This is a genomic window from Undibacterium sp. RTI2.2, from assembly GCF_035018705.1.
GTDB lineage: Bacteria > Pseudomonadota > Gammaproteobacteria > Burkholderiales > Burkholderiaceae_D > Undibacterium.
On record NZ_JASJXN010000014.1, the window covers coordinates 1 to 115,343 of the forward strand.

General features: G+C 46.8%; 91 protein-coding genes (1 of these 91 running past the window's edge). 38 read left to right on the forward strand and 53 right to left on the reverse strand.

Going from position 1 to position 115,343, the window contains the following annotated elements:
* Nucleotides 1-376: 376 nt before the first annotated feature.
* From lpdA to aceE, 3 genes are all read right to left on the reverse strand, one after another.
* On the reverse strand, nt 377-2,527 hold the full coding sequence (lpdA, locus tag QN395_RS09440) for a dihydrolipoyl dehydrogenase (RefSeq protein ID WP_322119156.1): 2,151 nt from the start codon (nt 2,525-2,527) through the stop codon (nt 377-379).
* Between the two features lie 13 nt (nt 2,528-2,540).
* A complete protein-coding gene (aceF, locus tag QN395_RS09445) occupies nt 2,541-3,896 on the reverse strand; it encodes a dihydrolipoyllysine-residue acetyltransferase (protein WP_322119157.1) in 1,356 nt (451 codons plus the stop codon).
* A 101-nt stretch (nt 3,897-3,997) separates the two neighbouring features.
* Complete coding sequence (gene aceE, locus QN395_RS09450; protein WP_322119158.1) at nt 3,998-6,703, reverse strand: pyruvate dehydrogenase (acetyl-transferring), homodimeric type; 2,706 nt, start codon at nt 6,701-6,703, stop codon at nt 3,998-4,000.
* Between the two features lie 437 nt (nt 6,704-7,140).
* Here aceE and folD point away from each other — a divergent pair, with 437 nt between their 5' ends.
* From folD to QN395_RS09480, 6 genes are all read left to right on the forward strand, one after another.
* Nucleotides 7,141-7,986, forward strand: coding sequence for a bifunctional methylenetetrahydrofolate dehydrogenase/methenyltetrahydrofolate cyclohydrolase FolD (folD, locus tag QN395_RS09455; protein ID WP_322119159.1), 846 nt, complete (start codon nt 7,141-7,143; stop codon nt 7,984-7,986).
* Between the two features lie 47 nt (nt 7,987-8,033).
* Entirely contained in the window at nt 8,034-10,097 is a 2,064-nt protein-coding gene (locus tag QN395_RS09460) for a M3 family metallopeptidase (RefSeq protein ID WP_322119160.1), read from the forward strand.
* 23 nt (nt 10,098-10,120) lie between these two features.
* Nucleotides 10,121-10,762, forward strand: a complete 642-nt coding sequence (locus QN395_RS09465) for a glutaredoxin family protein (RefSeq protein ID WP_323492810.1) — start codon at nt 10,121-10,123, stop codon at nt 10,760-10,762.
* 76 nt (nt 10,763-10,838) lie between these two features.
* On the forward strand, nt 10,839-11,285 hold the full coding sequence (locus tag QN395_RS09470) for a DNA polymerase III subunit chi (RefSeq protein WP_322119162.1): 447 nt from the start codon (nt 10,839-10,841) through the stop codon (nt 11,283-11,285).
* 60 nt (nt 11,286-11,345) lie between these two features.
* Nucleotides 11,346-11,750 carry a hypothetical protein gene (locus QN395_RS09475; protein ID WP_322119163.1) on the forward strand — a complete coding sequence of 135 codons (405 nt, stop codon included), beginning with the start codon at nt 11,346-11,348 and terminating at the stop codon, nt 11,748-11,750.
* A gap of 163 nt (nt 11,751-11,913) precedes the next feature.
* Complete coding sequence (locus QN395_RS09480; RefSeq protein WP_322119164.1) at nt 11,914-13,218, forward strand: D-amino acid dehydrogenase; 1,305 nt, start codon at nt 11,914-11,916, stop codon at nt 13,216-13,218.
* Between the two features lie 631 nt (nt 13,219-13,849).
* Here the strand turns inward: QN395_RS09480 and QN395_RS09485 are convergent.
* From QN395_RS09485 to mltG, 14 genes are all read right to left on the reverse strand, one after another.
* A complete protein-coding gene (locus tag QN395_RS09485; protein WP_322119165.1) occupies nt 13,850-15,409 on the reverse strand; it encodes a thioredoxin family protein in 1,560 nt (519 codons plus the stop codon).
* Between the two features lie 234 nt (nt 15,410-15,643).
* On the reverse strand, nt 15,644-17,725 hold the full coding sequence (locus QN395_RS09490) for a 3-hydroxyacyl-CoA dehydrogenase NAD-binding domain-containing protein (RefSeq protein WP_322119166.1): 2,082 nt from the start codon (nt 17,723-17,725) through the stop codon (nt 15,644-15,646).
* Between the two features lie 281 nt (nt 17,726-18,006).
* Nucleotides 18,007-18,708, reverse strand: a complete 702-nt coding sequence (locus tag QN395_RS09495) for an ABC transporter ATP-binding protein (protein WP_322119167.1) — start codon at nt 18,706-18,708, stop codon at nt 18,007-18,009.
* Nucleotides 18,705-19,472, reverse strand: a complete 768-nt coding sequence (locus QN395_RS09500; RefSeq protein ID WP_322119168.1) for an ABC transporter ATP-binding protein — start codon at nt 19,470-19,472, stop codon at nt 18,705-18,707. The genes QN395_RS09495 and QN395_RS09500 overlap by 4 nt, the downstream gene beginning before the upstream one ends.
* Complete coding sequence (locus QN395_RS09505; protein ID WP_322119169.1) at nt 19,469-20,755, reverse strand: branched-chain amino acid ABC transporter permease; 1,287 nt, start codon at nt 20,753-20,755, stop codon at nt 19,469-19,471. Before QN395_RS09505 ends, QN395_RS09500 begins: the two co-directional genes overlap by 4 nt.
* Before the next feature lie 3 nt (nt 20,756-20,758).
* Nucleotides 20,759-21,649 (reverse strand): branched-chain amino acid ABC transporter permease, encoded by an 891-nt coding sequence (locus QN395_RS09510; RefSeq protein ID WP_416200156.1) that lies wholly within the window; start codon nt 21,647-21,649, stop codon nt 20,759-20,761.
* A gap of 149 nt (nt 21,650-21,798) precedes the next feature.
* The gene (locus QN395_RS09515; protein WP_416200157.1) at nt 21,799-22,971 is read right to left on the reverse strand and encodes a branched-chain amino acid ABC transporter substrate-binding protein; all 1,173 of its coding nucleotides are present in this window, start codon (nt 22,969-22,971) and stop codon (nt 21,799-21,801) included.
* 196 nt (nt 22,972-23,167) lie between these two features.
* Entirely contained in the window at nt 23,168-24,820 is a 1,653-nt protein-coding gene (locus tag QN395_RS09520) for a 3-(methylthio)propionyl-CoA ligase (RefSeq protein ID WP_322119172.1), read from the reverse strand.
* Nucleotides 24,821-25,297: 477 nt separating this feature from the next.
* The gene (locus tag QN395_RS09525) at nt 25,298-26,218 is read right to left on the reverse strand and encodes a 23S rRNA (adenine(2030)-N(6))-methyltransferase RlmJ (RefSeq protein ID WP_323492347.1); all 921 of its coding nucleotides are present in this window, start codon (nt 26,216-26,218) and stop codon (nt 25,298-25,300) included.
* Between the two features lie 143 nt (nt 26,219-26,361).
* Complete coding sequence (locus QN395_RS09530; protein ID WP_322119174.1) at nt 26,362-26,868, reverse strand: N-acetyltransferase family protein; 507 nt, start codon at nt 26,866-26,868, stop codon at nt 26,362-26,364.
* Between the two features lie 92 nt (nt 26,869-26,960).
* Nucleotides 26,961-27,350: a PilZ domain-containing protein gene (locus QN395_RS09535; RefSeq protein ID WP_322119175.1), complete on the reverse strand. Its 390-nt coding sequence runs from the start codon at nt 27,348-27,350 to the stop codon at nt 26,961-26,963.
* A 10-nt stretch (nt 27,351-27,360) separates the two neighbouring features.
* Complete coding sequence (locus QN395_RS09540) at nt 27,361-28,395, reverse strand: DNA polymerase III subunit delta' (RefSeq protein ID WP_322119176.1); 1,035 nt, start codon at nt 28,393-28,395, stop codon at nt 27,361-27,363.
* Nucleotides 28,392-29,084 carry a dTMP kinase gene (gene tmk / locus QN395_RS09545; RefSeq protein ID WP_322119177.1) on the reverse strand — a complete coding sequence of 231 codons (693 nt, stop codon included), beginning with the start codon at nt 29,082-29,084 and terminating at the stop codon, nt 28,392-28,394. The genes QN395_RS09540 and tmk overlap by 4 nt, the downstream gene beginning before the upstream one ends.
* A 70-nt stretch (nt 29,085-29,154) precedes the next feature.
* Entirely contained in the window at nt 29,155-30,165 is a 1,011-nt protein-coding gene (gene mltG, locus QN395_RS09550; protein ID WP_322119178.1) for an endolytic transglycosylase MltG, read from the reverse strand.
* Nucleotides 30,166-30,379: 214 nt separating this feature from the next.
* On the opposite strand from mltG, the gene QN395_RS09555 reads away from it, so the two are divergent.
* The 3 genes from QN395_RS09555 to QN395_RS09565 all read left to right on the forward strand — a co-directional run bounded on the left by QN395_RS09555 (nt 30,380) and on the right by QN395_RS09565 (nt 32,674).
* Nucleotides 30,380-31,462, forward strand: a complete 1,083-nt coding sequence (locus tag QN395_RS09555; RefSeq protein WP_322119179.1) for a folate-binding protein — start codon at nt 30,380-30,382, stop codon at nt 31,460-31,462.
* 187 nt (nt 31,463-31,649) lie between these two features.
* Nucleotides 31,650-31,937, forward strand: coding sequence for a DUF4936 family protein (locus QN395_RS09560; protein WP_322119180.1), 288 nt, complete (start codon nt 31,650-31,652; stop codon nt 31,935-31,937).
* Nucleotides 31,928-32,674 (forward strand): NRDE family protein, encoded by a 747-nt coding sequence (locus QN395_RS09565; protein ID WP_322119181.1) that lies wholly within the window; start codon nt 31,928-31,930, stop codon nt 32,672-32,674. The genes QN395_RS09560 and QN395_RS09565 overlap by 10 nt, the downstream gene beginning before the upstream one ends.
* A gap of 72 nt (nt 32,675-32,746) precedes the next feature.
* Here the strand turns inward: QN395_RS09565 and QN395_RS09570 are convergent, their stop codons facing one another.
* The 4 genes from QN395_RS09570 to QN395_RS09585 all read right to left on the reverse strand — a co-directional run bounded on the left by QN395_RS09570 (nt 32,747) and on the right by QN395_RS09585 (nt 37,631).
* Complete coding sequence (locus QN395_RS09570; protein ID WP_322119182.1) at nt 32,747-34,015, reverse strand: MFS transporter; 1,269 nt, start codon at nt 34,013-34,015, stop codon at nt 32,747-32,749.
* Between the two features lie 81 nt (nt 34,016-34,096).
* A complete protein-coding gene (locus tag QN395_RS09575) occupies nt 34,097-34,807 on the reverse strand; it encodes a queuosine precursor transporter (protein WP_322119183.1) in 711 nt (236 codons plus the stop codon).
* 188 nt (nt 34,808-34,995) lie between these two features.
* Nucleotides 34,996-36,306 (reverse strand): homoserine dehydrogenase, encoded by a 1,311-nt coding sequence (locus tag QN395_RS09580; protein ID WP_322119184.1) that lies wholly within the window; start codon nt 36,304-36,306, stop codon nt 34,996-34,998.
* A gap of 95 nt (nt 36,307-36,401) precedes the next feature.
* Complete coding sequence (locus tag QN395_RS09585) at nt 36,402-37,631, reverse strand: pyridoxal phosphate-dependent aminotransferase (RefSeq protein ID WP_322119185.1); 1,230 nt, start codon at nt 37,629-37,631, stop codon at nt 36,402-36,404.
* Between the two features lie 331 nt (nt 37,632-37,962).
* Here QN395_RS09585 and QN395_RS09590 point away from each other — a divergent pair, with 331 nt between their 5' ends.
* From QN395_RS09590 to QN395_RS09665, 16 genes are all read left to right on the forward strand, one after another.
* The gene (locus QN395_RS09590) at nt 37,963-38,340 is read left to right on the forward strand and encodes an Mth938-like domain-containing protein (protein ID WP_322119186.1); all 378 of its coding nucleotides are present in this window, start codon (nt 37,963-37,965) and stop codon (nt 38,338-38,340) included.
* A complete protein-coding gene (locus QN395_RS09595) occupies nt 38,337-40,013 on the forward strand; it encodes a glycosyltransferase family 39 protein (RefSeq protein WP_322119187.1) in 1,677 nt (558 codons plus the stop codon). The genes QN395_RS09590 and QN395_RS09595 overlap by 4 nt, the downstream gene beginning before the upstream one ends.
* A gap of 70 nt (nt 40,014-40,083) precedes the next feature.
* Nucleotides 40,084-40,455, forward strand: coding sequence for an EamA family transporter (locus QN395_RS09600; RefSeq protein WP_322119188.1), 372 nt, complete (start codon nt 40,084-40,086; stop codon nt 40,453-40,455).
* A gap of 138 nt (nt 40,456-40,593) precedes the next feature.
* Nucleotides 40,594-41,721 carry a DegT/DnrJ/EryC1/StrS aminotransferase family protein gene (locus tag QN395_RS09605; RefSeq protein ID WP_322119189.1) on the forward strand — a complete coding sequence of 376 codons (1,128 nt, stop codon included), beginning with the start codon at nt 40,594-40,596 and terminating at the stop codon, nt 41,719-41,721.
* A gap of 16 nt (nt 41,722-41,737) precedes the next feature.
* Complete coding sequence (locus QN395_RS09610) at nt 41,738-42,703, forward strand: glycosyltransferase (RefSeq protein ID WP_323492346.1); 966 nt, start codon at nt 41,738-41,740, stop codon at nt 42,701-42,703.
* Between the two features lies 1 nt (nt 42,704).
* The gene (locus tag QN395_RS09615) at nt 42,705-43,661 is read left to right on the forward strand and encodes a formyltransferase (RefSeq protein WP_322119191.1); all 957 of its coding nucleotides are present in this window, start codon (nt 42,705-42,707) and stop codon (nt 43,659-43,661) included.
* A gap of 87 nt (nt 43,662-43,748) precedes the next feature.
* Nucleotides 43,749-44,789: a bifunctional UDP-4-keto-pentose/UDP-xylose synthase gene (locus tag QN395_RS09620; protein WP_322119192.1), complete on the forward strand. Its 1,041-nt coding sequence runs from the start codon at nt 43,749-43,751 to the stop codon at nt 44,787-44,789.
* 10 nt (nt 44,790-44,799) lie between these two features.
* Nucleotides 44,800-45,747 carry a polysaccharide deacetylase family protein gene (locus QN395_RS09625; RefSeq protein ID WP_322119193.1) on the forward strand — a complete coding sequence of 316 codons (948 nt, stop codon included), beginning with the start codon at nt 44,800-44,802 and terminating at the stop codon, nt 45,745-45,747.
* A gap of 168 nt (nt 45,748-45,915) precedes the next feature.
* Complete coding sequence (locus QN395_RS09630) at nt 45,916-46,392, forward strand: peroxiredoxin (RefSeq protein WP_322119194.1); 477 nt, start codon at nt 45,916-45,918, stop codon at nt 46,390-46,392.
* A gap of 118 nt (nt 46,393-46,510) precedes the next feature.
* Nucleotides 46,511-48,301, forward strand: coding sequence for a PhoH family protein (locus QN395_RS09635; RefSeq protein WP_322119195.1), 1,791 nt, complete (start codon nt 46,511-46,513; stop codon nt 48,299-48,301).
* Nucleotides 48,302-48,723: 422 nt separating this feature from the next.
* Nucleotides 48,724-49,206 (forward strand): MarR family winged helix-turn-helix transcriptional regulator, encoded by a 483-nt coding sequence (locus QN395_RS09640; protein WP_322119196.1) that lies wholly within the window; start codon nt 48,724-48,726, stop codon nt 49,204-49,206.
* Between the two features lie 43 nt (nt 49,207-49,249).
* Nucleotides 49,250-50,767: an efflux transporter outer membrane subunit gene (locus QN395_RS09645; protein ID WP_322119197.1), complete on the forward strand. Its 1,518-nt coding sequence runs from the start codon at nt 49,250-49,252 to the stop codon at nt 50,765-50,767.
* On the forward strand, nt 50,764-51,993 hold the full coding sequence (locus QN395_RS09650; RefSeq protein WP_416200108.1) for an HlyD family efflux transporter periplasmic adaptor subunit: 1,230 nt from the start codon (nt 50,764-50,766) through the stop codon (nt 51,991-51,993). The genes QN395_RS09645 and QN395_RS09650 overlap by 4 nt, the downstream gene beginning before the upstream one ends.
* The gene (locus QN395_RS09655) at nt 51,993-53,606 is read left to right on the forward strand and encodes a DHA2 family efflux MFS transporter permease subunit (protein WP_322119198.1); all 1,614 of its coding nucleotides are present in this window, start codon (nt 51,993-51,995) and stop codon (nt 53,604-53,606) included. Before QN395_RS09650 ends, QN395_RS09655 begins: the two co-directional genes overlap by 1 nt.
* Nucleotides 53,607-53,992: 386 nt before the next feature.
* Nucleotides 53,993-55,567, forward strand: a complete 1,575-nt coding sequence (locus QN395_RS09660) for a HAMP domain-containing sensor histidine kinase (RefSeq protein ID WP_322119199.1) — start codon at nt 53,993-53,995, stop codon at nt 55,565-55,567.
* A 142-nt stretch (nt 55,568-55,709) separates the two neighbouring features.
* Complete coding sequence (locus tag QN395_RS09665) at nt 55,710-56,495, forward strand: substrate-binding periplasmic protein (protein ID WP_322119200.1); 786 nt, start codon at nt 55,710-55,712, stop codon at nt 56,493-56,495.
* Between the two features lie 261 nt (nt 56,496-56,756).
* Here the strand turns inward: QN395_RS09665 and pbpC are convergent, their stop codons facing one another.
* The 7 genes from pbpC to QN395_RS09700 form a co-directional block, all read right to left on the reverse strand.
* Nucleotides 56,757-58,994, reverse strand: coding sequence for a penicillin-binding protein 1C (gene pbpC / locus QN395_RS09670; protein ID WP_323492345.1), 2,238 nt, complete (start codon nt 58,992-58,994; stop codon nt 56,757-56,759).
* 8 nt (nt 58,995-59,002) lie between these two features.
* Nucleotides 59,003-64,906 carry an MG2 domain-containing protein gene (locus QN395_RS09675; protein WP_416352050.1) on the reverse strand — a complete coding sequence of 1,968 codons (5,904 nt, stop codon included), beginning with the start codon at nt 64,904-64,906 and terminating at the stop codon, nt 59,003-59,005.
* Between the two features lie 2 nt (nt 64,907-64,908).
* On the reverse strand, nt 64,909-66,825 hold the full coding sequence (locus QN395_RS09680; RefSeq protein WP_322119202.1) for an MFS transporter: 1,917 nt from the start codon (nt 66,823-66,825) through the stop codon (nt 64,909-64,911).
* A gap of 187 nt (nt 66,826-67,012) precedes the next feature.
* Nucleotides 67,013-67,744 carry a polysaccharide deacetylase family protein gene (locus tag QN395_RS09685; RefSeq protein ID WP_323492614.1) on the reverse strand — a complete coding sequence of 244 codons (732 nt, stop codon included), beginning with the start codon at nt 67,742-67,744 and terminating at the stop codon, nt 67,013-67,015.
* 113 nt (nt 67,745-67,857) lie between these two features.
* Nucleotides 67,858-69,273, reverse strand: a complete 1,416-nt coding sequence (locus QN395_RS09690) for a hypothetical protein (RefSeq protein ID WP_323492615.1) — start codon at nt 69,271-69,273, stop codon at nt 67,858-67,860.
* Between the two features lie 19 nt (nt 69,274-69,292).
* The gene (gene lolD / locus QN395_RS09695) at nt 69,293-69,988 is read right to left on the reverse strand and encodes a lipoprotein-releasing ABC transporter ATP-binding protein LolD (RefSeq protein ID WP_323492616.1); all 696 of its coding nucleotides are present in this window, start codon (nt 69,986-69,988) and stop codon (nt 69,293-69,295) included.
* Nucleotides 69,981-71,243 carry a lipoprotein-releasing ABC transporter permease subunit gene (locus QN395_RS09700; protein WP_322121582.1) on the reverse strand — a complete coding sequence of 421 codons (1,263 nt, stop codon included), beginning with the start codon at nt 71,241-71,243 and terminating at the stop codon, nt 69,981-69,983. Before QN395_RS09700 ends, lolD begins: the two co-directional genes overlap by 8 nt.
* A gap of 134 nt (nt 71,244-71,377) precedes the next feature.
* On the opposite strand from QN395_RS09700, the gene QN395_RS09705 reads away from it, so the two are divergent.
* Together QN395_RS09705 and recJ are read left to right on the forward strand one after the other, a co-directional pair.
* On the forward strand, nt 71,378-72,445 hold the full coding sequence (locus QN395_RS09705) for a hypothetical protein (protein ID WP_323493103.1): 1,068 nt from the start codon (nt 71,378-71,380) through the stop codon (nt 72,443-72,445).
* Between the two features lies 1 nt (nt 72,446).
* Entirely contained in the window at nt 72,447-74,135 is a 1,689-nt protein-coding gene (gene recJ / locus QN395_RS09710; RefSeq protein ID WP_322119207.1) for a single-stranded-DNA-specific exonuclease RecJ, read from the forward strand.
* Nucleotides 74,136-74,166: 31 nt separating this feature from the next.
* Here the strand turns inward: recJ and QN395_RS09715 are convergent, their stop codons facing one another.
* Entirely contained in the window at nt 74,167-74,466 is a 300-nt protein-coding gene (locus QN395_RS09715; RefSeq protein WP_322119208.1) for a YciI family protein, read from the reverse strand.
* A gap of 162 nt (nt 74,467-74,628) precedes the next feature.
* Nucleotides 74,629-75,534: a LysR family transcriptional regulator gene (locus tag QN395_RS09720; RefSeq protein WP_322119209.1), complete on the reverse strand. Its 906-nt coding sequence runs from the start codon at nt 75,532-75,534 to the stop codon at nt 74,629-74,631.
* Between the two features lie 152 nt (nt 75,535-75,686).
* Between QN395_RS09720 and QN395_RS09725 the strand changes: the two genes are divergently transcribed.
* From QN395_RS09725 to QN395_RS09740, 4 genes are all read left to right on the forward strand, one after another.
* Entirely contained in the window at nt 75,687-76,265 is a 579-nt protein-coding gene (locus tag QN395_RS09725; protein WP_322119210.1) for a carboxymuconolactone decarboxylase family protein, read from the forward strand.
* A gap of 129 nt (nt 76,266-76,394) precedes the next feature.
* Nucleotides 76,395-76,859 (forward strand): DUF1348 family protein, encoded by a 465-nt coding sequence (locus QN395_RS09730; RefSeq protein ID WP_416200110.1) that lies wholly within the window; start codon nt 76,395-76,397, stop codon nt 76,857-76,859.
* A 31-nt stretch (nt 76,860-76,890) separates the two neighbouring features.
* Nucleotides 76,891-77,517, forward strand: coding sequence for a pyridoxamine 5'-phosphate oxidase family protein (locus QN395_RS09735; RefSeq protein WP_322119211.1), 627 nt, complete (start codon nt 76,891-76,893; stop codon nt 77,515-77,517).
* A gap of 160 nt (nt 77,518-77,677) precedes the next feature.
* Entirely contained in the window at nt 77,678-79,945 is a 2,268-nt protein-coding gene (locus QN395_RS09740) for a YgiQ family radical SAM protein (RefSeq protein WP_322121584.1), read from the forward strand.
* A gap of 153 nt (nt 79,946-80,098) precedes the next feature.
* On the opposite strand, the gene QN395_RS09745 is transcribed toward QN395_RS09740, so the two are convergent.
* Both QN395_RS09745 and QN395_RS09750 read right to left on the reverse strand, forming a co-directional pair.
* Complete coding sequence (locus tag QN395_RS09745) at nt 80,099-82,138, reverse strand: ATP-dependent DNA helicase (protein WP_322119212.1); 2,040 nt, start codon at nt 82,136-82,138, stop codon at nt 80,099-80,101.
* A gap of 118 nt (nt 82,139-82,256) precedes the next feature.
* Nucleotides 82,257-82,457 carry a YdcH family protein gene (locus QN395_RS09750; protein ID WP_322119213.1) on the reverse strand — a complete coding sequence of 67 codons (201 nt, stop codon included), beginning with the start codon at nt 82,455-82,457 and terminating at the stop codon, nt 82,257-82,259.
* 118 nt (nt 82,458-82,575) lie between these two features.
* On the opposite strand from QN395_RS09750, the gene QN395_RS09755 reads away from it, so the two are divergent.
* Nucleotides 82,576-83,376, forward strand: a complete 801-nt coding sequence (locus tag QN395_RS09755; protein ID WP_322119214.1) for a PP2C family protein-serine/threonine phosphatase — start codon at nt 82,576-82,578, stop codon at nt 83,374-83,376.
* Between the two features lie 163 nt (nt 83,377-83,539).
* Here the strand turns inward: QN395_RS09755 and QN395_RS09760 are convergent, their stop codons facing one another.
* From QN395_RS09760 to QN395_RS09770, 3 genes are all read right to left on the reverse strand, one after another.
* Entirely contained in the window at nt 83,540-84,187 is a 648-nt protein-coding gene (locus tag QN395_RS09760) for a glutathione S-transferase (RefSeq protein WP_322119215.1), read from the reverse strand.
* A gap of 146 nt (nt 84,188-84,333) precedes the next feature.
* Nucleotides 84,334-86,175, reverse strand: coding sequence for a hypothetical protein (locus QN395_RS09765; RefSeq protein WP_322119216.1), 1,842 nt, complete (start codon nt 86,173-86,175; stop codon nt 84,334-84,336).
* Nucleotides 86,176-86,469: 294 nt separating this feature from the next.
* Complete coding sequence (locus tag QN395_RS09770) at nt 86,470-87,234, reverse strand: RNA methyltransferase (RefSeq protein ID WP_322119217.1); 765 nt, start codon at nt 87,232-87,234, stop codon at nt 86,470-86,472.
* A gap of 174 nt (nt 87,235-87,408) precedes the next feature.
* Between QN395_RS09770 and QN395_RS09775 the strand changes: the two genes are divergently transcribed.
* From QN395_RS09775 to mutS, 3 genes are all read left to right on the forward strand, one after another.
* The gene (locus QN395_RS09775) at nt 87,409-88,197 is read left to right on the forward strand and encodes an inositol monophosphatase family protein (RefSeq protein ID WP_322121585.1); all 789 of its coding nucleotides are present in this window, start codon (nt 87,409-87,411) and stop codon (nt 88,195-88,197) included.
* Nucleotides 88,198-88,397: 200 nt separating this feature from the next.
* Nucleotides 88,398-89,831 (forward strand): DEAD/DEAH box helicase, encoded by a 1,434-nt coding sequence (locus QN395_RS09780; protein ID WP_322119218.1) that lies wholly within the window; start codon nt 88,398-88,400, stop codon nt 89,829-89,831.
* Between the two features lie 99 nt (nt 89,832-89,930).
* Entirely contained in the window at nt 89,931-92,588 is a 2,658-nt protein-coding gene (gene mutS, locus QN395_RS09785; protein ID WP_322119219.1) for a DNA mismatch repair protein MutS, read from the forward strand.
* A 396-nt stretch (nt 92,589-92,984) separates the two neighbouring features.
* Here the strand turns inward: mutS and QN395_RS09790 are convergent, their stop codons facing one another.
* Complete coding sequence (locus QN395_RS09790) at nt 92,985-93,521, reverse strand: peptidylprolyl isomerase (protein ID WP_322119220.1); 537 nt, start codon at nt 93,519-93,521, stop codon at nt 92,985-92,987.
* Between the two features lie 76 nt (nt 93,522-93,597).
* Between QN395_RS09790 and QN395_RS09795 the strand changes: the two genes are divergently transcribed.
* Entirely contained in the window at nt 93,598-94,731 is a 1,134-nt protein-coding gene (locus QN395_RS09795) for a cupin domain-containing protein (protein WP_322119221.1), read from the forward strand.
* Nucleotides 94,732-95,065: 334 nt separating this feature from the next.
* Nucleotides 95,066-95,302: a hypothetical protein gene (locus tag QN395_RS21615; protein ID WP_416200111.1), complete on the forward strand. Its 237-nt coding sequence runs from the start codon at nt 95,066-95,068 to the stop codon at nt 95,300-95,302.
* Between the two features lie 241 nt (nt 95,303-95,543).
* Here QN395_RS21615 and bamC read toward each other — a convergent pair whose 3' ends face one another.
* The 10 genes from bamC to QN395_RS09850 all read right to left on the reverse strand — a co-directional run bounded on the left by bamC (nt 95,544) and on the right by QN395_RS09850 (nt 107,428).
* Entirely contained in the window at nt 95,544-96,704 is a 1,161-nt protein-coding gene (gene bamC / locus QN395_RS09805; RefSeq protein WP_322119223.1) for an outer membrane protein assembly factor BamC, read from the reverse strand.
* 90 nt (nt 96,705-96,794) lie between these two features.
* Nucleotides 96,795-97,679: a 4-hydroxy-tetrahydrodipicolinate synthase gene (dapA, locus tag QN395_RS09810; RefSeq protein WP_322119224.1), complete on the reverse strand. Its 885-nt coding sequence runs from the start codon at nt 97,677-97,679 to the stop codon at nt 96,795-96,797.
* A 108-nt stretch (nt 97,680-97,787) separates the two neighbouring features.
* A complete protein-coding gene (locus QN395_RS09815) occupies nt 97,788-98,468 on the reverse strand; it encodes an SAM-dependent methyltransferase (RefSeq protein ID WP_322119225.1) in 681 nt (226 codons plus the stop codon).
* 6 nt (nt 98,469-98,474) lie between these two features.
* Nucleotides 98,475-99,134: a site-2 protease family protein gene (locus QN395_RS09820; RefSeq protein WP_322119226.1), complete on the reverse strand. Its 660-nt coding sequence runs from the start codon at nt 99,132-99,134 to the stop codon at nt 98,475-98,477.
* 67 nt (nt 99,135-99,201) lie between these two features.
* A complete protein-coding gene (locus tag QN395_RS09825; protein ID WP_322119227.1) occupies nt 99,202-99,825 on the reverse strand; it encodes an L-threonylcarbamoyladenylate synthase in 624 nt (207 codons plus the stop codon).
* A 108-nt stretch (nt 99,826-99,933) separates the two neighbouring features.
* Nucleotides 99,934-100,818 carry a protease HtpX gene (gene htpX / locus QN395_RS09830; RefSeq protein WP_322119228.1) on the reverse strand — a complete coding sequence of 295 codons (885 nt, stop codon included), beginning with the start codon at nt 100,816-100,818 and terminating at the stop codon, nt 99,934-99,936.
* A 71-nt stretch (nt 100,819-100,889) separates the two neighbouring features.
* Nucleotides 100,890-101,732 carry a 3',5'-nucleoside bisphosphate phosphatase gene (locus QN395_RS09835; protein ID WP_322121586.1) on the reverse strand — a complete coding sequence of 281 codons (843 nt, stop codon included), beginning with the start codon at nt 101,730-101,732 and terminating at the stop codon, nt 100,890-100,892.
* A 431-nt stretch (nt 101,733-102,163) separates the two neighbouring features.
* Nucleotides 102,164-104,509 (reverse strand): TonB-dependent receptor, encoded by a 2,346-nt coding sequence (locus tag QN395_RS09840; protein WP_322119229.1) that lies wholly within the window; start codon nt 104,507-104,509, stop codon nt 102,164-102,166.
* 438 nt (nt 104,510-104,947) lie between these two features.
* Nucleotides 104,948-106,366, reverse strand: a complete 1,419-nt coding sequence (locus QN395_RS09845; RefSeq protein ID WP_322119230.1) for an ABC transporter permease — start codon at nt 106,364-106,366, stop codon at nt 104,948-104,950.
* A 114-nt stretch (nt 106,367-106,480) separates the two neighbouring features.
* A complete protein-coding gene (locus QN395_RS09850; RefSeq protein ID WP_322119231.1) occupies nt 106,481-107,428 on the reverse strand; it encodes an ABC transporter ATP-binding protein in 948 nt (315 codons plus the stop codon).
* 200 nt (nt 107,429-107,628) lie between these two features.
* On the opposite strand from QN395_RS09850, the gene QN395_RS09855 reads away from it, so the two are divergent.
* Nucleotides 107,629-108,039 carry a hypothetical protein gene (locus QN395_RS09855; RefSeq protein WP_322119232.1) on the forward strand — a complete coding sequence of 137 codons (411 nt, stop codon included), beginning with the start codon at nt 107,629-107,631 and terminating at the stop codon, nt 108,037-108,039.
* Nucleotides 108,040-108,152: 113 nt separating this feature from the next.
* Here the strand turns inward: QN395_RS09855 and purF are convergent, their stop codons facing one another.
* The 7 genes from purF to trpB form a co-directional block, all read right to left on the reverse strand.
* Nucleotides 108,153-109,673: an amidophosphoribosyltransferase gene (gene purF, locus QN395_RS09860; protein ID WP_323492669.1), complete on the reverse strand. Its 1,521-nt coding sequence runs from the start codon at nt 109,671-109,673 to the stop codon at nt 108,153-108,155.
* Nucleotides 109,674-109,701: 28 nt separating this feature from the next.
* Complete coding sequence (locus QN395_RS09865) at nt 109,702-110,190, reverse strand: CvpA family protein (protein ID WP_322119234.1); 489 nt, start codon at nt 110,188-110,190, stop codon at nt 109,702-109,704.
* Between the two features lie 33 nt (nt 110,191-110,223).
* Nucleotides 110,224-111,252, reverse strand: coding sequence for an SPOR domain-containing protein (locus QN395_RS09870; RefSeq protein WP_322119235.1), 1,029 nt, complete (start codon nt 111,250-111,252; stop codon nt 110,224-110,226).
* A 163-nt stretch (nt 111,253-111,415) separates the two neighbouring features.
* Entirely contained in the window at nt 111,416-112,741 is a 1,326-nt protein-coding gene (gene folC / locus QN395_RS09875) for a bifunctional tetrahydrofolate synthase/dihydrofolate synthase (RefSeq protein WP_323492668.1), read from the reverse strand.
* A 77-nt stretch (nt 112,742-112,818) separates the two neighbouring features.
* Complete coding sequence (gene accD / locus QN395_RS09880) at nt 112,819-113,691, reverse strand: acetyl-CoA carboxylase, carboxyltransferase subunit beta (RefSeq protein ID WP_322119237.1); 873 nt, start codon at nt 113,689-113,691, stop codon at nt 112,819-112,821.
* A gap of 112 nt (nt 113,692-113,803) precedes the next feature.
* Nucleotides 113,804-114,601: a tryptophan synthase subunit alpha gene (trpA, locus tag QN395_RS09885; protein WP_322119238.1), complete on the reverse strand. Its 798-nt coding sequence runs from the start codon at nt 114,599-114,601 to the stop codon at nt 113,804-113,806.
* A 291-nt stretch (nt 114,602-114,892) separates the two neighbouring features.
* Nucleotides 114,893-115,343 carry the end of a tryptophan synthase subunit beta gene (gene trpB / locus QN395_RS09890; protein ID WP_322121587.1) on the reverse strand. 761 nt of this gene lie beyond the right edge of the window, so 451 of the gene's 1,212 nt are visible here — the last part of the coding sequence; its start codon lies beyond the right edge, outside the window; it ends in the stop codon at nt 114,893-114,895.

The window sequence follows — 115,343 nt, forward strand, 5'->3', positions numbered from 1 at the left end:
CCGTTTGAGGTTTTTTATAATTTGGATATACTCCCCCTAAAACTTACCTCCCGTTGCTCTTCGTAGCTGAATCCGCCATGTCTTATTGTCCAAATATTATTTGGACGATTAAAACATACTGATGGTGAGTATATTCTATGGGAATAATAAATGTGATTAAATCCTGCCCGATATCAACACCCAAATAGCAAGTTTAAGCACGAAAAAAAGCTCTTGGTGCTAACGTGCACCAAGAGCTTTTTTGGACCAATTCAACTATTAGGACTTACGCAAAATTGTCCCGGCAAGGCGTAGCGACGAAGATAGTACTGTAGCACAGCTAGGAGCTACAACGCAGCCGGGGCGATTTTGCGTAAGTCCTACTGATAACAACTAATTACTTTTTGCGCATAGGCGGCAAATCAGTACAGACGCCTTTGTAGACTTCGGCAGCCATCCCGATAGACTCACCCAAGGTCGGATGCGGATGTATCGTTTTGCCGATATCAACTGCATCTGCGCCCATTTCAATTGCCAATGCGATTTCGCCGATCATATCGCCTGCATGCGTGCCAACAATACCGCCACCTACAATGCGTTTGGTTTCTGCATCAAATAACAATTTGGTAAAACCTTCATCACGTCCATTGGCGACTGCGCGGCCCGAGGCTGCCCAAGGGAAATGGCCTTTTTCAAGCTTAATGCCTTTAGCTTTAGCTTCGTCTTCTGTAATACCGACCCAGGCGATTTCTGGATCGGTGTAGGCAACAGAAGGAATCACGCTCGCATCAAAATAGGCTTTCTCACCGGAGGCGGCTTCTGCAGCAACATGCGCTTCATGTACCGCTTTGTGTGCCAGCATAGGCTGACCGACCAGATCGCCAATCGCAAAAATATGCGGAACGTTAGTGCGCATTTGCTTATCCACGTTGATAAAGCCGCGGTCGGTGACGCTAACACCTGCTTTATCGGCAGCGATTTTTTTACCGTTAGGACTGCGGCCAACTGCCACCAACACCAGATCGTAAATTTGTGACGCTGGTGCAGCCACGCCGGCCTCTGCTGCTTCAAAGCTGACTTTGATACCTTCTGGAAGCGCTTCAACCGCAACGGTTTTTGTTTTCAACATGATATTGTCGAAACGTTTTTCGTTGAACTTTTGCCAGACCTTTACCATGTCGCGGTCTGCGCCTTGCATCAGGCCGTCCATCATTTCAACGACATCGATACGTGCGCCTAATGTGGAATACACGGTTGCCATTTCTAAGCCGATGATACCGCCGCCAATTACCAACATACGTTTAGGCACCTGACGCAATTCCAAAGCGCCGGTGCTATCAACGATACGTGGATCAGCCGGAACAAAGGGTAAGTTCACCACCGACGAACCAGCTGCAATGATGGCTTGTTTGAACTGAACAGTTTTCTTAGATCCATCAGCGGCAGTGACTTCAATATGATTCGGGCTGACGAATTGACCTGTACCTTGTACTACATTGACTTTGCGGGCTTTAGCCATGCCAGACAAACCTGTCGTCATTTTTTTGATGACGCTTTCTTTGTAGCCACGCAATTTATCAATGTCGATCACAGGTTTGGCAAAAGTCACGCCATGCACTGCCATCGAGGCGGTCTCATCAATCACAGCGGCGACGTGCAGCAAGGCTTTGGACGGAATACAACCGACATTCAGGCAAACACCGCCAAGGGCTGCATAGCGTTCTACCAGCACTGTATTCATCCCAAGATCAGCAGAACGGAAAGCGGCTGAATAACCACCGGGACCTGCGCCTAAAACCATCATGTCGCATTCCACATCCACTTTACCGGTGTAGCTGGATGCGATTGGTGCGGGGACGGCGGAGACGACAGGAGCGGCGGCGGACGCCACCTGTGCAGCAACTGGTGCAGATACTGATGCTGGCGCGGCCGCAGATGCACTTGCGCTAGACACTTGGCCTGCGGCTTCTACCAGTAATAACAAAGCACCTTCGGCAACTTTGTCACCGACTTTGATTTTAATTTCTTTGACCACGCCAGCGTGGCTGGATGGAATTTCCATACTGGCTTTGTCCGACTCTACCGTGATCAGTGATTGATCAACTTTGATGCTGTCACCCACTTTGACCATCAATTCGATGACTTCTACTTCTTTAAAATCACCAATGTCTGGGACTTTAACTTCTACGATGCTGGACGCCGTTGGTGCTGATGGTGCTGTTGGTATTACTGGAGCGCTGACAGCGGCTGCAGGAGCAGCTGGAGTGGCAGGAGCGGCTTGGGTTACTGGCGCTGCAACTTCTGCTGCACCTGCTGCCTCCAACACCAGCAGCATACTTCCTTCTGCTACTTTGTCGCCCACTTTGATTTTTAATTCCTTGATGACACCGGCGTGCGTGGAGGGAATCTCCATACTCGCTTTGTCCGATTCGACCGTAATCAGGGATTGATCGACCTTAATCGTATCGCCCACTTTAACCAGTAATTCGATAATTTCTACTTCTTTAAAATCACCGATATCAGGTACTTTGACCTCAATTGTGCTCATGTATTTTCTCCGCTCACAGCAAGGTTTTACGCAGATCAGCCAAAACATCGGCTAAATACGCGGTGAACTTGGCAGCCATTGCGCCATCAATGACGCGATGATCGTAGGACAGGGATAAAGGCAACATCAAGCGTGGAATAAATTGCTTGCCGTCCCACACTGGTTTAATCGTCGATTTAGACAATCCCAAAATAGCGACTTCCGGTGCGTTGATGATAGGTGTAAATGCCGTACCACCAATCCCGCCCAAAGACGAAATCGTAAAAGTAGCGCCTTGCATATCAGCTGGCTTCAGCTTGCCGTCACGCGCTTGTGCAGACAACTCACCCATCTCGACAGCGATTTGCGACAAAGTTTTTTGGTCTGCATTTTTGATCACAGGAACAACCAATCCGTTTGGCGTATCAGCTGCAAAACCGATGTTGTAATACTGTTTGAGTATCAGGTTTTCTCCCTTCCCATCCAAGGAGGCGTTGAAGGCTTTAAATTTCTTCAAAGCGGCGACGCTAGCTTTGATGACAAAGGCCAGCATCGTTAGCTTAACGCCCGATTTAACCAAAGCTTCGTTGGACGATTTACGGAAATCTTCCAAGTCAGTAATGTCAGCTTCATCGAACTGCGTTACGTGCGGAATCATCACCCAGTTGCGATGCAGATTAGGGCCGCTGAGTTTTTTGATGCGGGACAAAGGCAACAATTCGGTGCTACCAAATTTGCTGAAATCCAGTGAGGGCCAAGGCAACAAATCGAGACCAACACCGCTGCCATTTTTTGCCGGAGCAGAAACAGCCGATACTGCTGTACTACCAGCCATAATGCCTTTGACGAAGTTTTGCACGTCCAATTGCGAGATACGGCCTTTAGGTCCGCTACCTTGCACGCGCAAGAGATCAACGCCAAGTTCGCGCGCAAATTTTCGGATTGACGGTGATGCATGTGGCTTGCTGCCATCGGCATTGCTGACAGGAGTTGATGTTGTCGCTGTGCTAGCTGGTACCTCAACCGCAGCGGCGGCAACTGGCGCAGCTGGTGCTGGCGCGGGTGCTAATGCAACTGGAGCTGCCGGTACGGTTGCTGCTACTGGCGCAGCTGCCGGAGTAGTTGCCGGAGCAGTTACCGGAGCAACATCGCCAGACGCCTCAACCACAACGAGTAAAGAACCTTCGGCAACTTTGTCGCCGACTTTCACTTTAATTTCTGTCACGACGCCAGCATGGCTGGAGGGAATCTCCATACTGGCTTTGTCTGATTCGACCGTGATTAATGATTGATCAACCTTAATGGTATCGCCAACCTTGACCATCAATTCAATCACTTCTACTTCTTTGAAATCGCCGATGTCCGGCACTTTGACTTCAATCGCACTCATAGTTTTCGCTCCGCGTAAATTATTTGAGAGAGGCGCATCACTTGCTGAGTGCGCCCTTCTTTGCTCATGCTTACTTAGGTAACTAAATTAACCCAGTTAACTTAGACAGTGACCGGATTAGGTTTGTCTGCGTTGATGCCGTACTTTTCAATAGCCTGGGCAACAACAGAGGCAGACAACACACCTTCATCAGCCAAGGTTTTGAGTGCAGCGATCACCACGAAATAGCGATTGACCTCAAAGAATTCACGCAATTTTGCACGGCTGTCAGACCGACCAAAACCATCCGTACCCAAGACTTTGTAGCTACGACCTTTTGGAATGAAGGCGCGTACTTGTTCCGCAAAGGTACGCATGTAATCGGTAGAAACGATTATCGGACCTGCCGTATCTTTTAAGCATTGCGTAATATGAGCCACACGCGGCTCTGCCGTTGGATGCAACATATTCCAACGTTCTACATCCTGACCATCACGGGCTAATAAAGTAAAGCTTGGTGCAGACCAGACATCAGCCGCGATACCAAAATCATTTTGCAACAATTCTGCTGCAGCAATCACTTCGCGCAGTATCGTGCCAGAGCCCATCAGTTGTACTCGGTGCTTGGTCACGCTCTCGGATTTTTGCAACAGGTACAAACCTTTGATGATGCCTTCTTCTTGTCCCTCTTTCAGTCCCGGATGGCTGTAGTTCTCATTCATCAGCGTGAGGTAGTAAAACACATCTTCCTGATTTGTGACCATACGGCGCAAACCATCATGCATGATGACCGCGACTTCATGTGCGAACGTCGGATCGTAAGGTACGCAGTTTGGTATGGTCGAAGCTAATACATGACTGTGACCGTCCTCATGCTGCAAGCCTTCGCCGTTCAGAGTGGTACGGCCGGCGGTACCGCCTAACAAGAAGCCGCGAGCACGCATATCCCCGGCGGCCCACGCCAGATCACCAACGCGTTGCAGACCAAACATGGAGTAGTAGGTATAAAACGGAATCATCACGCGGTTGTTGGTCGAGTATGAGGTCGCAGCGGCGATCCATGAACTCATACCACCCGCTTCATTAATCCCTTCTTGCAAAATCTGACCAGCTTTATCTTCGCGGTAATACATCACCTGATCTTTATCGACTGGCTCATACAATTGACCAACCTGACTGAAGATACCGATCTGGCGGAACAAGCCCTCCATACCAAATGTGCGGGACTCATCGACCATAATTGGTACGACACGCGGCCCCAAGCTTGCATCGCGTAATAAGGCAGTCAAAATACGTACATACGCGGCAGTGGTAGATATTTCACGACCTTCAGCGGTCGGTTCCAGCATCGCTTTAAATGCCGACAACTCAGGGACGATCAGTTCTTCATCGGCTTTTTGACGGCGTTGTGGCAAATAGCCGCCGAGCGCCTTACGACGTGCTTGCAGGTACTGCATTTCTGGCGTGTCGTCAGCAGGTTTATAAAAAGGAATACCTGGCAAATCTGCATCAGCGATTGGCAGTTGGAAACGATCGCGCATTGCTTTAATCGCTTCATCGTCCAGCTTTTTGGTGTTATGCGCCGTGTTACGTGCTTCACCCGATTTACCAAAACCAAAACCTTTAATACTCTTGGCCAAGATTACGGTCGGTTGCCCTTTATTTTCTTGTGCCACTTTAAATGCAGCATAAATTTTGTGGGGATCATGTCCACCGCGAGTCAGGCGCCAGATGTCGTCATCTGACATTTTGCTGACCATTTCCAATAACTTGGGATGCTTGCCAAAGAAGTTCGCACGAACATAAGCGCCATCTTTGGCTTTGTAATTCTGGTACTCGCCATCGACAGTTTCCATCATGACTTTTTGCAAGATACCGTCTTTATCTTTAGCGAGCAACTCATCCCAACCGCTACCCCAGATCACTTTCACCACATTCCAGCCTGCGCCACGGAAATCTGATTCCAGCTCTTGAATGATCTTGCCGTTGCCACGTACCGGACCATCAAGACGTTGCAAATTACAGTTGACGACCATCACCAGATTGTCCAGTTGTTCGCGACCCGCCATACCAATCGCACCCATAGATTCTGGCTCATCCATCTCACCATCACCGCAGAATGCCCAGACTTTACGCTTCTCAGTATCAGCGATACCACGTGCATGTAGATACTTCAGGAAACGTGCCTGATAAATCGCCATTAAGGGACCAAGGCCCATTGATACAGTTGGGAACTGCCAAAAATCTGGCATCAGTTTTGGATGCGGGTACGACGACAAACCCTTGCCATCGACTTCGCGACGGAAATGGATCAGTTGATCTTCGGTTAAACGGCCTTCTAAAAAAGCGCGGGCGTAGATACCTGGAGATGAATGGCCCTGGATATACAGTAAATCGCCACCGTGATCTTCGGTCGGCGCATGCCAAAAATGGTTGAAGCCAATACCCAGCATATTAGCCAGTGAGGCAAAACTGGATAAATGACCGCCCAGATCACCATCAACGCGATTGGCCTTAACTACCATTGCCATCGCATTCCAACGCATCATAGAGCGCAACCGCTCTTCAATTTCCAGATTGCCGGGGCAATGCTCACCCAGGTGGGCCGGGATCGTATTGACATAAGCCGTGTTGCTGGAAAACGGGATATGGGCACCGCGACGACGTGCCAGATCCACCATGCGCTCCATTAGATAGTGCGCCCTTTCCGGACCTTCTTTATCGATCACAGACTCCAGCGCGTCAAGCCACTCGGAGGTTTCCATAACATCGGGATCATTGACGGCTTGCGCCAAAACTTGGTCGATCTGGGGTGAAGAAGTTGACATCTGCTGGGTCTCCTGATAATGCGCTTTCGAAGCGAAGCGCGGTGGCGTATCGACAAATTAGTGCTTGTTTTTAAATCATAATAATTCTTTGCGGAGGTATTTTAACAGCAGTTTTTAATTTTTCAAATAGCGATATTTGATTTCATAATGTGATATTTTGGTTGCGGTGCAATATAACTTAGGACTTACGTAAAATTGTCTTGGCAAGGCGTCGCGATGACGACAGTAATCTAAGCTGGGGCGGTTTGGCGTAAGTCCCACACTGTAAAAATTAGACGTCCAATGGTTATGTGCCTCCTAGCCTGTTTTTGGCTTGGAGGCACATAACCATTGGACATTCATTTTCAAACTTTTAATATCTCCAGCGAGTCAATGTTCTCCAGCAACACAGCGCATAATTTATAATCTCGGCTTGATCTTCTTTTGCAAAGCCCACCATGACTGCCCATATCATCAGCGGAACACAGCTCTCCCAAGAAATTCGTACCGAAGTCACACAACGAGCGGCAGCACTCACAGCGCAAGGCAAACAACCCGGTTTGGCGGTGATTCTGGTAGGTGAAAATCCAGCGTCGCAAGTGTATGTGCGCAACAAAGTCAAAGCCTGCGAAGACTGCGGCTTTTACTCTGTGTTAGAAAAATACGATGCCGGTTTGAGCGAAACCGCCCTGCTCGCGCATATCGCAAGACTAAACAATGACAGTAAGATCAACGGTATTTTGGTGCAATTACCTTTGCCAGCGCATATTGATGCGAATAAAGTGATTGAAGCGATTGCATCAGAAAAAGATGTAGACGGATTTCATATCAGCAATGCAGGCCTGCTGATGACGGGGCAACCGCTGTTCCGCCCTTGCACACCGTATGGCGTGATGAAAATGCTGGAATCAATCGACTACCCTATTCGCGGTGCCAACGCAGTCGTCGTCGGCGCATCCAATATTGTCGGTAAACCACAGGCAATGTTGCTCTTGCAAGCGGGCGCGACCGTCACCATCTGTAATTCTAAGACACGCGATTTAGGCTCCCATACCCGCAACGCCGACATTTTGGTGGTCGCCACTGGCAAGCGCAACATCGTGACTGCTGATATGGTCAAACCGGGTGCAGTAGTATTGGATGTCGGGATGAATCGTGATGAAGAAGGCAAATTATGTGGTGACGTTGATTACCTTCATGTCAAAGAGGTCGCTGGCTACATCACTCCCGTCCCTGGCGGTGTGGGCCCAATGACGATTACGATGCTATTGGTCAACACGATAGAAGCCGCAGAACGCCTTTAAGAACTCCTCAAGAATTTAAACGAATTTAAAAGCTGACTGGAACAACAATGACGCAACAAAATCCCCTGCTTGACTTTAGCGATTTACCACGCTTCGATGCCATCAAACCTGAGCACATAACGCCAGCGATTGCCTTGTTATTGGAAGAAAATCGTGCAGTGGTTGCACAACTGGAGGCGGCAACAGATCCCGTCACGTGGGACAATTTTGTTGAGCCTTTAGAAAACGCGACAGAAAAACTCGGTCGCGCCTGGGGCATTATTGGTCACCTCAACGGTGTTGCAGATACGCCAGAATTACGTGCCGCGTATAACGAGAACCAGCCCATTATCATGGAGTTCTGGACCGCTTTGGGTCAAAACCTTGCGCTGTTCGACAAGTACAAAGCCTTGCAATCTAGCCCGGAATTTGCACACTTTACGCCAGCAAGACAAACCATCGTCAACAACGCTGTACGCGATTTCCGTCTGGGTGGAGCCGAATTATCGGACGACAAAAAAGTCCGCTATGCAGAAGTACAAGAAAAACATGCCGCACTTTCTACTAAGTTTTCAGAAAACGTACTAGATGCAACTAATGACTACAGTTTGTTCATCGATAATCTGGACGAGTTAAAAGGCTTGCCTGACGATGTGTTACAAGCAGCAAAATCGGCTGCTGAAAAAGACGGTAAGCCGGGTTGTAAATTTACGCTGCATTTCCCGTCTTATTTCCCACTACTGCAATACGCAGATAATCGTGCCCTGCGCGAAACGATCTACCGCGCCAATGCAACCAAGGCATCTGAGTTAGGAAGCAATCCCGAGTGGGACAACACTGAGATCATGACTGAATTGCTAGCCTTGCGCCAGGAAGAAGCTCATTTGCTGGGCTATCACAATTTTGCCGAGGTATCGCTGGTGGCCAAGATGGCAGAAACGCCAGCGCAGGTCAGTCATTTCTTATTAGATCTGGCGAACCGCGCCCGCCCTTTTGCAGAAAAAGATTTAGCGGAGTTACGCAGTTTTGCTAAAGATCAATTGGGCATCGATGATTTGCAATCCTGGGATACGACTTACGCCTCGGAAAAACTGCGTGAACAACGCTATGCTTTTTCTGAGCAAGAATTGAAACAATATTTCCCAGAGCAGCAAGTCGTCGCAGGCTTGTTCAATGTGATCGAAACCTTGTTTGCAGTAGAAATTTGGCTAGACCATGCGCCAAGCTGGCATCCTGATGTCAAGTTTTATCGGCTAGAAAAAGCTGGCAAACTCGTCGGACAGTTCTACCTCGACTTATATGCACGTAGCGGTAAACGAGGCGGCGCATGGATGGATGATGCACGTGGCCGGCGCCGTACTGCCACCGGTATACAAACGCCAGTCGCATATCTGACCTGTAATTTTAGCGAGCCAGTCACGACTAACGGTGTGACCAAACCTGCCCTGTTCACGCATGATGAAGTGATTACACTGTTCCATGAATTTGGTCATGGGCTGCATCATTTATTGACGCAAGTCGAGGAGTTGTCCGTTTCGGGCATCTCCGGCGTGGAGTGGGATGCGGTCGAATTACCATCTCAGTTTATGGAAAACTTCTGCTGGGAATGGGATGTTTTGCAAGGGATGACAGCTCATGCAGAATCAGGCGAGCCATTGCCGCGCGCGCTGTACGACAAAATGATTGCTGCAAAAAACTTCCAGTCAGGTATGCAGACCCTGCGTCAGGTCGAGTTTTCTTTATTTGATATGCGTCTGCATGATGCGATTGGCTCTAACCAGCAGCAAAATGTACAAGCGATTGCAGATGCGGTACGAGCACAAGTGTCGGTATTCAATCCACCAGCGTTTAACCGCTTTCAGCATTCTTTCAGCCATATCTTTGCAGGCGGTTATGCAGCGGGTTATTTCAGCTATAAATGGGCAGAGGTTTTGTCTGCCGATGCGTATGCGGCATTTGAAGACGCCAGCGCAGCGGAAGGCAGTACACTGTCACGTAAAGTGGGACAACAATTTCAGTCACAAGTATTAGAAGTCGGCGGCTCGCGTCCAGCACTAGAATCTTTTAAGGCGTTCCGTGGCAGAGAGCCTGCGATTGACGCGCTATTACGCCACAGTGGCATGGCTGCCTGACGTTTATAGAGAACACGGAGAATATGATGAAACAGCAAATATCAATACCTACCCGGCTCTTACTAATCAGCACAGTGTTAGGTGTATTCGCCATGGGCAGTGCCCAGGCGCAGTTATATAAGTGGGTTGGTGCGGATGGCAAAGTCACTTACAGCGACGTACCGCCGCCACCTTCTGTGAAGCAAGTGCAAACCAGATCACTGGATAGCGGTGAACCTGCCAGTAATTTGCCGCCCGAGTTAGGCGCCGCAGCAGCAAAAAACCCGGTGACGCTCTACACAGGTCCCGATTGCAGTCCTTGCAACGAAGGGCGCGCTTTTCTGAAAGGAAGCGGTATTCCTTTTAAAGAAAAAACGGTCAAATCCGATGACGATGTAAAAAAACTCAAAGAAGTGAGTGGAGATACTCAGCTGCCAGTATTAGTTATTAACAGTAGCAAATTCCGAGGTTTAGATACCAGTGAATGGCGTACCGCGCTCAGTAGTGCGGGCTATCCAGAAACGGACAAACTGCCAAAAGATTTCAAATATTCAGCAGCAGAAGCGGCCGCACCAACACCAGCTGCAAAACCCAAGGATGCTGCCAATAATGGGAACAGCAGCAAAGCACGGCAAAAAAATCTGCCTCCGGCTAACACCAATAATGAAGGCGGATTCCGTTTTTAAGCTTAACTTTTAGGTTCAAGAGCTTCGCTGCAACAATAAAATGACAATAAAATAAAAACAAATTTAAAGATCAAAAATGATGCGGATTGATTTCCATAGCAATGTACCCGACAAGCTGAACTACACATGCCGCCTGATCCGTAAGGCCAGAGCGGCAAATTGTCAAGTGGTAGTATTTGATAGCAACCGGGCACAGTTAGATGCGCTGAATAGTGCGCTATGGACGTTTTCAGAAATCGACTTTTTACCGCATGTGATGCAGGGCGATGCACTGGCGACTCATACACCAGTGATCTTGACGGATGACGTCACAGCGATATTTCCGCATCATCAGTTATTGATTAACTTAACGGCAACTACACCCAGCCATTTTGATCAGTTTGAACGCATGATAGAAATCATCGCAACGGACGATGCCGCTACCGCCGCAGGACGGGAGCGTTATCGCTTTTATCAGCAACAAGGACATACTTTATCCCACACCAATGCCAATGCGCCTAACGGCGCTGCAAAAGTAAGGTAATTAAGTACAGCAGAGTAAGCTAAGTTATTCCCCACAGCCCTTCATAAGTTATCACGTCAAATGAGCAATCAAATCGATGCCAGTATTCCGGTACTTACCGAAATTATTCAACCCGGCACGCAATTCTCCCCGGCAGTCGCCCCTGGCACTGCGACGATAGCTGCGCCAGTCAACCAGATTACTGGATCAGACGTAGTATCGAACACAGCACCAACAGCAATGCAACTCAGCGAAGAAGACTGGCAAAAGCTAGAGCAAACCTTAAGAGAAAATGTATTACGTCAGGTGTTATCAAGAGTTGATTTTGTGCTGGAGCATCGTGTACGCGATAGTCTCGCTGATGTATTACAAACCGCCGTCGAGAGCCTGGCAATCGAAATTCGTGGTGGTTTACACAAAACAATGGAAGAAGTAATCACCCGTGCGGTGACACAAGAGATCACTAAAGTCAAAATTACAAAATAAAAAATAATTTTCGATTATTTTTGTTTTATAAACACAATTCAAAAAATTACTTTTAAAAATAAAAACATTTGCCCTCTGATTGATTGCATTAATAAGCAATAACTTTCTACAATCTCGCTATCGCGAATTCCTCGCAAAACTGTCGCTCTAGGAGATTCTCCCCATGAAAGTTATCGTTCTCGGCTCTGGCATTATCGGCACCTCTTCTGCCTGGTTTCTCAAAAAGCAAGGTCATGATGTTACTGTGATCGAGCGTCAGCCCGGTGCGGCACAAGAGACCAGTTTTGCCAACGGCTGCCAGATCTCTGTCTCTCACGCCGAACCCTGGGCGAATCCTTCAGCACCACTTAAAGTCTTAAAATGGTTAGGCAAAGAAGACGCGCCTTTACTATTCCGCCCACGGGCAGAATGGTTGCAATGGCTCTGGGGCATGAGTTTTTTACGCGAATGCACACCAGGGCGCACAGCAGACAACATCCGCCAAATCGTGGCGATTTCTGAATACAGCCGTCAAACCTTGCAAGCAGTTCGTGCTGAAACAGGCATCGACTACGACTGTCTAACCAAAGGTATTTTGCATTTTTATACTGACAAAAAAGAATTTGATGACTCCTTACCAGCCGCAAAATTGATGCGCGATCTCGGTTGTCAGCGTGATTCAATCGGCGCAGACGAAGTCGTACGCATCGAGCCAGCACTTGCCAGTATTCGGGACAAAATCGTCGGTGGCGATTACACAGAGACCGATGAGTCCGGCGATGTCTATAAATTTACTAGCGGCTTAGCTAAAAAAGCTGCCGAAGCAGGTGTCGATTTCCAATTTAATACTAGCGTTACTCGCTTACTGACCGAGGGCAGCGGCTCGTCGGCTAAAGTTGTCGGCGTCGAAGTCATTGATGCAGAAGGCCGTCATAAAGTCTTGCGCGCGGATTCTTTTGTAATGGCAATGGGCAGCTTCTCACAGCCATTGTTAAAGCCTTTGGGCGTCAATCTGATGATTTATCCAGGCAAAGGTTATTCCGCTACCTACCAGATCACCAATCCTGACGAAGCACCAACGGTTTCGTTGACTGATGACGGCTATAAATTAGTTGTGTCGCGCCTGGGTGACCGTTTGCGCGTTGCCGGCACTTGCGAGGTCAACGGCTATGGCCGTGATTTAAATACGGCTCGTTGCGAAGCAATTACCCGCCGCACCCGCGAATTATTCCCGAACGCCTGCGACTACGAGAATCCAACCTACTGGACCGGTTTGCGTCCGTTGACACCATCCAATGTGCCATACATCGGCAAGACCAAATACAGCAATCTTTACCTCAACACAGGTCATGGCACTTTGGGTTGGACAATGGGTGCGGGATCAGGTCGCGCGATTGCAGATATCGTTTCTGGACACTACCCTGAAGTTGATTTTGCCTTCACTGGCATCGCCAGACGCAACCCTGGCAGAATATTGTTGCCGGCATAAACGCTAGATGAAATCAAGTTACTTGCCTGGTATTCAGCGAATTAATTAGCAAATTAATTAGCAAATTAATTAGCAAAAAGCCTTATAGATCATGATGGTCTATAAGGCTTCTTATTCGTCTTACAATGCAACAAGTGCGACTGAATAATACGAAAATAATACCGAGAAACAGATAAGCGTCTGGACATTTTCAGCTCATCTTACGATATAAACAGGACTGGATGATTACGCGCGCCAATGGCATACTTGTAGTATGTATATATTAATTGTCCATGTAATCATTGGACGATGACTCAATTTTAAAATGGAAAATGGGGAGTATATTAAACCCAGATTTTCCATTGGAACAGCGACATGTGTGCCTTTGGCGAACTGACTGGCTAGACGCGACGACGACGCAAGCTGCATCTTGCTAGGAGGAGCAACAACGCCAAGCAGTTCGCCAAAGGTGCAATTGTCGCTGTAGCGTTCCCACTCAAATCGCGGTGGTGCTGTCCCTCTGAAGACCGCACGCCGTCTGCGTTTTTTGCGAAGTGGTAGCGGTCTAATGGAAAATCTGGGTCAAATAAATCCGTAATCAAAACATCGACCCACAACGCATCGACCCAAATGATTACGGATAAAAAACTAATTAAGATTTTGTACTTACCAATACCGACTGACAGGCTGCACGTTGCGGATCGCTCGCTGGTAATTTGCCACAAATGCCGTCAAGCTGGCTGCGTACTTTTTGGAACGACGCCTGATGCTTGCCATTTTTATTCCAGTCCATCAGCTTTTTACCCATCCGGTCCAGCGAGGAACGGTTACGCTCATAAAACGCATTTTCAGTTGCGCCAATTTCTGACAATACACTTTGAGTCGCCTTCTCAATGCGTGCATCTTCAGTCGGTGCCAACTCAATCAAACTATTCACATAGCTAGCGCCCCATTGCAGACGTGTGGCAGGACCTTTTGCCGCATTGTAGGCTTGCTCGTACCAATTGACAGCGGCGGTCTTGTCACCACGTTTTTTTGCATTAGATGCGAGACTGGACATAAAGTAATACGGAGAATGAGAGCGCTTTAATTCAGCTTTCAACAAATTATCTGACTCATCCATCATGCCTGCTGCACCAAACGCATGTGCCGCAGCGTTGACGACTGACTGGCGCTCGTAGGCATCGGTAGTCGCCTGCTCAATTTGTACTACCCGCTTTTGTATATCTTTTAGAAATGCGGCATCAGGCTTGGCATTATCTAGCGTTGCCAAAGTGGCCAAACCATTAATTGCTCCCAACCGATCCGTCTTCGATAAGCTGGCGTCATCTGCGAGCTTGACTAATGCAGCATTGAAGGTGGCGACTAATTGATTGCGTAAATCGGATTTAGCACTCGTCAAAAATTCGACCAGTTCACCCGGTACGCCAGTCACCAGATCCATGTTGTCACGAGCGTTTTTTTGATCGGCTAATGCTTTAGTCAGTTTATCTAAGGCCTTCGTTTTATCAATACTTACTTTTACTGAGCCAGGAGATGCGCTCGCGGTAATCGCTAAAGCCTTGAGGTAAAAACGTGTCGCATTAGAAGGATTTGGACTCAGCTCTGACAAACGCAGGAGCGTTGCAACGACATCTTTGCTGCTGACCAATTTCTGTTCAGGATCATCCCAAGAATAATCTGCCAGCAAGCTCCAGTCCTCTGCGCTGATTTTTTTACTCCCAGCAAGCGCCAGCTTCAAACTATCTTGCACAGATAAACTGCTGTTCATCGCCGAGGTCAGTACTTGTAAGTAGCGGTCAGAGTCAACTTCGCCAGGAAGGCGCGTGATTTCAGTGCCATCTGGCTTAAATAAAATCATGGTGGGATAACCGCGTACCTTGAAGCGCGCCGCTAATTTTTGCGCACTTGGCGTATCGCCATCCAAATACACAGGGATAAAATGACGGGAACGGTCAATAAAATCCTGACGATTAAAAATCGTTGCTTTGACCTGATTACAAGGCGGGCACCAAACTGCTCCCCAATACAAGAACAAAGGTTTTTTAGCTAATTTAGCTTGGGCAAAGGCAGCGTCAACATCGTTATCTTTGCGCCAGTCAATCCCACTGTGATCGGCGCTGGCTGCGACAGAACTAGATTTGTCTGTCGCCGCAAACAATGGAGACGCCACCAAAAATAAACTAGCGATAAGAGCAGATTGAATTTTCATAAGTAACCAGAATAGTAAATGACACTAAAGATGAGTGTTTAAGTGTAACAAATATAGTGAAAACAAGGCTACCTCCAAAATGCGATCCTATTGGATTGGAATGATTAGGCACAATCAATTGCAAGTTGACACTCTTTAACTAGCGTCTTTAATCTTGGATTAAAAACAAAAATGCGCAGGTTTTACGCTGCGCATTTTATATTTCAACTGAAATTTCAACTACTTAATATTTGTTTAACCGTTGAAGCTTTTTCCTTCTACTGCCAGCTTTGCCAGCAACGGTGCTACTTTCCATGCGTCGCCGTGACGACCTTTGGCGTATTTATCCATCGCCATGACGACATTTGGCAAACCAACAGTGTCAGCGTAGAACATCGGGCCACCGCGATGCAAAGGGAAGCCGTAGCCGGTTAAGTAGACCATATCGATATCTGATGCACGGGTAGCGATGCCCTCTTCTAGGATGTGTGCGGCTTCGTTGACCAATGCGTAGATCAAACGTTCAACAATTTCCTGATCGCTGACTTTGCGACGCTCAACACCAAGATCGGCAGAATGCTTGACGATCATGTCGTTGACGATTTGCGATGGATACGCTTTACGGTCGCCCGGTTTGTAGTCATACCAGCCTGCACCTGTTTTTTGACCATAGCGTCCTAACTCACAGAGTAAATCTGCAGTTTTGGAATAGGTTACTTCTGGTTTTTCTACATAGCGGCGTTTGCGAATATACCAACCAATATCATTACCAGCCAAATCGCCCATGCGGAATGGACCCATTGCAAAGCCCATTTTTTCGACCGCTTTATCAACCTGCTCCGGTGTGCAGCCTTCTTCCAGCAAGAAACCGGCTTGACGGCTGTATTGCTCGATCATACGATTACCGATAAAGCCATCACAGACACCAGACACTACGCCGGTCTTCTTGATTTTTTTGGACAAGGCCAAGGTCGTAGCGAGCACGTCTTTTGCGGTTTTTTTGCCACGGACGATTTCTAACAATTTCATCACATTGGCTGGGCTGAAGAAATGCGTTCCGACGACATCTTCCGGACGTTTGGTAAAACTAGCGATCTTATCGACGTCCAGTGTGGATGTGTTCGACGCGAGTATCGCACCAGGCTTCATAACCTCATCCAACTTTTTGAATACCTGCTCTTTCACACCCATGTCTTCAAATACGGCTTCTACTACGATGTCCGCTTGGCCGATGGCTTCGTAAGACAAAGTACCAGTGATCAGCGCAACACGCTGGTCAAATTTTTCTTGCGTCAGCTTGCCTTTTTTCAAGGTATTTTCGTAATTTTTACGAATCGTTGCCAAGCCTTTGTCCAATGCTTCTTGCTTCATTTCTAGAATTTGTACCGGGATGCCGGCATTAGCAAAGTTCATCGCAATGCCACCGCCCATCGTACCTGCACCGATCACGGCAGCAGATTTGATTGGACGAACTGGAGTATCTTCCGGTACATCAGGTAGTTTGCTGGCGGCACGCTCACCGAAGAAGGCATGACGCAAAGCTTTAGATTCTGTGGTCTGAACCAACTCAAGAAATAGTTCGCGCTCAAATTTAATACCATCGTCAAACTTGTGCGTGATGGAAGCCGCAACGGCTTCGACACATTTCAATGGAGCAGGGAAAGGTCCTGACATGGCACGCACAGTGTTGCGTGAGAACTGTAAAAAGGCTTCGTAATTTGGATAGTTAACTTTAATGTCACGTACTTTTGGCAAAGGTCGCACATCCGCGACTTTAGCCGCGAATGCTAGCGCACCTTGCATCAGATCGCCCTCGATCATTTCATTGAACAGGGCTGTTTTTGCCAACTTTTCAGAAGGAATAGCAGTTCCGGAAACGATCATGTTCAGGGCCATTTCCAAACCTAATACGCGTGGCAAACGCTGCGTACCGCCCGCCCCCGGCAAAATGCCGAGTTTAACTTCTGGCAGAGCGATTTGTGCGCCAGCGATAGCGACACGATAGTTACAACCCAACGCCAATTCCAGACCGCCGCCCATGCAGACAGAATGAATCGCAGCGATAACAGGCTTGCTGGAACCTTCCACCACGTTGATCACCGTATGCAGCGTTGGCTCTGCCATGGCTTTAGGTGAATTGAATTCTTTAATGTCCGCACCACCAGAAAACGCTTTGCCCGCGCCCGTGATGATAATTGCTTTAACCGCGTCATCGTTTAAGGCTTGCTTCATGCCCTCAACAATCGCACTGCGCGTGGAGTGACCCAAACCATTCACAGGGGGATTATTTAGCGTAATGACGGCAACATTGCCGTTGACTTGATATTCTGCGCTCATGTCTCTTCCTAAAGGTTGAAATGTTATTGATTTGGCAGGCTTAGATAAGCTATTTAACCAGTACAGTGCAGATCACTGCCAGATTAAAACTATTGCATTAAATAATGCTTTAGTTTCATTCACCGACATTCACTATACCGCAAAATAGTACGATCGTATTATTTCAACATAAAAATTTTTTAAACATCAACTATTCGACATACTCCCCTTAAAAACAAGGAAAGTATGCCGATTGTCCAGAGAATCATTGGACGAATAAATATTACTGGGGTAGAGTATATTTAAACTTCCAGCCACTCACGACGGATAGCATCATTAGCACGTAACTCGCTTGGGGTGCCTTCAAACACAATGCAGCCATGTCCCATGACATACACCCGTTGAGAAATCTCTAGCGCAATTGCCAGCTTCTGCTCAACTAATAAGACTGAAATGCCGCGATTCTTAAGCTCTTTCAAATATTCAGCGACCAGTTCTACGATTTTTGGCGCTAAACCTTCGGTCGGCTCGTCAATCATGATCAAATCAGGATCACCCATCAAGGTGCGGCACAGCGTCAGCATTTGTTGCTCGCCACCTGACAAAACCCCAGCAGCAGTATGCTGGCGCTCCTTCAGGCGAGGAAACATCTGATACATATCGTCCAGAGCCCAGCGTGATTTTTTGCCGGATTTTTCGCCCAGAATCAAATTTTGCTCGACGGTCAGTGTTGGAAAAATATCGCGATTTTCCGGAACATATCCCAAGCCTTTGTGAGCGATCTGGAACGCCTTCAAGCCGATAATTTCTTCGCCCTTAAACTTGATCGAGCCTGTCGAATTCACCTGCCCCATCGTCGCTTTGACTGTCGTCGAACGACCAACGCCGTTGCGTCCAAGCAGGCTAACAATTTCTCCCTGATTCACCACCAAATCGACGCCATGCAGAACATGGCTCTTGCCATAGAAAGCGTTTAAATCTTTAATTTCTAACAATGCACTCATGCTGCTGCCTCCACAGGTGCATGCCCACCTAAATAAGCGTCTTTCACTTTTTGATTGTTTCGGATGTTCATCGGGGTGTCGCAGGCAATGACTTCACCATAAACGACTACGGCAATTTTATCTGCCAGACCAAACACCACACTCATGTCGTGCTCCACCATGAGCAATGTTTTGCCCACGGTGACTTTACGAATCAGCTCGACTGCGGCATCCGACTCTGAACGACTCATCCCTGCAGTAGGTTCATCCAGCAAGATTACATCGGCACCACCGGCAATCGTAATGCCAATTTCCAGCGCACGTTGTTCGGCGTAAGTTAGCAAGCCAGCAGTAATATTACGACGCCGCTTGAGACCAATTTGCTCCAACACCGCCTCGGCACGTTCATGTGCGTCTTTTAAACCATTCAGCCGATGCCAGAAAGAATATTTGTAGCCTAGCGACCATAAGACCGCACAGCGCAAATTTTCATATACCGATAAACGGTGAAAAATATTGGTAATCTGGAAAGAGCGCGATAGACCACGACGATTGATTTCAAACGGCTTGAGCGTAGAAATACTTTCACCATTCAATAAAATATCGCCAGAAGTGATCGGGAAGCGACCAGAAATTAAATTAAACAGCGTCGATTTTCCCGCACCATTTGGTCCAATAATCGCAAAGCGTTCGCCCTTGGGTACTTGCAAGGTCGCACCACGGATGATTTCTGATTTGCCGAAACTTTTTCTGACTTCTTTTAATTCGAGGGAGAACTGACTCATGCTTGCACCCTCCGCATTTGCTCTTCGATTTCGGTATTCACTTCGCCCCATTTTTGTTGGAATGGTGGTTTAGCAAAGATAAATCCGGCGACGCCAACTACGATAAAGGCGGTAGCAATCAGCCATGAACTTGGCAAGGCTGTATCGAGATTGACACCAAACAGGTTCATTGTGGAAGTTTGCGACGCCTCTAAGGTGCGCTGATATAACATCTCGATGGCGAGTACGATGCCAATCACGGCGATGGCGGACGCCAGCAATAATTTCCACATCGGTGACCAGACACGTTTAAACAATCCAAACTTAGCAACGCGTAAATTCATCATCAAAATACTGGCCACACCACCAGGTGCATACATCACCACAAGAATAAAAATAATCCCTAAGTACAATTGCCAGGCTTTGGTGAAATCAGACATCATTACTGTCAGCATGACGCCAAGTACTGCACCGATCAATGGTCCAAAGAAGAAGCCAATTCCACCAATAAAAGTGAACAACAAAACACCACCAGAACGCACGGCACTGACATTCTCGGCGCTGACAATTTCAAAGTTAATCGCCGACAAACCACCTGCAATCCCGGCAAAAAACGCAGAAAGAATCAATGTTAGATAACGCACCCACTGTGTGTTATACCCGATGAACTCTACCCGTTCTGGATTATCTCTCACCGCATTCGTCAAGCGTCCCAATGGGGTTTGAGTAAAAGCATACATACCGATCGTGCTGATAAATAACCAGAACGCAATCAGGTAATACACCTGAATTTGGGGGCCGTAAGTAATACCCAAAAATGGCTGACCAATGACACGATTAGTTGAAATGCCGCCTTCGCCACCGAAGAAATTTGGAAACATCAAAGAACATGCAAATACCAGTTCAACGATCCCTAATGTGATCATAGAAAATGTTGTTCCTGATTTTTTGGTCGTGACGTAGCCAAACAAGACGCCAAATACCATACCGGCAACGCCGCCGATTAAGGGAATGAGAGTAATTGGGAAAATGAGCGAGCCATTCGTGACTAAATTCATCGCATGAATGGAAAAGAATGCCCCCAATCCCGAATACACTGCATGTCCAAATGAAAGCATCCCACCCTGCCCCAATAGCATATTGAAGGACAGGCCAAAAATCATGAGCGTACCGATTTGAGACAGCAGAGAAAGCGATCCGCCGGACTTAAAAATCAATGGCGCAACGATCAACATCAGAGCAAAGCAGCCCCATACAATCCAGCGCACCAGATTGAGAGGTTTATAGTTAAGAGTATTTGTCATTTTTTATCCTTCGCGAGTACCCAGCAAACCACGTGGCCGGAAGATGAGGATAAGTACCAACATTAGGTAAGGCATGATGGGTGCAGTCTGCGCAATTGTGAGATTGAGCAGAGCATAACCGGGTGTTGTATCGGTAATTTGTGTCCCCATTTTTGCGAACACCGTCACAAATGAATAGTCCAGTGCGACAGCAAATGTTTGTACGACGCCAATCAGTATTGAGGCGACAAAAGCACCCGCTAACGAGCCCATGCCTCCGACCACCACCACGACAAAAATAATACTACCTAGTGTCGCTGCCATACCTGGCTCCGTAACAAAAGCATTGCCGCCGACAACGCCAGCCAATCCTGCCAGCGCGCAACCGCCGCCAAACACCAGCATAAATACGCGTGGCACATTGTGTCCCAGCGCCTCTACCGTATCTGGGTGTGTCAATGCAGCTTGTATCACTAGACCGATACGAGTTTTGGTCAACAATAAATAAATCGAGATCAGCATCAGTAAGGCGACAAACATCATAAAGCCGCGATACATCGGGAAAGTCGTTGTGTACAAAGTGAATAAAGGGCCATCCAATGCAGCAGGAATCGCATACGGCACAGTAGAGCGTCCCCAGATCAACTGCACTAATTCCACAATCACATAAGACAAGCCAAAGGTGAATAATAGTTCGGGAATATGCCCGTATTTATGTACTGAACGCAGGCCATAACGCTCTACAAGTGCTCCCAAGACGCCAACAAGCAAAGGGGCAACGAGCAACGCAGGCCAAAAGCCAAGTTTGGAGCTGATGCCATAGGCAAAATATGCACCTATCATATAAAAACTGGCGTGGGCGAAATTGAGTACGCCCATCATACTGAAAATCAGCGTCAGTCCAGAGGAGAGCATAAACAAGAGCAGTCCGTAACTAACCCCGTTCAGCAAGGTGATCAATGTAAATTCCACTGCAAAGATCCTTTTGGAAAAAATGGACGATCGTACTAATTAACAAGAAAAAAAGAGAGCGCACCAAAGTGCTGCTCTCTTTATCTGATTAATTAACCTGGACGCTTCATTTGGCATGAAGAAGGCTGAGTAGCGACAAAGGCATCAATTTTCTGATTTGTCTTCCAGCCCATGCCTGTATTTTCTTGATCAAACTTAACGTCTTTGTCGTTCACTTTGACCCAAGTTGCGATGTATAAGGGCTGCTGAATTTGATGATCCAGCTTACGCATCACGGTGTCGCCATTTAAACTTTTAACTCTGGAACCTTCCATAGCGAAAGCAACATCTTTTGGCTCTATCGATTTGGCATCTTTCACGGCTTTAGCCATGTACGAAAGAATAGAATACGTCGCCATAGAATAGTAATCTTCTTTGTACTTTGCTTTATAACCCTCAACGATATCTTTACCGGCGAAAGTTTCATTATTCGGGTTCCAGTAGCCGACGTATTTCACTTTATCTATACCCGCCGCACCCATTGCAGTCGGCACACCTGTTGTTGCAGCATAGTAGGTGTAGAAGTTAGCTTTAAGATCTGCATCTTTAGCCGCTTTAATTAAGAGCGCCAAGTCAGCACCCCAGTTGCCTGTGATGACACTATCTGCGCCCGATGCTTTAATTTTTGCAATATACGGAGCGAAATCTTTGACTTGACCAATTGGATGTAAATCATCGCCAACGATCTGTACATCAGGGCGTTTGCGTGCCAGATATTCTTTCGCGGCACGGGTAACTTGCTGACCGAAAGAGTAGTTCTGACCAATGATATAAACCTTCTTGATATTTTTATCCTGCGCCATATAAGTCGTCAGGGATTCCATTTTCATGTCTGAGTTGGAATCAAAGCGGAAATGCCAGAAGCTGCATTTGCTATTGGTCATGTCTGGATCAACAGCTGCGTGATTGAGGTAAACAATTTCTTTGCCAGGATTACGTTCGTTGTATTTGTTGACCGCATCCTCTAACGCCAAACCGGCACCAGAACCATTACCTTGCGTGATATAACGGAAACCTTTATCGATTACGGTTTTCAGTACGCTTAAGGATTCTTGTGGGCTACTTTTATTATCAAAGCCAACCACTTCAAATTTATGCGGACCAGCCCAGCCCTCAGCATTGGCTTTATCTGCCACGTACTGAAACGAGTTCAGAATATTTTGCCCCACGGGTGCAAATGGGCCTGACAGTGGATCGATGTAAGCGATTTTGATTGTGTCTGCCATCGTCAGTGGTGCGGATAATGCCAGGGCAACAGCTAACACCGGTGTACGTAATTGAAATTTCATTTGTCTCACTCCAATATTTTATTTGTGGATGTTGATAGAATTTTTAAAATCTTTTTTATTGTTGTCTGTGCTTCTTTCTTGCTTTAGAACTTTTGAGTAAAAATGCGCTACTCAATCCTGCCTCCCTTTTAAATCAAGCCGTTGGTAATTGATAGTCTTTGAATTGATCTCTCAATTTATTTTTCAAGATCTTTCCTGTTGCACCTAAAGGTAAGGCGTCAATGAAAACAACGTCATCTGGCATCCACCATTTTGCAATTTTTCCTTCATAAAAACTGATCAGTTCTTGTTTTTCTATCTCTGCACCTGGTTTTTTTACGACCAGCAAAAGAGGACGTTCGTCCCACTTTGGATGAAAAATACCAATACATGCAGCTTGTAAAACGGCAGGATGGGACATTGCTACATTTTCCAGATCAATCGTGCCTATCCATTCACCGCCCGACTTAATCACATCTTTACTACGGTCTGTAATCTGCATATAACCATCAGCATCAATAGTTGCAACGTCACCTGTCGGGAACCAGCCATCCTCAAGAACATCACCACCTTCGTGCTTATAATAACTGCTGATAATCCATGGACCTTTGACTAGCAAGTTACCATAGGTTTTGCCATCCCAAGGCAATTCTTTGCCTGCATCGTCCACAATCTTCATGTCAACGCCATAGATTACGTGGCCTTGTTTTTCCAAGATTGCTTGTTGTGCCTCATCGGACAATAAACTGTGCTTTGCCATCAAGGTACCAGTAGTACCTAATGGCGACATCTCAGTCATGCCCCATGCATGGACAACTTCTACCCCGTAGGTATGGCGTAAGGTTTTCATCATGGCTGGAGGGCATGCCGAGCCACCAATTACAGTTCGTTTAAAACTAGAGAACTTCAAATTATTTTGTGCGACATACGTCAGCAAGCCCAGCCAGACCGTAGGTACGCCCGCAGAAAAGGTAACTTGCTCCTGCTCAAATAATTCGTATAAAGATTTGCCATCTAGGGCTGGGCCAGGGAAAACCAGTTTTGCTCCCGTCAGTGGAGCCGAATATGGCAAACCCCAGGCATTGACATGGAACATCGGCACCACAGGCAGCACGCAATCACGGCCAGAGACATTTAATCCGTCTGGCATTGCCGATGCATAAGAATGTAAGACAGTTGAACGGTGCGAATACAGTGCGCCTTTGGGGTTACCCGTAGTACCAGACGTGTAGCACAAACTAGATGCGGAGTTTTCGTCAAATAAAGGCCAGACAAAATCATCTGAATTAGCGTCGATCAAATCTTCGTAACACATCAAATTAGGTACAGCACCGTCTGTGGGTAAATGCTCGCGGCTGCACATCATGATGTAGCCTTTGATAGTCGGACAATGACTGGCAATGGCTTTGATGATAGGCAAAAAATTTATCTCGAAGAACAAATATTGATCTTCCGCATGATTCACCATGTAGCTGATCTGTTCTGGATGCAAACGAGGATTGATCGTGTGCAATACAGCACCGGAACCGGAAACCGCATAATAAGCTTCCAGATGGCGATAACCGTTCCACGCTAATGTGGCGACTCTGTCACCAATTTTGACATCCAATTGTTTAAGCGCATTGGCGAGCTTTTTAGCGCGGCTATGGCATTCGCGGTAGTTATAGCGATGGATATCGCCCTCTACACGCCTTGAGACTATTTCGCTGCTACCAAAATAACGATCTGCATGTTCAATCAAACTGGAAATAAGCAGAGGCTTACTCATCATTTGTCCCATCACCGGACTTTGTTGATACTGCGACATCTGTTCTCCCGAAGTAGTGCTAAGTTATTCTAAGTTATTAGATATCTGGCAAGCATGCAAGGTTTTGTAATTCGGTTCGCTTTTTTGTTTTATTTACCGAATTAAATTCTTTCGCCCTGATTTTTGTACGACCGTACTAATTCGTCAATCCTTATTTATGTTGCAAGGCACCATGTTTTTTGAGAAATTTTTTATATTCTGGCATCCTCATTAGAGTAAATCCTCGATTTCATAAAAATACCGATATTGCAATGCAACAGAGAGGTATTAAAAACCGCCAATTTGAGACATTTTTCAATCGGTTTTTGATGTATTTTTCTGTGACTGAATTTGCATATAAAAAAATTGCCGGCGACATTTCTGCCCCGGCAATCTATTTCAAATCATGGATCACATCATTTACGCCAAAGTTGCTCCAACGTTGGCTCAAATTACTGACGATATTTGCTCCGCAGGCAAATAGCACTTGCACAACGATTAAGTCGTTTTTTTACGTCCCTTACCAATAGTTTGCGTCTCTCCAGATTCCAGCAGAAAACCTGCGGCTGCATCGCGACCCAAGACTTTGACCAGATACGGCATGACTTCTCTCAGCGTGGCTTCCAGTGTCCATGGCGGGTTAATAATAAACATACCGCTGCTATGCAAACCAAAACCGTCTGGCGTGGGTCCGCTAATCGATAAAGTCACATTGAGCCAACCGTTGGCTTGCAAACGCTTCAATCTTTCAGGTAATTGCTTGGAATCTTGACGAATCAGCACTGGGTACCAGACAGCAAATGTACCGGTAGGGAAACGCTTTAAACCATCTTCCACCGTATCTTTGACGCGGCGGTAGTCATCTTTTACTTCATACGGAGGGTCAATTAAAACCAGACCACGGCGTGATGGTGGCGGCAACAAAGCCTTTACACCCTCAAAGCCGTCACCAGCGGCAATGATGACACGCTTGCCTCTGGTGGTCGGTCTGTGTCCCTGCGCTGCCAGATGCGCATCGAGCTTACGGAAGTTCTCGCTCAGGATTTTAATCTCGCTAGGATGTAGCTCGAATAAACGTAGACGATCTTGTTCACGTAAGATTTTGTCGGCACAATAAGGCGAGCCGGGGTAGTAGCGCATCTTGCCGCTTGGATTTAGCTCTTTAACCAGGTCAACATATTCAGCCAGGCTAGGCGGCAAGTCTTTGCGATCCCACAGCGGAGCAATGCCGGTTTCAAATTCGGCATTTTTTGTTGCATAACCAGCATCCAGCGAATACAAACCAGCACCAGCATGCGTGTCTATGTAGGTGTAGGCCGTATCTTTCTGACCTAAATAATTCAGTAATTGAATTGTGACGAAATGCTTGAGAACGTCTGCGTGGTTGCCTGCATGGAAGCCGTGGCGATAGCTCAGCATAATGAGTGATTCCTATAAAAATATATGGCTTGTCTTCCGTTGAGAAAGCAAGCCATTGAGGTTCGATGCCGGATTTTACTCTTTTTAAGCCTAGACAGGCTCAAAACGACTTAAAGCACCTTAAAACAGATGGAAGTTCAGTCTCAGCTAATCCGCTTCCCCATGATGATCAAATCACGTTCAATGCCATCCAAGTTAGCAACACGGGGCATATTTGCCCAAATCTCAAAGTTAAACTTGGCAAATAAATTCATGCTGGGTGTGTTGTGACCGAATATAAATCCCAGCAGAGTATGTACTGCGATTTGCGGAGCATAGGCAATCGCCTGATTCAGAAAATATCGCCCCAAGCCTTTACCGCGGGCATCCTCATGTAAATAAATAGAAAGCTCTGCTGTGCCGGAATACGCGGGCCGTCCATAAAAATTAGAAAATGACAGCCAGCCTAAAATTTTTCCATTGTCTTCAATCACCCACAGCGGACGTTTGTCTGGCGTATGCTCGTTGAACCAGGCGTGTCGGGACTCAACCGATATTGGGTCAGTATCGGCAGTGACCTGACGGGAAGCAACAGTAGAGTTATAGATAGCGACAATCGCTGGCAGATCAGCGAATCTTGCCAGGCGATGGGAGGGAACAAATCCAGACATAATTATCAATACAAGGAGAAATTTAGGACGTTTGAACCAACATAGTCTCGTCAACGAACTCAAGGCAAAGCGCTTGAGTTGAAAAGTGGATGCTAAAGCGTATGAGTTGCGCGCGATGAACGAATCGCAGCGCCTAATAACTCTTCCACCCTTAAACGGATACGTGTACCACTTTCATCATCGGGAAAGTGGACGCCGATACCTTGTGACTTGTTATTGCCAGCACCTGCCGGGGTGATCCAGGCTACTTTGCCAGCGATAGGATATTTATTTGGGTCATCTAATAAAGTCAAAATCAGATAAATCTCTTCGCCCAAGCGATAAGATTTATTGGTTGGTACAAAGATACCGCCATTTTTTAGGAATGGCATATAGGCAGAGTACAGCGCTGCCTTCTCTTTAATTGCCAATGACAACACGGAAGGACGCGCCGGTGTTGGCATGTTCAAAGGAATACCAGGATCGGCGGGCAAGTCGGCCATAAACAAGCTTTCAGTGAAATAGTGAAGAGTAATCCAACAGCATATCTTCAATAAAGAGTTTGGCAGACAAAGGATGACTGGCAATTGCCTGACGCTCATTCGTGCTCTTAATCACATTTAATAAAGCATGGACGTCAACACGTTGGGCGAGCACAGCTAACTCTTTTTGATATCGAGGATGATACCGGATTCTTCCTGTTTGTTTATAAGAAAAAATATCATACAACCAACGCTGCAACCAGGCGACCGTATTCGGCACACTAAGTTTTTGTATTTTTTCCGCAATTTTCAAGCTGGAATCAACACCCGGCTTACTTAACTGACGCAAAAATTCGTCTAACTCCGCTCTGTCTTCCGACTGCGACATCAATAAGGCAGATAAGGGCGCGCCACCTTGCTGCGCCAGCCAGGTCTCTGCATCGCCTAACTGTTGGGTTTTCAACCAGTCCAAAGATTGCTGTTTGTCTGGCAAACCCATTCCAAATTTGTGACAGCGCGACAAAATCGTCGGCAACAATTTATCCAGACTGTTTGAGACCAGAATAAATACCGTATTGGGATTCGGCTCTTCCAATGATTTAAGCAAGGCATTGGCCGCCGGGATATTCAAGGCTTCGGCCGGATACAACACGATCACACGTCGTCCCTGACGATGGGTAGAAATATTCATAAAATCGCCCAATGCCCGCACCTGATTGATGACGATTTCTTTTGATGGTGCTTTGCTAGATTTTGTTTTTTTCTCAGGCTCAGGAGCATCGCCCTCGCTGGCGGCGCCCTCTTCCTCATCCAGTAACTCGGGCCTGACCCGACGGTAGTCCGGATGACTGTACTGCCCAAACCAGCCGCAAGATAAGCAAGTACCGCAGGCATGGCCGTCTGCGGAAGGTGCTTCACACAATAAGGACTGCGCCAGATGTTCGGCAAAAACAGTTTTGCCGATGCCTTCAGGACCGTATAGCAAAATCGCATGAGGCATACGCTGCCGTAGTAAATTCAATTGTTGCCAAGCGTCTTGCTGCCAGATAAAAAGTGGATGCGTCATACCTGCGTCTGCTGATTTGAATGCGACTTAAATGAATATGGTTCAGGTTCACTACACAAGCGCTCAATCAAGGTATCAAGATACGCACGGATGTCAGGAATCGGACGGGTCGAATCGATGATCTGAAAACGTTCTGAAAACTCAGCGGCGCGGCGCAAATATTCAGCGCGGGTATCTGCAAAAAATTCTGCTTTTTCCTGCTCAAACTTATCCAGATCGCGGCTTGCATCCAGACGGGCACGTGCTACTTCTAAAGGCACATCAAACAAAAATGTCATGTCAGGCTGTAAATCGGGATGTACCCATTGTTCCAGTGCATTCAGTTTTTCCAGCGCCAATTTACGTCCACCACCTTGATAAGCAAAACTCGCATCGGTAAAGCGATCAGAAATAACCCAGTCACCGCGAGCTAAGGCCGGTTCTATTACTTGAGCGATATGTTCTCTGCGTACGGCGAACATGAGTAAGGCTTCCGTTTCTAAATGCATTTTTTCCTGCAAAAGCAGATCACGTAATTTTTCGCCTAATGCCGTACCACCGGGTTCACGGGAAGACACAACCTTAATCCCATGCTGCTGCAACTGCTCTGCCACATATGCAATATGGGTGGATTTACCGGCGCCATCAATACCTTCAAAAGTAATGAACTTGCCTCTTGTTGCTGCACTTGTTTTGCTTGCTATCGACATACAAATCAATTCTTTAATCAGTTCTTGCTATAGTTTTTGGTAATTCAATTTGGTTTACTTCAATCTTGATCTAGCGCTGATATTTATTAACGGCACGATTGTGCTCACTCAAATCATCAGAAAACTGGCTAGTACCATCACCTCTGGCGACAAAATATAAAGCACCACTTTTCGCGGGAGTAAACGCCGCTGTCAATGAGGCGATTCCGGGCAATGCGATCGGCGTTGGCGGCAGACCAGTGCGAGTATAGGTGTTAAACGGTGTATCGGTGAGCAAATCGTTTTTTCTGATTTTGCCTTGATATTTATCCCCCATGCCATAAATCACCGTCGGATCTGTTTGCAGAAGCATGCCTAGCTTGAGACGATTAACAAATACCGCAGCGATCATAGTGCGCTCAGATTTTTGGCCGGTTTCTTTTTCGATGATAGATGCCATGATCAAGGCTTCATAAGCTGTTTTATACGGCAGCATTGTGCTCTTTGCTGCCCACGCCTCGTTGAGCTTTTTAATCATCACACTATGTGCTTGCTGATAAATTTGCAGATCGCTAGACCCTTTGGCAAACAAATAGGTATCAGGGAAAAATAAACCTTCCGGCAATGCGTAATCAGGATCGATTTTTTTCATCAGGTCGCGGTCGGACATACCAGCAGTATCATGCTTTAAGTCAGAATTAGTATCGACTACTTTACGCATCTGCTGAAAAGTCCAGCCCTCAATAATCGCCAAAGCACCAAACGAAAAATCACCGCTGACGATTTTGTTCAATAGGTCTAACGGCGTTTTATTAGATTCTAATTCGAAAGAACCTGCTTTTAATTTATTCGCCTTGCCGGTAGCACGTGCTAGCACTTCGAACAATATAGGATTAATCGGAACACCCGCTTCGTAGATTTGTCGGGCAGAACTGCGAACACTACTACCGGCTTTGATGCTGAAATCAATTGGTTTATCTACCGATGTGCCGCTACTTATTTCTGGAATGAAGATAGGTTGCATTGCCCAATAAGCAAAACCACCGCAAGCAGCGCCACCAAGCAAAATAATGAGAACGAAAATTTTTTTTATAAACGCCATACCAAAAATTGTGACCTGATTAAAAATGTTGAGTTAAAAGCTTAAATTATTAAAAACTTGGAATTAAAAGCTGCGCATTAAAAACTGAAAGCTAAAAGCAATGAGAACGAAAAGCGATTACAAACGTATTTTTGCGGACAGCACTATAATCCGCAGGAGATAGAACATTCTAGGTAGCACATAGTAAGTGAGACGTATTTTAAACCGAGACTCCATGAATACAGAAACAATGACTAGTTGGCAGGATTTTTTAGCGCAACACGGCGCCCATATCGTTGATCAAAAGGTGCAAGGCTTTGCGACCGCTACAGAAGCGCACTTTTTGATCGGCTCTAATGGCACAGCAGGCTTTATTTCTGCATTGACCGATCAAGCATTGCTATTAGCGACGGGCGAAGATGCTGCCAGTTTTTTACATAATCAATTGAGCAACGATGTAGAAAAACTGGGACAAGATAATGCCAAATTAGCCTGCTACTGCACGCCAAAAGGTCGCATGATAGCCAGCTTCGTTTACTGGAAAACTACCGATGGTATCGTCTTGCAATTGCATGCTTCGATCAAAACAGCCATCCATAAACGATTGCAAATGTTCATTTTGAGAGCAAAAGCTAAACTAAGCGATATCAGTAATGAGCAAGTTGTGCTAGGTCTTGGCGGCCAGGCAGCAGAAGCGGCGTTAACAACTTGGTTTCCCTCATTGCCACAACAAATCTACGGCAAAGTTGATACTGCCTTTGGCACCTTGATCCGCGTCGCAGATGCACATCAGTTACCACGTTACCAGTGGATCGCCACGAATGCTATCGCACAACAAGTCTGGCCGCAATTAAGCAAACAACTGCAACCTGTCGATACAAGCGTATGGCATCTGACCAATATCCAAGCAGGTGTCGCGCAGATTATCGATAAAACTCAAGAAAAATTTGTACCGCAGATGGTCAATTTTGAATTGATTGGTGGGGTCAACTTTAAAAAGGGCTGCTATCCAGGTCAGGAAATCGTCGCTCGCAGCCAATATTTGGGCAAACTCAAACGCCGGATGGCAATCGCCCGCATCGCGCATGACGCCAGCAATCCTATTTTGGCGGGTAGCGAAGTGTTTGCTGCAACGGAGGGCGATCAGCCTTGCGGCATGATCGTCAACGCCGAAATGGAAGATGCGCAGCACAGCCTTTGTCTGGTTGAAATGAAGGTAGCGGATCAGGAAAATGGCGATATTCATCTGGGGTCGGCGACTGGTGAGCAACTACTATTTCTGCCACTGCCTTATGCGGTGGTTGACATCACTGCATAGTTAAATCCGTCTAGCTTGAAGAATGAGATTACAGGTGAAATCAATATACTCACCCTATGTATAAGAATATGATGGCTTATTGTCCAATTAGTCTCTGGACAATTAATCAAATTAGTCAAATACTCCCCTTTTTTTATACATTTAACTGCATTTTCAGATAATTGCGAAGCGACGACCAGAATCTACTATGGACTGCTATATTTATTACAAAACACCGGTCGAACATCAAGATCAGGTTTTAGAACAAGTACAAGCGATGCAAGACATTCTTCGCCGTGACACTGGCATTAGATCAGGCCTGCAGCGTCGACCCGAAGTCAGTGGTGGCATGCAGACCTGGATGGAAATTTATCAACAAGTCCCGGAGAATTTTATCGCCTGCATCACCCTGGCGATACAACAAACCCGCTTGCTAGCTTTGATTCATGGTGAGCGACATCCTGAATTTTTTATGGAGATAATTCCATGTGTCTGATCGTCTTTGCCTGGAAATTATTACCGCATACGCCTCTCATCGTCGCCAGCAACCGGGATGAATTTTATGATCGACCGGCAGCACCGGCAATCTGGTGGGAAGGTGCACCCCATGTATTTGGCGGACGTGATTTACAATCCGGCGGCACCTGGATGGGGGTAGCCAATCAGGAAGATCAGAATGCTGCGGCGAAAAAATTTGCAGCTATTACCAATGTACGGGCGCCCTCAGAGAAGCGCACTGATGCACCCTCTCGCGGCACGCTGGTATCCAATTATCTGACAGGTACACTATCTGCCAAAGACTATATCGTCAGCATCAAAGACAAGGTAGCAGACTACAACGGTTTTAATTTGTTGGTGGGCGATGAAGAGGATTTGATCTGGTTCTCTAATCGCAAACAAGACGATCCACGCAATGGTCAACCGCTGTCGCCGGGTATTTATGGCATTTCAAACGCAGCACTTGATACACCTTGGCCCAAAGTCGTCAAAACCAAAGCGGAGTTTGCCAGCTTGCTGTGTCAGCGTGCGCCGGAAGAAGCTTATTTTGAAATGCTGTCAAACACCACACCAGCACCCGACTGCCGCTTGCCAGATACAGGGATCAGCTTTGAGATGGAACGTCTGTTGTCATCCCCATGCATAGAGTCGCCAGATTACGGCACGCGCGTATCTAGTCTGATCAAAATACATAGCCACCATCCGGCTGAATTTCATGAGAAGCTGCTACGTTAATTGATGCATCGGTGCGACATTAGTTAAGCCGGCACATCGACTAAATCAAAGAATTGCAGATATCAAAACACCTCAAACATCTCGCAAAGGTGCACGCCATAACATTAGTGCAGCAATCAATTTAAGAGCACAGGGCAAAATCGCGTACGCAACGCCCAGCGCTTGGATACCTTGCAGGTCGCTGGTACCGGGCACGTAGCCAAGAAAATCAAGCAAAGGCAAAGACACTCCGGCAGCCAATGCTAGATTCATCTTGGTGGCCCAATTCCAGGCACCAAAATAGGCGCCCTCTCGCTGCCCGCTATGCCCGCCTTTTCTGATGACCGCAGCCAATAAGGCTGGTGGCAATGCCAGATCAGCACCAAGCGCCAAGCCAGACATTGCGCAAATGATCCCGAATGGCATTGCTGCCCCGACACCCAGGCCAAACACCCAGACAAAAGAGGCGATCGATAGCAGCATCCCCAACAACCATGCGCGTGCCTCGCCCAGCTTACTTGCGGTGAAGACCCACAGAGGCATAGAAATCGCAGCCGCTAAAAAATACAGTATTAAAAATACGCCCGACAAATGCCCAAGCTGCAAACGATCTTTAGCAAAAAACAAAAATAAGGTCGCGGGAATGGATGCCGCAATTCCGTTGACGACAAATACCGCGAATAAACTACGAAAATATGCATTACGAAAAGGGATGGTCAATGACAGAGGCTCTGCTGCCAGAGCGTTCTCCGGCACAGCCTTTATCTTAACGTCGGCCAATGCCGGGCGAGGTGCATAACGAATCAGTAAGCCACTAGCGACCAATAAGCTGACCACAAATGCAGTCGACAACCACGCAATACTGGCTAACTGCGACAAGGCTGCAGCAGCAATTACACCAATCAAACCGCAGGCTTCGCGGACAGCCGTAATCCGCGTGCGTTCAGTGGGAGCCTGGGTCAATGCAGCACCCCAGCTTTGATGAGCGATTGTCGCTAGACTAAAACCCGCATATACCACCATCAATGAACATAAAAACCAAATAAACGGCGCACCGTTCGCGATTGTTAATGGATGAAATAGAGCGAGAAATCCTATAATCAGCGCAGGCAAGGACCAAAGTATGTAGCGCGAATACGATTGACTACGATGATTTTTATCGATCCACCAACCGATTGCCGGATCAATAAAAGCGTCCAGTAAACGCGCTAGCAATAGCGCCGTACCGATCAAGGTAAGTGAAATACCAAAATGCTCCGCATAAAACTGGGGAACATAGACATAGATGGGCAGCGCGACCAGCGCTAGCGGCAATCCGAACAGGCCGTAAGTCAGTACCGCAGAAAATGAAAAAATCTTCACTGGGACGTTAACCAAGTACGGCGACATTCACCGCAATAAAAATCGGTACGCGAGCCTAAAACAAGATCTAGGACAATCATCTCAAGCCTTCAATTTAAAAGGATTGAAATCAGTATCTATGTCGTAATAGTCCTCGTTCTCTTTCCGTTTTAAGAACGCGACAATTTTATAGGTGACAGGCGTCATCAGAACTTCCCAACCGGTCTTAAAAATATATTGGGCAATAATCACTGAGATCAGTTGGTGGTTCGACCAAATACCATAAAAAGCGATCACGTAAAATAAACTGGAATCTACCAGCTCACCGCAAACCGTGGATCCTATAAAGCGCATCCATAGTTGGCGACCTGCCATGGCAATCTTCATTTTTGCCATGACATAACTATTCACAAAACTGCCGCACCAAAACGCAATCATCGAGCCCAGGACGATGCGTGGCGTATTACCGAACACTGCATCCAGATGCATCTGGTAATCCCGGTTAAACGGATCAGCTGCGGGCTTTAACGCCAGCACCACAGCCGACATCACGGCAGCAAAAATCAAAGCACCAAAACCCGCCCAGATGACACGACGGTCGCGACCATAGCCATACACCTCAGTCAATATGTCGCCAAAAATGTATGAAATCGGAAAGAATAAAACACCCGCACCAAAGGTTACCGTGCCTAACACTGGCAAAGTCACTTCGGCAGCCTTAGCAGCGCCAATCAGATTTGAGCAAAGCAATACCGTCACAAATGCCGCCATGACGAAATCATAGTATTTGTATTGAGCGATAGGACGAGCCATAGTCTGGTTTTCTGACAATAAAATGAGTAGTTAAAACGAGAGTGACAACAAATTTGGTGTAATCAGCAAACTGATTTCTAAACGACGCTAAATACTAACTTAGAAAGAAAAACAGCGTCATTCTCTTGTAAGGATGACGCTGTTTTTTGTCCAAGATGAGCGGGTCAGGCTGAATTGTGTTGCTGAATTTAGCTAAGCTCTTCCAAACGCAACTTAGTAACAGAGCCGAATACCGTCGCCAATGCTTCAATTTTAGTAATCGCCGCCAAAATATTTTTCTCTTGAGTTTGATGTGTCAGCATAACGATATCGGTTTTTGCCTCGCCGTCTGCTGGCTCCTTTTGCAGCATTGCATCAATGGAAATAGAAAAGTCTGCCAGAATTTTAGTCACATCGGCCAGCACGCCAGCCTTGTCTGCAACATGCAGGCGCAAATAGTAGCTAGTGACAATTTCAGACATCGGTAAAATCGGTAATGCACTCATCGCGTCAGGCTGGAACGCCAGGTGCGGTACGCGATGCTCAGGATCAGCCGTCGCCAGCCGGGTAATATCGACCAGATCTGCGATGACAGCAGACGCAGTCGGCTCTGCACCTGCACCTTTGCCGTAATACAGCGTCGCACCAACCGCATCGCCTTGCACTAACACCGCATTCATCGCGCCTTCTACATTGGCGATCAAGCGCTTTTCCGGGATCAGGGTTGGATGAACACGTAATTCAATTCCATGATCGGTACGCTTGGTAATACCCAATAATTTGATGCGATAGCCCAGTTGCTCTGCGTAGCGGATATCAGTCGCCTCAAGTTTGGTAATGCCTTCTACATGCGCTTTATCAAATTGCATCGGGATGCCGTAAGCAATTGCGGCCATGATGGTCGCCTTATGCGCTGCATCGACACCTTCGATATCAAAAGTCGGATCTGCCTCGGCATAACCCAATGCTTGCGCTTCTTTTAGAGCAGTCCCGAAATCCAAACCTTTATCACGCATTTCGGACAAGATGAAATTGGTCGTGCCATTGATAATGCCGGCAATCCACTGAATACGGTTCGCGGTCAATCCTTCACGCAGAGCCTTGATAATCGGAATTCCGCCAGCAACCGCGGCCTCAAATGCGACCATCACACCTTTGGCTTGTGCCGCAGCAAAAATCTCGTTGCCATGAGTTGCCAGCAAGGCTTTGTTCGCGGTGACGACATGCTTGCCGTTGGTGATGGCTTTTAACACCAAGTCTTTAGCGATGCCATAGCCGCCAATCAGTTCAATCACGATATCAATCTCAGGATTATTGACCACTAAATTGGCATCATTGACGACTTCGACTTCTCCATTAGTCAGTTCGCGCGCTCGCTCAACGTTGAGATCGGCTACCACGGCAATTTCAATCGAACGTCCTGCGCGACGCATAATCTCTTCTTGATTGCGCTTCAAGACGTTAAATGTGCCGGAGCCAACTGTGCCTATACCTAACAGACCAACTTTGATGGGTTTCATATTATCTCTATACGTACTAAATAAAAAAATTAAGCGGTGGCAGGTTAAAAATCCTGCCAGTAAATCTTACAAATTATCTATAAAAACAAGCCTTGCTAATTCGTACCATGACGTCTGCGATAACCCTCCAGAAAACTGGCAATCCGCCCGAATGCTTCCGTCAAATCATCGGAATTAGGTAAAAACACGACGCGGAAATGATCTGGATGTATCCAGTTAAATCCTGTTCCTTGTACCAGCAAGACCCGCTGCTCGGTGAGTAAGTCATGAATAAATTCTTGATCATCCTTGATCGGATACATCTTAGGATCAAGTTTAGGGAACATATATAAAGCGGCTTTGGGTTTGACGCAAGTCACACCGGGAATATCGGTCAGTAGTTTATGCGCCAGATCACGTTGTTTTAACAGGCGACCGCCAGGACCGACCAGATCATTGATACTTTGGTAGCCACCAAGGGCTGTCTGGATGGCAAATTGTCCGGGCGCATTCGCGCACAGACGCATGGAGGCCAGCATATTTAAACCTTCAATATAATCTTTGGCGTGACGTTTCTCACCAGAGACCACCATCCAGCCTGCCCGATAACCACAAGAGCGGTAATTTTTGGACAAACCATTTAAGGTTAAGAACAGGACATCGTCTGCCAGCGATGCGATCGAAGTATGTGTCGCTTCGTCATACAAAGTCTTATCGTAAATCTCATCCGCAAAAACGATCAACTGATGCTGGCGGGCGACTTCAACGATTTGCTGCAAAATTTCAACCGGATATAAAGCACCGGTAGGATTATTCGGATTGATGACGACAATTGCTTTGGTATTCGGCGTGATCTTACTTTTGATATCGTCTATATCTGGCATCCAGTCCGCGGTTTCGTCACAGACGTAGTGAACAGGTTTACCGCCAGACAAACTGACTGCGGCTGTCCACAAAGGATAATCCGGCGCTGGCACCAAGACTTCATCACCAGAATTGAGTAAAGCATTCATACTCATGACGATCAACTCAGACGCGCCATTACCGAGATAGACGTCCTCAATAGTGACACCACGGATATGTTTCTCCTGGGTGTAATGCACGACCGAACGACGCGGTGCGAACATCCCTTTAGAGTCGGTATAGCCTGCAGCATTTTGCATGTTCAGTATCATGTCCTGAACAATTTCATCGGGAGGATCAAAATTGAATACGGCCAGATTGCCGATATTCAGTTTGATGATCTTATGTCCCTCATCCTCCATCTGTTTGGCTTTTTCCATGACGGGGCCACGGATGTCATAACAGACGTCTGCTAATTTTTGTGATTTTTGTACGGGGCGCACTGATGCAATCCTCTATAAAATAAGTCTAAATTGGTGCGAGGCTGCAAGATGATGGCTCATTGATGGGCTCATTGACGATTCATCTCAGTCAATCTATCGTTGATTGCTGCACTGCCAGATTGTGCATTTTGCCCAATGAACACCGTTTTATCAATTCGTTTCGAGAATTCGTCTAATTTTGTTTGCTTTTGGTGAGTTTTAACAAAAATTACAGGGCATTGATTGGATAAACCCTTGTGATCAGTCGAGTATGAGATATCAATGGCAGAATGCGCCAGCCTTTGAGAAAAAAAGCTACAATGCGCCAATCTTGAGACTTACGCCTGCATCCATGAAGCTACATTCAACTCAAACTCAGCAATACCAGACTGTCACTGCCTACGATCAACAAGGCGTGGAATTTAATGCCAAGCGCTTTGAACATAGTCTGATCGTTTTACCCGAAGTCGCTCCCTCACTTTGGAATGTTACGCATTTTGATACCTTAACTGCCGACGATTTTGCGCAGGTGAATGCGACTAAGCCCGATGTCGTGATTTTGGGTACGGGTGTACGTCAGCGTTTTATCCATCCTAAATTAATCTCTGTATTGACGAGTCAGCGCATCGGTGTCGAATGCATGGACAATCAAGCTGCCTGCCGCACCTACAATATTTTGATGGCAGAGGGACGCAAAGTCGCTCTGGCCTTGATTATGGAATCTGCATGAGACCAAGCCGCTCGCCTTACGACTCCCACGCTACGCTTTGGCTGATTGCGATTGTTTTTACTTTGCTCTGGTTGTATATGTTGGGTGCACGGACTTTGGTGCCCACGGACGAAGGTCGTTATGCCGAGATGGCACGTGAAATGGTAGCTACCGGCGACTGGATTACGCTACGTTTAAATGGCATTAAATATTTTGAGAAGCCACCACTACAAAACTGGATGAACGCCATCAGTTTTGAACTTTTTGGTCTTGGCGAATGGCAAGCCAGATTGTGGACTGGATTATGCGGTTTATTAGGAGTTGCAGTAACCGCTTATACCGGCGCCAAAGTATTTAACCGTCGGGTGGGTATCAGTACTGCGCTGGTTTTGGGTTCCAGTTTTTTATGGTTTGGTCTGGGTCATATCAATACGCTAGACATGGGCTTGTCCGGCATGATGACCTTGAGCTTGTGCGGTTTGCTATTAGCGCAAAGAACCAACGCCAGTGCTGCTGAACAGCGTTATGGCATGTTGCTGTGTTGGGTCGGGATGGCGTTGGCGAGTATGTCAAAAGGACCGATTGGCTTGGTCTTGCCAGGGGCTGTACTCGTCATTTACACCTTGGTAACGCGTGATTGGGCGCTCTGGACACGTCTGCATTTGGGTAAAGGCTTGATCGTCTTTTTCTTGATCACTGCCCCCTGGTTTATTTTGGTCTGGCAAAAAAACCCCGAGCACCCCTATTTCTTTTTTATTCACGAAAATTTTCAGCGGTTTACCAGTAAGGTCCATCACCGTGAAGGCGCATGGTATTACTTCATTCCCATCCTGATACTGGGAATCATGCCTTGGCTGGGCTTGTTGCTACAAAGTCTTTGGTCGGGCTTGCGTGAGAAAACGATAGGAGAAAATTTTCAGCCTAAAAAGATGTTGCTGATCTGGTCAGTCTTTATCTTTGTATTTTTCAGCATTTCCGGATCAAAATTACCGTCTTATATTTTGCCAATTTTCCCTGCGCTGGCTTTGCTCGTCGCGGTGCGGCTAGAACGGACATCTATCCTTTCGTTGCGCATAGCAACAGGCTTATTTGGGCTGATCGGACTGGCTGGTTTAATTTTTGCTGGTAAAGTTGGCGGCCTCACTAATGACGCTTATGAAATCCCTCTTTATCAAGCATACCAACCTTGGGTTTATGCGGCCGCAGCGGTTGCTTTTACTGGCGGAATACTAGCGAGCTATTTTGTTGGACGGAATAAAGATGCCGCAGTTATAACTTTGGCGACAGCAGGATTTTTTGCCTGGCAAGCGCTGTTTCTAGGACATGAGCCATTAGGTCGTTATGGCGCGGGATTGCAACATATTGCTGAGATACAAGCAGAATTAACGCCTGCTACACAGATTTTCGCAGTGGGTCGCTATGAACAATCATTACCTTTCTATTTGCATAGGACGGTCACGTTGGTGGAGCACCCAGACGAGATGGCGTTTGGACTCGGAATACAACCTGAGCTATGGATACCCAAGCGTGAAGATTTCGTAAAAAAATGGCGTGAAGACAGCCTGAGTAGCAAAGCAGATGTTGCAATTCTACGTACCGATATTTATCAGGCATTTGTAAAACAAGAAGTGCCAATGCGCGTCATTGCAGAAGATCCAAAACGCGTTATTGTGTCAAACATACTTACTAAATAAATAAAACGACAAAGTAAGACAAGCAATCCAATTAATCCAGCTAATCCGGCCACAGGAACAAGAAAATAATATGAACATCGGCACTTTTGGTTTTATTCTGACCGGCATTTTTTTAAATGCAATCGCGCAGTTACTACTTAAAATAGGCACTAAAGCAGTGGGCGCCATCCATTTAACAGCGGAAAACTGGCTCCCTATAGGATTAAAACTAGCGACTCAATTGCCTATCATTGGCGGCCTCACTTGCTACGTGTTGTCAGTGCTGGTATGGATTGTCGGCCTGTCCCGGGTTGATGTCAGTATCGCCTATCCGCTGCTGTCTATCGGCTACGTTGTGAATGCCTTCCTTGCCTGGTACCTTTTAGGTGAAGTCATGTCGCTGCAACGCATACTCGCTATCGGCGTCATTATCATTGGTGTCGCCCTCCTGATAAAAAGCTAAAGCATCGCTAAAAATCAACATGATTTGAAGGTAAATTAAAAAATAAGGGGAGTATGTCGATAAATACCCCTTATTGTCCAAACAATATCTGGACGATTAAATTTACTCCATCCCAGTATATAAATAAAGGAATCAGCAATGACTACAGCACTGCCCTTCTTGCCATTCACAAAACCCACCATGGACGAAGAGACGATTACCGCTGTCGGTAATGTCTTGCGTTCTGGCTGGTTGACCAGCGGTCCTAATGTGCAGGCGCTGGAAGCGCAATTGTCCGAGTACTTTGGTGGCCGACCAGTGCGCACCTACAACTCGGGCACTTGTACGATGGAAATCGCTTTACGCATTGCGGGCATCGGCTCGGGTGACGAGGTAATTACGACACCAAATTCCTGGGTTGCTACCGCCAACGTCATTATCGAAGTCGGTGCTACGCCAGTATTTGTCGATATCGATCCACGTAGTCACAATATTGACCTGGATAAAGTTGAAGCGGCGATCACACCGCGCACAAAAGCAATCATCCCTGTTCACATGTGCGGCCTGCCCTGCGACATGGATAAACTTTATGCAATCGCTAAGAAACACAATCTGCGTGTCGTCGAAGATGCAGCGCAAGCCATTGGTTCTACCTGGAAAGGTCAGCGCATCGGTGCCTTTGGCGACTTTGCCTCATTCAGTTTTCAGGTCAATAAAAATATCATGACTGGCGAAGGTGGCTGCCTGGTCTTAAATAATGCAGAAGAAGCCCGCCTGGCAGAAAAGTATCGGCTACAAGGCGTCACCCGTAGCGGCTTGGATGGTATCGATGTTGATGTCCTCGGCGGCAAATACAATATGACCGATATCGCCGCCGCGATTGGTCTTGGACAGATGAAGCATCTGGCAGAGTTCAACGCCAAACGCAAAGTGCTGGCGCAGTATTATTTTGCGACATTTGGCAGCGAATTCGAAGCACAAACAGGCGCCGAACTACCGGTCGCTGATTTTGAAAACAGCAACTGGCATATGTTTCATATTGTTTTGCCAGAACGCGTCAATCGCGGCGAATTTATGCAGCAAATGATGGATGTGGGCATCGGCCTCGGTTATCACTACCGTGCTATTCATTTGTTCAGCTATTATCGTGCTCGTGGTTTTACAGATGGCATGTTCCCGATCGCAGAGCGTGTTGGTAAGCAGATCGTCACACTGCCATTATTCCCAAGCATGACCCAAGCCGACGTAGAACGCGTCGTGTCTGCGGTAAAATCTTGCCTTTCCTAATTTTGAGCCTCGATTGATGAAACCAGAACTCTCCGTCGTCATCCCTGTTTATAACGAAGAAACCGGTCTAGCGCAGTTGTACGCTCGGCTATATCCCGCGCTGGATGCCCTGGCTGCGCGTGGTGTTAGCTATGAGATCGTATTCGTCAATGACGGCAGTCGCGACAATACGGCGTCGATACTGGCGGATCAGTTCAGACTGCGTCCAGATGTTACCCGTGTCGTCTTATTCAGTGGCAATTACGGCCAACACATGGCGATACTGGCAGGATTTCAGGCGACCCGCGGTGAAATCGTCGTCACGCTCGACGCCGATCTGCAAAATCCCCCTGAAGAAATTGGCGCACTGGTCGACAAAATGCGCGAGGGCTATGACTACGTTGGCTCTATCCGCCGCAAACGTCAGGACTCAGCATGGCGTACCTACGCCTCCAAAGCAATGAATCGCTTCCGCGAAAAAATCACCCGTATCAAAATCACCGATCAAGGCAATATGCTGCGCGCTTATGGCCGCAATGTGATCGACCTGATCAATCAATGCAGTGAGGTCAACACTTTTGTGCCTGCCCTTGCCTATACTTTCTCGCGCAATCCGACCGAAATCACGGTGGAACATGAAGAACGCGCTGCTGGCGAATCCAAGTATTCACTGTACAGCCTAATCCGCTTGAATTTTGATTTGATGACGGGCTTTTCTATTATGCCTTTGCAGTGGTTCTCTATGCTAGGGATGGTGCTGTCAGCGGCATCTGCCCTGCTGGTATTTTTGCTCTTAGTTCGTCGCTTTATTTTGGGTTCGGAAGCAGAGGGCCTATTCACGCTATTTGCGATTGCTTTCTTTATGATGGGCGTGATTCTGTTCGGTATTGGTTTGCTCGGTGAATATGTTGGTCGTATTTATCAACAAGTACGCGGTCGCCCACGTTATGTGGTACAAACAATTTTAGAACATACCAGCAATGATGTTTCAGAGACCAACTGAGATGACAGATAACAATCTCACTGGCAGTGACGCCACCAATGCCACTGCTACTGCCGTCGTCTTTGCTTACCATAGCGTCGGTGTTCGCTGTATCAAAACCTTGTTAGCTCGCGGTATCAACATCACGCTGGTTGTGACGCATGAAGACAATCCTGCTGAGACCATCTGGTTTGAATCGGTCGCTGCGCTTTGCAAAGAACACGGCATACCGACCATTACCCCAATCGACCCAAAGTCTGCTGAATTACATCAGCAAGTCGCAGCTATCGCGCCCGATTTTATTTTCAGCTTCTATTATCGCAATATGTTGCCCGTTGAATTATTAGGGCTGGCAAAACGCGGTGCCTATAATTTGCACGGATCTTTATTACCCAAATACCGTGGTCGTGTACCAGTCAATTGGGCAGTTCTGCATGGCGAAACTGAAACGGGGGCAACACTGCATGAAATGGCGCTTAAACCTGATGCAGGCGCGATCATCGCCCAGACCATGGTGCCGATTTTGCCAGACGACACGGCGTTTGAAGTATTTGGAAAATTAACGGTCGCGTCCGAACAAACCTTATGGTCAGCTTTGCCCGGCTTGCTAGCAGGCAACGCAATTAAGCTGAACAACGATCTGTCGCAAGGAAGTTATTTCGGTGGACGTAAGCCAGAAGATGGTCGCATTAACTGGCAGCACACTGCGCAGCAGGTGTACAACTTGCACAGAGCCGTTGCTCCACCCTACCCCGGTGCGTTTACTGAATTAAATGGTCAGACTTATGTTATCGGAAAAGCACGTTTATCAACAAACTTTCCTACTAACAATAGATCTGATTTGCCGACAGGCTTATGTGTAGTGGATAATGCTATCTTTGGCGTTTGCGGCGATGGTCGCGCACTATCGATTATTGAATTATTATCCAATGGCAAAGCGGTTTCCCCTGAAGTTTTGGAAGCTGCCATCAAGGCTTAAAATTGGTTCAATCCAATGAAGCAGACATAATCAAAAAACGGTCGGCAAGAATAATAAGTAAATCAAATTTTAACTAAAGAAATCACAATGAAAAAAGTCCTCATTCTCGGCGTGAACGGTTTTATTGGCCATCACCTCTCCAAGCGCATCCTGGAAACTACCGATTGGCATGTCTATGGCATGGATATGCAAACCGAGCGTTTGGGCGACATGATCAATCACGAACGTATGCACTTTTTTGAAGGTGACATCACCATCAATAAAGAATGGGTTGAGTACCACGTTAAAAAATGCGATGTCATCTTGCCATTAGTCGCCATCGCGACCCCGTCGACTTACGTCAAACAGCCTTTGCGTGTGTTTGAGCTAGACTTTGAAGCCAACTTGCCTATCGTCCGCTCCGCAGCTAAATACGGCAAACATCTGGTATTTCCATCGACGTCTGAAGTGTATGGCATGTGCCATGACGAAGAATTTGATCCAGAACAATCAGAACTGATTTGCGGACCGATCAATAAACCACGCTGGATTTACTCTTGCGCCAAGCAACTGATGGATAGAGTAATCTGGGGTTATGGCATGGAAGGTTTGAATTTCACACTGTTCCGTCCTTTTAACTGGATCGGTGCTGGCTTGGATTCTATTCATACACCAAAAGAAGGTAGCTCACGCGTTGTGACGCAATTCTTTGGTCATATCGTCCGTGGCGAAAATATTTCTCTGGTAGATGGCGGCGCGCAAAAACGTGCGTTCACTTATATCGACGACGGTATCGACGCCTTGATGCGTATCATCGCTAATAAAGATGGCATTGCCAGTGGCAAAATCTACAATATCGGCAATCCAACCAATAACTTCTCTATCCGCGAACTCGCGCACATGATGTTGACGTTGGCGGCTGAGTACCCGGAATATGCAGAAACAGCGAAAAAAGTACAACTGACAGAAACAACCTCAGGTGCTTACTACGGCGCAGGTTATCAAGACGTACAAAACCGTGTACCAAAAATCACCAATACCTGTGAAGAACTGGGCTGGGCGCCGACGACAGATATGAAAGACACTATGCGCAATATTTTTGATGCTTACCGTGGGCAAGTCGCCGAAGCCCGCGCATTGATGGACTAATCCAGTAACAATGCCAAGCATCGTTCTCAAAATTGACGTCGATACCTATCGCGGCACAAAAGAAGGCGTACCAAATCTGGTACGCCTTTTAAAACAACATCAAGCTGGTGCGAGCTTTCTGTTTTCTTTAGGTAAAGATCACACTGGCTGGGCATTGCGACGCGCATTTCGTCCTGGCTTCTTCAAAAAAGTGTCCCGTACCTCGGTAGTTGAACACTATGGCATCAAGACTTTGATGTACGGCGTTTTTCTGCCCGCGCCGGATATCGGCAAAGACTGTGCGGCAGAAATGCGTGCGGTCAAGGAAGCTGGCTTTGAATGTGGCATTCACACCTGGGATCACGTGGTCTGGCACGACAATGTGCGCCAACGCGATGCAGCCTGGACCCAGAGCCAGATGCAGCAGGCGTATGCGCGCTTTACACAAATTTTTGGTGAAGTACCAAAGACGCATGGTGCGGCCGGCTGGCAAATGAATCCGGATGCGTTCGCTCAGTTAGACCAATTTGGTATTGCCTATGCTTCAGACGGTCGTGCGATGCTCAACGACGACGGCAGCTTGACTGATCCCGCAGCCGGACCGTATCGCTTACAGTCGCATGGCAAAACCTTCGCCTGTCTGCAAATGCCAACTACACTCCCAACTCTGGATGAAATTTTAGGGCGAGAAATTGACGGCGTCGTCATCAATGAGTCAAATATCGCCGCTAACATACTTAAATTAACGGCGACGCCAAGAAATCATGTATTTACCTTACATGCAGAACTTGAAGGACAGAAACTTGCCCCCATCTTTGACCAATTATTGAAGGGTTGGCGCGAGCAGGGTTACGATTGCATCTCCATGGCGACATATTATGACGCCATCAAAAACGATATTTTGCCGGTGCGTCCGATTACTTGGGCTGAACTGCCGGGACGATCGGGAGAATTGATCGCATTACTGCCTAGCAAGTAGCACAGTAGTAATTTCCAGGCGCCTCAGTCCGACTCTTTGCTTGAATTGATGCTGACCCGAATTGACTCCGGGTGGCATCTAAGTGTCTCGCATTTAAATGCCTCGCATCTAAGTGTCTAATTTAAGCTTCTTATTTAGCACATATTCAATCTACCTCAGGAGATCACCGTGGCCGATAGCCCATCAGCACTGCAATGCCAAGTCCCCGATTTTTCTGCCCCGATGACAAATGATAAAACTTTCCAACTCAGTAATTTTGCTGGAAAAAATGTTGTCATTTATTTTTACCCAAAAGACAATACTCCCGGCTGTACGACAGAAAGTATGGCTTTCCGAGATTTATACGACAGTTTCCAGCAAGCCAATACCGAAATTTTTGGCTTAAGCCGCGACAGTCTGCGCTCTCATGAAGGTTTTAAAAGCAAACTGGGTTTGCCCTTTGAACTAATTTCTGACCCGGACGAAACTGTTTGCAATCTGTTTGACGTCATGAAAATGAAGAGTATGTACGGCAAACAACATCGCGGTGTCGAACGCAGCACTTTTGTGATTGACGGCAGCGGTAAATTAGTGAAAGAATGGAGAGGAGTTAAAGTAGCTGGACATGTTGATGAAGTGTTGGAATTTGTGAGCGCAAACCAGTAATTGAAATCAAAAATTTTCTTCGAGAAAAAGCCGTGTATGGAAGTGTCCCGGATTAATCCGGCGTCATCCATAGCGGCTTTTTGACTTTTAAGCTCTCACACTTTTAGAAGAGGTCCTAATGCCCCTGCCCAAAATGCCGACAAAACCTGCGGCTCTGCTGTCCCCAAAGGATTATTCAAAAGCAGATAAAACCAAGTCTTTAAATGTCACTAAACCCGCTAACAAACCGGAAACCAGATTGAGCCCGGTAGCGACAACTGCAGCCAGTAACGCTGTAAGTAACGCCACTGGCCGTGCACCAGCAGCCACGCCGATTAAGGCCAATGTGGTCGCACCGGTTAAGAACCCTGTCATAGCTAAAACGGCCATACCAGAAACTCAGGCCAAAGCTAGCCCGACAAAAATTAATGCAAAAGTGAGTGAAAAACCAGCGCCTAAAACTGGCTCATCGGCACACGAACATCGTGTCAAGTCAGGTACTAGCCGGGCGGCGGATAAGTCGGGCGTAAAAAAATTATTTGTACTCGACACCAATGTGCTAATGCATGATCCGTCATCGCTCTTCCGCTTTGAAGAGCATGATGTGTACTTGCCTATGATCACTCTGGAAGAGCTGGATGATCATAAAAAAGGCATGTCAGAAGTCGCACGCAATGCACGTCAGGTATCGCGCTCACTTGACGCTCTGGTTGGCGATATTGATCATCACGAGATTGAAAAAGGTATCTTACTTTCCAAGTTAGGGAATAAAGACGCCAAAGGTCGCCTGTATTTCCAGACCAAATTGCAAAGCGCAGCATTGCCGCAAGGCTTGCCTCAAGGTAAAGCAGATAACCAGATTTTGGCTGTGGTGCGCGCGTTAGAGGCAGAAACACCAGGTCGTCCTGTCGTATTGGTCTCTAAAGACATCAATATGCGAATCAAGGCGCGCGCCTTGGGTTTGCCAGCAGAAGATTATTTCAACGATCATGTGCTGGAAGATTCTGATTTGCTGTACACCGGCATAGTGCAACTGCCAGATGATTTCTGGAACAAGCATGGCAAAGGGATTGAGACCTGGCAAGAAAATAAGAACGGTCTGAGCACCACGTTCTATCGTATTACCGGGCCGATTATTCCTAGTTTGCTGGTTAATCAATTTGTCTATCTGGAACCGAAAAACGGCGAGTCTTCGTTTTATGGTCATGTGCGTCAAATCAACGGCAAGACTGCTGTATTGCAAACCTTGCGTGATTATGGTCATGCCAAGCACAGCGTATGGGGCGTAACTTCTCGTAATCGTGAGCAAAACTTTGCTCTCAACTTATTGATGGACCCAGAATGCGACTTTGTCACCTTGCTGGGGCAAGCGGGTACAGGTAAAACTTTATTGGCATTAGCGGCGGGCTTAGCGCAAGTGTTAGAAAGCAAAACCTACAATGAGATTATCGTCACCCGCGTAACCGTGCCGGTCGGCGAAGACATTGGCTTCTTACCAGGTACAGAGGAAGAAAAAATGTCGCCGTGGATGGGCGCATTTGACGACAATCTGGAAGTGCTCAATAAATCAGACAACGACGCAGGCGACTGGGGTCGTGCTGCGACACAGGATTTGATACGCTCCAAGATCAAAATCAAATCGCTGAATTTTATGCGTGGCCGTACTTTTGTGAACAAATTTTTGATTATCGACGAAGCACAAAATCTGACGCCAAAACAAGTTAAGACCTTGGTTACTCGCGCCGGACCGGGCACAAAGATTATCTGTCTGGGTAACATCGCACAGATCGATACACCGTACCTGACCGAAGGTTCCAGCGGGCTGACTTATGTGGTTGATCGCTTCAAAGGCTGGGCGCACAGCGGTCATGTGACCTTGGCGCGTGGAGAACGTTCTCGTCTGGCAGATCATGCGAGTGAAATTTTGTAGATCATAATCGACTCATTACTAAATAAGCTTTAGCAAAAGACTAGCGAACGCTTAAGCAAAAAATAAAAATCGGTGCATTCAATATGCACCGATTTTTTTATGCCCACAAATCTAGAAGGAAAGGGAAATTCACATACTCCCCACCATTTTTTTAAAATATGCTCTACTGTCCAATGATTATATGGACGATTAAATATACTACCTCATAGTATATAAATAGATTTAATCACTCTCCCTGAATAAACCATCACTCCATTAAAACTGAGAAGACTAGACGTTTTGAAGTCCCGGCGCAGCATCGTTAGTGCACAAGGATCAGCACAAGGATCAGCAACGCCAAATTAGTAACGCCAAGCAAGAAAATATTTCTTGATATAAAATCTTGCCCAGGCAACTAATTCATCAAGAAATTAATCAAAAATATGGCTCAGCCCTCCTCCACTTTTCCGCTCGACGTGTATCAGGTTGAAGAAAGCCTCGGCTATCTCATCTCTCGTGCGAAAACCATGCTGTCAAAATCAGTTGATGAATCGGTATCAAAACTAGGGATCACGCATGCCCAATCCAGCGTATTTATGATGCTGGCAACCGGTAAATGTGAGACCGCCGCCGAGCTGGCACGTGATCTTTTTATCGATGCTGGTGCAATGAAGCGCATGCTAGACAGGTTAGAAGTAAAAGGCTTACTCGTACGTGTTACAGACGAGAGCGATAAACGTCTGTTTAAATTGGAATTGACGCAAGCCGGACATGAATTAGTGCAGCATTTACCCGGCATCTATAACGATGTTTTAAATATCGGGTTTACGGGATTTAGCCCGGAAGAAATTGGCTTTTTAAGAAGCTTACTCAAAAAATTATTAGCCAACAGAACTTTATTAGAGCAAACAGCAGTTCCTAAATAATCATTGCCCTGACAAACATTATTTTTCTATTTCAATAAAAACTATGAAAATTCCATTCCAAAGACAAGCATCGATACGACTGGGCTTAGCCAGTAGCGTCTTTGTCTTGCTCACCGCCTGCGCCAATTTTAGTGGCATACAAAGCGATGCCAAGTTGAAGTCCTTTGACTCTGGCGACAAAGCTAGCGCAACGGCACTGCAAAATGCAGCATGGCTCAATGCCAACTGGGCTAAAGACATTGGCGGACAAGCCTTGCAAGACCTAATTGACGCCGCAATTGCCGATAACCCTAGTCTGCAAGTTGCGGCTGCCCGCGTAGCAAGCGCCAGAGCCATGATACAAGCCACGCGCGCCAACGAATTACCTAGTGTTGGCGCAAGTTTTGACAGTACCTACCAGCGCTTTACTGAGAACGGATTAATTCCGCCGCCACTCGCCGGCGCTGTAGAAACAAATAACCAGCTAGCGTTGAATTTTTCTTACGACCTGGATTTTTGGGGTAAGCACTCCGCCGAAATGCGAACTGCTCTGTCGCAAGAAAAAGTCGCCTTGGCAGAGCAACAAAGTGCCCGCTTAATGCTGAGTACCGCAGTAGCGCATGCCTGGGTGCAGTTGCTGCGTCAATACGAGCAACTAGATTTGAGCACACAACAACTGGCAATACGAAATAAGTTTGACGAGATCACACGCCAACGCGTGAAGGCAGGTTTGGATAACAATACTGATATCCAGCAAAGCTTATTGCAAAGTGCGAATCTGCAATCGGATATCAATCAATGGCAAGAAGCCATTGCGCTCAATCGCAACCAATTAGCCGCATTATTAGGACAAGCGCCTGAGCGTGGTCAATCCATTCCCCGTCCTCAGTTTAATCCTGGTATGAATACTTCGCTGCCTGGTGAATTGCCTTTGGCTTATCTGGGTCGCCGCCCCGATGTGGTAGCAGCGCGCTGGAGAGTCGAGTCTATGCAAAGCGAGATCGATACGGCGAAAACTCAGTTCTATCCTAATATCAATCTAATTGGTTTTGCGGGCTTCTCCAGTCTTGGGTTAACGAACCTGTTACAAAGTAGCAGCCGCATCGTTGGCGCTGGCCCTACAATTCGTTTGCCAATATTTGAGGGTGGCAGTTTGCGTGCACAGTTAAAAGGTCGTGTGGCTGCATACGATGCCGCAGTCGCGACTTACAACCAAAGTCTGACTGATGCCTTGCGTGAATTGGCGGATCAAGTCCAATCACTGAAAACTGCGGAACTTCAAAATGGCAATCAAAAGAATGCCGAAAAAGCAGCAGAACAAACCATCAAGTTGGCACAGCAACGTCAACGCGTTGGCACAGCGAACATTCTGCCGGTGCTGGTCGCTGAAAACATTTATGTTTTGCAGAAAAAATCTTCATTAGAACTACAGGTGCGCCGTGTTGACTTACAAATCAATTTAATCAAAGCACTGGGTGGCGGTTATGAGATAGCCCCAGAACTTCAACTATCTCAACTGCCTGCAAGTGCAGCATCAAATAATAACGCTCAATCACTCACTCACTCGGAGGCCGCACAATGAACGCGCCTGTTACCAATAATGGCACTAACGCCACAGCGACAACACCAGCAGCAACTTCGGCAACAATGGCCAATACACCGCCACCAAACGGTAAGCGTCGCGGCTTGTTGATTATCGTCACGATCGTATTGATTGTCGTGGCAATCGCTTACGCCTTTTGGTGGTTTACCATCGGGAGCCATTTTGAAAATACAGAAGATGCTTATGCCGCTGGGAACGTTGTACAAGTAACGCCGCAAGTGGCTGGAACAGTATTAGCCATTCATGCTGACGATACCGAGTTGGTACAAGTCGGCAAGCCATTGATCGAACTTGACCGTGCAGATGCCAAAGTAGCCTTGGATCAAGCCGAAGCGCAGCTAGCACAAACAGTTCGCGAAGTCCGCGTGTTATTTGCAAACAACGCTCCATTGCAAGCCAATGTCAGCACACGTCTGACTGAAGTGGAACGTGCTAAATCCGATCTGGCTCGCCGTCAACAGTTGGTCAGTACTGGCGCCGTCTCTTCCGAAGAAGTCGACCATGCCCGTTCAGCAGTGCAAAGCGCCGAATCTGCGTTATTAGCAGCGCGCGAACAACTAGCATCCAACAGTGTATTAACTGACCGGACAAATGTTGAACAACATCCCAACGTTTTACGTGCAGAAGCCCGTGTACGTGAGACCTATCTCGCCTACGCTCGTACCAGCTTGCCAGCGCCCATGTCAGGCTACATCGCTAAACGTTCGGTACAAGTCGGTCAGCGCGTAGCTGCTGGCTCACCATTGTTGTCGATCGTGCCGTTAAACTCCTTATGGGTCGATGCCAACTTTAAAGAAGTGCAGTTAGCCCACATGCGCATCGGACAAGACGTGACTTTGGAATCCGATTTGTATGGTTCTAGCGTCGAATATCATGGCAAAGTTGCTGGTTTGTCCGCTGGTACCGGTTCTGCATTCGCCCTGTTACCTGCGCAAAACGCAAGCGGCAACTGGATTAAAGTTGTTCAGCGTGTTCCAGTTCGTATTGCGTTAGATGAAAAAGAACTGGCGACACACCCGCTGCGCATCGGTTTATCTATGCAAGTCAAAGTCGATATCTCTCAGCAAAAAGGTAGCCCGGTTGCTGGTAGTGCGCCACTGCGTAATACAGCAGATTACAAAACGACGGTATTTGAACAAAGTGGCAAAGAAGCAGATGATCGTATCGCGCAAATCGTCACGAACAATATGGGCAAGAAGCTGTAATGAGCACCTCCATTTCAGCGTCGGATGCAGCAGGCGAACCGCAGGGTAACGCCCCTGCGGCTCCTCCTGCTCCAGCCGCGCCATTGCCACCGCTAAAAGGTGCTCAGTTAGCACTGGGAACCTTGGTGTTATCACTTGCCACGTTCATGAACGTGTTGGACTCGTCGATTGCAAACGTATCAATCCCGGCGATTTCGGGCAACTTGGGTGTCTCGCCTCAGCAGGGCACCTGGGTTATTACCTCGTTCGCGGTAGCGAATGCGATCTCCGTTCCACTGACCGGTTTTTTAACGAATCGGTTCGGACAAGTCCGCTTGTTCACTACTTCCATCTTGTTATTCGTCATCTCGTCGCTACTATGCGGTATGGCGCCCAATATTGAGACGCTGATCGCTGCCCGTATTTTGCAAGGGGCGGTTGCCGGCCCAATGATCCCGTTATCCCAATCTTTACTACTGGGTAGTTACCCTCCCGCTAAAAGTTCGATGGCGCTTGCTTTATGGGGGATGACGACGCTCGTCGCACCTATTATGGGCCCGCTGCTTGGGGGCTGGATTTCAGATAACTACACTTGGCCATGGATTTTTTATATCAACATCCCAGTTGGACTTTTTGCGGCATGGACAACCTGGTCAATCTATAAAACACGGGAATCCAAAATTAAAAAACTGCCAATTGACGTGGTCGGTTTGGGTTTGCTTGTGGTCTGGGTCGGTTCTTTGCAAGTGATGTTGGACAAGGGCAAAGAACTGGACTGGTTTAACTCTGGCGAGATTATTTTGTTAGCCGTGATTGCGGCAGTTGGTCTGATCTATTTTGTGATCTGGGAGCTTGGTGAAGAGCACCCTATCGTTGATCTGTCGCTGTTTAAACGACGCAACTTTAGCGGTGGTGTGGTAGCGATTTCTGTTGGCTATGGTTTGTTCTTTGGTAGTCTGGTGATCATGCCATTATGGCTGCAAACACAGCTCAGCTACACGGCGACGGAGGCAGGCAAAGTGATGGCGCCGGTAGGTGTTTTTGCGATTATCTTGTCGCCGCTGATCGGTAAATTTTTACCAAAACTGGATGCGCGTAAAGTGGCTACTACTGCGTTTATTTTGTTCGCCGTGGTGTTTTATATGCGGGCACAATTTACGACCGATGTGGACACGATGACACTTCTGATTCCGACTTTGATTCAAGGTGCAGCGATGTCGATGTTTTTTATTCCATTGACCTCGATTATTCTGTCTGGACTAACCCCGGACAGAATCCCGGCAGCATCTGGTCTGTCCAATTTTGTCAGGATCATGTGCGGCGGCATGGGAACGTCGATCGCATCGACGATATGGGATAGCCGCACAACCTTGCATCATGCGCAGTTAACTGAACATACGGGGAGCAACTACCCTGCTTTTGTTCAAAGTGTGCAGGCATTAATGCAACAAGGCATACCAGAAACAGGGGCGTGGGCCGTGATTGACAGAACAATGTCGATACAGGCAAGCACGATGGCGGCGACGGATATTTTCTACTTATCGTCGTTTATGTTCTTATCGCTGATTGCGCTGGTATGGATCACCAAACCGAAAAAGTCATCTGCCCCCATTGATGCCGGAGGAGCACATTAAGTAAGAAATTACCTATACTCCCCCATTTTTTTATAAAAATTTCCCTGCAAGCCAGTAATTACACGGACAATAAAATATACTAGGCGGGAGTAAGTTAATTCATGGCAATGTAAGTATCGGCATCAGTAATACCGTCAGACAGTCATTAGTTACAGACTAAGTTCGGGTCTGCATTAGTCTGATCAGTGGAGTAAAGCGTATGGAGTAAGCCCCAAACGCTTTACTCCATTTTTTTGCACTAAAGCTTTTGTTAGTTTTACATCACTATTCGTATTTTTTATCTAATGTGTTTTATAATCATTTGCATATGGGCAAGAGATTCACATCATCGACTGTTCGCTAAATTTTTAGCGTCCCACTAACCGCAGTGGAACTGGTATTTTCTAATGAAAAAACCGCATCTCAGCATACAGATCGCCATTTTGCTTGGCATATTAATTGGACTGCTCGTCCCTGCCTTTATATCTGGCTGGATATTCATATGGGGCGTAGAGAGAAATGCCGCAGTAGAACAGCAAAAAAGTGATCTGCAAAGAATTACCAATATGCTAGCGCTAAATTTGCGCGACCCAGTCTGGAACAAAAATCCCTCTGCAATCCAAGATCAGGTAGAAGCCGCCATGGCAACACCTGCCATCACCAAAGTAGAAATATTTGAAGGCGACAAATCCATTTTCCGTAAAAGCTTACCGGAACGAAAAATTGGCAGCGTCGTCGTCAGCGCCCAACCAATTTTGTATCAGGGCGAAGTCTTAGGCCGTGTTGAAGTCGGTCTTGATAGCGGTTATTTAGATGCCGAGTTTTTGCGGCGCATAAGAAACTACGTCGGCAGTATCGCCCTCCAATTAATCGTTTCACTGATCATCATTTTAGTGCTGCTTTATTACCGCTTTGTACGTCCTATCCATCAACTAAGGCTAGACGCAGACCGGCTTGCACTGGGTAACTTTGCGACACCGATCCGGCCTTACCGCGATGATGAGCTTGGCAGCCTGGCCGACAGACTGGAAGTTACCCGCAACACACTTAACCAGCTACTGGCTGAATTAGCGGATAAAAATAAGCAATTACAAGCCGACCTGATTGAGAGAGAAAGAAACGAGCAAATCATCCGGGATCTGAATGATTCACTTGAACGCAAAGTGGAAGCCCGTACGGTAGAGCTAAATCAATCGCAAAATGAGTTAATCAGATCAGAAAAACTCGCCGCACTAGGATCGCTGGTCGCTGGAGTCGCGCATGAACTCAATACTCCAATTGGCAATGCGCTTCTGGTATCGACCTCGTTCCTAGATAGAAGTAAAAACTTCTCTGCTAATTATCAGGCCGGATTATTGAAACGCTCAATCTTAGAAGACTATACCAACGCGTCGGTTGAAGCAGGCCAATTAATTATTCAAAATCTCAATAATGCAGCCGAACTCATCAGTAGCTTCAAACAGGTTGCGGTTGACCAGTCAAGTGACAAACGACGTACCTTTAACCTTAAATCAGTCATCAACGAGGTACTGGCAACGCTTCATCATTTACTTAAAAAAACACCGCATAAAATTAATACCGCCCTGGAAGACGACATCATGATGGACAGTTATCCAGGCGCGATTGGGCAAATGATTACTAATTTCTTTAATAATTCACTAGCGCATGGATTTGATTCCGAGCATCTCGGCATCATTAGTATTTATGTTAAAAAATTACCTTTGGGTCAAATTGAATTTGTCTTTATGGATAACGGCAAAGGTATTTCACAAGAAAATATTAATCGGATTTTCGACCCCTTCTTCACTACAAAACTGGGGCAAGGCGGCAGTGGTCTTGGTCTGAATATTGTCTACAACATCGCCAATGACGTGCTTGGCGGAACCATCTTAGTGGACAGCAAAACAGGGCATAACTCGTATACAAAATTCATCCTCACTTTACCCATAGTCGCACCCAAAACAAATACTATTTTGACCTGAAAGGCGCGATTAAAAATTTAATCCTGAGGGCCAAGCTGCATACATGTGTCCAGATTTCAGATGCATTTTCAGACACAAATAACTTCATGCTATGACAGGTAGTGAAATATAAGATCTTGGAATTTTTATCGAAGGATTACGAATGAAACGTCAATTTTTCTATTTTTTTCTTGCCAGTTATTTTGTATCAACAGTCGGCTCAAGCGCGTACGCAACTGAAAAAGTGATTCTCTTAGGTGACGATGATTATGCACCCTACTCTTACGTAGAAAATGGTCAGTTCAAAGGGATGTATGTAGAGCTCTTGCATAAGGCGTCTGAGTTATTAAAACCAGCTTATGAGGTAGAGCTTAAACCAAGACCTTGGAAGCGAGGTTTAGCTGATCTGGAAAGCGGCGCGTCCTTTGCTTTATTCCCGCCCGGGTTTAAAAAAGAACGCATTTATATCTCCACCTACTCTGTCGTGCTTTACACGGAAACGGTCGTACTCTTTTGTAATCCGGATGTGATGGCAGTCCCAAGAAAAAAATTCCCGGACGACTTTACAGGTCTAACAATAGGCGTCAACGCTGGATTTCTTTTATCTTCCAGACTGATCGACGCAGCTAAGGCAGGCAAAATTACTTTGTCAGAGGCCAAAGGTAATGAAGCCAATATAAAAAAACTAGCAGCAAAGCGTATCGCCTGCTACGCAACTGATAGAGGCGCTGCATTTTATACGACAAAAAAATTACAAGCTGATCCGGATCTGAACAATTTCAAACTACAAGAGGCACTTGAGTTATCTGGTGAAGAAACATTTATTGGCTATAGCGTCAATAATAATCCTGCGTATAAAGCGGACTTTATTATGAAGATGAATACCGCGATTGAGACGATTAAGAAAAATGGTAGTGCTGCGAAGATTGAAAGTAGTTATTTGAAGTAGATCGTATTACTCTAAAAAAGAGGATTTTTCTATAGAAACGCTTCGTGACTTTCTGCATTTTTTCAATGACGCCTCACCTACAAAGCGACGAATCGCACTTGCAAACTTACATGCAAGATTGGACGCCGTTGAACGTTATACTAAGCCGACAGAAGAGGACGACATTCCTTTTTAAACTAGTAAAAATCACAGACCATACTCTTGGCTATACTCGAGCAGAATCATAATTAAAACTCTGCTCTAGTTGATCTGCTAATCAAGCTATTTTGACTTCTTGGTATTTTTTGTTATCACAAGCTGAGCTCCGCGTACCTCGAACCGGATCTCGTCAACAACCAATCCTTTGCTATCAACAAGCTGCAATAGATGTTTGCCCGGCCATGGCATCCAGTCAATTTGTGCCAGTTGGCCTGACTGGGATTTTGTTTTGCCGGGATTGTTCAAACTTCGTCCATCTAACATCCATCCACCCTGCTGTAATCCCTGCGCAGCAAATCGTATGCGTTGCCGGTCTGGTGGGATATCAGGATCAAGAGCAACCAACATCCCTGCGGTGGGATAAGTGATCGATGGTCTAATTTCGTTTGATTTTGCGATGGCGATGTGGCTTTGCTCAGTCCCCTTGATAAAATACTCAATCCTTGGCGCTTCTAACTGATCGTCGTAGCTGATCGACTGCATGACGACATCATCGGGAACAGTTCTGGTCAATTCTTTTTTAGCGATGCTCTTTGTGTTTGAAACCGCCCGGTTTAAATATTGCATGACCTCTTGCCAGATCGGCGCAGCACCAGTTACACCAGACACATCCCACATCGGCGCGCCGGATGCGTTGCCAACCCATACGCCTACGGTATAGCGATCAGAATAACCAATGCACCAGTTATCCCGCATGTCTTTGGATGTCCCGGTTTTTACCGCAGACCAAGAGCGGATCGACAAGGCATTTTCTAATCCAAAGGTTACAGCTCGCGCAGTGCGATCGGACAAAATATCGCTGATGATAAAGGTTGCCTCAGGCGACAATCTTGGCAGCATTACAGATTTGGGATCTTTTTCACTGGTGCGGATAGCGCTATATTTGCCCTGATTGGCTAGTGTCCGGTAAGCATTTGTTAAGGCTTGCAGACTCACATCAGCACTGCCTAACGCCAGACTGTAGCCGTAATAATCCCCCTCTTCACGCAAAGAAAATCCCAGACTCTGTAAGCGTTGAAAAAACAGTTGAGGAGTGACTGTGACCAGAGTGCGGACGGCAGGAATATTTAACGACGATGCCAAGGCAGTGCGTACGCTGACCAAACCTTTAAAATGTTTGTCGTAATTTTGAGGAATATACAAACCGGATGCGGTAGGTAAATTGATGGCTGAGTCGTCTAAGATGGATGCCGCAGTCAACCATTTTCTCTCTAAGACCAGTTCATATAAAAACGGCTTCAGGGTTGATCCGGCCTGACGTAAAGCAAGGACTCCATCTACGTGGCGGGCATCCGACAGGTTACCGCTAGAGCCAACCCATGCGAGTACATCGCCACTAGCATTATCTAGTACCAGAACTGCGCCATCTTCAATATTGCGGTCAACCAAAGCAGATAACTGGCGTGTTAGAGCATCTTTTGCGAATTGCTGGGTTCCGGCATCCAAAGTAGCGCGCAGAGAATGCATGTTAGAGTTCAATAACTTATTTGCTAAATGCTGCGCAAGATGCGGCGCTAATTGAGGTCCGTTGCTGACATTAATTAAATCGGATTTAGCCGTCAGTCGCGCAAAGTAGAGCGAAGTTTGTCCTGCCAGATTTTGACAAAATGCCGGAACACCCTGGTCTTTAAGGATATTGCAGGCACGCTCTGCCACTTTGGTATAGGTTGCATTGGGTGCGCGGAGCAAGGCTACAGCAATTGCTGCCTCCACCTGATCTAAGCCACTGGGATGCTTATCAAACATAATCCGAGATAAGGCATACACGCCAACTAATTCACCGCGGAATGGTACGAGATTTAAATATGCTTCCAGGATTTGATCTTTGCGCCAGCTGCGCTCCAGCCATTGCGCAACCAATGCCTGAGTCAATTTTTGGGTAGTGGTGCGGGCACTGGATTTACGGCGTAAATCCTCTTCGAGCAAACCTGCCAATTGCATAGTGATGGTCGATGCACCACGGGTTTTGCTATTCCACAAATTACCCCAGGCAGCGGCGGCCACGGCGTTCCAATCTACACCGCTATGCTGGTAAAAATGTTTATCTTCCGACGCGATTAAAGCATTTCTAATCGCTGGAGAGACATCTTCCAGCTTGACCCAAGCGAGCTTACGCTCTTTTGGATTGAGCCTTAATTGATGCACCACAACGCCATGGCGGTCTAGTAAAAAACCTTCTGACGATACAAAGTCAGTTTGCACTTCTTTAAAACTGGGCACGGCGTTAGCGACGCCTGCAGCTAAACTCAATGCACAGGCAATGGACGCGGTGCAAACGAATCTGATCCAGCGGTACTTCATCAATACCATTACTTGACTATCATGACGGGATTGGGAATTTCTCCAAACATTTCTGGGGCGTACATGGCCTCAACTCTAGTTTGTGGCAATTTAAATTCGCCAACATTATTTAGGCGAACCGTATAAGTCAATGAGAATTTTCCTTTAGGCACAAACTCGTAATAACCACGGAAAGCTTCAAAGCTGCGCTCTTCATAGGCAAGCCAGGCTGTACTCCAATTACCTGCATTGCTATTATCTACTCCAGTAGTTGCGGCAATTGCAGAGTCACGGCCTAAACCTGAACCCAGCAAACTAGCCCCTGCGGGGATGGGGTCGGAGACGACGACCCAAGTCATATCAGTCTGCGCATCGATTTCCAAATTGATACGCAGGACATCACCACGACTGTACTTACCCTTCTCTTTTTGCTCAACTGGTACGACGGTTTTGTTGATTCTATAACCGCTGCTGAATGGCGCTTTTAGGGGAATTGCAGCCAGACTTTGCAACACTATCCATGGTTTACCTTTGCCTTCGTGGCTGAGTTTTAAACCATCTGCCGGAGTTAGCGATTTGGGCGATGGCATCGCAGTAGAAGTATTGGCAGGCCAAGGCAATTGCAAATTACCGCTACCAGTTGCAGTTCCAACCATAGGCCAATTAAAACTTTGCACAGCGCCTTGCTGCAAGCTTGCTTTAGTTATACCGGAAACCTTTTCAGTCTCAAACTTGTTGGCAAATTTTTCTAACGCTAATGAACCCCAAACGTTAGCGGTAGTCGTCATCCAGCGGCCTCGAGTTTGCCGCTGAATGGCTCCTGTCATCAACTTCGGCATATCATCACGCCATGCAGGATTATCCAGCATGACTAAAATAAGTCGGGTTGCATTGCTGTCGCCATTGCTCATTAACCACCACCAATAATCATCTGCCTCGGTCGAGAAACCTAGACGAGTGCCTTGGTAATTCAGCCGTGACCGCAGCACTTGGTCCGCCTCTTTAAGATAGGCCTCACGCTTGGGTAAATTAGCGGTTCTCTGCAAAATTGACAGCCAGTCAATAATGGCGGAGGTTGGCCATAGATTCGGCGCGATTTGAATTGAACCCAGCATCCGAGGCTGCACTTGACCATAACGAGACATTGCCTCTAGCGCGGCGATTTTACGGATATCCAGGTCCTTTTTCGGTGACCAGAAATCGCGTGTTATTTTGCCTTCGACAAACGCACTCAAGCCTTGCAACATCTTGTCGCGACTGGCATCCGGTACAGCAAATCCAGCCTCGTTGGTTGCAGCCAAGATATACGCAGTCAAACTATCGCTGCCATGCCTTTGGCTGCTGTCGCCCGGAGGGTAATAATATGCCAAACCATCGGCGTCCAAATAGCTAGGTAAATCAGCCGTTATCTTTTGCCACATCGCGGCATCACGCAAGCCGATAGCGCGTGATGTCTTTTGCTCAAGGCAGGAGTAAGGATATTCGCTGAAATAACGACGTAAGCTCTCGTTACCACCAGCCAGACTAGGGATTAAAGAAATCGCCAGACCACCTCGCCCAGGCAAGCTGTCGGCAGGCTGACTAACCGCCATCGTCATGGGTGCCTCTAACTGGAACAAACTAGCCTGCTGCACCGTAACAGGCACTGCAGCAATCACACGCTGGCTAATCTTCAGTGCGTCCTTCACGCCTTGCACTCCTGCTGCTGGGATTTCTTGCGCTTTAATATCCCAAGTCAACTGCTGCCTGTCGGCATTAGAGAAGGAAGATGGACTTAAATTATTGGGCGAAGCTGGCACCACCACATTCCAATTTACCTCTCTCGATTCACCTGCTGGTATTACGATATTTTGCTTGCTCAGCTCTGACGACAAGCCTGTGACATTCGCCATCACTTCGACTTTCATCGACCGAGTCGTTGTATTACGAACCGTCAGCATTACTACAAATTGATCCCCTTCCCGCACCAACGGAGGTAAACCAGAAATCAACTGCAAATCCTGACTAGACCTGATGCTGACAGAACCGGTGCCAAAAAGATCAGCCCCACTTTGCGCAATTGCGACGATCTTAAAGCTGGTTAGTGCATCATTTAAGGGCACGTCAATTTGCGCCCGACCGTTTGCATCTAGGATGATAGAGGGCTTCCAGAGCAGCAATGTATCGAATAATTCACGCGTCGATGATTTGCCCCCACCACCGCCCGCAGCAACGGCTTTACGACCGTAATGACGTTTGCCTATCACTTGCATTTGTGCAGTCGCAGTCTCGACACCATATCCTCGTCGTTGTAACAAGGCTCCCAAAACATCCCAAGAAGTATTTGGCTGAAGCTCTAACAAAGCCTCATCAACAGCAGCCAATGCGACTTCAGCGCCGGCGGCCGGCTTGCCGTCTGGCCGTATTACCTGCACGGTGACTTTGGAGGTAGTGCGAATCGGATATACCGATTTATCACTGGTTACGGTTACCGCCAGTTGATGCGCGGCAGTGCCAACAGAAATTTCGGCAATTCCATACTTGTAGGCTGGTTTTGCCAGATCGACAGTCGCGCCGGGATTTTGATATTCGCGGAATTCACTCCACCAGTTCAGTGGCTCTTTCCAACCCCAGGTAAAGAAGGAATACCAAGGAACTTCACGCATCCGTCCACGAACAGCCAACACAGATACGAAAATATTAGGCCCATAGCTCGCCTTGATCGGGACGGTAATACTTGGATCGCGTCCGTTCAATTGCACCACCATTGTATCGATTACACCTTCACGCTCAACCGCAACCAATGCGGTTGCATAACGGAACGGCATACGGATTTGGAATTTAGCGATATCGCCTGGCTGATACTGCTTTTTCTCAGGTAAGACATCCATACGGTCCTGATTTTCGCCATCGAACCAAATTTCATTTTGATTCGCGACCCAGACAGAAGTTTTCGCTAAGGCGCTCTTGCCGTTGTCGTCTTTAGCGTTGGCGGTTATCTCTACATTGCCGGATTCTTTAATTTCTACATCGCATAGGAACAAGCCACGCGCATCCGACTTACCAGAACATAGCTCGCCTAAATCCTTGGTTGTCTCAGAGTTTTCATAGGCATAGAATCCGCCGACCATGCGCTTGCGGTGAGAATTACTTTGTTTCGATAATCCTGTTAGTGCCACAGCGACGCCCGCTTGCGGTTTGCCATTGGTATCTAGCGTGATAGTGCTTAGTGTGACTTTCTTTTTAACTGAGACCCAACCACCGGCTTTAATCCCGACAATCACGGCAGAAGGCCATAGGGTCGTCACAGCAGATATGGTTTGTATTTCACCGTTAGGATCTGCGTAGGTCATTTCCGATAATAATTCTTGCGGCTTAGTAATCGCAGGTAGATTTTTTATAACCGTTTTACCACTACCATTTTTATCTAGACTCACGGGCAATTTGTTGGCAACGATTTTTTGCTCATCATCGGCTTCGTAGCCAGCATTAAACGCATATCCATCGTACGCGGGGAAATTTAAATTTTTATTTCTTAGTAAACTACTGATCTCAACGGGCAGACCTGAAGCACCGCCGCCATTAAGATAATTTAGCTGCACATCAAGAGCTAATTCTTTCGGTGCAATTTGCGCGGCTTTGGGTGGAGTAATACGCCCCTGTAGTAAAGGCAGACGGAATTCTTCTACCCTAAAGCTACCGCTGTTGTAAGTGTTACGACCGTAGCGGTCTTCACCATCGGATTCGTTATCAGCATCGTTATTAGTGGTGTCATTGTTCGCCTCAGTTATCTTCGATGTGCCCTGATCCAGCACAATATTGTAGGTTCCTAGTTTAGCTTGCTTTGGAATCGCAAAAGTTGTTTCAGCCGTATTCTGTCCGCGCCATACCAGCGGAAACTGGAATTCCTGATTGCTTCCTTGGTGGATAATACGAACGCGAGTAGGTAATAAACTTGCTTTCTGAAAACCGAATCCATGCATATTTTCAATACGGATCACATGCTTCATTGAGGCAGTTTCACCCGCTCGAAATAAGCTACGGTCTAGAATAGTGTGAGCTCTGACCGTCGCGACTTTGCTCGTATCCGTTGGCAAATTGAAGCGATATGATTCAATACCGCTGTTCCAGGAAGATAAAGCGAACGCCATATCCTTGCGCCCTTTTTCATCGGTCTTACGAGCACTGACAAAAAATCCATTAATTTTGCCCTTGCTGACGTCCGTGTTGTCTTCGCTGTAGCGACAAGGATTATCCAATGCTGTCGGTATCATGGCGATACCGCTGGCGTTACTCACGCCGCGCCAAACTTCTTTACCTGTACAGTCAGATACACGGATATCTGCATTGCCTACAGGCTTAGCCGAGTCTAAAGTCGTTACCCAGACTGCGCCGTTTTCACGACCTAATTTAATGTGTACTGCCATATTGGTGACCAAGGCACTGGTACGCACGAACATCGGAACAGGTTTGCCCAATAAGGCACTACCTAGTTTTTGAGATTCCAGTTCCAGCACATAAAAGCCCGGATCTTTGAGTGGAATACCAATCACCTCAAATGGCCTGAATGCAATCGCTGTTGCATCTTTGTCTTCAGGTGAACTAGGCAAATCGAGTTTGCGCACGCCAGCTTCTTTAGCAAGTAAACCGATACTGCGAGTCTCGACGGACTTATTTGCAATCTGGATGCTGCTCTCGTGATAGCGATTAAGTCGTTGTATCCAGTTGATGATGCCAGCATCATCATCGACTTTTAAGTTCGCAAGCGTGCCCGGTGACTGCTTACCGTCGGTACTGCGGGCAATCAAATTTTTTTCTACGTTACGCAAGGTGACTGGCAAGGTTGCATCCGCGTTCAGTTCAACAATACCAAACGGAGCAGCAGGAAATTTTGCCAGCGGTGGATAATCGGCGGTAGAAAACTTCAGAGGAAATTGTGTAGCATTGCCTAAACTACGACCACTATCGTCTTGTAGTTTACTCGGCAACTCCAGTGTGTATTCTGTCTTTTCGGCGAACGGTGGGACGAACTCAACCCGTTGTACGGTTTCTTCTTTTTCATCACGTTTAAACGTCGGCTTGCTACTACCTTTTGCAGTTTTTAAAACAATCTGTTCTGCGAGTTTCCGACTGATTGGCGTATTAAAATTTAATGCTACTGCCTGTATCGGCGTGCAAGCCGCTTTGGCGTTCTCGCGCTCGCAGGTAAAGCTAGCAGTAAATGCCTGACGTGCTTTAAATTTATACGATTGCGCCTGACTATTTGGCACACCTGATGGCGTCACAATTCCCTTATCCCAGACCAGACGCACAGCCGCCGCATTAGGAAAACGCTGCTGACATTGCACAATACTGATACGGCTAGCGGTATTCTCGTCGGTTGAGCTGTATTGTTTTAGTAATTCAGTACGGGCAGCACCTTCAATAAACCGTACCGGAACCCGCTCATGCACACCTTCAATTTCGCAATAAGTGTGTTGCAAAATACTGGCGCTGGTGGCGATACCATTCTGGAACAGAATAAATGCCTGCTCCTCATCAATAGACTCGCCTTGATAAGGGCGAACACTGACGATTGCCGGACCGCCAGTGGAGAATTGGAAGGTGCTTTTGCCTGTGATCGCTGCGCCGGTAACTGTCTTAAAATTAGCTTTTAACTGAGCACTGCATAACGTACCCGGCGGCAAGTCAGCGGTAAAATCATAGACCCAGTTTTTATCATCTGCCCACCGACCTGAGCCTGCTTGGGTACATTTAATATCCAAAGGAGCCGCCGCTTTAGGGTCTCCAAAGGCAATTACTGCTTCAGAAAATGTGGCTCTGATCTGTCGAACCTGAGCCACTTCACCTTGTGGTGAAAATCGAGTAATGCTGGCAGCATTCGCTTCGATAATGTTGAGGATAGAACCAAGAAAAAATACACATAACATTATCAAGCGATGCAGAACAGTCATTTTTATCTCCATTCACCGCGTAAAGATTGCACTTTATCTTGCAATAATTGTGGTGTTACTTCTGACGCTTGTAAAGCCTCACCCACTGCAAGTTCCAGATGTGAGAAAGGTCCGCGGCTGAAAGAACGCTCAAACGGGTTGCCTTTATCTCTCGACAAAAAGCTACCCCAGAGACCACGCAGCGCCATTGGGAATACAGGCACTGGAGAGCGTTCTAGTATTTTCATAATACCGCCCTTAAACTCATTCATATCACCAGTGGTCGTCAATTTACCTTCTGGGAAAATACAAACCAGTTCACCTTCATGCAAGGCTTTAGCGATATCAATATAAGCTTTCTCCATGAGCCATGGATCTTCTTTAGCAGGTGCAATAGGAATAGCTTTTGCCGTTTTAAAAACCCAGGACAAAAATGGAATCTTGAAAATCCGGTGATCCATGACAAAACGAATCGGTCGCGGGCTGGAGGCCATAATCACGATGGCATCCATATAACTAACATGATTACAAACTAAAACTGCTGCGCCCTCAACCTGAATACGATTAGTATTTACTCCCTTAACGCGGTGAATAGTGTGGATTAGTAACCATGCGATAAATCGCATTAAAAATTCTGGTACTAAACTAAAAATATACAAGGCTACAACCGCATTCAAAATCGCGGTTGCCATAAAAATTTGTGGGATAGTAAATCCCCGACTCAGCATTAAAGTCGCACTCAATGCGGCCACCACCATGAACAAAGCATTCATGATATTCATACCTGCGATGGTACGGGATAAATGTTTTGGATCGCATCGGGTTTGTATCAGCGCGAATAATGGCACGATGTATAGACCACCGAACAAGCCGATCATCACGATATCAAATACGATACGCAAGCTTCCAACTTGATGAAAAAATCCCATTGCGTCAATTGTCGGTGCCACAGCACCTGCATTAATTGCAGTCAAGGCGTGTGTATAAGCGACGCTAGACAAATACAAATCAAAGCCAAATACAGATAAGCCAATTGCACCAAACGGCACCAAGCCAATCTCCACTTTATGACCAGACAAACGTTCACATAAAAGCGAGCCGGCACCAATTCCAAATGAGAAAATAGTTAGTAGTAAAACGAATACGCTATGATCGCCATGCAAATAATCTTTGGCATACAAAGGGAACTGCGCCAAAATTATGGCGCCATAAAACCAAAACCAAGAATTACCCAGCAACGATAAAAATACGGGGCGATTCTGCTTGGTAAACCGGATATTACGGACAGTCTCTGTTGCAGCATTCCAATTGATTTTTAACTCAGGCTCCGGCGCTGGGGAATTAGGAATCCGCAGACTAGTCAGCCAACCAATGATGGCGATCACGATGGTACCGCCAGCAACTAGTTCTATTCCCCAAGGTTTATGTACGACCAGCATCGCACCAAGAACTTCGCCCAATAAAATACCGACAAACGTACCCATCTCAATCACACCATTACCACCGACCAGTTCCTCGGATTTAAGGTGCTGTGGCAAGTACGCATATTTCACCGGACCGAAAAGGGTTGAGTGAATTCCCATACCGGCAACAGCGGCTATTAATAACCACAAGGTATGCGTCATCCAGCCCGTTGCTGCAATACACATGATTACAATTTCTAGCAATTTGACTTTGCGGGCTAATCCCGCTTTTTCAAATTTATCTGCTAACTGGCCAGATGTTGCTGAAAACAAGACAAACGGTAAAATAAACAGTCCCGGGATCAAATTATTCAACAAGCCGATATCGAGCTTAGTCCAAGACAAAGCGTCGTACGTCAGTATCGTCAGCAAGGCGGTTTTAAAGACGTTGTCATTGAATGCACCCAGGAATTGCGTCCAGAAGAATGGGGCAAAACGACGCTGCGTGAGCAGGGCAAACTGGCTTTGTTGGCTCATGGGCGGATATTCCGATTAAATGTAACTGGAGAATTAAAGATGAATATGCTCAGATTGACCGAGACGAGGAGCAAGGAACGAGGCTTAAAACGAGACATCAAAAATAGTTAAGCCGATCAAAACATATTTGACGTAATTATAATTTAGACATCCAAAACAAATTCAAAATTTGTATGTTTTAATTAATTTATTGCTGAAAAAAGAGAATCGCATCACGAACAGGCAATATTTTGCATCCAGCATTTGTTGCTTCGGTTAAGGCGTAACGCAATTGTGCTGGTGATGTACCCCAAGGTCCCGGCTCCTCGTCTACCTCATGCGAATAAAAAATCAGCCATCCGCCATGTTGAGCCGTTTGCTGTATCAGTTCTTTAATTAATTCAAGACTAGTTTTTTGTTCGTAAAGTGCTTGGGCACGCAAGGCAGCCAAATCAGCGCGCCCTATCTGGGTGCCGCCACCGGTAATTCTGTTATAGGCAAAACGACGAGATGCTAAACGTTTACTGGCTAAATCATAGGCACCAAATGGGAACGCAAAGCCACTATTGTTGATATCGTTTTCTTTAAAGAAATCCTGATTTTTCTCCCAATCCTTATTTAACTCCGCAGCACCGTCAAGAGTGCAATTGGTATGCGAAAAAGTGTGGCAAGCAATCTCATGACCATCAGCATCTAGCGCTTGTAATTCTGCGACACTATGGCAGGTTCGTCCTTGCTCCTGACCATCGGTGAGTCCGCCACAGACATAAAAACTACCACGAGCATCAAACTCTTCCAGCAATGCTTTGCCGACAGTACAAGCGCTGGCAGGTACGTCATCAAAAGAGAAACTGACTACGCCCTGCCCCTGCTTTAGTGGCATCCAGGCACAACTAATATAGTTAGATAAACGACGACTGATTTTATCGAGAAGTTTCATTGATGATCTTACCCAGAGTTATTTATGCAGTTTATTTGATTTCAACGATGACAGTTCTCATCAAACAATATTCATCAAGATTTGGACTTGCGAAAATTTGTCCAAAATATTTATTATCGTAATGCATCGGTATTATTCAGTGAATGCTGATACCGTGACAATCCCATTTTAGCGGTGCTACCAGGAAAATTTTCATAGCTATATTCAAGACCTATCATAATCACGCCCTGTTTTAGTCCGGGCAAATTGGCGTCTCTCTCCACTTTTTCATAAAAACTATCTAACATTAATCGAACACCACGCTGCAATTGATAATTGATACCGAAGCCAGCGCGAGTCAGCTTTTCTTTACGAGAAACTGAGTCTTGAATTTCGGCCAATCTTGGGACTAATTTTTGATCACTATTTTGCGCTAATCCCATCAAATGAAATTGCGTTTTATCCGACATATTCCATTGCGCATCCAGGCGTAAGCCTTTTGTGACGACATATAAAATAGAAGGATCAACGATGGCAAACGGACGATCAAAAATTTGTGCGTCTAAACGTAATTTGGGTGAATAGAAATACGTCCCACGCACCAGAGTTGATACCAAATTGGTATTTAAATCACTAAGACTATCGTAACGTCGCCGTATCAGGCCTAAATGCGTGCTGACGGCCGTCTTGACGCTGTACTTCCACTCGGCCTCAATATAGGTTTCGGTCTCTCGATAACGCTGATCGAGATCAGCAATTTGCTGTGGATTACGATTGGGATAATCGGTGTCAGAAAACCGGACTCCAAGCTCTAAGTTTGATCCGGTTGGCGAGTAATACTTTAAACCAGCCTGCTGTCCATTTTGGTGAAAATTATATAGCTGATTGACGTCCAGATCGTAATGCAAGTTAGAGCGATCCAACTTCACAGGAACAGACAATTCATCCGTAATTTTTAGTGTAAGTTCAGCACCGGTTTGAGAAAAATGAGAAATGTCTTTTGCCGTCAACGAGCCATTAATATATTGAAATAAGCGATCTTCTTTTCCAGCGGTAACGCGCCCCGTAAGAATATTACCAATCGCGTATTCAAAGCTGGCGTCACCCGCTTTTTCCTGATGATCCAGATCTTGATAAGTTTGATATTGTCGCGTACCCAAACTGCCGGTCAAGATCAAACGTGTCCTGTCTGACAGGATGGGAATAATCGCTCCGGCTCGCACATCCAGTGCTTTGACTTTATCTGAAGTACTGGTATTGCCATTTTGCGCCGCGGCTGCATCACCATCGTAAAAACGCAAAGGATTACTATCGCTGGTCAGTGATGTTGCTAACTGCAAAGCTAATTCGGTGGTAGCAAAAGCTGGTGCAGTCAATAAAGAGGCAGACAAGGCTACGCCTAGCAACAAAGGCGAAGAATGAGATGTACGCTCAAGCAATTTGAGGCCACTTAATTTACGCCGAGCTAATTTACGTCCAACCAAGACATGGCCAAAACTATGCTCAGTTTTTTGTAAATAAGGTGAAAGCTGCGCAGTCAAATTCATCACATTGGTCACATCAATCCCATCAAGCGGGCAGCAATCCGTTTTCTGATAAACGCAATACTCGATCGCAGCGTTTCGCCAACTCAGCATCATGCGTTACGATTACAAAGGCCGTACCTAAAGTGCGCGATAGCTCCAGCATTAATTCAAATATTTGTTGCGCGGTCGCCCTGTCTAAATTGCCGGTAGGCTCATCCGCTAATACGCAGGCTGGCTGTGTCACCAAAGCCCGCGCCAAAGCAACGCGTTGCCGCTCACCGCCAGACAATTCACCGGGTACGTGGCTGACGCGATGATCCAAACCAACTCGCGCTAAAATTGCTCTCGCAGTAGCCTGCGCCTCATTGCGATTAACCCGACGTATCAACAAAGGCATTGCCACATTATCCAAGGCAGAAAACTCAGGTAATAAATGGTGGAACTGGTACACAAAACCCAAAGCAGCGTTACGTAAATCGCCTCTGGTAGTTTCGTTTAAAGTGGCGAAATCTTTGCCTTGCAAAGTAACGCTACCCGTCGTCGGTGCATCTAAGCCACCCAACAAATGCAACAAGGTTGATTTGCCGGAACCAGATGCGCCAATGATGGCAACTCGCTCGCCTTTATTGACTTTAAAATCAATATTACCAAGCACTTTGACTGAGTAAGTGCCTTGAGTAAAAGTCTTCCCTAAGCCGCTGCAAGACAGGACCAATTGGTCAGTAACATGATCATTCATAGCGCAATGCCTCCGCTGGTTTCACGCGGGCACCACGCCAGCTTGGATAAATCGTTGCAACAAAAGCTAATACGACTGCAACACTGCCAATGGTCCAGACATCTTTCCATTGCAAATCAGAAGGTAAAGTGCTGATCACATACACTTCTTTGGACAAAAACTGCACACCTAAAACATGCTCAATAAACGGCACAATAATATCGATATTTAATGCGACTACTATGCCAGAGCCGACGCCAATCGCGGTGCCCAGTAAGCCAACCAGAGCACCTTGAATCATAAAAATTTTCATGATCGACCAAGGCGACGCGCCCAAGGTTCGCAGAATCGCAATATCCGCTTGCTTGTCTGTCACGGTCATCACCAAGGTTGATACCAGATTGAAAGCTGCTACTGCGATGATCAGCGTCAAAATGATAAACATCATGGTTTTTTCTGTTTTTACCGCAGCAAAATAATTACGATTTTGTTGCGACCAGTCGCGTATATACAAATCACCAGACAATGTTTTTGATAACTCCACCGCGACTTGCGGTGCTTTCAACATATCGACAATACGCAGGCGTAAACCAGACGGTGCCGATAGTCGGAAAAACTTCTCAGCATCGTCCATCTGAATAAATGCCATGCCAGAGTCGTATTCAAAATGTCCTGCTTCAAAAATACCGACTACGGTAAATGCTTTAAGACGCGGCACCATACCTGCTGGTGTAATCTGGCCTTCCGGCGCTCCGGCTAACGTGACTTTTTCACCGACTTGCACATGTAAACTGCGAGCTAATTCAATCCCTAGCACAATGCCAAAACCACCTGGCTTCAAATCGGTAAATTTGCCGTACTTCATTTTGCTGGTGACGTCAGATACCTTCGACTCTTCTTCTGGCAACACGCCACGCAAAACCACGCCGCGCATTATATCGCCGCCAATAATCATGGCCTGCGCATCGACATAAGGCGCAGTCCCTGTGACCGAGGGATTTTTTTGTGCTTGCAATGCGGTAGTTTTCCAATCTGGCAAAGTACCAGTGGCATCAAACACCTCAATATGCGCCAACACCGACAACATACGGTCACGCACTTCTTTTTGGAAGCCATTCATCACCGATAACACGACAATTAATGCTGCGACACCTAAGGCAATGCCGGCCATAGAAATCATTGAGATAAACGAGATAAAACTGTTACGGCCACTACGTCGTCCAGCGCGGGTATAACGCAGGCCGACCAGCCATTCAAAAGGGTAATTTTTCACTATAGAACTTGATCCAGAATAGATAATTTAATTAGGGCTTACACAAAATTGTCGCGCTAAGGAGTTTTGACGGCGATTTTGCATAGTCTTAAAAGTAATGTTTTTAGTCAGCGAGCATCTTGCCATACAATGTCGTTATGAGCTATTTAGAAATGATACTGCCGTTTGCCATCCCTCCCGCCCCGCTTGCCAAAGACCTGCTACGCGAGCTACGTGTACCAGCATTAAGCTGCTTAATTGGCAAAGCTAAACCCGACACTCCCCATCACTTTGAAGACTTTGCAAGACAATTACCGCATGAATCCTTGCTTGCAGGGCATTTTAGCCCTGGGGGCGGCAGAATCATTGGACCTCCTTTTTCAAACTCTGTAGGTTTAGAATCAGCCATCAAGAGCAGTCCCGCTAATACGCACAACAAAATGCAAGTGCTTGGCGTCCAGCCGGTAGATACTGATATGACCGGTACGAGCGCAGTTTGGTTCACGCTGCAACCTGTTCATATCCATATTGCACGCGACCATCTGGTACTTACAGACCAACGCCGCTTGACATTGACGGAGCGTGAGTCGCGCGCCCTGTTTGCCGAGGCAAAAATCATTTGTGACGAACTGGGTAAAACTTTAGTGTATGGCGACACACTTCACTGGTTTTTACGCGCCGATGATTGGCAAGGCCTGCAAACAGCCACGCCAGATGCGGCTTGCGGCCACAATATCGATATCTGGATGCCCAAAGGTGAGCAAGCACGCCCATGGCGCAAGCTTCAAAATGAAATTCAGATGCAATGGTTTAGTCACACCATCAACCAAGAACGGGAGACGCAAGGTTTAAAGCCCGTCAACTCAGCTTGGCTGTCCGGCGGTAGCACGCAATTAATGGACATGCCGGATATCCAAAAAGTGACTGAATTTAAACAAATCGATCTGGCGTCAAAACGACCCGTTTTAATCGATGCACTGTTAGAGCCTGCGCTGAATAACGACTGGGCAAGCTGGCTGGAGCGCATGCAGTTGCTGGAGGAGCACTGCTTTGCGCCTGCACTGGCAGCTTTACGCGACCAACAAATTAACCAACTCAATCTGATCGTCACCGATGCCAACACGCTAGCACAATTTAGTTTAACGCCCTGGTCGCTCCGTCAATTCTGGCGCAAACCGACATTGCATCCTTTATTCTCGCTACCAGCACAAAAAATATCCAACTAACATGACACGTATCAGCACCCGCCCTTACTCTTTCCGCGATTCAGAAATGCTGCGCCAAAGCGGCATCCATCCGGTATTGGCGCGCTTATATGCCGCGCGTGGCGTGAAAGACGTCGCCGAATTACGTAGCGAATTACCGCAATTGATCGCACCGACTCAATTGCTGCATGTTCAGCAAGCGGCGGTGTATTTAGCCGACGCAATCGCCGCTGGCAAAAAAATGTGTATCGTCGCCGACTACGATTGTGACGGTGCAACGGCCTGTGCAGTGGGCTTGCGCGGCCTGCGCATGATGGGTGCAACGGTCGATTACATCGTACCGGATAGACAAATCCACGGTTATGGATTAACGCCGGAAATCGTCGCATTAACCAAGCAAGAAAAATCGCCAGATATTATTGTCACCGTCGATAACGGCATTGCCAGTATTGACGGTGTCGCTGCTGCCAACGCCCTGGGTATGGCGGTGGTCGTGACCGATCACCATCTTCCAGCAGATACCCTGCCAGACGCTGCGGTGATTGTGAATCCCAACCAGCCAGGCTGCGGCTTCCCGAGCAAAAATATGGCTGGTGTTGGCGTGATGTTTTATACCTTGCTGGCCTTGCGTGCAGAGTTACGCCAACGTGGCGTGTTTGATCAGCAGCAGCAACCCAAGCTTGATACCTTACTGGATTTGGTCGCCTTAGGCACAGTCGCCGACGTCGTCAAGCTGGATGCGAATAACCGTATTCTGGTCGCGCAAGGAATCAAACGCATGCGTGCAGGTCGTATGCATACAGGTATTGCCGCCCTGTTCCGCGTCGCAGGGCGAGAGCCGCATCAGGCCAGTCCATTCGATCTGGGTTTTGCCGTGGGTCCCAGAATCAACGCAGCGGGTCGCTTGTCCGACATGTCGCTGGGCATAGAGTGTTTAACCACCGATGACGAAGGTCGCGCCTGGCACATTGCGCAAGAACTCAATTCCATCAATGCCGATCGCAAAGATATCGAACGCGAGATGCAAGATGTGGCCTTGCTGCATCTGGATGATTTTCAACCCTCCGCGAGTAATACCATCACCGTATTTGACGAGAGCTGGCACCAGGGCGTGATCGGGATTGTCGCCTCGCGGCTCAAAGATAAATTCTATCGTCCTACCATTACCTTTGCGCCCGGCGATGAGGGTTTGATCAAAGGGTCTGGCCGCTCCATCCCCGGCTTCCATATGCGCGATGCGCTGGATCTGGTGTCTAAACATGTACCCGACCTGATTTTAAAATTCGGCGGACATGCGATGGCAGCAGGATTGACATTGAAGGCAGAAAACTTTCCTGCCTTTCAGGCGGCGTTTGAAGCTGTCGCGCAAAGCTGGCTGAAAGCCGATCAGTTAGAGAGGATTATCGAAACCGATGGTCCTTTAGAAGATGCATATTTCAGCACGGACTTTATTAGCCTGATGGATGGACAAGTCTGGGGACAAGGCTTTGCGCCGCCGATATTTTGTGATGACTTCAAGCTGATTTCACAACGGATTCTGAAAGAACGCCATCTGAAAATGGAACTGGAAAAAAATGGCAAACGCTACGATGCCATCTGGTTTGGTCACACCGATCATCTTCCAGAGCGTGTAAATGTCGCCTTCAGGCTGGATGCGAATACCTACAATGGCGTGACGCGGGTGCAATTGCTGGTGGAGCATGTCGAGTAAGCAAAGCTCAGCCGAAGCTGAATCAACTATGCTAAATCAAGCTCTGCCGCTGAGGGAAAGCTTTTGACCAGTGCAAAATCTCAACACTGGCGCGAAGCCCATTGATCCAAAAAGGATCCATCAGAATCAGTGCCTCAATCTCGGCTTTGCTTTCCGCTTCGACAATCCACAAGCCGCCCAGCGCAGCATCGCCGGGCTGATGACGCAATGAACCGCCAACCAAGATGCGCTCTTTGTGCTGATCCAGCCAAGCAATATGCGCCCCGAGATACTGCTGGCGCACAGCCAGACTGCCTTGTTTATCTAAAAAATATACGGCAAAAAGCGTCATATTGCTTCCAGTAAATTTAAGATACTTTAAAACCTGGCATTTAATATACTCCCATCCAGTAAATTAAAGTCGTCCAATCAATAATTGGACAATGAAGCATATTTTATAAAAATAAAGGGGAGTATATTCAATATTCAATTAAAAATGCCTGACGCACCGATTTTATATTGCATCAGATAACCGGTTTTTTAAATATGCTGATCCAAAATCAAGGAAGGCTCTCAGCTTTAAAGGCAGTATGCCTTGGCCCGCATGTACGAGATTAACCGGTCTGTCGGGCGACTCAAACGATTCAAGCACAATTTCCAACAAAGCCTGGCGTCTGGCCGCGGCGATCTGGTAAGACAAGACTCGCGTTACTCCAACACCCGCAACCGCGGCATCAATTGCCGCTTCTGCCGTATTGACGATCAGGCGCGAATGGATTGGCACGGTAATCTCGGACTTCCCCTGCAAAAATCGCCAGCTATGCGGGGATGTCAATACATCATACGAAACACAATCATGCTGGGTTAGTTGCTCAGGCGTCGTCGGCTTGCCTCGCTGCGCAAAGTACTCTGGACTAGCACAAACCACCGTCCTCACTGCACCAACGGGAATAGCGATCAAATCGCTGTCAGGCAATGCACCGATGCGCAACGCCACATCGATGTGGTCTTCCAATAAGTGGACATTGCGATCTGACAGCGTCAGACGCACGTCAATATCCGGGTATTTTTTTAAGAATTCGACCACCATAGGTAACACATGCAAACGTCCAAAAACAACGGGTGCAGTAATCACCAGCTCACCTTTGGGCATCGTATATTCGCCTGCGGCAATGCGTTCTGCCTGGGCTACCTCTTCCAGAATACGCCGGCAAGCGGCCACATACGATAGCCCTGCCTCAGTCAATGCCAATTGCCGGGTAGAACGCAATAGCAGACGTATTTTTAAATGCGCCTCCAGCTCACCTACTTTGCGACTAACCGTTGCCAGCGGCATAGCAAGACGACGTGCAGCACCAGAAAAACTGCCTGCATCAACCACCGCGATCAAAATCGCCATCGAATCTAATCGATCTGTCATTCACATCTCCGCAGGCATGTTCTTTTCAAACGACTTTTAAAAATCTCAAAAATTGAGATAGTTATTCCTAAATTTACCAGATTATCTTATTTAATGAAACTTGCTACAGTTCTCTTGGTCAACTCGACAAACTAATTTAAAAGGAAATCATCATGTCACTCATCCCAACTCCAGCGACGATTGAGGCAGCTCCAGCGGCGTCTCAGGCACTATTACATGCAGTTCAAAAACAACTCGGTGTCGTACCAAATTTATTCCGCTTGGTATCGAACAGCCCTATCGCTCTGGAGGCTTATCTGGGTCTGTCCGGGACGTTGGCTAAAGGTAACATTCCAGCACCGACTCGTGAGCGTATCGCACTTGCCATTGCAGAAATCAACGGCTGCGATTACTGCTTATCTGCCCATACTTACTTGGCAAAAAATCTCGCTAAATTGGATGACGAAGAAATCACTGCTAATCGCCATGCTAACTCCAGCGATGCCAAAGCTGATGCGGCATTAAAATTTGCAACAGCGGTAGCAAAAGAACGGGGTCACATCAGCGAAGCCGATTTTCAAGCCATTAAAGCTGCAGGTTATGACGACGCTCAAATGATAGAAATCGTGCTGCACGTTGCGCTGAATACTTGGACCAATTACATGAACTCGGTTGCTAAAACGGATATTGATTTTCCGGTAGTACACGCCTTGAATTCAGCCTTGAATTCGGCCACGTATTCAGTCGCATAAATTGTAGTAAGTTCATGTTTGCAGCTCGATGATGTTGATCATCACTACCTGGTCAAACTAAAACCAAAGCTAAAATTGAGCTAGCAAGCAGAACCATCGATACCGATCATTCCTCTGGAGAATTACATCATGAGTCGTCCGCCACTTCCGCCCTTCACAAAAGAAACTGCAATCCAAAAAGTACGTATGGCAGAGGACGCCTGGAACACGCGCGAACCGGCGCGCATCGCCCTTGCGTATACCGCGGATAGCCAATGGCGAAACCGGTCAGAATTTTTGCAAGGTCGAGATGCAATTGAGATATTCTTGACACGTAAATGGCAGCGGGAACTGGACTACCGGTTGATCAAAGAACTCTGGGCGCATAGCGAAAACCGGATTGCCGTTCGCTTTGCTTACGAGTGGCACGACGAGAATAATCAATGGTTCAGAAGCTATGGTAACGAGAACTGGCAATTTGATGAATTTGGTCTGATGGCGTTGCGCATTGCCAGCATCAACGACTTAGCGATTGAAGAAAAAGAGAGAAAATTTCATTGGCCATCAGGACGTCGCCCTGATGATCACCCCTCGTTGAGTGTATTAGGTCTTTAGTCAATCCGCCTCTGCTCTAAAGGAGCGCGTAATGAATAATAGTATTAAGCATGTGAGCGATATCGTTTTCACACCGGCGGTCAAGGCACTGCAAAGCCGCATGGGGTCGCGCTCGGCATATGCCAGAATGGAAAACGGATCAGGTTGGCAGTCGATAATTACCAAGGAACTGAAATTTTTTATTGAGGCGCAAGTTAGTATTTTTTTGGCAACCGCCAATGCAGAAGGTCAACCATATATTCAACATCGCGGTGGCCCTGCGGGTTTTTTACGGGTGCTAGATGAGCACACGATTGCGTTTGCTGACTTTGCGGGAAACAGGCAGTTTATTAGCCAAGGCAATCTAAGCGAAAACGCCAAAACTCAGTTGTTTCTGATCGATTACGCACAACAGCAAAGGGTAAAAATATGGGGAGAAGCGACAGTGATCGACGATGATCCAGCGCTTTTGTCGACATTGATGCCGGATGACTATAAGGCACGAGCCGAGAGGGTGATGATGTTTAAAGTAACTGCATGGGATGCAAATTGCCATCAACATATTCCTGTCCGCTACGAAGCAGCGTATGTGGATGCGGAAATTGAACGACGTGATCAACGCATTCGTCAGCTTGAAAAAGAAATCCGGCAATTACAGCCCGATCAAAATCACATATAGAAAAAACGTAACAAAATCATCAACTTAAAGATATTCAGCGCAACGTACTATTAGGTTTTCAGGTACAATCGCACGCATGAAAACCGCGCCAAAAAACCTCTTCTCCTTCCCTCGCTTCCGCCCTGATGTTGGCGGAGCCAAGGCTGCTCCTTTTTTACCGATGTCACGTGCCGAAATGGACACGCTGGGTTGGGATAGTTGTGACGTTATTTTGGTGACCGGTGACGCATACATTGATCACCCAAGTTTTGGCATGGCATTAGTGGGTCGCTTGTTGGAACAGCAGGGATTTCGCGTTGGGATTATCAGCCAGCCGGATTGGCATTCTGCCGATGATTTCCGTGTGCTAGGCAAGCCTAATTTATATTTTGGGATTACTGCGGGCAACATGGATTCGATGGTGAATCGCTATACCGCAGATCGCAAAATTCGTTCTGAAGATGCCTACACACCAGATGGCGATTCCACCAAACGGCCAGACCGCGCAGTGGTTGTGTATTCACAGCGCGTGCGTGAAGCTTTCCCCGGTGTGAATGTCGTGATTGGCAGTATTGAGGCGAGTTTGCGCCGGATTGCCCATTACGATTATTGGTCCGATAAAGTAAAACGGTCTGTTTTGCCTGACTCTAAAGCGGACATTCTGTTGTTTGGCAATGCCGAGCGCGCGCTAGTAGATTTAACCCATCGTCTTGCTGCAGGTGAATCGATTAAAGAAATTCGTGATTTGCGTGGTACCGCATTTATGGTGCCGCGCGGCTGGTTGCCATCAGATGACTGGACTGAAATCAATTCCACCCGTATCGACACACCCGGCAAAGTCGAGCCGCATCCTGATCCGTATTACATGGCGCCTGAAAACGCCTCTTCATGCGAAACCAAAATTGCAGATAAAACTGCAGAACAAGCCGCACCCAAGGACGTCGTTCAACAGCAAGCGATACGCATCATGAGTCGTGAAGAACGACAAGCGATGCTGAGGGAAAAATTGCATAAAACCGCAATCCGTTTGCCATCGTATGAATCAGTGTCAGAAGATCCTGTGATGTATGCACATGCCTCCCGTGTGTTCCATCTGGAAGCCAATCCGGGCAATGCAAAATCCTTAATCCAAGGACATGGAGAACGCGATGTCTGGCTTAATCCGCCACCGCTGCCGCTGGCAATGGATGAGATGGACGGCGTATTTGACCGTGCCTATGCACGTGCCCCTCATCCTAGTTATGGCAAGGCGCGCATTCCTGCATGGGAGATGATCCGTTTCTCCATCAACATCATGCGCGGTTGTTTTGGTGGCTGTACTTTCTGTTCGATTACAGAGCATGAAGGCCGGATTATACAAAGTCGCTCCGAGCCCTCTATCTTGCGTGAAATTGAAGAAATCCGCGATAAGACTAAGGGCTTCACCGGAACGATTTCTGACATGGGTGGACCAACTGCCAATATGTATCGCTTAGCATGCAAAGATAAAACGATAGAAGAATCCTGCCGTCGTTTATCTTGCGTGTACCCGGGCATTTGCAGCAATCTGGGAACCGATCACAGCAAACTGATTTCACTTTATCGCAAAGCGCGAGCTGTCCCTGGCATCAAAAAGGTATTGATCAGTTCCGGCTTGCGCTACGACCTGGCAGTGCGTTCGCCAGAGTACGTCAAAGAATTGGTCACACATCATGTGGGCGGCTTACTTAAAATCGCACCAGAGCACACCGAAGCCAATACTTTATCCAAAATGATGAAGCCCGGGATTGGTGCTTATGACGAATTTAAGGCGATGTTCCAAAAGTATTCAAAAGAAGCAGGCAAAGAACAATATCTGATCCCCTATTTCATCGCGGCACATCCTGGCACCACCGATGAAGATATGGTCAACCTCGCGTTGTGGCTGAAGAAAAACGACTTTAAGCTCGATCAGGTTCAGACCTTTATGCCAACGCCGATGGCGCTTGCGACGACGATGTATCACACCCGTAAAAATCCACTGAAAAAAGTGGACGAAAACTCGGAAGTAGTAGAAACCGCTCGCTCAGGCAAAATACGTAAATTCCACAAAGCACTCTTACGCTACCAAGCACCAGAGAATTGGGAAATTGTCAAAGAAGGCTTACTCCGCATGGGACGTGGCGACCTGATCGGCAGCAGCGACAGACACCTGATACCGCCGCGCGCACCCGCAGTGCCAATAAAGGATACCGGCGTCAGCAACGGCCGCCGTATCGCAGCACCAAAAATGAATACCTTTGGTCAAAAACCAGCGTTCGCAACACGAGGGGCTGGCGCGGGGATTAGTACGGTGGGCAAAATCATGCCAAAAACAGCGTCAAAAACGGCTACAAAAACAAGTACAAATATCGCATCAATAGCACGTCCGGCCTTGGCATTTCGCTCCGCCAAAACCAAACTTGCCGGCGCTAAGCCAGGACGCAAATAAGCATATGCATTACACAAATCCTCCCGAGCTTCGTTGCTACACAGTTCTGGAAGATTTTAGCAAGCCCTAAATATACTCCCCTGCAAATTTCACTAATATGCCCTCACGCCCAGTTAATCTCTGGGCAATTAATATTACTACCAAGGAGTATATCTATTGATCATTCTTAGGCGCATATACCAACTGTTTAAAAAAATTTTGCACGACGTTCAGTTCACGAGTACGGGTAAACGCAGGCAAGCTCTGCCAGATTCGTTTGCCATAGGGCTTAGAAATCAGACGCGGATCGCACAACATCAATACGCCTTTATCCGTCTCGTCCCGAATCAGTCGGCCTGCGCCCTGCTTCAGATTAATGATCGCCTCGGGCAGTTGATGATGCACAAAACCGTTCAAGCCTTTCTTCTCCATAGCCTCAATACGCGCCGCCAACACCGGATCATCCGGTGGAGAAAACGGTAGTTTGTCGATCACGACCAGCGACAAAGCATCGCCACGCACATCAACGCCCTCCCAAAAACTTTGACTTCCTATCAGTACCCCATTTCCAGCTGCGCGGAACCGGTCTAACAATTCAGTACGTCCGGCATCACCTTGGACAAATAAGGGGAAAGGCAAATCACGTTGTTGAAATTCTTCCCGCAAGCGTTCAGCACAATGCTTGACTGCCTTAATCGTGGTGCACAATAAAAAGGTTTTACCGCCAGCAGCCTCGATGACAGGTAAAGCGGCATCCACAACAGCGTCGGTATATTCTCGAGAATTGGGTTGCGGCATGCCTTCTGGTACGTACAAAATCCCTTGCTCGGCATAGTTAAACGGACTAGGCCAGGTTCTTGCTGGTTCATTCCATAAGCCCATTTGTGACACAAAATGGGTAAAGTCATTTTTGACTGCCATCGTCGCCGAGGTAAAAATCCAGGTACGCGGCACCCCTTCTCGCTGTTTATTAAAAATCGGCGCTATCGATAACGGCGTCCGATGTAATTGCAAAGAAGTAGAAAACGCTTCTACCCACAGGACATAGTCGGCTTTTTCTAATTTATCCGCGACACCCGCATTAGTGGAATTGTTTTTTTGCGGCTCAGTTTCTTTCCAGTCATTGATTTTGCTGTTCAGATCAATTGCACGGACGCGGCATTGCTCCAATGTCTCGGCACGGACAGCTTGTTTTTCCAGCACAGCGATCATGTCATCCATCGCATCTTTGAGCGTTTCTAAGGCAGGAAAAAACTCACTCGACGGCGCAATTTGCGACAATGATAAGCGCACTACGTCTTGTGGAAATGCGAGGCGCAAATCGCGTGCTGCACGCTCGACCGGCCCCACCAGCTTAGCCCACTCGGCACCGTCACGGGCATGGGACAGGCCTTCTGCCAATACATCGCGACATAATTCCAAGATCTGCGAAGTAGATATCGTTTCACCAAAAAATAGCGTCGCTGTATCTGGTAATTGATGTGCTTCATCAAAAATGACCGTGTTAGCAGAAGGCAGTAACTCGGCAATGCCCGTATCTTTTAAGGCTACGTCAGCAAAAAACAAATGATGGTTAACCACCACTACATCAGCCTGCTGCGCCTCTTTACGCGCCTTCATGACAAAACAATCCTGATAGTACTGACATTCCGACCCCATGCAGGTGTCTTTAGTGGAGGTCACCAGATTCCAGACCGATGCGGTTTCTGGGACGCGCGCCAGCTCGGCTTTATCGCCGCTACTGGTGGTTTTCATAAATCGGGAAATATCGCGCAGATAACCAACATCTTCACGCGATGTGAGACGTCCATTTTGCAACGTCCGCTCTAAGTGAAAATGACACAAATAGTTGGCACGACCTTTGAGCAAAGCAATCGAGACGGGTGCTTTTAACACCTTTTTAATCATGGGAATATCTCGCAAGAACAACTGATCTTGCAAGTTTTTGGTGCCGGTAGAGACAATGACCTTACCGCCCCATAGTAAGGCCGGCGTCAAATAGGCGTAGGTTTTACCAGTACCAGTGCCAGCTTCTGCCAGCAAGGTTTTTTGACCGGAGATCGCGCTGGCAATCGCTTTTGCCATTTCGGTTTGCGCCTGACGCGGACGATATCCTTTAATCGAAGTACTTAAAGCGCCCGTCAATCCAAAAATCTGTTCAACTTCGTCGTCATGAATGCCCGGAGCATTCGTTTCTTGTGTCTGTTCAGTCAAAATAAAAGGTGCCAGTGATGTCGGTGATGACGATGTGCGTGAAGATCAAACGTGTATAAATGATAGCCCCAGAGTCGATTTCTATTTTAACTTTCGCGAGTGCAAAAAAAATAAGGTATCAAGCAGGTACATCTGGCATCATTTGCATTTTTAAAAGAGTAATATGATCCTTGAGTTGTAATTTACGTTTTTTAAGCCGACGTAATTGCAATTCGTCATGATTAATATCTTTAATCAAGGTATCAATGACGATATCTAAGTCACGATGTTCGACTTCCAGCTCGATAATGCGCTGTTGTATTTGTTCTGGATGGCTCATAGTCGTCCGGTTGCGAGTAGAATGAAGTATAATTTGGGCAACAGTATTCGTGAAAATTGTTTATCATCAATTATTACTGCTTATTACTGATTTACATTAGTTTAATCTACCAATACGTATGAGCCAATATAAGATCGAAGCTGGCACCGGACAACACATTGGTGACAGGAAAGAACAACAGGACAGAGCTGCCTTATTCGCTGCACCGCATGCCCCTGGCTATATGATGGCAGTGGTAGCTGATGGCATGGGCGGCAAGAGTGGCGGTGCGTTAGCGGCAGAACAGGTGATTCGCACTTCAAAATTTTTGTTTGATGAATTTTATCCTACTAACGACGTAAAACAATTATTAGAAAGCATCGTTAATGAAGCCCATACGATTATTAAACTTAGTGGCGTTTCATCTGAAAAAGAACCTCACAGTACATTTGTCGCGCTGGTCATTACTCCTAATAAAGAGGCAATTTGGGCATATGCTGGGGATTCTCGTTTATATCGCTTTAGTGGCCCTAACTTTGCTGAAAGAACCAAAGATCACTCCTACGTTGAACGCTTGGTTGACGAAGGGAAAATCACTGCAGAAGAAGCCAAGACCCATCGTATGTCAAATATTTTGGTCAATGTTTTAGGTTCAAGCACAACCGCCCCTTATATCGGTTTTGGACAACGTAGTGATTTAAAAACAGGTGACTCTTTTCTGATTTGCTCTGACGGGCTTTGGCATTATTTTACTGATGCAGAATTGTCCGCCGCAGTTGCAGCGAATACCCCACGTCAGGCATCTGAACTACTCATCAGAAAAGCACGTGAAAGATCAGATGGTCATGGTGATAACTGTACCTTTGCGATCGTAAAACTGGTAGAACAACCCGAAGAAGTCAAAACCTATGTAGTGCAGAAAATGCGACGTGCCGTGTAAGTTTGGTATTTGCAAACGTAATTACCTCAACAAAAAACGGTGACTTTCAATTTTGAGAGTCGCCGTTTTTTTGTTGATCAATTCTTTTTAAAGCAAACACTTTCAATCCTGAAAAGAGTGGTCTCGATTTAGCTTTTATTTTCTCGAACTTATTTCTTCATCATTATTTCTTTATACTAGCCATCAACACTTGATTGGCTTTTCTGTCGGCGTTAATTGTTTGCATATGAGGACGCTCAGAAATCATTTTGACATAATCGCGTACTGGCAAATCAGCTAAAAAATCTCGTCCATAAATCGCTTTGGTCGCCATTGATACCAAAGGAAAATGTACCGCTGCGGCACAATCGGCCATCGTAAATTCATCTCCGGCGACAAACGGAGCAAACTTAAGCATGGGTGTTAAAGCGTTGATATTACGCGTCAATTGTTTCTCAACTTTGAGCTTAACCTCATCTGACACCTTACCGCCAAAAAATGCCTCTGCATATAATTCGCGAGCGACTAGCTCAAGATGCAACTCTAAAAAAGTAATGAGCTCTTTTACTTTTGCCGCAGCAAAAACATCTTTAGGAATTAAAGGATGCGCAGGATAAGTCACTTCCAGATAGTCCAAAATATTTTGGGATTCGCACAATGAGCCTTGATCAGTCTGAATAAAAGGCACTTTACCCAATGGAGAACGAGCCAGCAACTCTGGAGAGCGATCAGTCCAGACTAAAACCTCTTCAAAAGGAATCTGCTTTTCCAGAAGTGCTAATTTGACTTTGTTGTAATAATTACTGACTGCAAACCCACATAATTTAATCATTTGTCACCTAGTTCTAGTTAGATTTTGTTTAGCTTGCTAGCAGCTACATTGCCACTCTTTGTCGTACTAAAGTAGCGGCTTCATTACTACATCTTGCAGGGTAATTTTGCATGCGACCAAATACAGTCATTTGTTCTTGTTTTGGATTATGTTTTCTTTTGGAAATCGATTGATTCAAAATTAATCGTGTGCGTGTCATTGTTTGGAATATTCGAGTCTACTGGAGTATTTTTATCTAAAGCGCTAGCATCATGTGCGCTAATCCAACCACTGCCCGTTGCGCCGCCGAGCGCCTTTGTCCTCTCTAATTCATGTGCGATCGCAATCAACAATAAAATATCACGATACACAGGCAATTCAAATCCCATGCGCTTGCCGTCTCTGTCATCAACTAATAAACTTTGCAGGAAAGGCAATATGTCATTACCACCCCACATCGAACAAATACGCTCGGTCAAATGAATAAAATCTTCTAGCTGGCGACTCTCAATAGTAGCGGGGTCAATCTCAAACTCAGGAATATTTGCATTGAAGTGGAGAATAAAACGGCTACGAAGGATATCGTATTTTTCCCTGTCATTTACAGAGCGATACAGATCTAACAAATACAGCCAAGGTACAGGAGAATCAGGATGCTCGACGTCTGCTTGTGGCTCAAGTATCTCGATGGCCCGGTGCGGATCATTGACAGAAATCCAGAACTCAGCCTCTTGCGTCACATCTGAAATTTCTTCTACTTTGACAGAGGTACCTCGAGTAGAAAAAAAGTTAAAGGTGCTGCTGTTGCTTTCTTCCAGCGTCGGTGTTCTAGTAGAAACACGCTGAGTATTCTGATCTGCGATAGGCCAAGTAGTATCTAGATTATCGGTGGGGGCTTCGAGCTTATTGAGGTGTGAATCTTTAGAATTCATCTCATAAGTTTGATAAGTAGCCACACCATTCGTGTCATAAGATGCCTGCACGCTATTCACTATTTCTTCTATATTTTTCTTAGGCTCGGCATTTTTTTGCGCGTTTTGTTCCCACCAAGAAAATTCAGCACGTTTATGCAGGCGATTAATATAAACAATCAACATACCAATGATGAGAGCGCCAGCCAGAATAAAAGCAGACAGACCAATCACCCAATTACGAGAAAAACTACTGTCTTTCATATCTTCTAGCGCTACTTTGTCGACCTGACTTTGCTTTTTTAATTGTGCGGCCTCCATTTGCAATGCCTGTATTTTTTGCTCCCTTGCCTTTAACTGTGCCTCAGATTCTACATCGGTGTTATCCCCACGCAACAATGCCGCAAAATGAGCCTGAGCAGCACGTAACTCAGCCATGTTGCTAGCGCTTTGTTGTTCTAATGGGGCAGAAGATAAACTATCGCTTAGATGTAAACCTTGTTGCGGTAAAACAATGGAATCATCAGATAACTTTAAGACGTCTTTATGTTCTTTAGCAAGTTTTTTGCTCGCTTTTGTCGATAAAGCAGGCGCTGAACGCGAAAACTCTTTACTGAAACTCGCTTCGTTTTTTGGCGAAGTACTAATTACGGGTTTGTTTTTTTTCCTCACAACTGACTGATCTTGGGTCGGCTCTTTGGAGCTTGCTGACAATGGCACTGAAGGTAAGGATATTGGCGAACTGCCCTCGGCAGCATTAAATTGCGGAGGGTCGAGCAACACCATGTATTCACGATGTAGCTGTACCTCACAAGCGACATCTACCGTTATCTTGATGGCAGGTTCTGATAAGCCCTTGCGAGAAATAATTTGAACCAACTTATTGGAGCCAACCTGGTTCAGCGAAGTAGTCGCTGCCGCTAAAAATCCACCATCGGCTGAGTCAATTTTAGCTGTAATGCAGGATTGATTAATGTTGCTGTCTGTTCCAAGCAAATTAACCGTAGCGCTAAGAGGCTGCCCCAAACCGGACTTAACACGCAATTCGCCTAACCCAAGGGCGTGAGCAGGAGTCGCAGCATTGAGAAGCAATGCCACAAGCAAAAATACAAGTAACAAAAATCGGTTGGTTCGAAGAAAAATGATAATACCTCGGTAATCGTCAAATCTTAAAATACGGCAAAAGCGAGTCAAGCCACATCCTTATATAGTAAGAATATTACTTGCTTTATAACAAACACAGAAGTCAATCTCAGAAGAAAGTCAGATAAGGGGTTCAATTTCAACTTATTTATCAATTTAAGCAACAAAATCAATTCAATTAATTGCCGACCAGAAACTTAAGCTCAGTGTTATTGGGTGTTAAGAAGTGAGCTCAGAAGTTAGTGAATTTCAGCCTACTTTTGATTCCAATATTTTTTTCGCAATACCTCTAAGTATATTCACTTCTTCCGCCTCTAGTTGAGCACGAGAAAATAAGCGTTTAAGTCTTGGCATCAATTTTTTAGGGTGGGCGGGATCAAGGAAATTAATTGCAATCAAAGCTTTCTCCAAATGCACGTACATACCCTCAATATCATCAGCGGATGCCATTGCACCTTGAAAACCAATATCCGTTGTTGGCATCTTGTCGCCTATTTCAGCAATCCGGCACTCATACGCAAGCAATTGCACGGCTTGCGCCAGGTTCAGTGAGGAATAATCAGGATTAGCAGGGATATTGATCAAGGCATTGCACTTAACCACGATCTCGTTAGGCAAGCCGAAACGCTCATTACCAAACACCAAGGCAACAGGTCCGGATAATTCAGCGCTGTGTGTTAAACGCTGTGCGACCTCGCGCGGCGTGCAGATCGGCGGGGAAAATTCTCGTAGTCTGGCGCTGACAGCAGCAACAAATTGGCAGCCCGATAAAGCCGCATCGATCGAATCCACGATTTGAGCAGAATCCAGAACATCTTGTGCCCCGCTGGCAAACGCGATGGCGTCAGGATTGCTTAATGCATCAGGAAAGCGTGGATTAACCAGGACAAGCTCAGCAAAACCCATGGTTTTTATTGCACGAGCTACTGCGCCGATATTGCCAGGATGGCTAGTTTCTACCATGACAAAGCGCAGGCGTTTGAAAAGAGATGTATTAGTTTGGAGCAAGTTCATTTAAAATAGTGTTATTACGCGTTAATCTGTGCGGTTTATTTGCCGCGGTGATATGTTTTATGGTTACACGCGACGCTCTTTAATTCATTTTTGTGCGACATCTTACTTGCAAACATCGTTATTGATGTGTGCATCGACAATGCCGCCATTTTAACGGAAACCCTTATGCACCCAATGCTCAATACGGCAATTAAAGCCGCTCGCCGTGGCGCGACTATTATCAGCCGCGCTTCCTTCGACCTAGATCGCGTACAGGTCTCGGAAAAACAATATAACGATTTTGTGACCGAAGTAGATCGTGCTGCTGAAGCTGCCATCATTGAGGTGCTGACCACTGCCTATCCAGATCATGCGATTCTGGCAGAAGAGTCCGGGGCTTCCGCCAATTTACACGACGAGAACGACAACGTCTGGATCATCGATCCGCTCGACGGCACCACCAACTTCATCCACGGTTTTCCACAATATTGCGTCTCAATCGCTCTGCAACAACGCGGCGTAATTACGCAAGCGGTTGTGTATGACCCTGTCCGCAACGAAATGTTCACTGCCAGCAAAGGCGCGGGTGCCTTTCTGAACGACAAACGTATCCGCGTTACCCGCTGCGACAAAATCGCGGATGCGCTGATCGGCACGGGCTTCCCTTCCCGCGACTTTTCCAATCTGGACGAGTACGTAGAAATGTTCAAAATCATGACGACCAAATGCCAGGGATTGAGAAGAGCTGGCGCGGCAGCCTTGGATTTAGCCTATGTTGCATCAGGTCGTCTGGACGGCTTTTTTGAAAAAGGTCTGGCACCGTGGGATATCGCTGCCGGCTCCTTGTTAGTAACAGAAGCTGGCGGAATCGTCGGCACCTTCTCTGGCGACAGCGATTATTTGCACAAAGGCGACGTACTTGCGGGTACACCAAAAGTATTCGGCCAGATGGTCGGCGCTTTCCAACCGTTTTCAGTCAAATAAGTAAATAGCTCTTTCAATAAAGACAGAAAAAAAAGGGGAGTATCATCAAAAATACTCCTTATTGTCCATATAATCTTTGGACAATAAAAAATACTCTAGCCGAGTATGTAAGCATAGGCAGGTGGTATGTAAGAACATTGCAGCAATCATTTGTCTATGTCCATTTAGTAAAATTAAGTCGATTTAGATAGAAATAAATTATGTCATTCTCAGAACTCGGTTTGTCCGAGAACATCGTTCGTGCCGTTAGCGAACAAGGCTATACCACCCCTACCCCAATTCAAAAGCAAGCCATACCCGCCGTGATCAGCGGTGGTGATTTATTGGCCGGCGCGCAAACTGGCACGGGCAAGACCGCTGGTTTTACGCTACCTATTTTGCAGCGTCTGTCCACTTCGGCCGTCACACCAAAAAATAAATTAGATCGTCGCCCAATCCGCACTCTGGTGCTGACCCCGACCCGTGAACTGGCGGCGCAAGTTGAAGAAAGTGTCCGCATTTACGGCAAATATACCAACCTGAACTCCGGCGTTATTTTTGGCGGCGTGGGTATCAATCCACAAATTAAATTGCTGAAAAATGGTGTCGATATTCTGGTAGCGACACCAGGTCGCCTGCTCGATCACCACCAGCAAGGTACGATCGATTTGCGCCAGGTAGAAATTTTGGTATTGGATGAAGCCGATCGTATGCTAGACATGGGCTTTATCCATGACATCAAAAAAGTGCTGGCAATTTTGCCTGCAAAGCGTCAAAACCTGTTGTTCTCTGCAACTTTCTCGGACGAGATCAAAACTCTGGCTGACCGCTTGTTGAATAACCCGGCCATGATCGAAGTCGCCCGTCGCAATTCCACGGTGGAAGTCATCGCGCAAAAGGTTCATCCGGTTGACCGCGATAAAAAGCACCCTATGCTTGCACACCTGATCAAAACACATAGCTGGAATCAGGTCTTGGTGTTCACCCGTACTAAGCACGGCGCAAACAAACTGGTAGAGCAGCTCGGCAAAGATGGTATCAACGCGATGGCCATTCACGGCAACAAGAGCCAATCAGCCCGTACCAAAGCGCTGGCAGAATTTAAGGACGGTAGCTTGACCGTTTTAGTCGCCACCGACATCGCCGCACGCGGTATTGATATCGACCAGCTGCCGCACGTTGTGAATTACGATTTACCAAATGTGCCAGAAGATTATGTTCATCGTATCGGCCGCACCGGCCGTGCCGGCGCAACTGGCGAAGCCGTATCACTGGTGTGCGTGGATGAATTCAAACTCTTGGCAGATATTGAAAAACTGATCAAACGCCAGTTACCACAAGAAATCATCGACGGTTTTATTCCCGATCCTCATGCCAAAGCGCAACCAATACAATTGCGCAGTGGTGGCGGAGGTCAAGGTCAATCACGCGGCGGCAATGGTGGTGGTAATGGCGGCGGCGGAAATCGTCAGCGCGCACCTTCCACATCATCCGCACCACGCAGCAGCGCCAGCAAAAACAGCACTGGCTCAGCCCAAGGCAAACCAGCGCAACGCAGCGGCGATGCACGTCATCCGTCACGCCCTGTCGTCAATCAATCGACGCCACGTCGCTCCGGCGGACGCGGCAATAGTAACGGCGGCGGCAACGGATAATTGTATGATGTGATCAAATTCCTTTTCTAAAGGACTACAATGCGCTTGCTACCAAGCGCATTTTTTATTGCCCTTCCTTTCAACCAGCGAACACCGTCAATGACCACTACTTCTGCGATCACAAATTCAGAAAAACATACTCCAATGATGCAGCAATATTTGCGCATCAAAGCAGATCATCCAGACACGTTGGTGTTTTATCGCATGGGTGATTTTTATGAATTATTTTTTGAAGACGCAGAAAAAGTAACCCGCTTATTGGGTATCACCTTAACCCAGCGTGGCACCTCTAATGGCGCGCCGATCAAGATGGCGGGTGTGCCTTTTCATTCGCTGGAACCGTATCTCGCAAAATTAGTGAAACTGGGCGAATCCGCCGCGATCTGTGAACAGATTGGCGATCCTGCAACGAGTAAAGGTCCGGTAGAACGCAAGGTCATGCGCGTCATCACGCCGGGGACGTTGACGGATACGGATCTCTTGCCAGAAAAATCCGAGCGACCTTTACTAGCACTGTGTTTGCTACAACAACGTAAAACGGTCACCGTGGGTCTGGCATGGCTATCACTCGCCAGCGGAGTGTTGAAATTAATGGAATTCAGCACGGATGAAAAAGCACTTCTCAACCGCTTGCAACAAGAGTTGGAGCGCATTTCTCCTGCAGAGGTTCTGTTGTCAGCTGGCAGTTTATTGATCGATTATTCGCAAGCGATCTTACCGGGCAAATTCTCTGAAGTACCTGACTGGCATTTCGATCTGAAGCAGGGTCAAAAATCGCTGCAAGATCAATTATCGACTAGTTCGTTAACCGGATTTGGTGCGGAAAATTTAAGTGCAGCACTGGGCGCATCCGGTGCTTTATTACGCTACGCGGAGGCGACTCAAGGTCGGGGTCTTAAGCACATTAACAGTCTGACCGTAGAAACCGAGAACGAATTTATTGGCCTAGATACAGCAACCCGCCGCAATTTGGAATTGACTGAAACCTTACGCGGTCAAGAATCCCCTACTCTGTTTTCTTTACTCGACCATTGCCGGACTGCGATGGGCTCGCGATTATTGCGTCATTGGTTGCATCATGCGCGGCGCGATCAAACCATTGCACGATCAAGGCATGATGCGATCAAAGCGCTGATTCAGGCAGATTCTACGGCAGGTCTGTCCACCACTTTAACCTCAGTACCAGACATAGAACGCATCACTACCCGCATCGCTTTGCAATCAGCGCGGCCACGTGATTTAGCAGGTTTGCGTGACGGCTTGCAGCATTTGCCGACGGTAAGATCCTACGTCGCAATGTGCATCGCCGACAATCAAACCAGCTTACTCACTAAGATTTTAGGTGATCTGGCAACGCCAACGGAGTGCCTTGATTTACTGGAACGTAGCCTGATGTTGCAACCTGCGACCATGGTACGTGATGGCGGTGTGATCGCCACAGGGTTTGATACCGAATTAGACGAACTGCGCGCCTTATCCGAGAACGCCGGTCAGTTTTTGATTGATCTGGAAACCTCAGAACGCGCCAGAACCGGGATTGCCAACTTACGTGTTGAATACAACAAGGTACATGGCTTTTATATCGAGGTCACGAATGGCCAGACAGACAAAGTGCCGGATAACTATCGCCGTCGCCAGACCTTAAAAAATGCCGAGCGCTATATCACACCAGAGCTAAAAGCCTTTGAGGACAAAGCACTGTCAGCACAAGAACGCGCCCTAGTTCGGGAGAAAGTCTTGTACGAAAAAATGCTGCAAGAATTGCTGCCGCATATTACGACCTTACAAGCAATTGCACATGCAGTTGCGCAGCTTGATACGCTGGTGAGTCTAGCGAAACACGCGAGCAAAAATAACTGGTGCGCGCCACAACTGGTCGCAGAACCCATGCTGCAAATCGAGCAAGGTCGCCATCCGGTGGTTGAAAATCAGATTGAGCGCTTTATCGCCAACGATTGCCAGCTATCCGACGAGCATAAATTGCTGTTAATTACGGGTCCTAATATGGGTGGTAAGTCGACCTTTATGCGTCAGGTCGCGCTCATTACCCTGCTAGCGTATGTTGGCAGCTATGTCCCCGCAAATGCCGTCGTGATTGGCCCAATTGATCGCATCTTCACCCGTATTGGTGCGGCAGATGATCTGGCCGGTGGTCGTTCCACGTTTATGGTGGAGATGACAGAATCTGCGGCAATTTTGCACGGAGCAACTGAACAGTCACTGGTCTTGATGGATGAAGTCGGACGTGGCACTTCGACCTTTGACGGTTTGGCACTGGCATGGGCCATTGCACGCCATTTAATTTTGGTATCCAAAAGCTATACATTATTCGCCACCCATTATTTTGAACTGACGCAGTTACCCGAGCTACACCCAAGTGCCGAGAACGTTCATCTATCGGCGATAGAGCATAAAGAGAATATTGTCTTCCTACACGCAGTACAAGCAGGTCCTGCATCACAAAGTTATGGCTTGCAGGTAGCGCAGCTAGCCGGCATTCCGCAAGGGGTAATACGCGCTGCCAGAAAGCATCTGGCGGAGCTGGAGGCACACTCTCTACAAGCGACGCCGCAGTTTGATCTGTTTAGCGCCAATACAGCCATCAAAAGCGCCGAGACAGCCTATGAACATAATGAAATAGCGGCTGACACACCAATACTGGATGCCATCAGCGAGCTAGACCCCGATGCGATGACGCCGAGAGAAGCTTTAGAGGCCTTGTATGCGTTAAAGCAATTAGCAAAAGAGCGCTTTTGAACCCAGATTTTCCATTGGAACAGCGACAAGTGTGCCTTTGGCGGACTGACTGGCTAGACGCGACGACGACGCAAGCCGCCTCTTGCCAGGAGAAGCAACAACGCTAGGCGGTTCGCCAGAGGTGCAATTGTCGCTGTGTCACTCGCACTTATCGCGGTAGTGCTATCCCTATAAACACCGCATTCCGTCTGCGTTTCTACGAGATGGTAGCGGTTTAATAGAAAATCTGGGTTGAACTAACTATCAACTTGAAAAATGAACGTCCAATTTTTATGAGGCTCCCAGAGCACAATTGGCTTGTAAGGCTTATACATAATGGACAATCATTTTTGAACATACAAATTAAAAAGCCGCAGAATTCACACTCTGCGGCTTTTTTAAAATCAAAAAAAACAATTAATGAATAGGATGGCTGCGATATTCATCGCCAGAATCATCTTCATCTTCATCGTGATGATGGCCATTTGCACCGTGTACATGACCATGCGCCAATTCTTCTTCCGTCGCAGCGCGTACATCAGCCACTTCTAAGGTAAAGCGCAAAGCCATGCCGGCTAGCGGATGGTTACCGTCTAAAACTACTTTATCATCAGCGACATCTGTCACAGTAAAAATCACTGCATCATCTTCTTCATCGCCGTCTTGCATGCCTTCAAACTGCATACCGACTTCTAACGGTGTCGGCAGACGATCACGTGGTTCGACTTTAACCAGCGTCGCATCATACTCACCGAATGCATCATCTGGCTCAACCTGGAGTACTGTTTTGTAACCAACTTCTTTGCCATCCAGGGCTTCTTCAATTTTTGGCAGCGTGTTTTCGTAACCACCATGCAAATACACCATAGGCTGTTGACCATCTTCGATCAAGTTGTCTTGTGCATCTGACAGTTTATAGTTAACAGTAACAACTGTATCTTTGACAATCTTCATGATATTCCTTAAAAATAATGTGCAGCCGAATTATACCCGTCTGGCTAGTTGAACAAGCCACGACTATAATTCGGGCATGAAAAATTTATCTTCCAAATTGCCTTTACTTGGCAACATCACGCCCGATCAATTTCTTGCCGAATACTGGCATAAAAAACCTTTACTGATACGACAGGCAATTCCTGGCTTCAGCCCGCTGCTTCCCAAAGACGCTTTATTTGAACTGGCAGCGCAAGACGACGTTGAATCACGCCTGATCAGTTTTTTCGGTAAACATTGGGAAATGCAAAACGGCCCGTTCAAGCAATTGCCCGTCAAAGAAAAAAAAGACTGGACCTTGTTGGTTCAAGGTGTAAATCTACATCATGAAGATGCAGATGCTTTACTACGTGAATTCAGTTTTATTCCAGATGCGCGGCTAGACGACTTGATGATCAGCTATGCAGAAGACGGTGGAGGCGTTGGCCCCCATTTTGATTCTTACGATGTATTTTTGCTCCAGGTACACGGGCAACGTCGCTGGAAGATCGGCGCGCAAAAAGATTTAAGCTTAATCGAGGGGATGCCGCTCAAAGTATTGCGCAACTTTAAACCGGATCAAGAGTTTGTATTAGAGCCAGGCGATATGCTCTACCTGCCGCCACAATATGCCCATGATGGCGTTGCGATTGGTGAATGCATGACGTATTCAATCGGTTTCCGCGCGCCGTCCTACCAAGAGCTGGGCGAGTCGTTTTTACAGTTTATGTCCGACTCAATTGATTTGCCCGGACGCTATGCCGATCCAGATTTAAAAGCTAGCCTGCGCTCTGCAGAACTCAGCTCAGCGATGGTGGATAACATCGCTGAGCAAATCGCAAAGATCAAGTTCACTGAAGACGATATTACAATTTTTATTGGCGAATATCTAACAACGCCAAAATCAAGTGTATTTTTTACTTCACCAGCCAAACCATTGACACCAAAACGATTTACACAGAGTGCACAAAAAAATGGCGTCTCACTCTCTTTGAAAACACAGATGCTTTATAAGGGCAAGCACGTATTCATCAACGGAGAATCGTTTGCCATCGGTAAAGAAGATAAAGCGAGCTTGGTGAAACTAGCAAATCAAAGGCAACTTGACGGTAAGGATATGGCCGAAGTTTCTGATGATGTGATGGAAGCACTGTGTATGTGGTACGAAGATGGCTGGCTAAATTTAAGTTGATAATCGACTAAAAATGACTAAAAGCCTTTGTAACAAAAGTAATCAAAAAGCCTAATTTGATGAAAATTTTTTGACTATTTAGCCAATAATCGAACATCGCGAATAAAAGAATGTTTATTTTAACAAATAATGTACAAATTGAGCATAAAAGCCAATCTAAACCTATTCCATTGACTCAAAAATCATTATAATTCTGGGTTAGGAAAGTTTCGTAGGGGTCGAATTTCTCTTCAGAAATTATGCCCTCGAATTAACCTATAGAGCGATAATTACCGGTAATTATTCATCGCAAAATTCTGATCTTATTTTTGATCTATTTATTGAAAGTACAAACATGAAAAAATCACTCTTGCTCGTTTCCCTGTTAGCAGTTGTTTTGGCAGCTTGCGGTAAAAAAGAAGAAGCTCCAGTTGCTCCAGCAGCTTCAGTACCCGCAGCAACAGCTCCAGCAGCAGCTTCTGCTCCTGCTGAAGCACCAATGCCAGCTCCAGCAGCTGATGCAGCTCCAGCATCTGGTGCAGCTCCAGCAGCTTCTGCTCCAGCAGCAGCTTCTGCAGCAGCATCCAAGTAATTTTTTTATTGCTTGAAAAAACCGACCTGCGGGTCGGTTTTTTTTCGCCTGCAATTTCATCCATTTATTTATAGGACTTACACGAAATTGTCTCAGCAAAGCGTAGCGACGAAGGCAGTCTTTTAGTACAGCTAGGCGCTACAACGTAGCTGGGGCGGTTTTGCGTAAGTCCTAATCTAATTGCAGACATAAAAAAAACGGCATCATAAAAATATGATGCCGTTTCTTAATTAGATCTGATTTACTTCAGTTGCTCACTCAGCAAATTCAATATTTTATCAGCGGTGGAAGATGCTTCTAATTTACCGTCGTTACCGTAAATACTGATCTGACTGATTTCGCCTTTGCCATTCACCAGAATGCGGTATTTTTTTGCATTCTTGCTAGCGTCACTAGAGCCAAATGAGAATAACTTAGAGAAGAAGCCTTCACTAGCGCCTTTTGTTTTTGCATCAATGTCTTGATCAATGTAACGAACATAGTACAAGCCTTGCGAACGATCACGATCTTCTACCGTAAAACCGATACGATCTAAAGCTAAACCTACGCGACGCCATGAACGATCAAAACCTTCATCCGTCTCGATGTAAGTTGCATCAGCCGTTTTAATCAATTTTGCACGAGTTTTCGACTCTACCGGAGACGACACTGCAACTTTAGCGCGCTCGCCGTCAGCACCCAAACGTACCATTAAGCGAGACAAAAACTCTGCCTCCAAACCACTATCATTTGGACGTGGCGTCCAGACAGTACTGTCTTTTTGCGAACCAACCAAAACCTCCTGGGCACCGCGATGGCTAATATAAATTTCTACATTGCCATCCGCTGTGCGCTCAAGACGGGTACGGAACTTGTCTCGCTCGCCAGTGGAATACAGCGAGTCAAGCACTTTACCCAAGGTGTTACGGATAATATCTTGTGGAATCTTGGCACGATTTTCTGCCCAATCAGTCTCCATCACACCTGCGTCCTGGGACTCAACATTAATGAGGAAGCCGGAATCTTGCCAAAAATCTTTGATCTGTGGCCACAAGACTTCAGGAGTTTGATTAACGACCAACCATCGCTGAGAACCATCTCGTTCGACACGCATGGATTTAACTTGCAAAGGCGCGATCACTGCGGCTGTAGATTGAGCAGCATTGCCCTTTTGTAAGTTATAGCTAGAGGCTGTTGCACTGCCTTGTGTACTATTTGGAACAGAGAATCGATTATCGCGACGAATCTGTGTCAAGTCAGGAGGAACTTCCAGAGAAATAGTGGCAGCCTTGCTGGCGCTTTTGTAATCAATTTTATTTGGCTCAAGGACATTACCAACAAAAGTACAAGCACTTAAGCTGATAACACCAGCCAGCGCTAATGCACTGTTGATCCCATTTTTAGCAACAAAGCTTTTTGCCATGTGAAAATCCCTACGATTTTTAATCAATTGAATGTATATAAAACATGAATAAGACACACGCACTTTAATGTGCATCGTATCTAGGCGACGCTATTGTAATACACCTGACTCGCGCAAAGCTGCACGAACAACATCATGATATTGCACCGACATCGGCACCAGCGGCAAACGCAGTCCACTTGGTATCAGACCCATCTCTTGCATTGCCCATTTAACAGGCAAAGGGTTAGGCTCGATAAATAATTTATTGTGTAAAGGAATTAAGCGATTATTGATCCCAATTGCCGCTTTAGTATCACTACTCATTGCCGCAACGCATAATTCATGCATAGCACGCGGTGCGATATTGGCAGTAACTGAGATATTTCCTTTACCACCGCAAAACATCAATGCCATTGCCGTTGCATCGTCACCGGAATATACGGCAAAATAGGATGGGGCGAGGCGAATCAAATCCGTATCGCGCGCAATATTACCTGAAGCTTCTTTCACACCGACGATACCGGGCACGTCTGCCAGACGCAAAATAGTCTCATTTGACATATCGGCGACAGTGCGTCCCGGCACGTTATAAAGAATGACAGGTATATCAACAGATTCAGCGATCTTTTTAAAATGCTGATACATGCCCTCTTGCGTAGGACGATTGTAGTAAGGCACGACTTGCAGAGATGCGTCAGCACCGATTTCTTTGGCAAATTTGGTCAAGGCAATCGCTTCTGCCGTTGAGTTGCCGCCAGAGCCAGCGATGATAGGAATACGTTTATTCGTATGTTCAACAGCAACGCGGATCAGCTCGCAATGCTCTTCTACAGTCACCGTCGGTGATTCACCAGTAGTACCAACGATCACAATGCCATCGGTACCTTCGGCGATATGCCAATCAATCAATTTGCGCAGGCATGGCAAATCCAGACTGCCGTCAGCATGCATGGGGGTCACAATAGCAACCAGACTTCCTTGAATCTTAGTCATCGTACTCGTCGTCATTGTCATGTTGGTGCGATAAAAAGTAAAACCTTGATTGTAGCGGATCGATCATCGCTATGGGCGCGAATCGTTTGAAAATCACTTGAAATGCCATCAAATCTTGTCAAGCAACTGTATTGAGGGAGGATTACCAAGCTTCGACATTGATCGTACGCATATCCGCTGCATCATGGCGGGACGTGGACTCTCTACATAACCATGTTCATAAGCAATCACATGATTTTGCTGACCGCTCTGTGGATCAGACTCTAATTGCTGCAAAAGTTCCCCTGAACGCAATAAAAAATCTGGATTGCGAGGTCTTCCAAAAGCAGCATTTCCCTCGCAAAAGGTTTCGTAAATCAAAATACCATTGTTGGACAAAGCAGATTTAAGAAAAGGGAAAAGTGGGCGATGCAAATAATTGCACACCACAATACCTGCAAATGAGCCTGGCGTAAAAGGCCAATAAACATTGAGCGGGGATGAATGAGGCTCCGATGGCGACACTGATGGTGGCAATGACGTCAGCGGCTCCGGCGCTGCTTCAAGATCAGCATGAAAAACACGCGCACCTGATTGAGCAAGTGGCTCTAGCAAACTAGCATCTTTGTCTAATGCCCATACCTCATATCCAGCATCAAGCAATAAGCGAGTATGACGACCGCTGCCGCATGCAAGGTCGAGTACCGGTCCCTGATTATGAGGAATCAAAGAAGCGAAACGCTGCACCCACGCAGAGCAAGATGAGGACGGAAATTCATTCGATGACGGCGTATTTGCGGAGACAATCATGGATGATCAGCCGAGCAGCATAGTAATTGGTGAGATTAATACATGCAGCAACACCTCTGCGACCATCATCACCGGCGCCATCCAAAACTGTAATACGCGCAGCATCACCAATACCATCACAATAAAGAATCCGTATTGCTCTAACTGAGCAAATTTAACCGCTAGCTTGTAGGTCAGCAAACTCATTAAAATACGACCGCCATCTAACGGCGGAATAGGGATTAAATTAAATGCAAAAATCAACAGATTAGTAAAAATCCCTGCATCCGCGATCAATTTTAAAAATGGTTCGCTTACGCCAAATACTTGTAAAGCAATTGCAAATAACATCCAAAAAAAAGCCATTACAAAATTAGCCGCTGGGCCGGCTAAAGCAACCCATGCCATATCTCTTTTTGGATTTCGTAAATTAGCAAAGTTCACTGGAACTGGTTTAGCGTAACCAAATAAAAACGTACCCTGAGAAATAAAGTACACCGCAATAGGAATCACAATCGTGCCGAGAGGATCGATATGATTCATAGGATTAAGTGTCATTCGCCCCTGGCTATAGGCGGTTGTATCACCGAAGTACTTAGCAGCAAAAGCATGCGCTGCCTCATGGAGGGTAATCGCGAAAATCGCTGGCAACGCATATACCGCAATAGTTTGTATCAGATCATTCATGCGAAATTTCTATTAAAAAGGGTGAAAGTCAAAACAAGAAAACCGGTAAAAGCATGAAGATTAGGATTTACAAACCAAAAATAGCAGGATCACCCCTACCCTGCCGGATCAGTTCTGGCGCATCATTGGTCATATCGATCACCGTGGTCGGGATTAAGCTGCAAGCGCCACCATCGATGATTAAATCCACTTGTTTTTCTAAGCGTTCACGAATCACTTCAGGGTCTGTCAACGGCTCTTCATCACCAGGCAAAATCAGCGTAGTTCCCAGCAAAGCCTGACCTAACTCTTCCAATAAGGCATGGGTAATACGATTCTCTGGCACACGTAAGCCTATCGTTTTACGTGAAGGATGGCTTAAGCGGCGCGGGACTTCTTTCGTCGCTTCCAAAATTACTGTATACGCACCTGGTGTCGCGGCTTTCAACATACGATATTGGCGATTATCAACCTTGGCATAAACCGCAATCTCAGACAAATCACGACATAACAAAGTAAGGTGATGTTTTTCATCAACGGCGCGGATACGGCGTAAGCGGGTAACGGCATCTTTATCATCCAGATGACAAACCAGCGCATAGCAGGAGTCCGTAGGCAGCGCCACGATACCGCCCTGATGAATAATCTGCGCCGCCTGTTTGATCAAGCGTAACTGCGGATTATCTGGATGTAATTGGAAAAATTGGCTCATTCGAACTTATGGATAAAAGTAGAAAAGCGGTAGCGGGAAAATCCCCGACTACCGCCGACATGCTGATCTGTTTCAGGGCAGTTTAACAAATATCCTGCCAGATCAAATTTACTTCAAATTCTGCAAATTTTGTAATGCAGCGATCCGTTGCTCCATCGGTGGATGGGTTGAAAATAAAGCACTCCAACCCGCCTTATCGCTGATACCCGCTGCTGCCATCGACTTCGGCAACTCACCCGGTTGCAAACCACCCAAGCGTGCTAAAGCGTGAATCATCGGTAATTGATTGCCCAGCAATTTAGCAGAACCTGCATCAGCACGGAACTCACGCTGGCGTGAGAACCATGCCACGATCACCGATGCGGCAATACCAAACACAATCTCACAGACAAACACAGTCACCATATAACCAATCCCAGGCCGGTCGTTGTCACCATTGCGGAATACGGCTTTGTCGATTGCGTAACCGACAACACGCGCCAAAAACACGACAAAGGTATTCACCACACCTTGGATTAAAGTCATTGTCACCATATCGCCATTGGCAATATGGGCAACCTCATGCCCTAACACTGCCTCCACTTCTTCTTTGGTCATGCTTTCGAGCAAACCCGTCGACACAGCGACCAAGGCAGAGTTTTTGAAGGCGCCTGTGGCGAATGCATTTGCCTCACCTTCGTAGACTGCGACTTCTGGCATGCTGATACCAGCACGTTCTGACAGCGCTCTGACGGTGTTCACTAACCATAATTCAGTGGAATTAGATGGCGCATCAATCACCCGCGCGCCTGTGGACCATTTCGCCATGGGCTTGCTAATCAACAAGGAGAAGAAAGCACCGGTAAATCCAACAACTAATGAGAACACCATCAATGTCCCCATCTGCAAACCATTTGCGGTCAGATAGCGATTCACGCCCAACATCGACAATACTGCCGACATCACCAGCATGACAGCCAGATTAGTCGCCAAAAAAAGCAAAATACGTTTCATGCGAATTTCTCCTTTAGTTTAAGCGCCGCAAGTCCACAACAGCACTGTAAATGTGGCTTAACCGAAGAAATTCAAGATGGCAACATCCAACTCGACCAGACTGGTTTGAGACTGGCTGAAAGAGATGGCAGTTGCCCTAGGTCAATGCCTGCAGGATCTGGGGCATGAAAATCTGACCCGCGTGAGGCCATAAAGCCATGGCGCTGAGCGATTTTGGTGTATTCATCATATTGATCAACGGTATGGCTACCCGTGACAACTTCAATCGCGTTACCACCATAAGATTTAAATTCGCCGAAAAAAGCATCAAACGCAATCGGACTCAAATCATAGCGACCCGGATGCGCAACCACCGCAACGCCGCCAGCGCCTTGTATCCAATTAACGGCTTCTGCCAACGTTGCCCAACGATGTGGCACGTAACCAGGCTTACCTTCGACTAAGTAACGCTTAAACACATCATTGACGGTTTCAGCCGCACCGATTTCCACCAGGTAGCGGGCAAAATGTGAACGTGAGATTAAATCAGGATTGCCGACATATTTAAGCGCGCCTGCAAATGTATTCGGGATACCGACCTTAGCCAGACCCGCTGCCATATCCTCTGCCCTGCGCTCGCGGCCAGAGCGCGTCATCGCTAGTCCGCGCACCAGATTTTCGTTCGTCTCATCGATATTTAATCCAACGATATGGATGGTCTTATTTGCCCATGTAATAGAAATTTCTACCCCAGTAACATACGACAAACCGATATCCAAGGCAGCAGAACGAGCTTGTGCAATACCACTGATCTCATCATGGTCCGTCAATGCCCAAACATCCACCCCATTGGTTTTAGCACGCAAAGCAACCTCGGCTGGCGCAAGTACACCGTCAGAAACCGTGGAGTGGCAGTGAAGATCAACGTTAAGCATATTCAGATCGGGATGGGAGAGCATGATTGGGCTAACAAGTGTGAGAACGTGCGAATGCGCGGATATCCGATTGTACTCCGGCAAATCAGACTGTGCTGCACTGCACAGCGGCAAACATTGCGGTACGACTAAAACGTCCTGTCTGGACTGACTGGGCGAGCAGACCAAGCATAAAATCAAATGCCAAGCTCTTTCGTCAACAATTGAAAATCACAAAAGAATTCCTTCCATTCTCAGGCTATCCAATAAACCTTGAATAAATATACTCCCCATTATTTTTATGAAAATACCTCTATTGTCCAATTAATGCTTGGACAATTAAAATATACTCACCATGAGTATTAATTAGGACTGACGAAAAATTGACCTGCTATGCGTACCTATTTAGCAGGCCAAATAGACAATTCGAACTTTGTAACGAAATAGCAGATTTAAATTTTTAACTCCAACCTCAGAGTCAAGGTTGTATACGTTTTGGCATTTACATTATCAGAATGATTAATGCCACCCGTCGTCACCGTACTCGAAGTGAAATAATCATCAGCCAGCAAGTTATTGGCGGACAAACGTAGCTGGGTCGTGGGCGATACTTTCCATAAACCGTACATATCAATTTGACGTTTGACACCGGTACCGTTAATTTGTGTGTCACTAGACTGGATGACATACGCCGGAGTCCAGTTAATATTGCCCCCGACTGTGACGGGTAATTTAGCAAGCCTGTAATCCAGTCCCATATTCGCCGTTTGTTTTGGCTGTTGATCAAGGCGGTTATTCGGGCCCTGGATATCATCCACCTTGGACCAGAAGCGGCTGTAATTACTGCGGAAATCGATTGCCGGACCTTCAGGGAAAATCTCTTGCATCTGGAACTTTGCTTCTAGCTCTATCCCCTCAGTAGTCGCATGCCCGATATTCACCGGTGACGATACCCAACGCGGCCCTGTTGGCGTACTAACCAGCACGGTGCGGCGGCGTATTAGATCGTTGATGTCACGTGCGAACAGGTTGGCACTGATAATCCCGGCGCGATTGAGATAACGCTCAAACGCCAGATCGATCCCCTTGGATAATTCTGGCCGCAATGACGGATTACCCGTGCGATCCGGTTTGGTTGGGCTATTCAGCGTAGAGATTGAGGGTAAAGCGATCAAGTCGTTTAAGGCTGGTGCGCGATAACTATTGGTAAAGCTCATCCGTATCTGATCTTTACTATCTGGAATACGCCACACGGCGTGCAGCACCGGGCTCCATACGCTACTGGTATTTTGTACTTGCGTGTTGGTAGAGGTGGTGCTGGTCGTGCGTATGCCCTCCCAACGCAAACCGGCGTAGGCAGACCATTGCGGATTAATATCAAACTCATCTTGTATAAATGCCGCCAGATTGCGCGTGGTCGCATTCAGATTGTCGCCAGAGTCCGTAAATTGGGGCAAACCGTTATCCAGATACACACGGGTCTGCTCACGCTTACCGGTTTCGGCATCAACTCCGACTGCCAGAGTATGGCTGCCGCCCAATGGTTGGGTGTATTTGCCGCCGACTTTAAGACTGCTGTCGCGGGTGTTATTGATGTCAATAATATTATCGACCAGCTTACCGCTGGCATCGAACTGAGTGCGCAGAGTTGAGCTGTCCATCGTGCCAAGGCCGCCGCCAAATTTGATATTCAGTTTGGCATTGTCTGCAAATTTATGCTGCCAGTTTCCAAAGCCTCGTGCGAAGGATGTGTCCGTAGTCGAATTCGCGCTGGCTGTTGCATACTGCGCTGGCAATCCTAAGCTTTGATCAACCTGACTAGTGCTAAAAGAATTGCTCCGCGATTTGGTCAAAAACGGTTGCAACATCAATGTGTCGCCATTATCAAAACGGTAGTTTACTCTTGGTGTTAATTGAATACCGGTAGTGCGACGGCTGGTTTCATCCGCTTGGTTCTGAATCAAGCTAGGCTGTCCGGCGGGATCAAATTCTTGTGTCAGGGTGGTAGTCTGATCATGCTGCTGATTCTGGAAAATGGTTCCACTCAGCGCATAAGACATATTGCCGATCTGCCCCGGGTAGGTGATAGAAAGATTCGGCGCAGAGCGACCTTGTTCAAAGCTTTCAGATAATTTGATCTCGGTATCTTTTTGCTTATAGTCTTCACGCAAAACAATATTAATGGTGCCAGCAATTGCCTGGGTACTGTATTCGGCAACAGGACCACGAATAATCTCAATCCGCTCTACCTGATCTGGCGACAAGGTATCCATCGAAAATCCACGCGGTGGACGATCACCATTCAATAAAATCTGTGTATAACCATTGCCCATACCGCGCATGCGGATATCACCACCACGACCAGGACGACCACCAACAGTCACACCGGGCAAGCGCTTTAAAATTTCACCGATCGTTGAGTCGCCGTTACGATCTAACTCCTCACGACCAAAAATCATTTTTGCCGCAGTCGACATGCGACGCTCTTCCATATCCGACTGGCGAGTGCCGTCAATCGTGACGGTTTGGGCATCTTTCAGATTGGGGTCTTTAGACGCGTTATCTGTTTTTTTATCAGACTTAGGATCGACTTTAGGGTCGACTTTGGGGTCGACTTTTTTCAGTAATCGATTTTGATCAGGCAAAGGTTTTTTGACTGGAACAGGCTCTTTATTATTTTCATCAGGCACAGTCAGAGGATCAGCCTGAGCGAAGGCAATAGCAGGGACAACGACATACGCCGCAAAGGCGCTGGCTAACGCCAACGATACGGCGCGTAAAGGAAATTTTTTGGACATGGTGCGGAGAGTTTTTAGGAATAAATTGCTGCCAAATCATTGATCAACTTTATTCATTCCTGACGGAATAACGCGGAGTAATCCCACGTCTAAACGTGTTGATCAACTTATAAACTTGCAGCCACCTACGATTAATACTGGGTTGCTCGCATTGTATTTTCAAATACGAGCAACAAGCCAGCAAATCACCTCTTTGATTTGTATAGTATTGAAACAAGCGTCGTTAAGTCACAACGAGATGAAGCCTTATTGAAAAACTCACCAGATCATCTGGATAAAATCGTCCTGACCAACATCAGGATTTAGCGATCAGATAAAATATACTACCAATGAGTATATTTTAATCGTCCATATAAAGTCTGAACAATTAGCCATTTTCAATAAAAATAAAGGGGAGTATATTGAATCAACATCAACTAATCAGATACCAATATAAAATTAAATGCTATTTTGCTGACGGCGAAATTGCCACAAAGCCAAGGAGCTGAACAACACCATAAATCCCAATTGCACAACAATTGGCAGAACCGCAGCTTGTAGACCGAGGCCGCGCCAGGTCATCGCATCAAAACCATCTAGCGCCCAACGCGTCGGCACAATCAGCGTCAAATTTTGTAACCATTGCGGAAACAAAAATGAAGGAATCCACGCACCGCCCAGCATCACCATAATCAGCGTAGCAAACACGGCAATACCGCGCGCTGCCTCAGGCGTCTTGCCAAAGGCGGCAATCAACAAACCAAAACTAGCTGTCATCAAAGAAAAACTCAATGCGACTCCGATAAATCCGATATAGCTACCAGCAATTTGCACCTTAAAAACTACGCCAGCAACAGCAAAAATAACCCCCGTTAAAGCAAATGCAATCAGTGCACAAGAAAAGGCTCTGGCGGCGAGCAAAGTATTTAATCCCACTGGAGCGGCCAGCAAGCGATTCCATAAGCCCAGACGGCGCGCGGCTAGCACACTGATGCCCGCGTCAATCGCCATAAAGAGGATAAATTGCACTGTCATCCCGGAAAATGAATGTGCATAGCCATTGTAATGTGCGACGACAGGATCACCTGCGACCATTGCCTGATCTTTAGTGGTAAATGGCATAGACAAACCTGCTTCAGTTGCTGGTTTATCTGCGGTGTTTGGCGATGAAGCAGCGGAGTCAGATACCACACTTGCAGCAGCAACCGTGCCGGTGTTTTTATCTCTGTTCTTATCACTATTTACATCTGTGGTTGCGGTGGTTGCGGTGGTCGCAGCTGACCGGGTTTTGCTCTGAAATTTTTTCACACTACCTAAAAACTCACGCAGCTCTGGCTGACCGGCAGCCCGTTCTGGATCAGCATCTAGCTCTGTAATACTTTTATCTACCAGCGACAAACCCGATGCACCGCCAAACATTTCGGCACTGACATGCTGCATGACTTGCTGCGTCAACATCCCTTTGACCATTGCCAGAACAGCCGCTTGTGAAGGATCATAAAAAATCGGCAGTTCCGGTTTTTTACCAGCCCCAAATAAAGCAGCGCCTGCGGATTGACCAAAGCCAGCGGGGATCACGATCGCCACATTTAATTTACCTTTACGTACCAGGTCCTGAGCTGGCTCTAAAGCAAGCTCAGTCACTTGCAAATTCGGTTCGGTAATCAAACCTTGAGCAATCTTCTGGCTAATAGGATGATTGTCCTGCATCACCAGCGCGATCTGGATTTTGGCGGTTTCTTTATCGGAATTTCCGCCAGTGACAAAACCAAAAAATGCGCCCAGCACAATCGGCATCACTAAGGTCAACAACATCGCACGACGATCAGACAAAAACAGAATCAGATCTTTGCGAATAAGGGCAATCAGAGCAGTCATGTTAGTTCTTTCAGAGCTTAGAGTATGTGCAGATCAACAAGCTTTAATTGCAAGCGGCTTGGCTTAGTGATGTACTTAGTGATGTAAATTTGTGACTTAACTGAGTGAACGCAATTAGTCGCGCAAACTACGGCCTGTCAGCGTTAAAAAAATGTCTTCTAACTTCGTTTTAGCCGTAGCAAAATGCAAAGGCGCATAGCCTTGCGCATTCAACCAATCCAACACAGGCAAAGCAAAGCTAGGGTTGATCAAAGCAATGTCTACATGTTCGTTATCCTTTGCATGCTGAACATGGCTGACGCCTGTTTGCTGACCAAGAGCGGCCAGAGTATCTGCCGACAACGGACGATCTAAATCAACTTGCAAAGCGGCTTGTGCTGGCAAGCGCTGGAACAAAGCTTGCGGGCTTTCGTCCGCGATGACTTTGCCATGATCGATAATCACAATATGGTCTGCAAGACGCTCAACCTCCTCCATATAGTGGCTGGTATAAATCAAGGCTCTGCCCTGTTTTTTGAGGACTTCTAAGCTATCAAAAATCGCGTTCCTGCTTTGCGGATCAACGCCGACCGTCGGCTCATCCAGAATTAATAATTGCGGGTCATGCAGTAATGCTGCAGCGATATTCAAACGACGTTTCATACCACCGGAGAAGGTAGAGCACTTATCGCTAGCTCTATCTTTTAAATTGACTAAATCCAGCACGATGTCGCAGCGAGATTTAAGAGCACTGCCAGACAAGCCGTACAAGGCACCAAATAATTTGAGATTTTCTAGCGCCGACAAATCATCATATAAAGCCAGGTCTTGTGGCACCAGACCAATCTTATGCTTGACCGCATTATTGCCAGCACCAACCAATTGCCCATCCACCCTGACCTCGCCCTGATCCGACTTAAGCAAGCCACAAATCATGCTAACCGTGGTTGATTTTCCAGCGCCATTTGGGCCAAGTAAGCCCAAGGTCTGTCCGTGCTGCAAAGAGAAGGAAACTGTATCAACAACCTTACGTTGACCAAAAGACTTACTGAGGTTTTTGACCTCTAACAATAATGGATGCATGGTGTTTGCCCGCTTAATTAACTGCAAATTTAACTGCCAACTTAACTGCAAATAAGACGTGAGACTATACCTGACCAATAGTTAAATTTACTTGATTTAACTATAACTCATCCGTTGTAGCAACTGATGTGCCGATCAGTATTATCACGCTCAAGTACAGACCTGTTAAGATTCTTGCCTTGATTAATTTTATAAAAATTATGAAACGCATTCACTTCATTCTTGCTCTGTTGCTAACTAGCTTATTATCGGCCTATGCCTTGGCGCAGTCCAACCCATGTGCGGGCGAAACCAACGGTGGTAATAAGTCAGCAAGCACTCCATGTACACAGAGCACTCCAAAGACGACATCGGGAGCGCCAGCAATATCTCCAACAACCTCGTCAACGAACGCGATGTTGATATCTATCCAAGATGATGCACAGACAGTCGCCACAGCAATTGCAGCAAACGCCCCACCTGAACCACGTAAAGTTACCGTACGAGACAACATTTATTTTAATGCAATATTCTGGCTGCTGGCAACCCTGGCACCCTTAGGTGCCCTGATGATGATCGTGCTGAATCTGATGGAGTATCGTCAAAGACGTGCGGATGAAATTGAACAGTGAGCGAACTAGATTTAACTTGGTTTTAACTGAGATTTCCGGTCAGCCGTACCAAATATAAAAAAGCCCGACACCATCATGATGTCGGGCTTTTTTTATATATTAACGCTAAAAAATTAATCTGCGCGTTCAGCTAAATTCAAATTTAACTGAGAACGCATTACATCCTCGGTATCTGGACGTGGATTATTTCGCGCTGTTTCTAAGCGATTGAGATAGGCTGGACTGACGTCACCGGTAACATAATATCCATCAAAGCAAGATGCCTCGATGTTGCGCAAGTAAGGATTAACGTCAGAGATAGAACGCTTCATAGCGGCTACGTCTTGGTACACCAGGGCATCTGCGGTAATTTCACGACAGACCTCATCTTCGCTACGACCGTAGGCGATTAACTCACTGCGGGTCGGCATGTCGATTCCGTACACGTTTGGGAATTTTACTGGTGGTGCCGCAGAAGCAAAAATCACCCGCTTGGCACCGGACTCGCGTGCCATCTGGACAATCTCGCGGCTGGTGGTACCACGGACGATAGAATCATCGACCAGCAATACACTCTTACCAGCAAATTCCTGCTTGATCGCATTCAATTTCTGGCGCACCGACTTTTTGCGAATCGCCTGACCTGGCATCATAAAAGTACGCCCAATGTAACGATTTTTGATGAAGCCTTCGCGGTAATCCAGATTCAATTTCATCGCCAGTTCCATCGCTGATGGACGGGAAGAATCGGGAATAGGCATGACAACATCAATCTCACCATCGCGGAATTGATTGCGTACTCTGTCTGCCAGGTATTCGCCCATTTTTAAACGTGTCAGGTACACCGATGCGCCGTCGATAATGGAGTCCGGGCGGGCCAGATAGACGTATTCAAATGCGCAAGGATTGAGGGTGGGATTATCAGCGCATTGTTCGTTGTACATTTTGCCGTCGAGATCAATAAAAATCGCCTCGCCCGGCTCAACATCACGTAGGAACTTAAAACCCAAACCATCTAAAGCAACCGACTCGCTAGCGATCATGTATTCGACACCATTTTCGGTATGCGACAACCCAATACACAAAGGACGAATCCCGAACGGATCGCGAAATGCCAACAAGCCATAACCCGCGATTTGTGCAACTACCGCGTAAGAACCACGCACCCGGCGATGCAACATAGATACCGCGCGGAACATGGATTGAGGATCAAGCGAATAACCACTGGTCACTTCCTGGATCTGGTGCGCCAGAATATTGAGTAATACCTCTGAATCAGAATCGGTATTCAAATGACGCATATCATTTTTGAATAACTCAATTTTGAGTTCGTCAGCATTGGTCAAATTACCGTTATGTGCCAGCACAATACCAAAAGGCGCGTTCACATAAAACGGTTGTGCCTCTTCTTCGCTGGTTGAGCCTGCGGTTGGGTAGCGCACCTGACCGATACCGATATTGCCTGGTAAAGAACGCATATTGCGGGTACGAAATACATCTCGTACCAAGCCGTTTGCTTTATGCATTGCAAATTTATTGCCATGGCCCGTTGCAATACCAGCTGCATCCTGACCACGATGCTGTAACAACAGCAAGGCGTCATAGAGCAATTGATTGACGGGACTATTTGAAACTACACCGACGATGCCACACATGGTGGACTCCTAAAAAACAAATTAAAATCTAAAAGCTGACATGCCGCGTAATCGACGCGGGCAAAAATGGCATCACAGTTTGCGCCGACGTCACGACAATCGGACTGAGCAGCGCGTTGCGCCAGAATGGCTGTTGCGGAATCGATGTCATGCCACAAACCATCACTGCTGCAAGTACCAGAATACAGCCACGCGCCAAGCCAAACAAACCGCCTAAACCACGATCAGCCAGGCTCAGACCACTGGCTTTCAGCACGGCGTCTACCGCCATCATTAATAAGGACATTAGCAAACGTACACCAATAAACAAGGCAATAAATGCCACGATTAAACGCAACATCTGCCCGGGGAACAGATCTGGCAAATAGCCAGCAACGCTTGCACTAAACGTATTGGCAACGACAAATGCCACTACCCAACTGACCAGTGACAACATCTCTTTCACCAGGCCGCGCATGGTGCTGATAACGATGGAGCAAATCAGTATAAACAGCACCAGGTAATCAAATAAGGTCACAGCACATTCCTGCTACCATCAATATGGGGTTCATCAGTTAGGAATCAACTTAGGGCTTAATCCAAGCTTGACCAGATTCGCAGTAGCCTTATCCGCTTCTTCCTTGCTTTCAAACGGACCTACGCGTATGCGCGTCACTGATTTGTCGCCATTAGGTGAAGTCGCTACTTTTTGTGTGTACGATTTAATCCCCGCAGCCTTCAACTTGTCTTGTACTTCGCTGATTTTTTCTGGGGTAGAAAAGGCACCTGCCTGAACCACGTATCCGCTATGTTCTTTGGTTTGAACTTCTGCTTTTACCGCAGGTTTAACAGTTTTTCCTTCGAGTATTGCTAAAGCACGCGCAGCATCATCATTTTGTTCAGAGGATTTTACCGGTGGTTTTATGACTGGTATTTTTGCCTCAACTTTAGTTTCTGGCTTAGTGTCGGCTTTAGTATCAGACTTCGTATCTATTTTTATTTCAGCTCTAGCTGATTTGGTTTCCGGCTTTAATTCTGGCCTGGATGCAGGCTTGGCGTCTGTGAACACTTTCGGGTCGGACTTTGATTCAGGCTTGACCTCTGGTTTCGCAGACACTTTACTATCTGCAAGCGTAACCGCAGGCAAGGCAGCAACATCTTTGCTTGAAGCTTTAACTTGCGGCTTTTGTTGCGTCTGGGGCGGATCGATAATTTCTTCCAGCGGTTCATCTGGTTTTTCGGCTGGCTTGCCGGCTACTTTTGGTACTGCTACCTGCTCGCTCGCTGGCAATTTATCTTTAGATGGAATCTGGATCGCAATATCGTCAGCCAATGGCTTAGGCTCTGAATCCAGAATCATAGGCAAGCCAATCACAGCGGCTAATACCAAAGCGATGGCACCAATCAAGCGGCGGCGGGCACGTTTTTTTTCTGGCAATATAGGATCCGCAACTTTGCTTTTACGCGCATTATCTGAACGATCAGCGCGTTTGCTGCCACGTACGGGCTTGGTGTCGTCCTCTGCACGAGAACGGTATTCGCCATTATCCTGATCGGATGTTGTTTCTTGCTTTTGTTTAAAACGTGATAGCAAGCTCATGTGCAAGTATCTAAGTGATTCGTGATCAAAAAGGAACTTCTAAAAATTCTATAATCGAGCTCATCTCGTTGTTGCAAAGCTTCGCAATACCAGCGTGTTGCTACGTTTTGCGCCTAGTGCCGCATTTCGATTAAAGGTTTTTAGAAGTTCTCCCAAAAGATCACTAGTGGTTATTCTGCTTCCGCGCCTTCATCACACCCGCTACCGTGAGAAAAGAACCGAAGACCGCTATTCTATCATTTTCCCCTGCCTTACCGAGCGCAAAGGCATAGGCATCCTCTGGACTTGTGAAAGTTTGGACACTATGTTCCGCATCTTGCAAGGCACCTGCTGCCAATAATCGTTCCTTTAAATGGTCAGCGCTGGCAGCGCGTGGCAAAGGCAAATCGGTGACGCACCAGTGATCAATCTTGCCTTTGATCTGCGCAATGACGCCATCAATATCCTTATCCAGCATTGATCCAAACACGGCATAGGTATAAGCGTGAAATCCCATATTGTCGAAATTTTGCGACAGTGTAGCGGCCGCATGTGGGTTGTGCGCCACATCAAGCACGACCACCGGGCGACCGGGCATCACCTGGAAACGCCCCGGCAAATCGACCATTACCAACCCATTACGCACTTCTTGTGCTCCTACGGGCAAGCGATTTCTTAACGCTTCCAACGCGGCTAACACAGCGGCTGCATTCAGCAACTGATTCGCGCCGCGCAAACTCGGATAACCGAGCGAATTGCGACGTTGCACACGACCACCAAAATTCCACTGTTGCTTATCGCCGGAATAATTGAAATCTCGACCAAACAACCACAGATCGGCACCAATCTTGGTCGCATGCTCAATCAAAGATTGTGGCGGCACAGGATCGCCGCAAATGGCAGTTCTGCCGGTACGGAAAATACCGGCTTTCTCGAACCCAATTTTTTCGCGGGTATCCCCCAGATAATCCACATGATCAATATCGACGCTGGTGACTATCGAGACATCGGCATCAATCACATTGACCGCATCCAGACGACCACCCAGGCCAACTTCCAGAATCACGGCGTCTAATTTAGCATCAGCCAGTAATTTACAAATCGCCAGCGTAGTAAATTCAAAATAAGTTAGTGAGATCGCTGGCTCCATCAGCCTTGCTACTTCTACCTCGGCAAACACATCAACAAACACCTGATCTTTGACTGACTCACCGTGGATACGGGCGCGCTCGTTAAAATCTAAAAAATGCGGCTTACTGTATAAACCGACACGATATCCAGCTTGCAATAAAATCGACTCCAGCATGGCGCAGGTAGACCCTTTGCCATTGGTACCACCAACGACGACGACTGGGCATTCGTAGCGGATATCCAAGCGCTCCTTCACCGCGGCGACACGATCCAGACCCATGTCGATTTCTTTGGAGTGACGAGTTTCTAGCAATGCCAGCCAATCCAGCAGATTGTCAGGCGTCGTCATAGAAGTAGAAGAATTAAGCGAATTGGTCATAAGATAAAAAAAGCCCGACAGAATCGGGCTCGTATTTAGATTTCTTTGAAATTTCAGTATGAAAAATAGACAAAAATTTACGAGACCGCTTCTGCAGACTGGTTCTGCAACAAAGCCAGCAAACGAGCGATTTCTTCGCGCATTTTGCGACGGTCAACAATCATGTCAATCGCGCCCTTTTGCAATAAGAATTCTGAACGCTGGAAGCCTTCTGGCAATTTTTCGCGAACGGTATTTTCGATCACGCGCGGACCTGCAAAGCCAATCAACGCCTTAGGTTCAGCGATCACAACGTCACCCATAAAAGCGAACGAGGCAGATACACCGCCAGTAGTCGGATCAGTCAGCACTGAGATAAACGGCAATTTCTTTTCCGACAATTTCGTCAACATCATCGTGGTTTTTGCCATTTGCATGAGGGACAAGACACCTTCTTGCATACGAGCACCGCCACTAGCAGTAATACAAATGAACGGAACTTTTTGATCCAGTGCCGCTTGTGCGCCGCGCACAAAACGCTCACCCAATACGGAACCCATGGTCCCGGCCATAAAGTCGAATACAAAGCAGGACACAACAACGGGAACGGTCATGATAGAACCACCCATGACGATCATAGAATCTGTCTCGCCAGTCGACTCTAAGGCATCTTTTAGGCGATCGGTGTATTTTTTACTGTCTTTGAATTTCAGGGTATCAATCGGCAAGACTTCCTGACCGATTTCATACCGTCCGCCAGCGTCGAGCAAAGCGTCAAGGCGTTCGCGTGCGCCAATACGCATATGGTGGCTGCATTTTGGGCAAACATGGATATTTGCTTCCAGATCGGAGCGATACAGTACGGCTTCGCAGGAAGGACATTTGACCCACAGCCCTTCGGGCATGGATTTGCGGTGCGCAGATTCTGAGCGCTGAATGCGCGGTGGTAGTAATTTTTCTAGCCAACTCATAATTTCTCCTGAATTCGGCTTGCGATCACATAGATAACCATGTAGACATCGCAAGCATCATGTTCATTCTGGTGGAATAAACGCGGGGGACAAACAATCGTCAGCGCGTATTTTACTCGTCCAACGCCTGTCTGACACCAGAAATAAAGCTTTTTACTGCCGCGACAGCATTTTCACGCGGCGTCGTTTCTAGCTCTTGAATAATCCGAGAGCCTATCACAACCGCGTCGGAAACGGACGCAATTGCTCTTGCCGTTGCACCGTCACGTATGCCAAAACCCACGCCCACAGGGACTTTGACGTGTTTTTTGATACGTGGAATCATGGCGGCGACAGCGTCTAAATCCAAGCTTCCCGACCCGGTTACGCCTTTGAGCGAGACATAATAAACATAACCAGTGGCAATTTTACCAACCTGAGCGATGCGCTCATCGGTCGAAGTCGGTGCCAGCAAGAAAATAGTATCCATGCCATTTTGCTGCATCTTGTTGGCAAAATCCTCACATTCCTCTGGCGGATAGTCTACGACCAAAACGCCGTCCACCCCAACTTCTGTTGCCGAGGCAATAAAGGCGTCTATGCCCATACGTTCAATCGGATTGGCATATCCCATCAGCACAACTGGCGTGGTTTGATTGCTCAATCGAAATTCGCGGACGAATTGTAATACATCACGCAATCCAACTCCATGCAACAGTGCCCGCTCGGAAGCGCGCTGTATCACCGGGCCATCCGCCATCGGATCAGAAAACGGCACGCCGAGTTCGATAATATCCGCACCGCCCTCAACCAGGGCATGCATCAGCGGCACCGTCAGTGCAGGATCGGGGTCGCCTGCGGTGATAAAGGGGATCAAGCCTTTTTTGTTATTGGCAGCGAGCGCTGCTAAGGTCGTTTGTATTCTTGGCATGGTATTTTTCCTGCTAATTTATAGTATGAATAGGTAGCATGAGGGGCAACTAAGGGGCAACTAAGGTGCAGCCTAAAGTACTGCCTGAGCGTGTAACGAAAGCATTCGCACACTACACTTGCACTGATCAAATCAATATACTCCACCTAGGTATTTATTAGTTGTCCAGAGATTATCTGGACAATAAGCCGATTTATCAAATATTTTAGGGGAGTATATTAAAATCTAGAGCAAACCCTGATAACTCAGGTGCGCTCTGGATGTAACATAACTGAACTTTTAATCAGGCTGTTAATAGAACTTAAGGCCAGCCTTTTCGGCCACGGTATGCATGTCCTTATCGCCACGACCAGACAAGTTGACCAAAATGATTTTGTCTTTAGGTAAAGTCGCCGCAAGTTTGGCCGCGTAAGCGAGCGCGTGGCTTGATTCCAAGGCTGGGATAATGCCTTCGATTCGGCAGCAATCATGGAAGGCTTTCAATGCCTCGACGTCAGTAATCGTGACGTATTGGGCACGCCCCATATCCTTCAACCATGCATGCTCTGGCCCCACGCCAGGGTAATCCAGACCCGCCGATACCGAGTGCGTCTCGATCACTTGGCCATTCGCGTCTTGCAGCAGATACGTACGATTGCCATGTAGCACGCCCGGCGAACCCGCCGTCAGCGACGCCGAGTGCTTACCTGTTTCCATGCCCTCGCCTGCCGCCTCTACGCCGATCAATTGCACATTTTTTTGA

What these genes read in the sequence shown, in the direction of transcription:
- lpdA (WP_322119156.1), bottom strand. Translation starts at nt 2,527, where the DNA reads ATGAGCACAATTGAGGTCAAAGTACCTGATATCGGTGATTTTAAAGAA.
- aceF (WP_322119157.1), bottom strand. Translation starts at nt 3,896, where the DNA reads ATGAGTGCGATTGAAGTCAAAGTGCCGGACATCGGCGATTTCAAAGAA.
- aceE (WP_322119158.1), bottom strand. Translation starts at nt 6,703, where the DNA reads ATGTCAACTTCTTCACCCCAGATCGACCAAGTTTTGGCGCAAGCCGTC.
- folD (WP_322119159.1), top strand. Translation starts at nt 7,141, where the DNA reads ATGACTGCCCATATCATCAGCGGAACACAGCTCTCCCAAGAAATTCGT.
- QN395_RS09460 (WP_322119160.1), top strand. Translation starts at nt 8,034, where the DNA reads ATGACGCAACAAAATCCCCTGCTTGACTTTAGCGATTTACCACGCTTC.
- QN395_RS09465 (WP_323492810.1), top strand. Translation starts at nt 10,121, where the DNA reads ATGATGAAACAGCAAATATCAATACCTACCCGGCTCTTACTAATCAGC.
- QN395_RS09470 (WP_322119162.1), top strand. Translation starts at nt 10,839, where the DNA reads ATGATGCGGATTGATTTCCATAGCAATGTACCCGACAAGCTGAACTAC.
- QN395_RS09475 (WP_322119163.1), top strand. Translation starts at nt 11,346, where the DNA reads ATGAGCAATCAAATCGATGCCAGTATTCCGGTACTTACCGAAATTATT.
- QN395_RS09480 (WP_322119164.1), top strand. Translation starts at nt 11,914, where the DNA reads ATGAAAGTTATCGTTCTCGGCTCTGGCATTATCGGCACCTCTTCTGCC.
- QN395_RS09485 (WP_322119165.1), bottom strand. Translation starts at nt 15,409, where the DNA reads ATGAAAATTCAATCTGCTCTTATCGCTAGTTTATTTTTGGTGGCGTCT.
- QN395_RS09490 (WP_322119166.1), bottom strand. Translation starts at nt 17,725, where the DNA reads ATGAGCGCAGAATATCAAGTCAACGGCAATGTTGCCGTCATTACGCTA.
- QN395_RS09495 (WP_322119167.1), bottom strand. Translation starts at nt 18,708, where the DNA reads ATGAGTGCATTGTTAGAAATTAAAGATTTAAACGCTTTCTATGGCAAG.
- QN395_RS09500 (WP_322119168.1), bottom strand. Translation starts at nt 19,472, where the DNA reads ATGAGTCAGTTCTCCCTCGAATTAAAAGAAGTCAGAAAAAGTTTCGGC.
- QN395_RS09505 (WP_322119169.1), bottom strand. Translation starts at nt 20,755, where the DNA reads ATGACAAATACTCTTAACTATAAACCTCTCAATCTGGTGCGCTGGATT.
- QN395_RS09510 (WP_416200156.1), bottom strand. Translation starts at nt 21,649, where the DNA reads ATGCTCTCCTCTGGACTGACGCTGATTTTCAGTATGATGGGCGTACTC.
- QN395_RS09515 (WP_416200157.1), bottom strand. Translation starts at nt 22,971, where the DNA reads ATGGCAGACACAATCAAAATCGCTTACATCGATCCACTGTCAGGCCCA.
- QN395_RS09520 (WP_322119172.1), bottom strand. Translation starts at nt 24,820, where the DNA reads ATGTCGCAGTATCAACAAAGTCCGGTGATGGGACAAATGATGAGTAAG.
- QN395_RS09525 (WP_323492347.1), bottom strand. Translation starts at nt 26,218, where the DNA reads ATGCTGAGCTATCGCCACGGCTTCCATGCAGGCAACCACGCAGACGTT.
- QN395_RS09530 (WP_322119174.1), bottom strand. Translation starts at nt 26,868, where the DNA reads ATGTCTGGATTTGTTCCCTCCCATCGCCTGGCAAGATTCGCTGATCTG.
- QN395_RS09535 (WP_322119175.1), bottom strand. Translation starts at nt 27,350, where the DNA reads ATGGCCGACTTGCCCGCCGATCCTGGTATTCCTTTGAACATGCCAACA.
- QN395_RS09540 (WP_322119176.1), bottom strand. Translation starts at nt 28,395, where the DNA reads ATGACGCATCCACTTTTTATCTGGCAGCAAGACGCTTGGCAACAATTG.
- tmk (WP_322119177.1), bottom strand. Translation starts at nt 29,084, where the DNA reads ATGTCGATAGCAAGCAAAACAAGTGCAGCAACAAGAGGCAAGTTCATT.
- mltG (WP_322119178.1), bottom strand. Translation starts at nt 30,165, where the DNA reads ATGGCGTTTATAAAAAAAATTTTCGTTCTCATTATTTTGCTTGGTGGC.
- QN395_RS09555 (WP_322119179.1), top strand. Translation starts at nt 30,380, where the DNA reads ATGAATACAGAAACAATGACTAGTTGGCAGGATTTTTTAGCGCAACAC.
- QN395_RS09560 (WP_322119180.1), top strand. Translation starts at nt 31,650, where the DNA reads ATGGACTGCTATATTTATTACAAAACACCGGTCGAACATCAAGATCAG.
- QN395_RS09565 (WP_322119181.1), top strand. Translation starts at nt 31,928, where the DNA reads ATGTGTCTGATCGTCTTTGCCTGGAAATTATTACCGCATACGCCTCTC.
- QN395_RS09575 (WP_322119183.1), bottom strand. Translation starts at nt 34,807, where the DNA reads ATGGCTCGTCCTATCGCTCAATACAAATACTATGATTTCGTCATGGCG.
- QN395_RS09580 (WP_322119184.1), bottom strand. Translation starts at nt 36,306, where the DNA reads ATGAAACCCATCAAAGTTGGTCTGTTAGGTATAGGCACAGTTGGCTCC.
- QN395_RS09590 (WP_322119186.1), top strand. Translation starts at nt 37,963, where the DNA reads ATGAAGCTACATTCAACTCAAACTCAGCAATACCAGACTGTCACTGCC.
- QN395_RS09595 (WP_322119187.1), top strand. Translation starts at nt 38,337, where the DNA reads ATGAGACCAAGCCGCTCGCCTTACGACTCCCACGCTACGCTTTGGCTG.
- QN395_RS09600 (WP_322119188.1), top strand. Translation starts at nt 40,084, where the DNA reads ATGAACATCGGCACTTTTGGTTTTATTCTGACCGGCATTTTTTTAAAT.
- QN395_RS09605 (WP_322119189.1), top strand. Translation starts at nt 40,594, where the DNA reads ATGACTACAGCACTGCCCTTCTTGCCATTCACAAAACCCACCATGGAC.
- QN395_RS09610 (WP_323492346.1), top strand. Translation starts at nt 41,738, where the DNA reads ATGAAACCAGAACTCTCCGTCGTCATCCCTGTTTATAACGAAGAAACC.
- QN395_RS09615 (WP_322119191.1), top strand. Translation starts at nt 42,705, where the DNA reads ATGACAGATAACAATCTCACTGGCAGTGACGCCACCAATGCCACTGCT.
- QN395_RS09620 (WP_322119192.1), top strand. Translation starts at nt 43,749, where the DNA reads ATGAAAAAAGTCCTCATTCTCGGCGTGAACGGTTTTATTGGCCATCAC.
- QN395_RS09625 (WP_322119193.1), top strand. Translation starts at nt 44,800, where the DNA reads ATGCCAAGCATCGTTCTCAAAATTGACGTCGATACCTATCGCGGCACA.
- QN395_RS09635 (WP_322119195.1), top strand. Translation starts at nt 46,511, where the DNA reads ATGCCCCTGCCCAAAATGCCGACAAAACCTGCGGCTCTGCTGTCCCCA.
- QN395_RS09640 (WP_322119196.1), top strand. Translation starts at nt 48,724, where the DNA reads ATGGCTCAGCCCTCCTCCACTTTTCCGCTCGACGTGTATCAGGTTGAA.
- QN395_RS09645 (WP_322119197.1), top strand. Translation starts at nt 49,250, where the DNA reads ATGAAAATTCCATTCCAAAGACAAGCATCGATACGACTGGGCTTAGCC.
- QN395_RS09650 (WP_416200108.1), top strand. Translation starts at nt 50,764, where the DNA reads ATGAACGCGCCTGTTACCAATAATGGCACTAACGCCACAGCGACAACA.
- QN395_RS09655 (WP_322119198.1), top strand. Translation starts at nt 51,993, where the DNA reads ATGAGCACCTCCATTTCAGCGTCGGATGCAGCAGGCGAACCGCAGGGT.
- QN395_RS09660 (WP_322119199.1), top strand. Translation starts at nt 53,993, where the DNA reads ATGAAAAAACCGCATCTCAGCATACAGATCGCCATTTTGCTTGGCATA.
- QN395_RS09665 (WP_322119200.1), top strand. Translation starts at nt 55,710, where the DNA reads ATGAAACGTCAATTTTTCTATTTTTTTCTTGCCAGTTATTTTGTATCA.
- pbpC (WP_323492345.1), bottom strand. Translation starts at nt 58,994, where the DNA reads ATGAAGTACCGCTGGATCAGATTCGTTTGCACCGCGTCCATTGCCTGT.
- QN395_RS09675 (WP_416352050.1), bottom strand. Translation starts at nt 64,906, where the DNA reads ATGACTGTTCTGCATCGCTTGATAATGTTATGTGTATTTTTTCTTGGT.
- QN395_RS09680 (WP_322119202.1), bottom strand. Translation starts at nt 66,825, where the DNA reads ATGAGCCAACAAAGCCAGTTTGCCCTGCTCACGCAGCGTCGTTTTGCC.
- QN395_RS09685 (WP_323492614.1), bottom strand. Translation starts at nt 67,744, where the DNA reads ATGAAACTTCTCGATAAAATCAGTCGTCGTTTATCTAACTATATTAGT.
- lolD (WP_323492616.1), bottom strand. Translation starts at nt 69,988, where the DNA reads ATGAATGATCATGTTACTGACCAATTGGTCCTGTCTTGCAGCGGCTTA.
- QN395_RS09705 (WP_323493103.1), top strand. Translation starts at nt 71,378, where the DNA reads ATGAGCTATTTAGAAATGATACTGCCGTTTGCCATCCCTCCCGCCCCG.
- recJ (WP_322119207.1), top strand. Translation starts at nt 72,447, where the DNA reads ATGACACGTATCAGCACCCGCCCTTACTCTTTCCGCGATTCAGAAATG.
- QN395_RS09715 (WP_322119208.1), bottom strand. Translation starts at nt 74,466, where the DNA reads ATGACGCTTTTTGCCGTATATTTTTTAGATAAACAAGGCAGTCTGGCT.
- QN395_RS09720 (WP_322119209.1), bottom strand. Translation starts at nt 75,534, where the DNA reads ATGACAGATCGATTAGATTCGATGGCGATTTTGATCGCGGTGGTTGAT.
- QN395_RS09725 (WP_322119210.1), top strand. Translation starts at nt 75,687, where the DNA reads ATGTCACTCATCCCAACTCCAGCGACGATTGAGGCAGCTCCAGCGGCG.
- QN395_RS09730 (WP_416200110.1), top strand. Translation starts at nt 76,395, where the DNA reads ATGAGTCGTCCGCCACTTCCGCCCTTCACAAAAGAAACTGCAATCCAA.
- QN395_RS09735 (WP_322119211.1), top strand. Translation starts at nt 76,891, where the DNA reads ATGAATAATAGTATTAAGCATGTGAGCGATATCGTTTTCACACCGGCG.
- QN395_RS09740 (WP_322121584.1), top strand. Translation starts at nt 77,678, where the DNA reads ATGTCACGTGCCGAAATGGACACGCTGGGTTGGGATAGTTGTGACGTT.
- QN395_RS09750 (WP_322119213.1), bottom strand. Translation starts at nt 82,457, where the DNA reads ATGAGCCATCCAGAACAAATACAACAGCGCATTATCGAGCTGGAAGTC.
- QN395_RS09755 (WP_322119214.1), top strand. Translation starts at nt 82,576, where the DNA reads ATGAGCCAATATAAGATCGAAGCTGGCACCGGACAACACATTGGTGAC.
- QN395_RS09760 (WP_322119215.1), bottom strand. Translation starts at nt 84,187, where the DNA reads ATGATTAAATTATGTGGGTTTGCAGTCAGTAATTATTACAACAAAGTC.
- QN395_RS09770 (WP_322119217.1), bottom strand. Translation starts at nt 87,234, where the DNA reads ATGAACTTGCTCCAAACTAATACATCTCTTTTCAAACGCCTGCGCTTT.
- QN395_RS09775 (WP_322121585.1), top strand. Translation starts at nt 87,409, where the DNA reads ATGCTCAATACGGCAATTAAAGCCGCTCGCCGTGGCGCGACTATTATC.
- QN395_RS09780 (WP_322119218.1), top strand. Translation starts at nt 88,398, where the DNA reads ATGTCATTCTCAGAACTCGGTTTGTCCGAGAACATCGTTCGTGCCGTT.
- mutS (WP_322119219.1), top strand. Translation starts at nt 89,931, where the DNA reads ATGACCACTACTTCTGCGATCACAAATTCAGAAAAACATACTCCAATG.
- QN395_RS09790 (WP_322119220.1), bottom strand. Translation starts at nt 93,521, where the DNA reads ATGAAGATTGTCAAAGATACAGTTGTTACTGTTAACTATAAACTGTCA.
- QN395_RS09795 (WP_322119221.1), top strand. Translation starts at nt 93,598, where the DNA reads ATGAAAAATTTATCTTCCAAATTGCCTTTACTTGGCAACATCACGCCC.
- QN395_RS21615 (WP_416200111.1), top strand. Translation starts at nt 95,066, where the DNA reads ATGAAAAAATCACTCTTGCTCGTTTCCCTGTTAGCAGTTGTTTTGGCA.
- bamC (WP_322119223.1), bottom strand. Translation starts at nt 96,704, where the DNA reads ATGGCAAAAAGCTTTGTTGCTAAAAATGGGATCAACAGTGCATTAGCG.
- dapA (WP_322119224.1), bottom strand. Translation starts at nt 97,679, where the DNA reads ATGACTAAGATTCAAGGAAGTCTGGTTGCTATTGTGACCCCCATGCAT.
- QN395_RS09815 (WP_322119225.1), bottom strand. Translation starts at nt 98,468, where the DNA reads ATGATTGTCTCCGCAAATACGCCGTCATCGAATGAATTTCCGTCCTCA.
- QN395_RS09820 (WP_322119226.1), bottom strand. Translation starts at nt 99,134, where the DNA reads ATGAATGATCTGATACAAACTATTGCGGTATATGCGTTGCCAGCGATT.
- QN395_RS09825 (WP_322119227.1), bottom strand. Translation starts at nt 99,825, where the DNA reads ATGAGCCAATTTTTCCAATTACATCCAGATAATCCGCAGTTACGCTTG.
- htpX (WP_322119228.1), bottom strand. Translation starts at nt 100,818, where the DNA reads ATGAAACGTATTTTGCTTTTTTTGGCGACTAATCTGGCTGTCATGCTG.
- QN395_RS09835 (WP_322121586.1), bottom strand. Translation starts at nt 101,732, where the DNA reads ATGCTTAACGTTGATCTTCACTGCCACTCCACGGTTTCTGACGGTGTA.
- QN395_RS09840 (WP_322119229.1), bottom strand. Translation starts at nt 104,509, where the DNA reads ATGTCCAAAAAATTTCCTTTACGCGCCGTATCGTTGGCGTTAGCCAGC.
- QN395_RS09845 (WP_322119230.1), bottom strand. Translation starts at nt 106,366, where the DNA reads ATGACTGCTCTGATTGCCCTTATTCGCAAAGATCTGATTCTGTTTTTG.
- QN395_RS09850 (WP_322119231.1), bottom strand. Translation starts at nt 107,428, where the DNA reads ATGCATCCATTATTGTTAGAGGTCAAAAACCTCAGTAAGTCTTTTGGT.
- QN395_RS09855 (WP_322119232.1), top strand. Translation starts at nt 107,629, where the DNA reads ATGAAACGCATTCACTTCATTCTTGCTCTGTTGCTAACTAGCTTATTA.
- purF (WP_323492669.1), bottom strand. Translation starts at nt 109,673, where the DNA reads ATGTGTGGCATCGTCGGTGTAGTTTCAAATAGTCCCGTCAATCAATTG.
- QN395_RS09870 (WP_322119235.1), bottom strand. Translation starts at nt 111,252, where the DNA reads ATGAGCTTGCTATCACGTTTTAAACAAAAGCAAGAAACAACATCCGAT.
- folC (WP_323492668.1), bottom strand. Translation starts at nt 112,741, where the DNA reads ATGACCAATTCGCTTAATTCTTCTACTTCTATGACGACGCCTGACAAT.
- accD (WP_322119237.1), bottom strand. Translation starts at nt 113,691, where the DNA reads ATGAGTTGGCTAGAAAAATTACTACCACCGCGCATTCAGCGCTCAGAA.
- trpA (WP_322119238.1), bottom strand. Translation starts at nt 114,601, where the DNA reads ATGCCAAGAATACAAACGACCTTAGCAGCGCTCGCTGCCAATAACAAA.